Genomic DNA, 107,538 nt, shown 5'->3' with positions numbered 1-107,538 from the left:
ACGGGGGGGGCGGGGCCCCCCCCCCCCCCCGCCGCCCGGGGGGGGGGGGGGGGGGGCCCCCCCCCCCCCCCCCCCCCCCCCCCCCCCCCCCCCCCCCCCCCCCCCCCCCCCCCCCCCCCCCACGACCGGCGAGGACCGAGCCGTCAGGGGATGGGCTTGGCGCTGCGGTCGAGGTCGGGCTCCAGGTAGATGACCCGGGCGATCGGCACCGCCTCACGGATGCGCTGCTCCGCCTCGTCGATGCCGCGCGCGACCTCGGCCGCGGTGTCGTCGTGCTGGACGGCGATCTTGGCGGCCACGAGCAGTTCCTCGGGCCCGAGGTGCAGCGTCTTCATGTGGATGATGCGGTCGACCTCGGGCGCGTTCTCGAGGGCGGTGCGGATCTGGTCTTCGGTGGTCGGGTCGGCGCCTTCGCCGATGAGGAGCGACTTGGTCTCGAAGGCCAGGATGATGGCGATGATCGCGAGCAGGACACCGATCATGAGGGTGCCGACGGCGTCCCACACCACGTCCCCGGTGATCATGGCCATGCTCACGCCGAAGAGGGCGAAGACAAGGCCGAGGAGCGCGCCGAGGTCTTCGAGAAGGATGACGGGAAGTTCGGGCGACTTGGCGCGCCGTACGAACGACACCCACGACTGCTTGCCGCGCACGTGGTTGGACTCGATGATCGCGGTGCGGAAGGAGAAGGACTCGGCCACGATCGCGAAGACCAGGACGCCCACGGCCCACCAGGGGTCGTTCAGGGGCTCCTTGCTGGTCAGCTTGTGGATGCCTTCGTAGATCGAGAAGACGGCGCCGATGGCGAAGAGCACGACCGCGACGATGAAGGCGTAGAAGTAACGCTCGCGCCCGTAGCCGAACGGGTGCTCCTTGGTGCTGGAGCGCTTTGCCCGCTTGCCGCCGACCAGCAGCAGGACCTGGTTGCCCGAGTCGGCGACCGAGTGGATGCCTTCAGCCAGCATGGAGGAGGAGCCGGTGAAGGCCGCCGCCACGAATTTGGCTATGGCGATCGATATGTTGGCCAGCAAGGCCGCGATGATCGCTTTTGTCCCGCCACCAGCACTCACTGGTCCACTCCACTCATCTGATCGTCTTCACGTCCAGGGGATCCTATTGGGAAATTCTGGACTTGAGCTCCGCGACGGCCGAAACCGGGGTCGGATCGAGTCCATAACCCAGGGCCAGATACACACTGGCGTAGTCGACCAGCTCGATCAGCGTGGCCAGGCGCTGGATGGCGTGCTCGCCCTCGGCCATGATCTCGGAGACCGGGACGCCGCGGTCCTCGGCGAGCTGGATGGACAACACGCGCCGGCGGGAGAGCTCCGGATCCTCGTCGCGGTCACGCAGCACCACCAGGCGCACGGAGAAGCCGGGCTCGTCGGCGAAGATGTCACGCTCGGCCATGGGCCCGTCGAAGGTCGCGACCTGGTCGAACAGGGCGCCGTGCAGCGCGGGGTATTTGGCGTTCTTGCCGAGCTGGGTGGCCATCCGATGGGCGGCCACGGCGGCGACCGCCGAGGAACCCCAGATGAGCGGCACGTTCCCGGCCAGTTCCATGGCGAGCGTCTTACCCGGATTGACGAACGATTCACTACTCGGCCGGCATCGGTGGGCGATGTCTTCGAGAAGCACCGCCATCTGCTCGTAGTCGTCGGCGTCGGCGCGGATGAGGCCGAGCGACGACAGGGCGACCATGGCGGGAATGGCCAGCAGCCACAGGTTGGAGCGCGAGGGCCCGTGCGTGGGCACGGCGACGAACATCGCCGACGCCTGCTTGGCGATGGCATCGAGCGGCGAGCCGGCACGGCCGACGGCGAGCAGGTGACAGCCGCGCCGTACGGCCTCGGTGGCCACCGCGACGGTCTCGCGGCCGAAGCCGGAGCCAGAGATGGCGATCACCAGGTCGGCGGCGCCGACCCAGCCGGGCAGCCGATGGGCGCTGACGGTGAGGATGGGCACCGGGGCGCCGGGGCCGCAGACCGTGGCCAGGATGTCGCCGACGAGCCCGGGAGCGCCCATGCCCACGACCACGATGGCGCGCGGGCGGCCCTGGAGCTTGTCGACGCCGCTCTCGAGCGCGATGCGGTAGGCGGTGCGCACGTGAGCGGCGGCGTTCGCGACCGAGGGCAGCATGCCGCCCGGGTCGGTCTCCGCCAGGTGGGTCTGGTCATCGAGCAGGTGTTCCTGCCAGATCACGATGGCTTCCTGGCCTCATCGACCAGCAGCACGGGGATGTCGTCGCGTACGGGGTAGATCAGGCCGCACGAGGTGCAGGCGAGCTCCTCGGACTCGACCCGCAGCGGGGACTTGCACGCCGGGCAGGCCAGAATCTCCAGCAGCCAGTCGTCGATCTTCACTTAGCCAACCTCCGAAGTACCTCGTCACGGATCGTCGTCATCGTCGCCTCGTCGTCGGCCTCGGCGTTCAGGCGCAGCAGCGGCTCGGTGTTGGACGGGCGCAGGTTGAACCACCAGCCGGGGCCGGTGACGGTGAGCCCGTCGAGCTCGTCGACCTCTCCCCTCCCGGCGAACGCCTGCCGTACGAGCTCCATTGCGGCCGGGACGTCGGCGACGGTGCTGTTGATCTCGCCCGAAGCGTGGTAGCGCGAGTAGATCGCCACCAGCTCCGACAGCGGCCGGTCCTGCTCCCCCAGCGCGGCCAGCACGTGGAGCGCGGCCAGCATGCCGGAGTCGGCGAACCAGAAGTCACGGAAATAGTAGTGAGCGGAGTGCTCGCCCCCGAAGACGGCGCCGGTGCGGGCCATCTCGGCCTTGATGAAGGAGTGGCCGACGCGGGTGCGCTCGGGCCGGCCGCCGTGCTCGGTGACGATCTCGGGTACGGCACGCGAGGTGATCAGGTTGTGGATGATCACGCTGCCGGGATGCTTGGCCAGTTCGCGCGTGGCCACCAGCGCCGTGATCGCCGAGGGCGACACGGACTCGCCGCGCTCGTCGACGACCCAGCACCGGTCGGCGTCGCCGTCGAAGGCCAGGCCGAGGTCGGCCCCGTGGTCGATGACGGCCTTCTGCAGGTCGCGGAGGTTGTCGGGCTCCAGCGGGTTGGCCTCGTGGTTGGGGAAGGTGCCGTCGAGCTCGAAGTAGAGGGGCACCAGGTCGAGGGGCAGCCCGGTGAAGACGGCGGGCACGGTGTGTCCGCCCATCGCGTTGCCCGCGTCGACGACCACCTTGAGCGGCCGGATGCCCGACAGGTCGACGAGCGACTTGAGATGGTCGGCGTATCCGGGCAGGAAGTCGCGCTCCTCAATGGTGCCTGTCGGCTCGCCGAGAGGGGTGCCGGTCGGCTCGCCAACCGAGGCGCCAGTCGGCTCGCCGAGCGAAGCGCCTGTCGGCTCGCTGAGCGAAGCGCCTGTCGGCTCGCTGAGCGAAGCGCCTGTCGGCTCGCTGAGCGAGGGGCCGAGGAGTTCGGCGGCGCGGTCGCGGATGGCGGTGAGCCCGGTGTCGGAGCCCACGGGCACGGCTCCGGCGTGACACATCTTCAGACCGTTGTAGCGGGCCGGGTTGTGGCTGGCGGTGAACATCGCGCCGGGAAGGCCGAGGCTGCCGCTGGCGTAGTAGAGCAGGTCGGTGGAGCCGAGCCCGGCGTCGATGACGTGGGCGCCGCGTGAGAGCGCGCCCCTGACGAAGGCCTCCACGAGCGCCTTGCCCGACACCCGCATGTCGCGCGCGACGACGAGCGACGACGCGCCGGTCACCTCGACGAACGCCGCTCCCACGGCTTCGGCGGTCGGCTCGTCAAGCTCGTCTGGCACCACGCCGCGAACGTCGTACGCCTTGAAGATCCTGGCGAGGTCGCCCACGCGTCAGCTCCACCCAGTGTCGACTACATGTATCGCTGACGAGCCTATCGGTCTCGCTGCTGCTGCGCCGACCGCAGCACCCGCAGGTGGCCACGCCGGCTCACCTCGACGCCCTGGCCGACGGGTTCGGTGCCGCCTGGGGCGGGTCTGGCGGCTTCGCGCACGGCGTTGGCCAGCGCTTCGAGGTCGTCGGTGCTGGGGGCGGAGGAGTCGGTCGGCAGGCGCACGACCTCCCAGCCGCGGGGTGCTGTCAGCCGTTCGGCGTGTTCGGCGCACAGGTCATAGCAGTGTGGCTCCGCGTACGTCGCCAGGGGGCCGAGCACGGCGGTCGAATCGGCGTACACGTACGTGAGCGTGAAGACGGCAGGCTGACTGCAAGCAGTGCGGGAACAGCGGCGGACGGGGCTCACGGAGGGACCGTATCCGGTAAGCGACCCCGGCGCCACTACCTCAGCACTCTTACCGATCGTGTCGCCACAATTCGGACACCTATCACAGCCTTTTCGTAGACTGGTGCCGTGACACAGCCAAGCGAGTGCCCGTGAGCCCGCGCCGCCGTGATCGGCACGGCAGGGGCCTGCGCGGCCCGCTCGCTCCTTCGTGGGTGCCGATGGCGCGCTCCCGCAGCGAACGTTTCGACGATCTGGTGCTCGACGCCGTCGACAGGTTGCGCCCGCAGTGGGGCAAGCAGCTGGCGTCGGTGGAGTTCGCCGTGGAGGACGTGCCGCCGCTGTCGGAGCTGGGCGACGGTCCCGGCCGTCCCGGCCCCGAGACGGTGCCGTTCGGCCGCGCCGACGCCGCCAGTGGCCGCAACCCCGCCGCCGTCGTGGTCTACCGCCGCCCGCTCGAGGCGCGCGCCCGCGACCGCGACACGCTCGGGGCGCTGATCCACGACGTGGTCGTCGAGCAGGTGGCCACGCTCCTCGGGCTGTCGCCCGACGCCGTCGACCCCGGCTACGACGGCCGCTGACACTCATCGGGCCCACGAAAAAGGGCCACCCGAAGGTGACCCTTTTTCGAAAAAGTCGTTCAGACTGCCTGACGCTTCAGCCTACGACGCTCACGCTCGGACAACCCACCCCAGATGCCGAACCGCTCGTCGTGCTCCAACGCGTATTCAAGACACTCCGCACGCACCTCACAGGCGCGACAGACCTTCTTCGCTTCTCTGGTCGATCCTCCCTTTTCGGGGAAGAAGGCCTCGGGGTCAGTCTGCGCGCACAAGGCACGCTCCTGCCACCCGAGTTCCTCGCCGTCCATGTCCTCAGGTGCGATGACCAGATCGGCCACTGCACACCTCCCTGCCGCCCGCCCGCAATGGAGCCCCCCATGATTCCGCCTCCCTCTTACCCATCTCGGAGGCGTAACAACATGGCTGTAATTACACGCGTGTGCAGCACGGGACGTCAAGCGGCATGCCGGTATCCGGGGAAAGACCAGCTCGCCCCGGTGTGCTCATCCTGTGCGGTTGCGATGCGGCCAAAGCCGTTATCCATGGCGTTGGCCTGACTCGTTCAACGCTGTCAGCGGTCGGAACCGTACCAGGGCGGGATTGACTGCCGCCCGTGGCTCACCTTCTCTCTAGCCGCTCTTTGCCCGGCTCTTACCTGCGTGGATCTGGGGTGTAGATGGCAGTGGGATCGATCGGGTCGTCTCCGGCAGAGCCAGGAGGCGAGGCCAGCGCGTCGCCCCGGTACATCGACGGGTCGAGCCGCACGGTGGACTCGGCCGGCGGCTGCTCGGCGGACCACGGCTGCGGCGCCTGCTGGGCGGGCTGCTGGGCGGGCTGCTGAGTGGGCTGCTGCGGGTGGCCGAACGGGTCGTCGTACGGCTGCGCCTGCTGCGGAGCCGAAGCGCCGTAGTCGGGCACCCTCAGCGGCTGGTGAACCCCTGAGGACGCCTGGTAGGAGTCGGCCTGCTGGTAGGCGTCGAGCAGCTGCTGCGAGCGCGGGTCGACCGGGGGCTCGGGCTCCTGCTGGTACGGCTGCGCGAACTCGTGGCCGGAGAAGCCGGTGAACGGCTGGCCACCCTGCTGCTCCGCGGAGGCGGGCGAGAAGGCGGGCGGCTGGTTGTAGTACGGCTGCTCGGGAGCGGGGTGGCTCAACTCCGGGCGCGTCTCGGCGGGGATGTAGCCGGGGAGCGACGGGGCCGAGTAGGCGGGGGTGTAGCCGCCGCCTGGCTGGCTGTCGAACGACTGGTAGCCGCCGGGCTGGCTGTCGACGGACTGGTAACCCTCGACCGGCTGGTAGGCCTCGACCGGCGGCTGATAGGCCTCGACCGGCTGGTATCCCTCGACCGGCGGCTGATAGGCCTCGACCGGCGGGTAGACGTCGGGCCTGGTCTCGGCGGGCTGGTAGCCGCCCTGCGAGGGCGCGTAGGTGTTCGGCATGCTGTCGGCGCCCTGGTAGACCGAGGGCTGCGCGTCGGCGGGCACGTACGGCGGGGGCGTGTACTCGCCAGGCATCGGTGCGGGGAGCGCGGGCAGCGTGTTCGGGGCCGAGGGCTCGGGCGCCTGGAGGGGGTCGGGCGAGAGCTGCGGCGCCGGGAAGGGCTGCATGGGAGCCGCCTGGACATCGGGCTGGCCGTACGAGGGCTGCGCGATATCGGGCTGACCGAAGGAAGGCGCGCCATGAGCGGGCTGACCATGAGCGGGCTGACCGTAGGCGGGCTGGCCGAACGGCTGGCCCGGCACCGGCTGAGCCCCGGACAACGGCTGGACGCCGGACATCGGCTGGACCCCGGCCATCGGCTGGACCCCGGCCATCGGCTGGACGCCAGGCACCGGCTGTTGGCCGTACTGCGGCTGCACGCCCGCCCCCGGGATCGGCTGCACCCCGGACCCGGGAATCGGCTGCACCCCGGAGCCAGGGGGCACCGGCTGCTGGCCGTAGGCGGGCTGGCCGAAGCCCTCCTGTGCGAACCCCGTCGGCGGCGTGTACGGCTGCGCCGAGCTGAACACCGGCCCTGCGGGCTTGCCGCCGAGCACCATCGGCCGCACGTAGAGCAGCGCGAGCACGATCAGCGCGACCTCGAGCACCCCGCTGAGCAGCGCCCACACCACGCTCGACCCTTCGGCAGCGCCGAGGGTGAGCAGTACGCCGAGCCCGCCGAGCAGCGCTGAGGCGGCCAGTTCGCCGGCGATGGCGGCGGGGATCACCTTGGCTCGCAGCGGCGGCGCGCCGAACGAGGTGACGAGCAGCAGCGCGCCGAAGAGCAGTGCGGTGCTGAGCGGTGAGGTGAGCGGCGACAGGTAGGCGGCCGCGCGGTCTGTGAAGGAGGGAGCGTCTCCGATGAACGACTCGACGAGCCCGCCCAGGATGTTGACACCGGCCCAGCCGATGACCACCCAGGCCGCCGGTTCTCGGAGCCGGTTGATGTCAGATCTACTCACAGCACCCCCATTTGGACCCTTTGGTCCGGAGTGGAGTTTGCCACAGAAGGCACTCGGACGTCGGCCGACCCACCAACCGCATCTATCACAATTCGCCAAATATGCCCCTATACCTGGGTGTCGGGAGGGGAAGCCTTACCTCAAGGACAGGGGTGACACACTGGACGGCATGCGTATCGTCTCCCTGGCCGGCGGCATCGGCGGAGCCCGCTTCCTGCGAGGCCTCAAGGCCGCCGCCCCCGACGCCGAGATCACCGTGATCGGTAACACCGGCGACGACATCACCCTGTTCGGCCTGCGGGTCTGCCCCGACCTCGACACGGTCATGTACACCCTCGGCGGCGGCATCAACGAGGAGCAGGGCTGGGGCCGCGAGAAGGAGACGCACGCCGTCAAGGAGGAGCTGGCCGCCTACGGCGTCGAGCCGCAGTGGTTCGGCCTGGGCGACCGCGACTTCGCCACCCACATCGTGCGCTCGCAGATGCTGGAGGCGGGTTTCCCGCTGAGCCAGATCACCGAGGCGCTGTGCTCGCGCTGGCAGCCGGGTGTCCGGCTGATCCCGATGAGCGACGACCGGTGCGAGACCCACGTGGTCATCACCGACGAGCGCGGCAAGCGGGCCATCCACTTCCAGGAGTGGTGGGTCAGCATGCGCGCCTCGGTGCCCGCCGAGTCGATCGCCCTGGTCGGCGTCGACACCGCCAGGCCCGCTCCCGGCGTGCTGGAGGCGATCGCCGATGCCGACGTCGTGATCCTGCCGCCGTCGAACCCGGTGGTCAGCGTCGGCACCATCCTCCAGGTGCCCGGAATCCGCGACGCGGTCGCCGCCAAGACGGTGGTCGGCGTCTCCCCCATCATCGGCGGCGCGCCCGTGCGCGGCATGGCCGACGCCACGCTGGCCGCGATCGGGGTGGAGACGAGCGCCCAGGCCGTGCTGGAGCTGTACGGCAGGCCGCTGCTCGACGGCTGGCTGGTGGCCGAGGAGGACGCGGGCGTCGCCCTCGACGGTGTGACCGTCCAGGCCCGTCCGCTGCTCATGAGCGACCCCGACGCCACTCGCGCCCTGGCCGGGGCGGCCCTCGACCTCGCCCTGGACCTGGCGCGATGATCGAGATCCTGCCGGTCCACGGGATCCCCGAGGTCGGTCCCGGCGACGACATCGCGAGCCTGATCGGCGATCTGGACGACGGCGACATCGTCGTGGTCACCTCCAAGATCGTGAGCAAGGCGGAGGGCCGCGTGCGGCAGGCCCCCGACCGCACCGCCGCGATCATGGAGGAGACCGTGCGGGTGGTCGCCAGGCGCGGCGACACGATCATCTCCCAGACCCGGCACGGCTTCGTCATGGCGGCGGCGGGCGTCGACGCCTCCAACACCGCGCCCGGCACGATCCTGCTGCTGCCGGAAGACCCCGACGCCTCCGCCAGGCAGATCAGGAAGGGCCTGCGCAAGCGGGTGGGCGTCATCGTCACCGACACCTTCGGCCGCCCGTGGCGTCACGGCCTGACCGACGTGGCGATCGGCGCGGCAGGGGTGCTCCCGCTGGAGGATTTCCGCGGCGGCGCCGACACGCACGGCAATCCGCTGAGCGCCACCGTGACCGCGCTGGCCGACGAGATAGCCTCGGCGGCCGAGCTGGTCAAGGGCAAGCTCGGCAACGTCCCGGTGGCGATCGTGCGCGGGTTGTCGCACCTGGTGACCGACGACGACGGGCCCGGCGTGCGCCCGCTGGTCCGCCCGGCCGACGAGGACCTGTTCAGGTACGGCTCGCGCGACGTGGTCTTCGCGCGCCGTACGGTCACGTCGTTCACCGACCGGCCCGTCGACCCCGAGGCGGTGCGGCGGGCGCTCCTGGCCGCCGACGCCGCCGCCTCCCCCACGGGCGAGAAGGCGTGGCGCTTCACGGTCGACGGCGACGCCTCGCCGTACCGGATCGTTCCCTCGGTGGAGGGCGAGCCCACGCCCGCGCGGCTGCTGGCCCTGGGCGCGGCGGTGCAGAACGTGCTCGTGCAGCTCGCGATGGAGGGGCTCGACTCGCGCTGGACCATGGACGATGCCGCGGGCGTCATCGAAGTCGGGCACGGCGGCTGACCGAAACTGTCAGAACCCGTTTACCGTTAGGAAACTTTCCTTTACTTTGGAGCCATCCCCCCAAGTAGAGGAGCCATACTCGATGAGAAAGGCACTCACGTTACTCTTCGCGGTCCTCATGGGGATCGCGACCTCCATCGTCGTGACGAGCAGTCCGGCGCAAGCGCACGGCTGGATCACCAACCCCTCCAGCCGGCAGGACCACTGCGCCGCCGGGCGCGTGGCCAACTGCGGGCCCATCATCTGGGAACCTCAGAGCGTCGAGGGACCCAAGGGCCAGCGCAACTGCCACGCGGGTGACTCCCGCTGGGCCCCGCTCAACGACGACAGCAAGCCGTGGCCGGTGACCAACGTCGGCACCACGGCCACGCTGACCTGGAAGATCACCGCCCGCCACTCCACCAGCACGTGGGAGTACTACATCGGCAGCACGCGCGTGGCGGTCTTCAACGACGGAGGCAGGCAACCTCCGGCGAGCTTCAGCCACACCGTCAACTTCTCCGGCTTCAGCGGCCGGCAGAAGGTCCTGGCCATCTGGAACGTCGCCGACACCCCGATGGCCTTCTACGCCTGCCTGGACCTGAACATCGGCGGCGGGCCGCAGCCCAGCCCGACACCGACGCCCACGGCCACGCAGAGCCCCACCCCCACCCCGACACCCACCCCGACCAGCTCGCCGGGTGGGACCTGGCGGGCCGGGACCACCTACGCCGCCGGCACGACCGTGACCTACAACGGCTCGACCTACCGCTGCCGCCAGGCTCACACCGCGATCGCCGGATGGGAGCCGCCCAACGTTCCCGCGCTCTGGGAACGCGTCTAACGACAGGTCGGATGGCAAAGGCGCCGGGCGAGAGCGGCGAGGAACACGTCGATGATCTCGCCCGGCTCCTGGGCCACGTGCAGGGAACCGTTGGTGGCCGAGGTGATCTCACCCAGGCCGTCGCGGTCCACGCCCGTCCCGAACGCGATCAGCACGATCTGGATCGGCCGTTCCGGGTCCCACTCCTCGCGCAGCCGCTCGAGCAGGCGGCTGCGCGAGCCCCCGTCGTCGCGGCCCGAGGTGATGACCAGCAGGGTGTTGTTCATGCCCTCGTAGTATCGCTCGCCCATCTCGCGGAAGCCGTCGGCGATCGCCTCGTAGAGCGAGCTGTCGCGCTTCTTGCGGGGCTTCAGCGCGGCGATCGTCTCCATGAGGCTGCCGCGCCGCACGGTCTGGCCCAACTCCGGCTCGTTGACCGGCCCCAGCGAGATGCGCTCGTGGTGCTCCTCGTCGAACTCCCACAGGCCCATGTGCGTGGAGTCGGGGAACAGCGGCAGCCCCAGCTTGGCGGCCTCCATGGCCACGCCCAGCCGGGTGCTGTCCTTCAGCGGCTCGGCCATGTGGCGCGAGGTGTCGGCCAGCACCAGCATGTTCGTCGGCGGGGCCAGCCGGCTCCAGGCTCCCAGCGCCTCGTCGAGGTCGGTGGGCGTGACCGCCTCGCGCAGCTTCGGCTCGGTGGTGGGCAGCTGGGGCCCCGGCGAGATCGGCCCGAGGCTCCCGTCGCCCGACCGGAAGCCCGCGCGGCGCACGATGTCCTGCGCCTCGCTCCCCCGCAGCCACTGGCCGAACAACCTGGCGCCCTCGGCGACCGGCCCGTCGTTCGCGGTGACCGCGTAGGGATAGTCGAGGTTGATGGTGCCCTCGCGCGGGTGCAGCGCGACCACGGGGTCGGCGGCGGCCTGCAGGTTGTGCGACCAGACCGACTGCTCGGGCACGATCACCACGGGCCGCTTCCAGAAGGAGCTGTCCATGCCCGCCAGCAGCGTGCGGTAGTCGGGCGCCGAACCGGCCTGCGCCCAGCGCACGAAGGCCGTCAGCGACTTGTCGGCGTCGGGGCTCTGGCCGACCACGTCACGCGCCGCGGCGACGGTGGCGATGCCCGCGCCTGCCTGCGACGGGTCGGGCACGCGCACGATGTCGGGCTCGTCGTCGTTGGGCGCCACCCTGCCGCGGACCGTCGCGGGGAAGACCATGCGCCAGTTCATCTCCGTACGGCTGACCGCGAACGTGGCCGCCAGCGACGAGCGGGTGGCGAAGACCAGCGGCGAGGTGGCCACGGTCACCGGCTCCCCGGGGAGCCCGGCCAGCCGGATCCACGCCGAGGAGTCAGGGATCCAGGCGTCGGGGCGCTCCCCGACGCCCGCACGGTCGCCGATCAGCGTGCGCAGCACCGGCGCCGGCGGCTGCTCGCTCACCTGGACCAGGACGCACCGGCCGTCGGCCGCGGCCCTGGTCCTGTTGAAGCGGCCCGCGGCCTCCATCGCCGCGGGCGCCACGTCGACCGCCGCGGCCACGCTGACCAGAACCGGATCCCGCGCCAGGCACCCGCGCTCGCCCGCGACGGAGATCGCCACCAGCGTCGCCGCGATCAGCGCAACAGCGCCGAGCCCTGCCGTGACACCCCGCCAGAACGCCTTGCGACGTCGGCCTTCGGGCGTCAGCAAGGGGCGGTGTCGACCTTGCCGCACAACTGACCTTTCTGTGGCTTACAACCTGCGTCGGAGCATAGAGAACTCGTTACAGCGGCACCACCCGCAGAACAGACTTGCACACGCCGTCGCTCGCCTCGGCGGCCTTGAGCCGTTCGGCATCGGGCCGGCCGTACTCCGTCGTGCGCTGCCGTACCGGGCGGCCCGTGGCGGCGGCCATCGCGCGCAGCTCGCTGATCGTCTTGTAGGAGCCGTTCTCGGATCCGGCCATGCGGCTGATGGTCTCCTCCATCAGCGTGCCGCCCAGGTCGTTGACGCCGCCGTCGAGCACTTCCTGGCACAGGGCGTCGCGCAGCTTCACCCACGAGCACTGGATGTTGTCGATCGCGCCGTGCAGCAGGATGCGGGCCAGCGCGTGCACCGCGCGGTTCTCCTGCGCCGTGGGCCCGGGACGGGCGATGCCCGCCAGGTAGATCGGCGCGCTGTGGTGCACGAACGGCAGCAGCACGAACTCGGAGAAGCCGCCGGTCTCCTCCTGGATGCTCCTGATCAGCCTGATGTGCTTGACCCAGTGCTCGTGGGTGTCGACGTGGCCGTACATCATCGTCGAGGTCGTCGGGATGCCGACCTTGTGCGCGGTGGTGATCACGTCGATCCACTCCCGGGTCGGGAGCTTGCCCTTGGTCAGCACCCACCGCACGTCGTCGTCGAGGATCTCGGCGGCGGTTCCGGGCAGGGAGTCGACGCCCGCCTCCCTGGCGGCGTGCAGCCAGTCCTCGATGGACAGGTTCGTACGGCTCGCGCCGTTGATGACCTCCATCGGCGAGAAGGCGTGCACGTGCATGTCGGGGGTCCGCTGCTTGACCGCCCTGGCGATGTCGAAGTAGGCCGTGCCGGGCAGGTCGGGGTGGATGCCGCCCTGCATGCAGACCTCGGTCGCCCCGGCGTCCCAGGCTTCCTGGGCCCTGACCGCCACCTGGTCGAGGCTGAGGGTGTAGGCGTCGGCGTCGGTCCTGCGCTGGGCGAAGGCGCAGAAGCGGCAGCCGGTGTAGCAGACGTTGGTGAAGTTGATGTTCCTGTTGACGACGTAGGTGATGTCGTCGCCCTTGGCCTGCCTGCGCAGCTCGTCGGCGAGCTTCGTCAGGGCGCGCAGTTCCTCGCCGTCGGCGCTCAGCAGCGCCACGGCCTCCGCGTCGCTGAGGGAGGCGGGGTCGGCCTCGGCCTTGCGCAGGGCCTGGCGAACCTCGCCGAGGATGACGGCGGGGCCGGAGGAGTCGAGCCGCTCCTTGAGCGCCTCCCAGTCGCCGTAGACGGAGTCGAAGTCGTCGCGCCGGTCGGCGGAGCGGCCCTCGGTGTCGACCTCGACGTGCAGGTCCACGCGGCCGGAGGCGGCGAATCCGCCGTCGGGCTCCTGCCAGGGCCGCCCGGTGGGTGCGACGTCCCTGGCCAGGCCGGTGGCGGGGTCGGCGAGGGCGGCCACGTGCCCGGCGACGCGCGGGTCGAGCCACGGCTCCCCTGCCAGCACGTACTCCGGGTAGATCGTCAGGCGTTCGCGCAGCGTGAACCCGGCCTCCGCCGTGCGGGCGGCCAGGTCGTCGATGTGCGGCCAGGGGCGCTCGGGGTTCACGTGGTCGGGCGTGAGCGGCGAGACGCCGCCCCAGTCGTCGATCCCGGCCCTGATCATCAGGTCGTACTCGGAGTCGACGAGGTTCGGCGGCGCCTGCACGCGCATGCGCGGGCCGAGCACGAGGCGGGTCACCGCGATCGTCGCGGCGAGCTCCTGGAGGTCGGCGTCCGGCATGCCGCGCATGGCCGTGTCGGGCTTGGCGCGGAAGTTCTGGACGATGACCTCCTGGATGCCGCCGTATTCCCGGGCGACCTTGCGGATCGCGAAGATCGACTCGGCGCGGTCCTCGACGGTCTCGCCGATGCCGATGAGAACGCCGGTGGTGAAGGGCACGTTGACCCGCCCGGCGTCCTCCAGGACGCGCAGCCGCACGGCGGGGTCCTTGTCGGGCGAGCCGTAGTGCGCCGCGCCCTTCTCCTCGAACAGCCGGCGCGAGGTCGTCTCCAGCATCATCCCCATCGACGGCGCGACGGGCTTGAGGCGCTGCAGGTCGCGCCACGACATGACGCCGGGGTTGAGGTGCGGCAGCAGGCCGGTCTCCTCCAGCACCCTGATCGCCATGGCCCTGACGTAGGACAGGGTGTCGTCGTATCCGTGCGCGTCGAGCCACTCGCGGGCCTGGCGCCAGCGGTCCTCGGGGCGGTCGCCGAGGGTGAACAGGGCTTCCTTGCAGCCCATGGCCGCGCCCTGGCGGGCGATCTCCAGCACCTCGTCGGGGCTCAGGAAGGCGCTGGGCAGCTTGTGCGGCGCGGTGGCGAACGTGCAGTAGCCGCACTTGTCGCGACACAGGCGGGTCAACGGGATGAAGACCTTCTTGCTGTAGGTGATGATCCCCTCGCGCCCGACGTCCCGCAGTCCGGCGTCGCGCACGCGGGAGGCGTGCTCGAGCAGGGTGTCGAGGTGCCCGTCTCGGGCGTGCAGGAGGACGGTCGCCTCGGTGGCGTCGAGGGCCTTCCCGTCGCGCGCGCGGGCGAGGGCTCGGCGGAGGGCGGTGTCGCTGACCAGAGTCATACGGGCACATTACGGCCCTCTGGGTTCCGACGCCGCACCCAGGTCGGTGGGAAGGGCCTGTCGATATCCGGAACCCTCGTTCGTCGTATGGGTATGAGGTATCTGATGATGATCGCGGGACTGGAGTCCGCGCTGCCCTCCGATGAGGAGGTCGCCGCCGATCCCGCTCACGGCGCCTGGCTGCGGGAGATGCGCCGGCGGGGTGTGCTGGTGACCGCCGCGCGGCTGCGCGGCAGCGAGGACGCCACCAGCGTCCAGGTGCGCGACGACGCCGTCCTGATCGCCGACGGGCCCTTCGCCGAGAGCAAGGAGCAGATCGCCGGCTTCGCCGTGCTCGACTGCCGCGACCTCGACGAGGCCATCGAGATCGCGGCCTCGCATCCGGTCGCGCGGGTCGGAGTGATCGAGGTGCGGCCGTTCTGGGAGTGATCGAGCAGGTCTTCCGCGACGAGCGCGCGCAGGTCCTGGCCACGCTGATCGGGTTGACGGGCGACTGGGACCTGGCCGAGGAGTGCCTCCAGGACGCCTGCATGCGCGCCCTGGAGACCTGGCCGCGCGACGGCCTGCCCAGCAGGCCGGGCGCGTGGCTGACCACGGTGGCCCGCAACCGGGCCAAGGATCTGATGCGCCGGGAGGTGGTCGGCGCGGCCAAGCTGCGGGAGGCGGCGATGACCAGCCGGGAACACGAACCGGACACCGATCTGCTCAGCCTGATCTTCACCTGCTGCCACCCGGCGCTGTCGCTGGACGCCCAGGTGGCCCTCACCCTGCGCACCCTGCTCGGCCTGGGCACCGCCGAGCTGGCCAGGGCCTTCCTGGTGCCCGAGCCGACGATGGCGCAGCGCCTGGTCCGTGCCAAGCGCCGCATCCGCAACGCCGGCATCCCCTACCGCGTGCCGCCCGATCACCAGTTGCCCGAGCGCACCGCGGCCGTGCTGGCCGTCATCTACCTGCTGTTCAACCAGGGGTACTCCGTCGTCGAGGCGGGGCTGAGCGGCGAGGCGATCAGGCTGGGGCGCATGCTGGCCCGGCTCATGCCCGACGAGCCGGAGGCGCTCGGGCTCCTGGCGCTCATGCTGCTGCACGAGGCCAGGCGGCCGGCCAGGCTCGACGCGGGCGGCGAGCTGGTGACGCTCGATGAGCAGGACCGCGGCCGCTGGAACCCCGAGCTGATCGCCGAGGGGCGCGCCCTGCTGGAATCGGCCCTGCGCAGGAGGAAACCGGGGCCCTACCAGGTGCAGGCCGCCATCGCCGCCTGCCACGTGGAACCGGGCGGGCCGGACTGGCCGCAGATCGCCGGCCTCTACGGCCACCTCGCCAAGCTCGTGCCGTCGCCGGTGGTGGAGCTGAACCGGGCGGTCGCGATCGGCATGGCCGACGGGCCGGGGGCGGGCCTGGCCGCCGTCGAGCGGCTGTCGCTGCCGGGCTATCACCTGCTGCCCGCCGTACGGGCCGACTTCCTGCGGCGGCTGGGGCGGACGGCCGAGGCAGCGGCGGCCTACCGCGAGGCCCTGGAGCTGGCGCCCACCGAGGTCGAGCGACGACACCTGCGAAAGATGCTCGCCGGTGTCGATTCCGGGGACGGCTGATTCGTCGGTGCTCCAGAAGGAGGAATCGATGATTCTCAAGGGAAAGACAGCCGTGGTCTACGGCGCGGGCGGCGCCCTGGGCGGCACGCTCGCGCGGGCCTTCGTGCGGGCGGGCGCCGAGGTGCACCTGGCCGGGCGCGATCTGGGCAAGCTGGCGGCGGAGATCGGCGCGGCAGGGGCGGCCGAGGTCGACGCGCTCGACCCGGCGTCGGTGGAGGCGCACGCCGATGCGCTGGGCGCCTTCGACATCTCGGCCAACGCGATCGGCGTGCCGCACCTCCAAGGGCGCCCGCTCCTGGAGCTCAGCCCGGATGAGTACGCCGTGCCGATCGCCGCCTACACGCGCAGCACCTTCGTGACCGCCACCGCCGCCGCCCGCCGCATGCGGCCCGGCGGGGTGATCCTCACCCTGTCGGCCACGGCCTCAGGGGTGCCGGCCGCCCCGACCGGCGGGTTCGGCACGGCCTGCGCCGCGGTGGAGCACCTGTCGTGCCAGCTGGCCGCCGAGCTGCGGCCCAGCGGCGTGCGCCTGGTGTGCCTGCGCGCCAACGGCATCTCCGAGAGCGCCTACGCGGGCTCGCACGCCAAGGCGATCTGGGCGGAGTTCGCGCAGCGCGCGGGCGTGCCCCTGGAGGAGTTCCTGAACCAGCCGGGCGAGAGCCTGCTCGGGGAGAACCTCACCCTGGCGGAGTTCGCCGACGTGGCGCTCTTCCTGGTCTCCGACCAGGCGCGGGCGATGACCGCGACGGTGGTCAACGTCAGCCGCGGGCAGGTGATCGGCTAGAAGGCGCGATAGTCCCTGACGGAGTTGCGCGGCCCCCTGGCCGGGGGCCGCCGCCCGCTCAGCCCGATGACGATCGTGGCGCGGTGACGATGCCCTTCGTACGGCTCCAGCAGCCGCATCATCCCCGCGTCATCGGTCTTCTCGCCCGTCAGCGCGAAGCCGACGATCTTGGCCAGGTGGAAGTCGCCGATGCTCACCGCGTCGGGGTCGCCGAAGGCGCGCTGCCGCACCTCGGCCGAGGTCCAGACACCGATGCCGGGCAGCGCCCGCAGCAGGCGGTCGGCCTCGGCGCTGTCCTTGGCCGCCTCCAGCTTCTCGGCGTGCCAGGCGGCGGTCGCGATGGTCCTGGCCCGTACGGCTTCCGCGCCCGCCCGGTGCCAGTCCCACGCCGGGATCCGCCTCCACACGGCGGCCTCCGGCACCACCCGCATGCCCTCGGGCGCCGGTCCCGGCGCGGCCTCGCCGTACCGCCGCAGCAGCCACCGCCACGCCCGCCAGGCCTCCTGGCCCACGACCTTCTGCTCCAGCACCGCGGGCACCAGGGCCTCCATCACCCTGCCCGAGCGCCCGATCCGCGGGACCCTGTGCCTCCTGACGACCTCCTTGAGCAGGGGGTGATGGACCACGAACCCCGCCGGATCGTCGTCGGCCCCGAGCAGGGCGGGCAGGGTGTCGAGCAGCCACTCGGCTCCCGGGCCCCAGGCCTGCCCCCTGACCGTGCCCCCGCCCGCGGTGATCCTCAGCGTGCCGGGCCCCAGAGGAGTGCGGCTCGTGCGCCAGACGGCGGCGTCGGGCGTCTGGCGGAAGGTGGGATCGCCGCCGCCGTGCTGGTGCGGGCCCAGGATGCCGCCCACGTCGAGCGGCCCTTCCGGCACCCACATCCGTTCCATCACGTTGTCACGTTAATGGATGTCGAGAACGCGGCGACGGCTCCGACCAAGGGGTGAAAGGCACCTTCGACCGTGAGGAAGAATCCGATGTCCAAGCTCATCGTCTCCACCTTCACCATCTCCCTCGACGGCTACGCCGCCGGGATCGGCCAGCGGCAGGACGCCCCCTTCGGCGACGGGGCCGACGGCCTGCACGACTGGATGACCAGCACGCGCGCCTTCCACGAGACCCACGGCCTGGAGGGCGGCGTGGAGAGCGCCGACGACGCGTATGTCAGGGGCGCCGTCGGCCACTTCGGCGCCACGATCATGGGCAGGAACATGTTCAGCGCCTCACGCGGGCCGTGGGAGGACCTGTCGTGGACCGGCTGGTGGGGCGACAACCCGCCCTACCACAACGACGTCTTCGTCATGACCCACCACCCGCGCCCGAGCTTCGAGCTGGAGGGCGGCAACGCCTTCCACTTCGTGGACGGCTCGCCCGCCGAGGTGCTGGAGCTGGCCAGGGCCGCGGCGGACGGCAAGGACGTGCACCTGGCGGGCGGCGCGGCGACGCTCCGTCAGTATCTGGCCGCCGGGCTGGTCGACGACATGCGGCTGACGATCTCGCCGGTCCTCGTCGGCGCCGGCGAGCGGCTCTTCGACGGCCTGGACACGCTGCCGAGCCACTATCGCGTGGCCGAGCAGGTCAGCACCGCGGCGGCGACCCACGTGCACATCGTGCGCCGCTGAGGCCTCAGCCGCCGGCCCGCGAGCCGTACGCGGGGCCGAACACGACCAGGAGGGTCAGGTCCTCGGTGATGTCGACGAAACGGTGCTCCTCACCCGCCGGGACGAAGATCACCGCACCGGGGCCGACCTGCTCCTGGCCGGTCGGCGTCACGATCGTGGCCCGGCCGGTGGTCACCACGTAGATCTCGTCCTCGGTGTGCGGGCTCTGCGTGTCGGCGCCGCCCGCGGGAATGCAGTACGTGCCGATCGACAGGTCGGGCACCTTGAGATGCTCGACCCAGTCACCGGCTTCCGGATGAGCCCATTCCCCCGCGCCCTTGATGATCTGCATAGAGGGTGACTTTAGCGTCAGATGTCGCTCGACCAGCGCACGGAGCAGTCGTCCAGGGTGACGTCCGGCCAGACGCGGATCCCGGCCTGCAGCTCGTTGCCCGCCCCGATGACGGACCTGTCGCCCACGACGGCGTCGCGCACCGAGGCGCCGGAGCGGACGCGGGCGCCCTTGCCCACGACGGAGTCGACGACGGTGGCGCCCGAGGCCACGACGCTGCCCTCGAGCAGCACGCTGCCGGTGACGGTGGCGCCGGCCTCGACGACCGCGCCCGCGGCGACGGTCGTGCCGCCGTCGACCTTGGCCTCGGCCGAGACCTCGGCGCCCGGCAGCAGCAGCGACTCTCCGACCGGCCCCGGCAGGGCCGGTGAGGCGAGCCGGCCGAGGACGAGGTCGGCCGAGCCGCGCACGAACGCGGCGGGCGTGCCCACGTCGAGCCAGTAGGCCTGATCGGCGTAGCCGAGCACCAGCGCGCCCGACTCGATCAGCCCGGGGAAGGTCTGCCGCTCGACGGAGACGACCTCACCGGCCGGGATGGTGTCGATGACCGAGCGGGTGAAGACGTAGCACCCGGCGTTGATGCGGTTGGTGACCGGGTTGGGCGTCTTCTCCAGGAAGGCGGTGACCCGGCCGGTGGAGTCGGTGGGGACGCACCCGAAGCGGGTCGGGTCGTCGACCTCGGTGAGGTGGAGCGTGACGGCGGCCTGCCGCGAGACGTGCTCGCGGACCTGGGCGCCGACGTCGTGCCCGGACAGGATGTCGCCGTTCAGGATCAGCACCGGGGCGTCGTCGGCGCACGTCAGCGCCTCGGCGGCGTTGCGGATCGCGCCGCCGGTGCCCAGCGGGCTCTCCTCCTCCATGTAGACGAGCTCCAGCCCGAGCGCGGAGCCGTCGCCGAAGACGGGCTCGAACATCGAGGCCTTGTAGGAGGTGGCGAAGACGATGCGACGGACGCCGAACGAGCGCGCCTGGGCCAGTTGGTGTGCCAGGAACGGCACCCCGGCTGTCGGCAGCAGGTGCTTGGGCGAGTCGAGGGTCAGGGGCCGCAGGCGCGTCCCGAGCCCTCCCACGAGGAGGACCGCCTCCAGGTTCGGCAAAGAGTGCTCCATCACCTGGGGGAGTCTATTCGACGGCGCGTAGATAAGCGCCGAGATGTGCTTCGGCCGAAACGTCCCAGGTGAACTCGCGCGCTCTGGCCAGGCCCGCCGTGCTCAGCTGGGCCCGGCGTTCCGGGGAGTCGAGCAACTGGCGCAACGCCACGGAGATGGCCGCGGCGTCGGGTTCTGTGTAGGCGACCGCGTCACCGCCGACCTCGGGCAGGGAGGTGCGGTGGGTGGTGAGCACGGGGGCGCCGCAGGCCATCGCCTCCAGGACCGGCAGGCCGAAGCCCTCGCCCATCGACGGGAAGGCCACCACCTGGGCGCCGCCGAGGAAGCCGCAGATCTCGCCGTTCGACAGGTAGCCGGGCCGTACGACGCGGACCGTCGCGGCCAGCTCGCGGCAGGCGGCGTCGACGTCCTCCTCGTGCACGCCTCCGCCGATCACCAGCGCGGGCGGGTCGATCATGCCCTCGACCGCCATGGCGAATCCGCGGATCAGGTTGGGAACGTTCTTACGCGGCTCCAGCGCGCCGAGGAAGGCCACGTACGGCCGGCCGTGCAGGCCGCAGCGGTTGGTGGCCCGCTTGATCTCCGCCTCCGAGGGAGGATGGAAGATCGCCTGGTCGACGCCGTGGTAGGCGACGTCGATGCGGGTGGGGTCGGCGGCCAGGACGCGGATGAGCTCGTCGCGGGTGGCCTTGGAGGGCACGATCACCCGGTTGGCGCGGCGCGCGGCGGTGCGGGTGGCCGAGCGGATGTAGGAGGCCTTCTCCAGGCCGTGCCTGCTCGGGTCGGTGAACCACGTCACGTCGTGCACGGTGACCACGGTCGGGAGTCCCGAGCGCATGGGCATGGAGTAGTAGGGCGCGTGGATCACCTGGGCGCCCGCCTGCTGGGCGAGCACGGGCAGGCTGGTCTGCTCCCAGGTGAGCCTGGTGGAGCGGTTGGTGATCGACGGCGGTCCGGGGATCACCCTCGCCGAAGGAGCGAGCCGGGAGTAACGGTCGGCGTCCGCGCGCTGGCAGACGATGATCAGGTCGGCGCCGGCCCGGTGGAGCGCTCCTATCAGGCCGTCGACGTATCGGATCAGAGCACCGCGGTCGGCGGGGACCGCTGCCGCGTCGATGAGCACCCGAGGCATCACGCAGATCTCTCCCCTCAAGACCTTGCATCCCCTTTACCCTAATCCGCGGCGCCCGCTTGTGGCATGCATCACACACCCGCGCGCTTGGCGGTGAGTCCCGCGAGCCCGGCGCACAGGGCGTCTCCGGCGATGATGACGATGCGCGAGACCAGTGCCACGGCGATGGCGTCACCCTGCGGGAGCAGCGGCGCGAGCACGGCGACCATGGCGACCTCGCGCACTCCCGCCCCGGCGGGTACGACGAAGGTGAGGATCCCGAGACACCACGACAGGGCGAAGGCGCCGATGCAGAAGATCGGGTCGCTGCCCACGATGAAGTACAGGTGCAGGCCGTACGCCAGCCAGCCCGTCAGCGCCCAGCCGAGCGCGGTCAGCATGCCCTTGCGCGACAGGGGGTGCTCCAGCGGCTCGCGCTTGAGCTTGCGCAGCACGAGGGAGATCACCCGGTTGATCACCTTCGGCTCCAGCAGCACCAGCAGCACCGGGATGGCCAGCAGCACCCAGCCGTAGCTGCTCCAGCCGAGCGTCGCCAGGGTGACGAGCAGGCCCGTCGCGAGCTGGATGGGCATCATCAGGAAGAAGGCGGCGGCGCTGCGCGAGCGCGGCACGCCCAGGTCCTTGCCCATCTCCATCTGCGCGATGACCGGCCAGAGCGCGCCGGGGATGTACTTGCCCAGCTGCCCCACGAAGAAGACCTTCGCGCCGTCGCGGAACGACAGGCGGGAGCCGAGGTCGTTCAGGAGGCTGCGCCAGGTGAGCATGGCGCCGAGCAGCGCGGCCACCACCGCGACCAGCGACAGCGCCACCATCGGCCACGACAGCCGTGCGAAGCCCGCGACGACCTCGTCCCACTGCCGGTAGATCGCCCACGCGCCGAATCCCAGGGCGATCGCCAGGAAGGCGATCCTGACGATCTTCTTCACAGCGGCTGCGGAGGCTGGGGCAGCGCGGCTCCCGCGGGGCGCGCCGGGCGCTTGGTGGCCACCCAGATGTAGGTGGGCACCAGGGGCAGGACCAGCCGCAGCGCCGCTCGGGGCGCGCGGGCCAGCACGGCCTGCGCCGCCCTGCCGGCGGCGCCGGGGAACAGCTCGCCCCCGGCGAAGCTCTGCGGGGTGGCCAGCACGGGGAAGGTGTAGTCCCACACGTGGAAGGCGCGCAGCATGCGGCGCAGCCCGCGCCGGGTGCGGAAGCGCTCGTAGTAGTGGTCGGCCCGGCCGAAGGCCCGCACGTAGCGGTCGGCGGCCTTCTCGGGAAGGTACGACAGGAACGGCAGCTTGTAGTGGGGCTCCATGATGCCGAGTTTGTTGCCCAGTCCGAGGTAGAGCACGCCGTCGTCCTTGAGCACCCGGTGCATGTCGGCCACGACGGCGTCGGGGTCGACGACGTGCTCGTAGATGTGGTTGAAGACCAGCACGTCGACCGAGTTGTCGGGGAAGGGCAGGGCGGTGCCGTCGCCGCAGACGAACGCCACGGTGGCGCCGAAGCGGTCGGCGGCCTTGCGCAGGCCGGGCACGTCGATGTCGACGCCGAAGGTGTGGCCGGCGACCTTGGACAGCTCGTCGGCGATGAATCCCGCCGAGCAGCCGACGTCGCCGACGGTCAGCCCTCCGAGCGGCCCGCGGAAGTGCTCCAGCACCGCGATGATCTTGGCGGCCTTCCTGCGGCGTTTGCCCTCGTCGAGCATCGCGCCTTGGAACTCGGAGTACTCCAGCTGCTTTTGCCTTGCCACGCTGCCCCACAGTACCCGTGCGGGTGTGTCAATCCGTCATCAATCCAGGAGCACTAGGCTTTCCGGTCTCACGACAAAGGGGGATTTAGTGGGACTTTGGGACAGCATCCGCGGCGAGTTCATCGACATCATCGAGTGGCTCGACGACAGCCGCGACACGATCGTGTGGCGCTTCCCCCGCCACGACAACGAGATCAAGAACGGCGCCCGGCTCGTCGTACGCGAATCGCAGACGGCCGTCTTCGTCAACGAGGGCCGCGTCGCCGACGTCTTCCCGCCCGGCACGCACACCCTGGCCACCCGGAACCTGCCGATCCTGTCGACGCTCCAGGGCTGGAAGCACGGCTTCGACTCGCCCTTCAAGGCCGAGGTCTACTTCGTCAGCACCCGGCAGTTCACCGACCTCAAGTGGGGCACCCAGAACCCGATCATGGTGCGCGACCCGGAGTTCGGCCCGGTACGGCTGCGCGCTTTCGGCTCCTACTCCGCCCGCGTCACCGACCCGGCGACGTTCCTCGCCGAGCTGGCCGGCACCGACGCCCGGTTCCGCACCGAGGAGGTCGAGGGCTTCCTGCGCGGCCAGATCGTCAGCCGCATCGCCGCGACCCTCGCCGGGGTGCCCGCGCTCGACCTGGCCGTACGGCAGAGCGAGCTGGGCGAGCTGCTGGGCCGTACGGTCGACGAGCAGCTCGCGGACGTGGGCGTCAGCGTTCCCGCGCTCTTCATCGCCAACGTCACCTTCCCGCCCGAGGTGGAGGCCGCCCTCGACAAGCGGGCCTCGATGGGCGTGCTCGGCGACCTGGGCCGCTACACCCAGTACCAGACGGCCAATGCCCTGGGCACGGCCGGCGCGGTGAGCGAGGGCGTCGGACTCGGCATGGGCATCGCCGCCGCCCAGCAGATGGTCAACCGTCCTCCCGCGCTCCCCCAGGAGCAGTGGTTCGTCGGCCGCGACGGGCAGCAGCTCGGGCCGTTCACCCGCGACGCCCTGCCGGCGCTCACCCCCGACACCCTCGTCTGGAAGGCCGGCATGCCCCAGTGGCTGCCCGCGAGCCAGGTGCCCGAGCTCGGGCTCACCCCGCCCCCACTGCCTGGAGCATGATGTCCCCCTGTGACGGCTGCGGCGCCGGCGTGGAGTTCGCGCCGGGCACCACGCTGCTGCGCTGCCCCTACTGCGGCCACGAGCAGCAGATCGAGCCGCCCGAGCGCACGATCGCCGAGCACTCCTACGACGAGTTCCTGGCCAAGCCGCGGGTCCAGGCGCTCGCGCCCAACCGGCTGGTCTGCCCCGGCTGCAAGGCGCGCACCGAGAGCGACGCGATCTCCAAGCTCTGCCAGTTCTGCGGCGGGCCGCTGATCGCCGACGTCGGCTCGGGCGACCAGATCGCGCCGGAGGCGGTGCTGCCGTTCGCGCTGGACCGCGCGGGCGCCCGCGACGCGCTGCGCTCGTGGGTGCGCACCCGCTGGTTCGCCCCGAACCGGCTCAAGAAGGTCACCGAGGCCGAGTCGATGAAGTCGACCTACCTGCCGCACTGGACCTTCGACGCCCACACCGTCTCCGACTACACCGGGCAGCGCGGCGAGCACTACTGGGAGAACGAGAGCTACACCGACTCCGAGGGCAAGAGCCGCACCCGGCAAGTGCGCAAGACCCGCTGGTACCCCGCCAGCGGCACCGTCTCGCGCGCCTTCGACGACGTGCTCGTGCCCGCGACCACCCACGCCACCAAGGAACGGCTCGACAAGCTGGAGCCGTGGCCGCTGGAGCGGGCCGCCGCCTTCGACACCCGCTTCGTCACCGGGCACCACAGCCTGCGCTACGACATCGAGCCGCAGGCCGGGCTGGAGCTGGCCAAGCAGGAGATGGCCGAGGTCATCGAGCAGGACGTGCGGCACGACATCGGCGGCGACGTGCAACGGGTGCACTCGGTCACGACCGGCTACTCCGGCCGCTACTTCAAGCTGCTCTTACTCCCGGTGTGGATCGGCTGCTACCTGTTCGGCGGCACGACCTACCAGGTGCTGATCAACGGCATGAGCGGCGAGGTCGACGGCGACCGGCCCTACAGCGCCGTCAAGATCGCCTTCGCGGTGCTGGCGGCGCTGGCCGTCATCGGGGCCGGAGCCTGGCTCTACCTGAGATCACAGGGTTAGGCTGTGCGGATGCTCACCCGGCTGCGCACCTCTCCGTGGGTCAGGGTCCTGCTCGCGCTGGTCGCCCTGGCCTTCCTCGGGTGGGGCGTGGCCACGAACTGGGACGCCACCAGCAAGGCCCTGGCCGACATGTCGGTCTGGTCCGTCGTGGCGGCGCTCGGCGCCGTGCTCGCCGGTCAGCAGTGCATGCTGCTGGCCTGGCGTCGCGTCATGGCCGGGCTCGGCACGCCGATGCGGGTCGGCGTCGCCGGGCGCATCATGTTCGTCGGGCAGTTGGGCAAGTACATCCCCGGCACCGTGTGGGCCTACGCGGCGATGATGGAGCTGGCCACCAAGCACGGCAGCCCGCCCCGCCGCACCTTCGCGGTCATCTCGCTCGGGCTCGTGATCAACCTGGGCGTGGCGCTGACGATCGCGGCGGCCACCGCCCAGCAGGCGTTCGCCGGGGCGCGCTGGCTCATGCTGCTGATCCCGGTGATCATCGTCTGCCTGCATCCGCGTGTGCTGACGTGGGGGCTCAACCTGGCCCTGCGGCTGGCCCGCAAGGAGCCGCTGGAAAGTGTCCTGCCGGGCAGGGCCCTGCTGGTCGCAGTCGGCTGGACCACACTGGGCTGGGCCTGCTGGGGCCTGCACGTCTACCTGCTCGGCGGCGGCGCCTACCCGCTGTCGACCGGCGCCTTCGCCTTCGCGTGGGCGACCGGGCTGCTGGCCTTCTTCATCCCCTCGGGCATCGGTGTGCGCGAGGGGGCCCTGGTGGCCGCGATCGGGCCGCTCATCGGCGTGCCCGCCGCGCTGGCCATCGGTATCGTCTCGCGGCTGATCTTCACGCTCTCCGAGCTGATCATGGCCGCGCTCTACTTCTTCGTGCTCGGCCGTCAGAGGTCGAGCAGCACCTCGACGTACGACGACCAGAACGGCTCGGGGTCGACCGCCTTGACGCCCGACCGCAGCAGCTCCGGCACGCCCGGCTCGTAGAACCGCTCGATCGTCGCGCGCAGGTCGGCGACGTCGTCGGGCTTGACCAGCAGGCCGTCGACGCCGTCGGTCACGTGGTCGGCCAGCGCGCCCACCCGCGTCGCGATCACCGGGACCCCGTGCTCGTGTCCGAGCCAGACGTTCTGGCTGGCCGTGGCGCTGCGGTAGGGCAGCACGAGCGCGTCGGCCCGCGCGAACAACGCCGGCACGTCGTCGGCGGCCACGTAGCCCGGCCGCAGCTCGACGCGCTCGCCGTTGCCCAGTTCCTCGATCAGCCGCTTGGTGTCGTCGAGCCCGCCCCAGAACTCCCCCGCCACCGTGAGCGAGACGTCGGACGGCAACGCCCTCAGCAGCAGGTCGAGGCCCTTGTACGGCCGGACGATGCCGAAGAACAGCAGCCGCCGGTGCACCTCCTGGTTGCGCTCGCCCGTCGTCGATGGCAGGTGCGGCGCCATAGCCGCCACGCTCACCGGCTCGGCGGTCAGCTCCCTGGCCAGGTCGGCCTGCTGCTCGGAATGCGCCAGGACCGCGTCGACCCTCTTCAGCAGGGCCTTCATCAGCGGCTTGTCGTACGGCTTGCGCTCGTGCGGCAGCACGTTGTGGCACAACGCGATCGTCTTGGTGCGCCCGCCGATCCCGGCCAGGATGCCCAGGTAGGCGGGCACCTGCACGGGGCTCAGCACCGCCAGGATCACCAGGTCGGCGCGCCGCAGCCGCCGCCCGCACGCCACCCATCCGAACGGGTTGCGCCAGTCGAGGTCGCGCCTGGTGCGGTGGTAGGGCACGCCCTCCGGATCGCTGATCGTCTGCTGGCCCGGGTAGAGGAACTTCGGGTACTGCGCCCGCCACGACTCGATGACCACGTCATGGCCCTGCTGCGCGAGCCGGCGCGCCAGCTCCGTGGTGTGCTGGGCCCCGCCGCCCTTGTAGGGGTAGGTCGGGCCGACGATCGCGATCCTCATTCGCCTCTGGACCGCACAATCAGGTCGGCCAGCAGGGCCACCGCCGCGATGATCAGACCCGACATGAAGATCATGATGGTGTTGTTGGCCAGGTAGAACGGCGTCTTGACGTTGTCGTAGACGGCCTTGGCCAGCCCGATGCCCACCAGCCACAACGCCAGCGGCATCAGCACCTTGAGCGGGTTGAAGTACATGATCATCCGCAGCACCTGCAGGATGTAGCGGTAGGCGTCGGAGATGAAGCTGAACTTCGACTTGCCCGCCCGCTTGGCGTAGTCGATCGGCAGGTAGTAGATGTCGTGCTGGTTCATCAGGAACGACAGCGTGATCGTCGTGACGCAGGAGAAGCCGGGAGGCAGCAGCCGCAGATAGGGCCTGGCCACGCTCTTGCGGAAGGCACGCAGACCGGAGTTGAGGTCGGGGATCTTCTGGCTCGCCAGGCGCTCGGCGACCTTCCTGATCACCCACTTGGCCGGGACCCGCAACATCTTGTGCGAGCCCTCCTCCGAGGTGCGCGCCCCGACCACCTGGTCGATGGTGATGTCCTTCTCCAGGAGCTGGACCAGCTCGGGGATGCGCTCGTTCGGGTAGGTCATGTCGGCGTCGGTCCACACGACGATCTCGCCGCGCGCCTCCTGCGTGCCGATGCGCCGCACCGTACCCGAGCCGCCGTTGCGGTGGAAGGCGCGGATGCGCATGTTCGGGTAGCGCGAGACCGCCTCCTGCAGGCGGGCCAGGGTGGAGTCGGTGGAGCAGTCGTCGACGGCGACCAGCTCGTAGGTGTAGCCGCTGGAGTCCATCGCCGCGCAGATGCGGTCGACCTCGTCGATCACGTGATCCTGCTCGTTGTAGCACGGCAGGACAATCGTTACGTACGGCGCTTCATCCACGGCGGGTCCAGTGCTGCTCACGGGGCTTGAGGCTACCCTGCCCCGGATAGGGCCGAGTGCACTACTCCAGGATCGGGCCGTACTACACCTTTACCCCGGACGCCCCATCCACACGTTGATCGTCAGCCCCCACGTGCCGTTCGGCGGCGACGTCAGCGAGCGTTCGTCCTGCCGCGTCACCAGGGCCATCACCTGCTCCGCCGTACCGAACGCCGAGACCTGCGCCTCCTCCGCGCCCAGCACCACCGGCACCCGGCCGGCCGCCCTGACCCGGTCGATCAGGCGCCGCACCTCCGCCTCCTGCGGGGTGTCGGCGCCCTCGGGCCGGCGGACCTGGGCGGTGGGGACGCCGCACTGGCCGCGCACGACCTGGGTGAGCCGGTCGCCCGTCACCCGCTCGACGATCAGCACCGAGGCGCCGGCGGGGATGCGCGCGCACATCGACTCCACGGCCGCCTGCTCGCCGCGCTCGATGGGGGTGAAGGCGGTGCCGATCGAGACCACGGCGCCGGGCAGGACCACCAGGACCGCCGTGACCACGATCGGCCAGGAGCGGGAGGTGCGGCCGCGCAGCCAGGCCAGGCCCCACGCGCCCAGCAGGATCAGGCCGGGCAGGACGACGGGCACCAGGCGGCGGGAGGCCCACGGCTGGTCGGGGGTGATCTCGGGGCGGAGCAAGGTGGTGACGGTGGTCCAGCCGATGAGGGCCAGCGGCAGCAGCCACTCCTGCCACCTGCCCTCGGAACGCAGCAGGCGGCGCACGAGCAGGGCCGCGGCGAGGGTCGCCAGGACCACGGTGACCGGGCCGATGTACCAGATCACCCACCACAGGGAGTCCTCGAAGTAGAGGCGGGTGCCGTCGCCGTCGAGGCGCTTGAGGAACTCGTAGGTGAGCCGGTCCTCTTCGGTGACCGGCGTGCGCCGCACGGTCTGCAGCCAGGGGCGTACGGCGAGGCCGAGCATCAAGAAGCCGACCAGGGCGGCGGCGAGGTCGGGCAGGCGCCCCGGCAGCCGGAGGCGCGCGAGCCTGGGCGCGAGGAGGGCGCCGAGGGCGGTGAGGAGGAGGACGGCGGCGCAGATGGCCAGCAGGGGGACGACCGAGCGGGACAGATAGGTCAGGTAGGGGCGGGCTAGGAGGTAGGCGACCAGGAAGGCGAGGGCGACACCGGCGGCCAGGCCGAGCAGGAGGGCGACGCCGGAGCGGCCGAGCCCTTCCTGGAGCCCTTCCGAAGGCCCCTGGGCCCGCGCCTTCCGCACCCGTGACAGGGCGATCAGCAGCCCCGCGAAGGCCAGCACGGGGAGCACGTCGCGCAGGCCGTCGATCCTGACCAGGACCGCGCAGCCGAACACCAGCCCGGCCAGCCCCGCCACCAGCGCGCGCGGCCTGGCGGACAGGGCCTCGTGGAGCAGGATCATCCCGCCGAACAGCAGGACCAGCGACGGGATCTCGCTGAAGGTGGTGCGCGAGGTGTAGAGGATCGGCATCGCGACCGCGAACGCCAGCCCGGCAAGCGCGGCCCAGCGTGCCCCGGCCAGGCGCGCGGTCAGCCCGGCGACGACCACGACGGCCAGCGCCCCCATCAGGGCCGGGGTGAGCAGCAGCACGTCGAGCCACTCGCCCAGCGCCAGCAGCAGCGGCGAGCCGGGCATGAACTGCGGCACCACGCCCTCCGGCTGCTCGAAGAAGCCGACGCTGCCGAAGACCAGGGCGGGGTCGGGGCCGCCGAAGGCCGCCTCCTGGAAGGGGATCGGCAGGGAGCCGTGCCCGGCGATCCAGATGGCGTACTGCGCGTAGGTCGCCGGGTCGCGGCGGACGATCAGCTGCTCGCTGTGGAGGACGGCGTTGAAGACTCCCGACGCGGCGGCGACCGCGAAGACCGCGGCGACCTGCCGGGCGGTGGCTTCGAGCGCGGCGCCCGTCCGGCGCAGCCCCGCCCAGCACAGGGCTGCCGTGACAGGTACGGCGAGCAGGACGGCGGGCAGCGGGCGGAAGACGCCCAAGAGCAGCAGCGGCAGTCCGGCCAGGATCCAGCCCGCGAGCAGGAGCGCGGGCAGCGCGGAGGCCACGGCGAGCACGCGGCCCGCCGACGGGCGTGGGGTGGAGCGCGGGATCGCCATCGGTGATCGCGAGCGTATCCAATGCCCGCGCCGACGCGCCCGGCGACGCCCTGGCTGGTGCCGGGGGCCGGTAGCGTACCGGGGACGGTGGACGTGCGGGAGGTGAGCGGGGTGCGGGGTGGCCTCGCGGGCGCGGTTTCCGGGGTGCGGGAAGGCGCCACCGGTCTCTCGGGCGCGATGTCCAGGGTGTGGGGGCGCGCCGCCGGTGCGACACGGCGGCATCCGTGGTTCGCGGCGCTCCTGGCCGTCGCCACCGTCCTGCGGGTGATCACGATGCTGGGCTACCGGCCGGCCCTGTGGTTCCCCGACTCCTACACCTACGTCGTGACCGTCATGCGCCCCCGCCCCGACCTGGTGCGCCCGGCGGGCTACTCGATGTTCATGAAGCTGCTGGAGCCCTTCCACAGCTTCGCCGTCGTCGCCGGGATCCAGCACCTGCTGGGCTTGGCCGTGGGCGTGCTCGTCTACTGGGCGGCCTCGCGCAAGGGCCCGCGCTGGGCGGCCACGCTGGCGGCGGCCCCCGTGCTGCTCGACGCCTACCAGATCGAGCTCGAGCACCTCCTGGTCTCCGACACCCTGTTCATGGCCTTGGTGGTCGCCGCCGTGGTGCTGGCGATGAGGGACGATCCCCCGGCGGTGGCGATCGGCCTGCTGCTGGCGGCGGCGACGCTGACCAGGACGGTGGGGCTGCCCCTGATCGTGGTCCTGGCCGCGTGGATGGTGCTGCGCAGGCGGCCGAGGAAGGCCGCCGTCCTGCTGGCGGCGGCGCTGGTCCCGGTGTTCGCCTACGGGGCCTGGTTCTACTCCACCTACCAGCGGCTGGGCATCGTGGGCGCCAACGGCGTCTTCCTGTACGCCCGCACGATGTCCTTCGCCGACTGCGAGAGGATGCGGCCGCCGCCCGACCTGGCTGTGCTCTGCGACCCGAGGCCGGCCGGCGAGCGCCCGCCCTCGCAGGAGTACGTCTGGTCGCCCGATGCTCCCCTGGTCAAGCTGCCGGGCGAGACCTTCACCAGGGAGAACGAGGCACTGGCGATGCGCTTCGCGCTGCTGGCCATCCGCACCCAGCCCCTCGACTACCTGGCGTCGGTCGGCGGCGAGCTGGTCAGGTCGTTCACGTGGGGCCGCCCGGTCTATCCCGACGCCGAGATCTACGGCTACTACCGCTTCCCCGTCACCCCGCCTCCGGCGCCGACGAGGCATGCGGCCGTGGTGGGGGCCGACTTCGCCCGGGAGTACGAGCAGGGCGACATCTCGACGCGGATCGTCGAACCGTATGCCGGATGGATGCGGAATTATCAGGAAATCGTGAGGTTGCCGGGCACGGTCCTCCTCCTGATCCTCCTCGTCCCCCCGGCGATGGCCGTGACGCGGAAGTTCCGGCAGGTCAGAAGCTCCCAGCCTGCCCGTTGGCTCCTGCCTTGGACGACCGCGTGGGCGTTGCTGGCGACTCCGCCCGCCGTGGCCGAGTTCGACTACCGCTACGTCCTGCCGGCCGTACCTCTTGCGTGCCTGGCCGCCGCGGTGGCGATTCGTCGCGATCCGTAAAGCTTTTCACGTCTTTATTCCACGAAATGTCCGAGTCTGAGTATGCTCTCTGGCGGATACATCACGCCTGGGTCACGGTCGATTTCCTTCGATCATGGCGACGGGCGCGCCACGGGTGACTTACTCTCATGGCGCGGATGACCGAGCGACCGAGCCAGCGTAAGCGGCCTGGCGATCTTCGGACGAGGAGGGCCGTGTGCGCAGAGGAATGGTTGTATGAGTGACTATCGAGGCGTGTCCGTTCAGGATCGCCGCGTGGCGCCCACCCAGCCGGGCCGTTCCCACCGTGCCTCCGCTCCGCCGCCCCCCGACGACCTGCCGCCGCGCGGGCGCCGCGCCAAGCAGCCGGAAGGCCCCGGCAAGATGCGGGTCCTCGCCTGGGTGAGCATCGTGCTCACCGTGGTCATGGTGGGCACCTCGCTCACGGCCTACTGGCTCTACCGCGACGCGTTCGGCTCGGTGAGCACCAAGGACTTCAAGAAAGACCTGATCAACAAGGCGCCGGTGAACCAGACCGGCGCGCTCAACGTGCTGATCGTCGGCTCCGACACCCGCGAGGGCGACAACGCCAAGTACGGCAGGGCCCTGTCGCGCCAGGCCGACGCGGGCGGCAAGCGCACCGACACGATCCTGCTGATGCACATCTCCCCGGCTCGCGACAAGGTGCAGGTGCTCAGCCTCCCCCGCGACTCGATGGTGCCGATCCCGCAGTGCAAGGCGGAGAACGGCAGCATCCAGGCGGGCCGCACCGACATGATCAACTCCGCCTACAACACCGGCGGCATCACCTGCACGATCGAGACGATCCAGGTGCTCACCGGCATCGCGGTCGACCACTTCGTCGAGGTCGACTTCACCGGCTTCAAGAGCATCATCGACGCCATGGGCGGCGTGTCGTTCTGCTTCAAGCAGCCCGTCCAGGACAGGAACTCCAAGCTCAACATCACCGCGGGCAACCACCTGCTCACCGGCAACCAGGCGCTGGCCGTCATGCGCCTGCGCCACTACGGCGACGGCAGCGACCTGCAGCGCATCACCCGCCAGCAGCAGCTCCTCAGCAACATGGTGAAGAAGGTGACCCAGGAGGGCCTGCTGTCCGACCCGGGCAAGCTGCTCGAACTGATCAAGGTGGCGGGCAAGTCGGTCACCATGAACCCCGAGCTCGCCAACGACCCGCAGACCCTGCTCGACATCGCCGCCAGCGCCAAGTCGCTGAGCGCCAGCGGGGTCAAGTTCATCAAGGTGCCCGTGGTGGCCTACCCGGCCGACCCCAACCGGGTGCAGTGGCAGCAGCCGGAGGCCAACGAGCTGTTCAAGCAGATCGCCCAGGACATCGAGGTCGAGCCGAGCCCCGCCGCCACGGCGCCCAAGGTCACGGTCAAGCCGCAGGAGGTGCGCGTCCAGGTGCTCAACGGCTCCGACCGTCAGGGCGAGGCGCAGCGAGTGGCCGACGAGCTGACCAAGTGGGGCTTCAAGGTGGTCGGCATCGGCAACACCAAGGACCAGGCCGAGAAGACCAAGGTGCTCTACTCCGCCAAGTCCGAGGCCGACGCCCCCTACGCCCAGCTGGCCGCGGCCAAGCTGAGCGGCACCAAGCCCGCCGAGGCGACCAAGGTCAAGCCCGCCACCCTGAACCCCTACACGCCCAGCGCGGGCGTGACGGCCCCCGAGGCGACCGGCCAGGTCAAGGAGGGCCCGATCGTCCAGGTGATCATCGGAGCCGACTACCAGGGCGTGCGGGTGCCGACCACCACCAGCAAGGCCGTCCAGGCCAACACCGTCACCGCCGACCAGAAGAACGTGTGTGCCTGAGCTGCAAGGTTTCTGTGGAAACAAGCCTTGGGCAAGTGGGAGTCAAGGCCGGACGATACGCTAGATCGGGTCTCCTGAAAGGGAGGCCCGTTCTGCTGATCCCCCGAAAGAGCGTCTTCCTCCGTGACTGACACCCGACACTCTCCAGCGGTCCCAGCGCCGTCGGCTCGCCCCGACGACCAGGATCTGTGGACCAAGTGGCAGGAGCCCCAGCCGGAATCCGAGCCCGAGCAGCAGGAAGCACCACCGCCCAAGCGCGGCCGCGAGCCGTACCTGGACAACGTCAAGTTCCTGCTGATCGCGACGGTGGTCGTGGGGCACTCCCTGGTGCCCACACTCAACGCCGACTCGTCCAGGTCGCTCTACATCTTCATCTACACCTTCCACATGCCGCTGTTCGTCATCATCAGCGGCTACCTGTCCAGAAACTTCTGGAACTCCAACGCCAAGACCAACAAGCTGGTCGACACCTTCCTCGTGCCCTACGTGATCGTCGAGGTGGGCTACGCCGCGCTCCGCACCGCCCTCGGGCAGAAGTGGAGCCTGACGATCATCGACCCGGCCTGGCTGAACTGGTACCTGGTCGCGCTGCTGTTCTGGCGGCTTTCCACACCGGTGTGGAAGCGTATGAAGTTCCCGATCCCGGCGGCGATCGCCGTCTACCTGTTCGCCGGCTTCTCGCAGATCTCCGGCGAGTTCAGCATGGACCGCTTCTTCGGCCTGATGCCCTTCTTCGTCATCGGCCTGACCCTGCAGCCGGAACACTTCGATCGGCTCAACCGCCGCTGGATCAAGATCCTGTCAGCGGTCACGCTGCTCGGCGCGGCCGGCGTAGCGATGCTGATCTCGCTGAAGCGTTTCTCGCTCAAGCCGTTCTACTTCAAGCACAGCTACAAGGACATGGGCCTGTCGTGGTGGATGGGCCTGCTGGAGCACCTGGCGATCCTGGGCGCCTCGCTGGCCGTCTGCTTCGCCTTCCTGGCGCTCGTGCCGCGCAGCGAGACCTGGTACACCGACCTGGGCACCCGCACGCTCTACTGCTACCTGCTCCACGGCATCCCGGTGCTCATCGCCAAGGAGACCGGCCTGCTCGACCTGCCGTGGCTCCACGGGCCGCTGGGCGCGATGGCGATCGCCACCAGCGCCTTCGCCCTGGCCATCGTGCTGTGCCTGCCTATCACGCGCACGGTCTTCAAGTGGATCATCGAGCCGCGGCTGACCTGGCTCTACCGCCGCCCGTCGACCGCACCCCCTCCAGCGGAAGTTAAGCCGTAGTTCCGCCCGCATTAACGCCAGCGAAGGGGACAAAGCCCAGCATCGACCTATGCGGGTATGCGTCGCCACGATCGTCCACCACCCCGAGGACGCCCGGATCAGGCACAGGCAGATCAGGGCGTTGCTCGAAGCGGGCCACGAGGTGACCTATGTCGCCCCCTTCTCCTTCTACAACGTGACCCCGACCGCCAAGGTCCGGGCCATCGACGTACGGCGGGGCGGCGGTCTCAACACCGCCCGCCACGCCCTTCGCCGCGGCTGCCGCGACGCCGACCTGCTCATCGCCCACGACATCGACCTGCTGCGCCTCCTGCCGCTGCGGCGGCCTCCCGTCGTCTGGGACGTGCGCGGGCAGGCGGACGGCCCCCTGAACAGGCTCACAGCCGCGCGTGCGCACCGTCGCCACCACGTGGTCGGTCCCGATTCCGTTCCCGAGGCCACCCTGGTGTCCCCGTCTCCCCCGCCTCCGGGTGACACCAGGGTGGTCCACCTCGGCCGGCTGTCGGCCGATTCCGGCGTCGCCGAGCTCATCGGCCTGGCCAGGCGGCTGGTGCCGCACGGCGTGCGTCTCGACCTCATCGGCGCGGCCGACCCCGCTGTGCGCCCCATGCTGCGCGACGCGCAACGGGAGGGGCTGCTGGACTGGTTCGGGTACGTCCCGCTGCGACACGCCCTCAGGATGACCGAGGGGGCGCTGGCGGGCCTGTCGCTGACCCGGGGCGAGGGACTGCCGACCAGGATCCTCGACTACATGGGGCGCGGCGTCCCGGTGATCAGCACCCCGCAGGAGATCGTCGAGCGCGTCGGCTGCGGGCGGATCGTGCCCCTCGACGTCGAGGCTGCCCTGCAGGCCGTCCTGGACCTCAAGGAAGACCCCGGGCTGCGCGCCACCCTCGGCGCCCGCGGCCACGTGGAGGCCCGGCTGCACCACGACTGGCCCGACCACGCCCCGGCTTTCGTGCGGCTGATGGAGAGATACGCCGGACTCTCCTGGTCACCGAGCCTCGCGGTTGATGTACTTGAAGCATGGCATCGCACCTGATCCAGGGCCGGACCGTCGAGATGCCGGTGCGCATCCGCGACGCGACGGTGTGCACAGCCGCCTACGCCGTACGGGCCGACTCCGCCCGCGCCGTCCTGGCCTACTCGGGCCTCGACGTGGCCGAGTTCCTCCCCGGGAAGGCCATCTGCATGCTCGTCTTCGTCGACTACCGCGACGGCGACCTGGACACCTACCACGAGTTCGGCGTGACCTTCCTGGTCCGCCCACCCGGCGTGAAGGCCACGCCCGGACTGTCCGACATCAGGAACGCCGGGGCCTTCGTGCACTGGCTGCCGGTCGACCAGGGCTTCACCCTGTCGGCGGGACGCGACATCTGGGGCTTCCCCAAGGAACTGGCGGAGATCGACCTGCGGCTCGCCTCACCGTACAAGAGGTGCATCGTCCGCAAGGACGGACGCATGGTGGTCGACCTGCTGCTGCGGCCCGGCGTCCCCATGCCGGGCGGCAGCGGGCTCTTGCCCGTGACCGCCTACACCCACCAGGACGGGGTGACCCGCAGCGTGCCCGCCAGGGCGTCCTTCGCAGGGGCGAGGGTACGGCCGGGCGGGGCGCTGATCCGGCTGGGCAACCATCCGGTGGCCAAGGAGCTGAGCGAGCTCGGACTGCCCAAGCGGGCGCTGTTCACCAGCGTGACGGGGCATGCCGCGGCGGAGTTCGGCGAGGCCTCGGTCTGGGACGGCGCGGTCTGGGAGGGCGCCTAGAGGACGGGAGAGCGCCTAGACGATGGGCGGGCGGCCCAGTTTCACCATGCGCCACGCGGTGCGCCACGCCATCGGGCGGCGCTCGCCCGCCGGCGTGCGCAGGCCTTCCACGAAGCCGCCGAACCACGCCTTCAGCGCCTGGCCGGAACGCTCGCGCAGGAGCGTCAGCACCACCCAGTCGATGAGGTAGAGCGCCGCCAGCGGCCACGGCAGGTTACGCCTGGCCAGCCAGACGCGGTTGCGCGCGTTGAGCCGGTAGAAGTTGTCGTGCCTGGTCGGCGGCACCCACGGGTGGTACATCACCGTCTCGGCGTCGTACTCGATGCGATAGCCCTCGCCCAGCAGCCGCCAGGCCAGGTCGGTCTCCTCATGGGCGTAGAAGAACCGCTCCGGCAACCCGCCCACCTGCAGGAAAGCGCTCCGCCGTACGGCAGAGGCGCCGCCGAGGAACGTGGTCACCGGCGAGGAACGCTCGGGGTCGCCCGCCCGCAGCCGCGGCACGTGGCGGCGCTGCGAGCCGGTGCCCTCGGGATCCATGACGCGGAAGGACAGCACCGCGAGGTCGGGCTCGGTCGCGAACCGGTCGCGCACGTGCGCGGCGACCTTCTGGTTGGCATACCAGCCGTCGTCGTCGAGGAACAGCACGACATCGCCCGAGCACTCTTCCACACCACGGTTACGGCCGGCGGGAATGCCGACGTTCTCCTCAAGCCGGACCGTCTTGACGGTCGCCGAGGAGCCATCGGGTGGCGTAGCCGACACCTCGGGCACGTCGGCGCCATTGCCCACGATCACCACCTCGACGTCGCCGTCGATCTGGTTCAGCGCGGACTCGACCGCCCGGTTCAGCTCCGCGACCCGGTTTCCCATGGTGAGGACGACGCACGAGATCTTCAACGGGTCATCGCCTTGACGCGTCGAGAGCACGGGCGTGGCATTCTGTCATGATCACCGAGTCTGTTGGTCTGTCTATGTCCTGGTATTGATGTCGACAAGAGTATCGGAACCGCCAGTGAACCCCCACCGAACCGCGGGCGTCCGATCAGTACGACGGACAGTCCCCCCGGCCGGTTCCAGATCATCTCAACCGCCTCGATGCGAGAATGCTCACCAGGTGAAGCACCACCTGCAGCGCGGCGGCCACCACACAGGCCACGGTCAGCACTCGCGTCGCAGTCAGGTTGCCGACCACCATATCGATCACGGCCGTGATCAGGGCGAGTATTGAGAGTTCGACCGGCTGCACGATCCGGTGGAACTTGGTCGAACCCACGACCCGCCGGCCCAGCGCCAGCAGCCCCGACCTGATCTGGCCGGCGCTGGCCTCCGTGGCGGCGGGCAGCCCCGCCCGCGCCCTGGCCACGTCGACGAGGTCGGTCTCCGACTTGATGAGGATCGCGCCCAGCGCGGCGGCGAAACCGAGCACGGTGTACCAGTCGGGCAGCGTCTGCGACGCCCGCCAGCCCAGGCCGATCAGCAGCGCCGCCTCGGTGAAGTACGCGCCCACCCGGTCGAGGTAGACACCCGCCAGCGAGGTCTTGCCCGTCCAGCGGGCCAGCTCGCCGTCGGAGCAGTCGAGCAGCAGGTAGACCTGGATCAGCAGGAACGCGCCGATCGCGGCGAGCAGGCCGTCGAAAGCCAGCACGACGCCGGCGAGGATGCCGGCGAACGTCATGATCCAGGTGACCTGGTTGGGGCTGATCGACGTCTTGGTTAGCACCCACGTGACGTAGATCGACAGGCGGCGCATGTACATGACGCCCGCCCAGTGCTCGCCGTTGCGCCGCGTGAGGTGACCCTCCGGCTGGGCGACGGCGCGGAGCTCAGCTACCGACGGTGCGGACATAGTCCTCCACCCGATCCCGAACCTCGGACTCCGACAGGCGCAGGTGCTCGAGGATCGTGTAACGGCCGGGACGGGTCGAAGGCGCGAACAGCACAGCCTGCGTGAACTGCTCGTTGGTCAGCCCGATGTGATCCGGCAGCAGCGGCAGCTTGTGCTGACGCAGGCAGTCGCTCACCTGGTCGAGGCGCTGCCGGTCCTCCCGCAGGAAGAAACAGAAGGCCGCGCCGATGCCGGCGAGCTCCCCATGATTGGACGTACCGGGAAAAAGCTGATCCACGGCATGAAGGATCTCATGGTCACCGCCACTCGAAGGACGCGACGACCCCGCGATCACCATCGACATGCCCGACAGGATGAGCGACTCGGCCAGCACCGTCAGGAACGCGTCGGACTCGATCGAGTCACGCCGCCCTACCAGCGCCTCGGCCGCCGTGCGCGCCATCGAGCAGGCCAGGCCGTCGATCGGCTCGCCGCGCTCGACGTTGCCCAGCTGCCAGTCCTCGATCGCCGACAGGTTGCTGACCACGTCGCCGACGCCGGAACGCACCAGCGACTCGGGCGCGTTGTGCACGAAATCGAGGTCGACCAGGATCGCCAGCGGCATCGGCACACCGAACGAGCCCTTGCCGCCCTCGTAGGTCAGCGAGGCCGTCGGCGAGCAGATTCCGTCGTGCGAGAGGTTCGTCGCCACCGCCACCATCGGGATGCCCGCCAGCGAGGCGGCGTACTTCGTGGCGTCGATCGTGCGACCGCCGCCCACGCCCACGACCACCTCGTAGGCGCCCTTGCGCAGATCCGCGCCGAGCGAGACGGCGGCGTCGACCGAGCCGTCGGCCACGCGGAACACCTCCGCCTCGGCGAGGGTGGGGGCGATCAGGCCCTCGATCACATCGCCCTGGCCGGGGCCGACCGCCACGGCGACCCTGCCCGAGGTGGCCACCCGGCTGTCGGCCAGGACCGCGCCGAGCTGCGCGACCGCGCCCCGCCGTACTTCCATGGTCAGGGGGGCGGGCAACATCCTCGCGAGAAGCGGCATCTACGCACCCTCTCAGGAAGCGACGTCGGCGTCGCGGAGTTCGGTCGGACTCATGACGCCGGCACCCTGGGAACACCCAGCCCGGCCCGGTGCGGCGGTGGCGCCTTCGTTGCGCGCGTCGGCCGGTTGCGGCAAGCGCGTCACGCGCCCGCCTCGTAGCCGCCGGCGATCTGCCGCGCCTTGGCCAGGTCGTCGTGGTTGTCCACCTCGACCCACTTCACGTCGCCGATCGGCGCGACGTGGATCTTCTCGCCACGGTCGACCATCACCTGGTAGCCGTCCTCGTAGTACAGCTGCGGGTCGCCCTCGAAGGTCGTCTTCAGCGCGTCGGCCAGCCGCTCGGCCGCACCCGGCCGGATCAGCGTCGCCCCGATGTACTCGCCGTACGCGTCGTCCGGATCCATCAGCTTGGTGATCCGCTTGAGGTCGCCGCCGTCGAGCGTGACCTTCATCTCCTCGTCGGCCAGCTTCTTCACGTTGTCGACCGCGAGCAGGATGTCGCTGGTCTCCGGAGCGGACAGCAGCGTCTCCTCGACGCTCACCGGGTGCACGGTGTCACCGTTGACGAGCAGCGCGCCCTGCGAGAAGTAGTCGCGCGCGCACCACAGGGAGTACGCGTTGTTCCACTCCTCGGCCTTGTCGTTGTGGACGAGCTCGAGCTTGACGCCGTAGCGCTTCTCGAAGCCGTCCTTGCGCTCGTGGACCGCCTGGGCCTGGTAGCCGACGATGATGACGATCTCCCGCAGGCCGACCGCGGCCAGGTTGCGGATGGAGATGTCCATGATCGTGGTGTCGCCGTCGACCGGCACGAGCGCCTTGGGCAGCGTGTCGGTGTAGGGCCGCAGCCGTCGTCCGGCCCCAGCGGCCAGCACCATTCCCAGCAACGTAAACTCCCGGAGGGTCCAAAGGCTTCGAGAGGCCTTCGGCCGCTCGATATTGCATTCGTGGAGAAACTCCACGCCCATAGGTTAGTTGCCAGGCGGCCCTGATCGGTCGAATCGAAATCCGATGGACGGGCGCACCGGGCGGTGCGATAGTACTCCGCCGTGACTGAGACTCCCCTGGGCGACGGCCTGATCTTGCGTCCCGGACGGCCCTCCGACCTCGACCAGATCACCGCCCTCCTCACCGAACGCGGCGACGCCGCCGACGCCCTCGACCACCGGCTCGTGGTCGAGGACCCCGACGTCGGCTGGGACGCCTGCGCCGTCGTCGTCGACGGTGACCGGGTGGTGTCCACGGCGACGCTGCTCGACGAGGTCGTCCGCGTAGGCTCCGTACGGCTCGGCGCGGGGCAGGTGGAACTGGTCGCCACGGACCGGGCCTACGAGGGGCGGGGGCTGGTCAGGGCGCTCATGGGGTGGGCGCACGAGCGGTCTGCCGCCCGGGGGCAGGTCGTGCAGGTGATGATCGGGATTCCGTACTTCTATCGGGTGTTCGGGTACGAGTACGCGATCGACATCCCACCGGCGCTTGCCGTACGGAGAGAGGTCCATGGAACCGCGCCGGGCGGCTTCCCTGAGGCGGGCGACGCTCAGGGCATCGTGACTACCGAGGCCGCCGACTCGCCCACCTTCCGCCCCGAGGAGGCCGCCGACACCGCGATCTTCCGCCCCGCGGAGCCCGCCGACATCCCCGCCATGATCGCCCTGCAGGAGGCGGCCCAGGGCCGCTTCGACGTCGCCATGCCCCACCCCGCGCCCCGCTGGCGCTGGTTGCTGGCCCACGACTCCAGCACCCTGTGGGTCCTCGAACGCTCCGGCACCGTGGTCGCCGGCGCCCGCATCACCCCACCCGACGACGGCGAAGTCCTCCTCGCCGAGGCCACCGCGGCCGACGAGGCGGCGGCCGCCGACCTCCTGCGCGCCGCCTCCGCAGCCCACGCGGGCGTCCGCGTCGTCCACCGATCCGGTACGGTCACCGGCACCACCTGGCAGCGGCACCTCCAACCGGAGCCCCTCACCCAGGCGAGCCAGTACTACGTCCGCATCCCCGACCCCGCCACACTCCTCAACCACCTCCGCCCCGTCCTGTGGCAGCGCCTCACCGCAGCCGGCCTGGAACGCGACCAGATCGTGATCTCCACCTTCGGTAAGCACTACAGGCTGCCCATCCTGGAGAACGGCCTGGGCGAAGTCGTCACCGGCCGCGCCATGCAAAGCCCAGGCTCCGCGGGCGGCATGGGAGTCGCCCCCGACTACCTGCCGGCACTCCTCTTCGGCCCCCTGGGAATGGAAGGCCTGGCCCGCCTCCGCCCTGACGTCTACGCGAGAGACGAGGAGCTCTTCCACACGCTCTTCCCCCCGCTGAGCGCGGACATCCTCAGCTACTACCTCCCCTACTGACCCACCGAGAACTCGTCACTATTTTCGAAATCACGTTGACACTCTAAGTAGCCAAGCCCGAACATATTCGGCATGCCCACCCCCTCCCACGATGCGGCCAACAGTCTGATCAGGGAACATCCCGAGCTCGCCGTCCGGTTCCTACGCACTGTCGGCCACGTCACCCTCCCCGACGTCCCCGTCCAGGCCGCCGACGGCGAGCTCAACGACCGCGTGTCCACTTCCTGCTACGCCGACACCGTGCTCGTCGGCGGCCCCATCCACGATCGCCGCTTCTCCCTCATCAGCGAGATCGAGACCCGCATCACCCAGGGCAAGCTGGACCAGACGATCCGCTACGCGGCCACGCTGTGGCTCCACTACGGCAAGCCGATCCACATCGTCTTCTTCACCCCCGACCCCAACTACAAGAAGTTCGACCGCGAGGTCACAGTGGTGTCGGGATGCCTGACCTTGTCGGTGGAGATCTGCTTCGTGGGCCCCGACGAGATCCCCGCCATCACCGACCCGGCCGTGATGGAGAACGACCCCGCCCTGTTCGTACTGTCGGTAATCGCCCACGGAGACCGGCCCGACGTGGCGGAGGCATTCTGCCGAGGAATGGCACACCTCCCTCACGACTACGCGGCGTATTACTATGAACACGCGGCAGCCAAGGCCACCCGGACAATCAGGCAGCGCATGGAGGCGACAATGAAGCTCCAGATCCCCGCATACAGCGACATGGCGAAGGAACACCGGGGCATCGGCCGCACCGAGGGCAAGGCAGAGGGGCGAGTTGAGGGCAAGGTCGAAGCGCTGCTCATCACGCTCGAAGCTCGCGGCCTCACCGTATCGCCGGAACAACGCGCTCGCATCGAGGACTGCACGGACCTGCCTCAACTTGACCACTGGATCCGCCGCGCTCTCACCGGCGCAACCACCGCCGAGGTCCTCGCCTCCGCCGGCCAGTGACGAGGTTCCAACTCCCGGCCTACAGCGATCTTGCCAAGGAACACCGGGGCATCGGCCGCACCGAGGGCATAGCGGAGGGCCGAGTAGAGGGCCGAGCGGTCGGAAGGGCCGAGGGCAAGGCAGAGGCGTTGCTCATCACACTCGAAGCCCGCGGCCTCATCGTGTCACCCGAGCAACGCGCTCACATCGAGGCATCCCAGGACTCCGCCCAACTCGATCGCTGGATCCGACGCGCCCTCAACGCCGAAACCACGGCCGAGGTCCTCGACGTCTAGCCCGTGAGGCAGAACCGCCAAGGGCTCTCATGGGCAGCGCTAGCGAAACCCTCGGTTACCCCGGACGAGGGCCTCGCCTCCGTCCCTCATTTCGTCTAGGCACCGTGATCACCCACGCCGGTCTGGCCCGCCTCACCATGGTTTGCCCGGGCGAAGCCCGGGCCCTTGGCAAGACGGGCGAGCGAAGCGAGCTCGACCAGGGGTCGCGACCTGGCGCGACTGGAAGAACAGCCTGAGTCCACAGCGCGAAGCGCCGCTTGCGAAGACCTTCCGCGCGGCGACGAGGCTTGGGGCGTGGCAAAAGGCAGGGCTAGAGAGGGCGGGGCTAGAGGAGCCGAAGCTAGAAGAGGCGTGGCGAGAGGAGAGGCGAGGCGAGAGGCGAGGCAGGCGAGAGGCGAGGGGGGGCAAGACCAGTGATCCCCCACCCAAGCCCTACCCCTGCCGCTCCCCCCGAGGGGCGGCCAGCCAGCATGTCAGGCTCTCCCACCCGAAGAACGCCCACAAATAGGCCGCCAACACTCCAAACCCCACCGTTGGCCACCCCGCCACGACCCCCAGCGAGACCGCGATCATCCGCCCGTCCCAGCCCAGCCCGAACGTCGACAACCAGGGCGGCGGGTACACCCTCTGCCTGATCCGATAAACCAGGTCATAGTGGTGAAACGCCATAGCCCCCAGCAACGCGAAGATCCACAGCGGCCCCACCTCGTGCGCGAACCCCACCGCCGCGATGCAGATGTACTCGATCCCCCGCAGCAGCGGCGGCGCCAGCCAGTCGTACCGCCCGTCGTGCGGGTGCGAGCTCCCCGGTCCGGCCAGCAGCAGGGTCATCGCCAGCGCCAGCACCGCCCAGTCGTTCGACCCGGCGATCCCGATCACCATCAGCACGCCGATGACGAACGCCGCCACGACGAGCGGCGGTAGCGGGGGCAGTTGGCCGGCGACCATGAAGCCCATGGCCCGCGAGATGGGCCCGTCGTCGCGGTAGGCGACGACGGAGCTGCGCGGGATGGGCGTCATGTGCACGGAGATCATGTCGAGGCCCTCTCGATGCGCCCGATGAGCTGGTAGAGCAGCGCCACGGCCCCCCAGCCGAGCAGCGACAGGAAGGTCACGCGGGCGTTGAAGACGGCGGCCGTGACGGCGATCAGCGCGGTGCGTTCGCCGATCGGCAGGACGATCATCTTCTTGAGCCACCGCGTGAGCGTGTCGCGTTCGAGGCGCGCCCGGATGCCGTGGGGGCCCTGGTCGGCGGGTTCCATGAGGGAGCGGGGCGGCCGGGCCCAGGCGGCGCCGACGCGGGCGGCGTCGGAGACGGCGCCGGAGAAGGAGAAGTCGACGGTGTGCCGGGTGACCTGGAGGATCATCGCGCCGACTGCCAGGTACCAGATGCCGTCGGGGTTGCCCAGACCGGCGGCGTAGCCGATGGCCAGGCCGGCGTAGACGAGGTATTCCTTGAACCGGTCGGCCATGCCGTCGGCCCACGCGCCGAGCGGGGTGAACTCGCGGGTGTAGCGCGCGAGTTGCCCGTCGACGCAGTCGAGCACGAACGACAGGTAGAACAGCACCCCGCCGAGCACCTGTGCCCAGCGCGCTCCGTAGGTGAACCACACGGCGGCCAGGACGGCGAGGCCGATCGAGATGCCGGTGACGGAGTTGGGCTTCAGCTTGAGCCGGGCCGCGAGCCGTACGACTGGCTTGGTCCAGCTGGAGACGAAGTGGGTGGCGAAGAAGCCGTCGTCGGTCTTGACGGCGGTGTCGAGCCGTACGCGGGCCTCGTCGACGTCGGCGAGACGGGTGACGGCGGAGTCGACGCCGCTCTGGCCGGTGACGCGCCCGCAGTGCAGGGGCCCGATCTGGGCGGCGCGTACGCCGACGCCAGAGCGGACGAGGCCGACGAGGAGCAGGTCGGTGGCTTCGATGGCGGTGACGGGGCCGAGGCGTCCGGCGCTGACGAGGTCGGCGAGCTCGTCGGAGATGTCGGCCAGGCAGCCGAGGTCGGCCTCGCCGACCTGGAGCACGGACAGGAAGGTCGCGTTGGCCTCGGGGACGGTGTGGAAGGAGCTGCCCGCGGCGGCGACGCGCGCGCCCTGCAGCCGGACGGGCGGGTGCAGGGGCCCGGGCGGGCGGTCGGGCGAGACGAGGGCGGCGGTGTCGTGCGAGGGGTGCTCGAGCAGCAGCGCGAGCGATTCCGTGTGCGCGACGATGTCGGCGGGCAGCACGACGACGGGTCCGTGGGTCAGGCGGGCGAGGTGGGCGACGGCTCGCAGGTCGTCGGCCAGGCCGCCGCCCGAGGGCACGATGTGCACCTCACGGACGGGTAGTTCGCCCAGCTGGCCGCTCAGCCGGTCGACAAGGGTGCCGTCGGCGCAGGCGAGCCGGCAGGCGGGTGTGGTGGCCAGGACCACCGCGGCGGTGGTGGTGCTCTCGCGGGTCATCTGTTCCGGCAAAGCGCAGGTCTCCTCCCGGTCGCGAGGGAGTGCGTGAACACAGCGTAGCGAGGCAACCCCCGAAAGCCCCGTTACCCTCGCCGTATGACTGGCGATTCTCGACTTCGCTCCGTGGCCGTCGTCCTTGCCGGAGGGGTGGGGCAACGGATCGGGCTGAACACGCCCAAACAGCTCATCAAGATCGCCGGAAAGACGATCCTGGAGCACACTCTCGCCCTGTTCAACGGCGCACCCGAGATCGACGAGATCGTCGTCCTGATGACGCCCGGTTTCGCGGGCGAGGCCGAGGAGCTCGTGGCCAGGTCCGGGTTCGGCAAGGTCAGCCAGGTGCTGGAGGGCGGCGCCAGCCGTACGGAGACGACCTGGCGGGCGCTGAAGGCGCTGGGCCCGCAGGAGTGCAACGTGCTGCTGCACGACGCGGTCCGGCCGCTGCTGAAGCCCTCGATCATCACCGAGTGCGTGCAGGCGCTGAAGGTGTACGAGGCGGTCGACGTCGCGATCCCGAGCTCGGACACGATCGTGGTGGCCGCGCCGGGGCCGCGGGGTGAGATCATCCGCGACATCCCCGACCGTTCGCGGCTCAGGAGGGGCCAGACGCCGCAGTGCTTCAGGCTGAGCGTGATCCGCGAGGCCTACGAGCGGGCGTTCGCCGACCCGGACTTCGACAAGCATCCCGCCACCGACGACTGCGGCGTGGTGCTGCGTTACCTGCCCGACGTGCCGATCTACATCGTTCCCGGCAGCGAGCACAACATCAAGGTCACGCATCCGGTCGACGTGCACATCGCCGACAAGCTGTTCCAGCTGACCGCGGTGACCGCGCCGCTGCCGTCGAGCTTCGCCTACCGCGAGGCGCTGGCGGGCAAGACAGTGGTCGTCTTCGGGGGTTCGTACGGCATCGGCGCCGACGTGGTGGAGCTGGCGCGAAGCTACGGCGCGACCGTGCACTCCTTCTCCCGCACCCAGAACGACACCAGGGTGGAGGACTACGAGAGCGTCGCCAAGGCTCTGGCGGCGGTGGGCCGCGCCGACTACGTGGTCAACACGGCGGGCGTGCTGCACATGGGCAAGCTGGCCGACTCCAGCGAGGAGACGATCGCCGAGACGGTCGGCGTCAACTACCTGGGCCCGGTCAACGTGGCCCGCGCCGCCTACCCGTATCTGCGCGACACGCGCGGCAGGCTGCTGCTCTACACCTCCTCGTCGTACACCAGGGGCCGCGCCGACTACAGCATCTACTCCTCGACCAAGGCGGCGGTGGTCAACCTGACCCAGGCCCTGGCCGACGAGTGGGCTGCCGACGGCATCAGGGTCAACTGCGTCAACCCGGAGCGCACGAGCACGCCGATGCGGGAGCGGGCCTTCGGCGAGGAGCCGGCGCACACGCTGCTGTCGCCGCGCGCGGTGGCCCAGACCTCCCTCGATGTACTGATTTCCGACCTCACCGGCCAGGTCGTCGATGTTCGGCTGGACGGGGCGATTACCGTGTGATCACATGAGGAGACTCTGTGTGATCGTCGTGCTGCTGGGCGTGTACCCGCTGTTGCTGATCACCGCCCTGTGGCCGTCGCCGCTGTGGTTCGCCGCGGTCGCCGTGGTCTCCTACGCCGCCGAGCTCGTCGCGCCCCGCTCCTTCCTGGCCGTGTTGTCGAAGGTGCATCTGGGTGCGACGCTGCGGTTCACCATCCGCGAGATGGCGGCGCTGCTGCTGGTGGCCAGGACGGCCGGCGCCGACTCACCGTGGTTCGTCGCGCTGGCCGCCGGGCTGTTCGCGATGCACGGGGTGCGCGCGGTCCAGACGGGCCTGGCCGTACGGCTGCGCCACACCATGGCCCAGATGCCCGTGACGACGCGCAACATCGATGTCTCCGAGCTGCGCATCCCGCCGGAGCCTCCCGAGTTCCTGACCAACTACCGGGGGGTGCGCTTCCTCTACCTGGACGCGCTGCCCGTGCTGGGCGCGGCGGTGAGCGCGACGGCGGGGGCGGCGGGCGCGGGCGTGGCGCTGCTGCTGGGCCTGGCGGGCTCGGCCGCCCTGCTCCCCTACGTACGGCGGGCGGAGCCGCTGACGAACGCGGCGTGGGTCCTGGAGGTCGTGGAGCGCCAGGTCAGGGCGTACGAGCCGGAGGTGGTCCTGTACTTCTCCGGCGTGCCGCAGGGCGCCTACCAGGTGCGCATGTGGCTGGGCACGATGGAGCGGGTCGGCCGCCGGACGATCGTGGTGCTGCGCGAGCGCGGCATCGCCGAGTTGCTGGGCCCGACCTCCCTGCCGGTCGTGTGCATCCCGTCGTCGGCCGACCTCATGGGCTTCCACGCCCTGTCGAGCGCCCGGCTGTGCCTCTACGTCGCCAACGTGGGCAAGAACATCCACATGCTGCGCATCCAGGGCATGCGCAGCGCCTTCATCGGGCACGGCGACAGCGACAAGGAGGCCTCGTTCAACCCCTTCTCCAAGGTCTACGACGAGGTCTGGGTGGCGGGTCCCGCCGGGCGCGACCGCTATCTGAGGGCCAAGGTGGGGGTGCGCGACGAGAACGTCCACGAGGTGGGCAGGCCGCAGCTCGACGGGGTCTCGCACGTGGGGCCCGCTCTGCCGTACATGACAGTGTTGTACGCCCCCACCTGGGAGGGCTGGACCGACGACCTCTACCACACGTCGCTCACGACGATGGGCCCGCGCCTGGTCAAGGCGCTCCTGGAGCGCGGCGTGCGGGTGATCTACAAGCCGCACCCGCTGACCGGGCACCGCGACAAGGCGGCCAGGCGGGCGGGCAAGAAGATCGTCGCCATGCTGGAGTCGGCCAATCTGGCCAACGCCAAGGCCCGCCACCCGTCGTCGGGCGGGGCGGGTCCGCGTGTCACCCACCTGATCGTCGCCGGGCAGCAGCCGCACCTGTACGAGTGCTTCAACGAAGCCGACGTGATGATCGGCGACATCTCCAGCGTCGTCTCCGACTTCCTGGCCAGCGGCAAGCCGTACGCGGTCACCAACGTGTCGGGCATGCCCGCCCGCGCCTTCGCCGAGCGTTACCCGAGCTCGGAGGCGGGTGTGCTGATCGGCCGCGACCTGGAGGGCCTCGACGTGCTGCTGGACGGGCCAGACACGTTGGCCGAGGCCCGCCGCAAGCTGCGCACCTACCAGCTCGGACCTGACTATCCGGACGCGATGACGCGCTTCAGGACGTCGGTCGAGAGAGCTTTCGAGGGCTGGTGAGGAAACCCCAGCCCCAGGAGAGGTGCATGGTGATGTAGACGAGCATGAGCCTGGCCTTCACCGCGAAGGGCAGGCCGCTGCCGGTCAGCACGGTGCCCGCGCCGATCGCCAGGAGGTAGCCGCCGGGGATGATCAGGCCGAGCGGGAACCACGGTGATACGAGGAGCCCGGCCAGCATCGCCAGCACGGCGCCGGGCGGGGCCAGGTAGCGCAGGTTGATCGTGCCCTCGTGGGTGCGCGCCACCACGCGCCGCCAGCGGCCGTAGTGGAAGTACTGCTTGGCCAGCGCCTTGACGTTGGGGCGCGGCCGGTAGGACACGCGCATGCGCGGCTGGAACCACACCAGGCCGCCGGTCTGGCGGATGCGGTGGTTCATCTCCCAGTCCTGCGCCCGCTGGAAGTGTTCGTCGTAGCCGCCGACCCGCAGCAGCGCCGAGCGCCTGAACACGCCGAGGTAGACGGTGTCGGCGGGCCCCGCCGTGCCGCCCACGTGGAAGGCGGCGGCGCCCACGCCGATCTTGGAGGTCATCGCGCGCGCGACGGCCTGCTCGAAGGCGGTGACGCCCTCGGCTGCCATCACGCCGCCGACGTTGTCGGCGCCGGTCTCGCGCAGCGTCTCGACCGCGACCTTCAGGTAGTCGGAGGGCAGCATGGCGTGGCCGTCGACCCTGGCGATGATCTCGCAGGTCGTGGCGGCGATCGCGGCGTTGAGGGCGTTGGGGGTGCGGCCGGTCGGGTTGGGCACCACGGTGACGCGCGGATCGCGGGCTGCGATCGCGTCGGCCACCTCCTGGGTGCGGTCGTGGGAGGGGCCCACGGCCAGGACGACCTCGATCTGGCCGGGGTAATCCTGCGAAAGGACCATGGTCACGGCCTCGTCGAGGTGGCGCTCCTCGTTGAGGACGGGCATGATCACGGAGACGGGAGGCCAGAGTCCGGTCTGCGTGGACGGCGCGTCGGGGAACTGCTTCATAGCGGGGCTCACGCTACTGTACGAGCAGGGTGGTTGGGCAACCTTCTCCAACGGGGGGCGCGCGTGGATGACGGTGGTGTGCATGTGGGCGGCGACGCCTACGGCGGTGTCACCATCCCACGCTCTCCGCGCAGGGCCCCGCGAAGGCGACGGCGCAACCTGATCCTCGCCGGCGCGATGTCGGGCGTCGTGCTGATCGGCAGCGGCGCGGTGTGGGCGACCTCCACGTACGGCCTGAGCGGCTTCGGCTCCGTCGACGCGGGCGCGTCCGGCATCCAGTCCGAGGGCGCGATGAACATCCTGCTCGTCGGCGTCGACAAGCGCGACGACCTGTCGCGGCGCGACCAGCGGCAGCTGAAGCTGGGCCGCGAGGTGGGCCAGCGCACCGACACGATGATGATCATTCATCTGTCGGAGGACCACAGCAAGGTCACCGTGGTCAGCCTTCCGCGCGACACGTGGGTGAAGGTGCCGGGCAAGGGCGAACACAAGATCAACTCCGCGTACCAGCTCGGCGGCCCGAAGCTGACGGTCAAGACCGTCCAGGAGGCCACCGGCCTGCCCATCAACCTCTACGTCGAGGTCAACGTCCTGGGCTTCATCGACGTGGTCGACGCCGTCAGGGGCATCACGGTCTGCACCCCGGTGCCGATCGACGACCAGAAGATCAAGTTCAACCTGGCGGCGGGCACCCACCAGCTCGACGGCGTGCAGTCGCTCTTCTACGCCCGCACCCGCGCCACCTCGCGCTCCGACTTCGACCGCATCGACCGGCAGCAGCAGGTCATGTCGGCCCTGCTCGACAAGGTGCTCAGCCCCCAGACCCTGACCGATCCCGCCGCGCTGGGCAAGTTCATCCAGAGCGTGCAGGCGAGCGTCAAGATCGACCCGCAGAAGGACCTGAACGCCCTGGTCACCCAGCTGCGCGACACCTCGCTCGACAACGTGAAGTTCGCCCAGATCCCGATCTCGGACGTCGACTTCAAGACCTCGACGGGCGAGTCGGCGGTGTTGTGGGACCAGGACGGCGCCGCCCAGCTGTTCGGCAGGATCAAGGCGGACCAGGACGTCGCCGAGCCCGCCAAGCCGTCGCCCTCCGCGTCGGCGTCGGCCTCGCCGAGCGCTCCTCCGCTGACCGTGCCGCCCGAGCGCATCCAGGTGCGGGTGCTCAACGGCACCGACATCCAGGGCATGGGCGCCCGCACGCGCGACGCGCTGCTGGGCGCGGGTTTCCTGGTGCCCGAGACGGCGGGCAACACCGCGCAGAAGGACTTCACCAAGACCGTCATCCGCTACGGCGCGGGGCGCGAAGACTCCGCTCGCACGCTGGCGGCGGCCATCCCGGGGGCGGAGCTGAAGCAGACCGACGTCCAGGGCGTCGAGCTGGTGCTCGGCACCGACCAGCCCAAGGTGCGCAAGGTCAAGGTTGCTGTAACGCCGTCCCCTGCTCCCACCTCGACCGCTCCGGCGACTCGAACAGCAACCCAGAATATCTGCAAGAAATAGGCATACAACCTCTCAATTAGGGCAGCTCCTGTTTCGGAGGTAGAGCCATGGTTGTCGAGATGAAGCAGGAGAGCCCCTGTACTGTCTTCCAGCTCCACGGCGAGCTGGACCACCTCGCGGTTCCGCGGGTGCGAGCGTTCATCGATCAGGCGTGGCCATCCGGGGAACCTCCGCATCTCGTCCTCGATCTGAGCGACGTGCCGTTCTGCGACTCCTCCGGCCTCGGACTCCTGGTGCGCACGCTCCAGCGGGTACGGCAGGCAGGAGGCTCGCTGGTCCTGGTGGTCGGGCCCGGGATGATCGAGCGGCTGCTGACCATCACCAACCTCGACGGGCACTTCCGGACGACGCGCTCGGTGCGCGAAGCCCTGGACGCGGCGGCCTGACGGGTGCCGCCGCCCGCATCGGGTGCGCCCTCGCCCTCGGGTCCCGGGTCTCCCGGAGCCACCGGTTCGAGCCCGGGATCACCCGAGGGCCTGGAACCCATCAGGATCCAGGCGGCGCAGGCCGACCTCGACGACCTGCGCGATCGGCTCCGCCGTACCCGCTGGCCCGATGAGGAGCCGGTCGGCGACTGGTCGCAGGGCGTGCCGTTGTCATACCTGCGCGAGTTGTGCCGCTACTGGGCCGAGGAGTACGACTGGCGCGCCGTCGAAGCACGCCTGAACTCCCTGCCGCAGTTCCGCACCCGCATCGACGGCGTCGGCATCCACGTCCTGCACGCGCGGTCGCGCCACCCGCAGGCCATGCCGCTGATCATGACGCACGGCTGGCCGGGTTCGGTGCTGGAGTTCCTCGACGTGATCGGACCGCTCACCGACCCGCCCGACCCCCGCGACGCCTTCCACGTGATCTGCCCCTCACTGCCGGGTTACGGCTTCAGCGACCGGCCCGCGCACACCGGCTGGACCGTCCACCGCATCGCGGAGGCCTGGGCCACGCTGATGGACCGGCTCGGCTACGACACGTACGGCGCGCAGGGCCACGACTGGGGCACCACCGTCTCGACCCTTCTGGCCAAGAAGCACCCGGAACGCCTGGCCGGCATCCACCTCGTGCCGCCGCTCGCCGCTCCCCTGGCCGCGCCGCTGCACGACGACCTGACCGCGGCCGAGCGCACCGCCCTGGCCGACCTGGAGCACGCCGCCCAGTGGGAGTCGGGGTACTCCGGCCAGATGGCCACCCGCCCGCAGACCCTCGGCTACGGCCTGACCGACTCCCCCGCGGGCCTGTGCGCGTGGATCGTGGAGAAGTTCCACGCCTGGAGCGACGGCATGCCGTTCTCCCGCGACCGGCTGCTCGACAACGTGACGCTCTACTGGCTGACCGGCACCGCGGCCTCCTCGGCACGGCTGTACTGGGAGAGCATCCGCGAGGTCTCCTCGTGGTTCACCACCGCCACCACCGACCGCATCACCGTGCCCGCCGGGGGCTCCATCTTTCCCCGCGAGGTGCCGCGCCCGTCGCGCCGCTGGGCCGCGCGGCGGTACGCCGACCTGCGGTACTGGAACGAACTCGACAAGGGAGGGCACTTCGCGGCCATGGAGCAGCCCGAGGTGTTCGTCGAGGAGGTCCGGGCCTTCTTCCGGCTCGTCCGGCTATGATCGATTGGGAGGAGATCGCCCTTTCCCCGGAGGCCTCTGACCTTGTTCGAGCAGTTCCCCGAGCCCGTCCGCTCCGCGCTGGTCGCCGCCGGCGAAGAGGGCCGGACCAGGCCCGAGTGGTGTTTCGTGAAGGACCAGGCACGCGTGTGCTTCTGGGCTCCCTATCGCGGCGCCGACCCGGTCGTCACCTGGTACTTCGAGCCCGGGCTCGACGCGTCGGCGGGAGCCGCGCTGCTGCGTGAGGGCATCGCCTCGCTCGGCGTCGACAAGATGATCCACGACATCGCGCTCAGCCCCGGCCTGACACCCTCGTTGGATCGCTCCATCGAGCACACGGCGGTGCTGGAGGCCGGGTTCCGGCTGGAGGTCGAGCGGCTGCGGTTCGAGTGGGCGGCGGGCAGCGACCTGCCGGAGGAGTCCGGGCGGCTGACCTACCGTCCCGCCCGCGAGCTGGGGGCGCCCTACGTCGTCAACCTGCTCGTGGAGATCTCGCGGGGCTCGCTCGACCACGACACCCGGGTCGAGGTGGCCACGCGCGGCGCGTTGCACGAGGCCACGGTCATGCACGCCGACCTGGTCCACCGCAAGGGCAAGCCCGACTGGTTCGTCGTGGGCTTCTCGGGGGCACGGCCGGTCGGCCTGGTTGTGCCCGACGACCACTCGATCGCCTACATCGGGGTCGTGCCGGACCTGCGCGGCCACGGCCTGGTCGACGACCTGCTGGCCCGCGGCACCCGGACCCTGGCCGAGGCGGGGCTGGAGCGTATCGTGGCCGCCACCGACGTGGGCAACGCCCCCATGGCGGCCGCCTTCGCCCGCGCCGGATACGCCCAGACCGGACGGTTGTTCCGCTACTACTGGAGATCCAGATGAGAATCGGCGTGATGTTCGACCGCGGCCTGCCGCCGGAACAGCTGATCCCCTACGCGCGGGCGCTCGACGACATGCCGCGGGTCGACGACCTGTGGGTGGTCGAGGACCTGGGCTGGACCGGCGGGCTGACCTCCGCGGCCACCGCGCTGGCGGTGACCGGGCGCCTGCGGGTGGGCCTGGGCATCGCCCCCGCGCCGCTGCGCAATCCCGCGCTGCTCGCCATGGAACTGGGCAACCTGGCCCGGCTGCACCCCGGACGCCTGGTGGCGGGCATCGGCCACGGCGTGCAGGACTGGATGCGCCAGGCCGGCGCGACTCCGCGCTCGCCGCTGGCGCTGCTGGAGGAGACCATCGTGGCCGTGGGCGGGCTGCTGCGCGGCGAGCGGGTGACGCTCGAAGGGCGCGAGGTGCACCTGTCGGACGTCGCGCTGGTGCACCCGCCCGCCGTCGTGCCGCCGATCATGGCCGGGGTCGTCGGTCCCCGTTCGCTGGCGATGTCGGGACGCCTCGCGCAGGGCACGATCGTGCCGGAGGGCTTCGGGCCCGCGCTCGTCGCCCAGGCGCTCAAGCACATCGACCCCGCGCCCGGCCACGAGATCGTGGTCCTCACCAACCTGATGATCGGCACCCTGCCCGACACGGTCGTGCAGGGCACCGCGGGCTTCCTGAAGATCGACCCCGGCGAGGTCTTCTCGGTATCGGGCACGGCCGGGCAGGCCGCCGCCCGCCTGGCCGAGCTCGAGCGGGCGGGCGTGCACACCGTGGTGCTGCGGCCCGCCGACCACGACGAACCGCTGCGACACGTCAGCGAGCTTCTTGCCGCGTTGAGCTGAGGACCTGCCGAAGGAGCGGGCGGGCCGCCATGGCCACCAGGGCCGCGGCCGCGATTCCGATCACGGCCGCGATCACCGCCCTGGAGACGGCCCACCCGAAACCTTCGAGATCCGGCGAGGGTATCGCGAAGACGACCACCAGCCCAGCGATCGCGGCCACCAGGCAGATCGGCGCCGCGGCGATCACCGCCTGCCTGAGCAGGACCCTGCCCAGCGCGCGCGCCGGAACTCCGGCCGCCGAGAGCGTGGCGTAGGAGCGGCGGCGGTCGATGAGCTCCTCGGCCTGGTGCACGATCAAGGCGACGGCCGCGGTGCCCAGCGCGATCAGCACGGCGGTGTCGACCAGGGCGTGCGCCACGAGGTAGTGGCCCATCAGCGCCTGCTGCGCCCCGGCCGCGCTCTCGAAGAAGACGGCCAGCGCCACCAGCGACAGGGCCCTGGCCCAGCCGCGAGGGTCGTCCTCGACGGCCCGGGCGGCCAGGAGCGTCTCGGGACGCGCCGCCCGCCTGCCGACCCGCCGGGCGACGGCGCGGATCAGCCAGGTCGCGCCGAGCGTCACCCCGAAGAGGATCAGGACCATGCCGGCCGCCATCACCGTCACCATGCCGTACTTGCCGAAGAGCGGGAAACCGCCCCTCACGAAGACGCCCGTGGCCACCATGGCGACACCCGCGACGGCCAGCAGCAGGTCGAGCACGCGCGGCCCTCGCCGTCGCGCGCGCCGGACCACGCCGAGCGGGGTGGCGACGACATGCCGGCCCGCGCGGGCGCCCGCGACGACGCCGCCGGCGGTCACGAGGGCGACGATCACCGGGATCTGGGTGTACGGCCCGGCCAGGTGGGTCAGCACGTAGAGGGCGGATCCGGCCAGGGAGCCGAGCAGTGCCAGCCTGCCGCCTTCGAGCGCGCCGAGGCGCCGAACCTCGGCGGGCGTGGCCCCGGCCAGGCGCAGGGCGGCCAGACGGCGCTCCCTGGTGGTCGTGGCCAGGCGGTGGGCCTGGTGGATGAGCCCGGCGGCGGGGACGGCCATGATGCCGAGCGCCAGGCCCGCCAGGGAGCTCCACTCGTCGCCGAGGTCGACCAGGCTGATGCCGTAGCAGAGCAGCAAGGCGGCCATCGCGGAACCGGCGGCGGTGAGGCGGGCGCGGATCCGCTCGGCCCGCGAGCGGCCGTGGCGGAGCATGCGCGACACGGCGATCGTGGTCATCTGGCGCTCCCGGCGAGCACCGCGCCGTCGCGCAGGGCGACCTCCCTGTCGGCGTAGGCCGCTACGCGGTTGTCGTGGGTGACGATCAGCAGGGCCGTACGGCTCTCGCGGGCGGTCTCGGTGAGCAGCCGCATGACCCGTTCACCCGCCAGCGTGTCGAGCGCCCCCGTGGGCTCGTCGGCGAAGACGATTCTCGGCCCGGTCACGAGCGCCCTGGCCAGCGCCACCTGCTGGATCTGGCCGCCCGACAACTCGCCGGGGCGCCGGCCGCCGATCTCGGCCAGCTCCAGCCTGTCGAGCCACCCGGCCGCGACGCCCAGCGCGTCGTTCCTGCCGTGGCCGTTGAACATCAGCGGCAGCGCCACGTTCTCCAGCGCGGTCAGCTCGGGCACGAGCTCGCCGAACTGGAAGATCACCCCGAAGCCCTCCCTGCGTAACCGGGTGAGCCCGGCCTCGCCGAGGGTGTCGATGCGCCTGCCGTCGAGCGTGACCTCGCCCGCCTCGGGACGGACGATCCCGGCCAGGCAGTGCAGCAGCGTGGACTTGCCCGAGCCGCTCGGCCCGGTGATCGCGACGATCTCACCCGCCTCCACCCGGAGCGAGACCCCCGACAAGGCCGTGGTCCTGCCGTACGACTTGACCAGGTTGCGGCCCTCAAGCATGGTCGTCCCCCTTCAGCCGCGCCAGGGCGGTCTCGATCCAGCGCAGGTCGGCATCGAGGTGCTGCAGCGCGAAGTCGGCCGCCAGCACCTGGGCGGGCGCCCCCGCGCCCTTCTCCGCGGTGAGCTCGCGCATGCGGGCCAGGTGCGCGGCGCGCTGCCTGGCCAGGAGGCCGTCGGCCCGTTCGCCCGCGACGGCGACGCGGGCGAACAGCGGGCTGGCGATGTACGGCACGGGCGGCTCGATCTCCTCCAGCCACCTGGACAGCTCGGTCCTGCCCGCCACGGTGATGGCGTAGACGGTGCGCTCGGGCCCGCCCTCGCGCTGGGTCTCGGCCACCTCGGCCAGCCCGTCGCGCTCCAGGCGCTGGAGCGTCGCGTAGACCTGGCCGTAGGCCAGCGGACGGTTGCCGGGCAGGCGTTCGTCGTGCCCCTTCTTGAGCTCGTAGCCGTGCTTGGGTCCCTCGGCGAGCAGACCGAGGAGCACGTGAGCGATCGACATGCCGCGACTATACACACAGTGAATAGTTACGCTCAATCCATGATCCGTGCGGCGTTACCCGGCGACGTGGACGACATGGCCAAGCTCATGGCGCGGCGGCGCGAGCAGTACGAGCACTATCAGCCGCTGTTCTGGCGGCGAGCGGAAGGGGCCGAGGAGGGGCACGCGGCCTTCCTGACCAAGCTGGTCGAGCAGCCCTCGACGATCAGCCTCGTGGCCGCCTCCGACGGCTTCGCGGGCTTCGTGATCGCGTCCCTGGCGCCCTCTCCCCCGGTCTACGACCCGGGCGGGCCCACCTGCCTCATCGACGACTTCTCGGTCACCGACGACACCTGCTGGCGCACGGTCGGCGTCGCGCTGCTGGAGGCGGCGTGCGACGAGGCGCGGTCCCGGGGCGCCGTCCAGGTCGTGGTGGTGTGCGGGCAGGCCGACGAGGCCAAGCGCTCAGCCCTGCGGCTGGCCGGGCTCACGGTCGCGTCCGAGTGGTGGACGGCCGCGCTGGGCTAGGCGGATGAGCCGCTTGGTCGCCGCGATGGCCGCGGAGCCGACCGCGCCCACGAGCGGCTCGCGCTCCTCGTGGGCGGTGGGGCCCGAGTCGGGCAGGGCGGGGTCGAGGCAGCCCGCCCTGCAGCTCTCCAGCTGCGCGGCGAAGGCCAGGCCCAGGAAGAGGGCGATGGAGCTGAGGAAGGACCACAACAGCAACGCCATGACCGCGGTCAGCGGGCCGTAGGTGCTGCCGAAGGTGCCGCTCCTGGTGGTGTAGAGCGCCAGGCCCAGCGTGAAGATCATCCAGAGCGCGAGCGTCACGAGCGCGCCGAAGGCCAGCCAGGTGTGGCCCGGCTGCCTGCGCCGGGGGGAGGTGCGGAACAGCACCGAGGTCGAGACCAGGGCGAGCAGGAAGCCCACCGGCCAGCGCACCACGTCGAAGGCCGTGCGCAGGCCGGGGCCCCACTGGTAGACGCGGGCCAGCGCGTCGCCGATCGCGCCTCCGCCGACCATGACGACGAACCCGACCACCATCAGGCCGCCCGCGGTCAGCGCGAGCACGATGGCCCTGCCGTACTTGCGGTGGAAGGGACGGTCGCGTTCCATGCCGTAGATCCGGTTGGCGCCCCGCTCGACCTGGGCCATCGTGCTGGTCAGCGAGACCACGGCGGTGACCAGGCCCAGCCAGAGGGCGACCGCGTCCCTGGTCCTGGCGCCGCGGTTGAGGATGTCGAGCACCGCGGCGCCGCCCTCGCCGGGCGCCAGGTTGCTCAGGGCCAGCTGCAGCACCTGGCCCAGGTGTTCCTGGTGGGCGACCGAGCTGAGGCCGACCAGGGCGATGGCACCGGGGATGATCGACAGGCACATCTGGAAGGCCAGGGCACGCGAGTGGCTCATGCCGTCGCCGTAGCGGAAACGCACGAAGGAGTCATGGGCCAGGCGGCGCAGGCCGTACTGGCGCAGGGTCGTCCAGGCGTCGTCGGCCGACAGCTCCATCGTGCGCGTCTGGGGGACTAGGGTCGCGGATCCCACGCGGACAAACTACCGCTTTGCGGCTTTCGCCGGTTTCTGCGGTAACGCTCATCTCATGGTCGGCTGAAGTTACTCGCTTGTCCCACTCGAAGTCAGCGATCTTGGTCATATATCCCGCATGCGTTATCCGCTGTGCGCTCTCCTCGTCACGACGATCCTGCTCACCGCCTCACCCGCCACCGCCGCCTCCGTCACGGTCGTCGCCCACCGCGGCTCCTCGGCCCACGCCCCCGAGAACACCCTGGCCGCCGTCAGGCTCGCCCTGCGGCACGGCGCCGACCTGGTCGAGTTCGACGTGCAGCAGACCAGGGACCGCAAGCTGGTGCTCATGCACGACACCACCCTGGCCCGCACCACCGATGCCGAGCGGGTCTTCCCCGGCCACTCGCCGTGGCGGGTGCGCGACCTGACCCTGGCCGAGATCCGCCGCCTCGACGCCGGATCCTGGTACGGCGGGCGGTACCGGGGCGAGCGCGTGCCGACTCTGCGTGCCGCGCTCGGCGAGCTGCGCGACAGCGGGGCCGGAGCCCTCGTGGAGATCAAGGTGCCGGCCCTCTACCAGGGCATCGAGCGGCGCGTCGCGGCGGAACTGGGCTCGTCAGGGGTGCGGGCCCTGGTGCAGTCGTTCGACTGGGCGTCGATGCGGCGCTTCCACCGCTGGGCCCCCGACGTGCCCGTGGGCCTGCTCGGCACCCCGGCCGTGTCGCGCCTGGACGAGCTGGCGCGTTTCGCCACCCACATCAACCCGCCCTACCGCGACGTGACCGCGTCGTACGTGCGGCGCGTCCACCGCCACGGGATGAAGATCTTCCCGTGGACGGTGGACTCACCGGCCGTCGTCCGCCGGCTCGTCGCGGCCGGGGTGGACGGGATCATCACCAACTCGCCCGGCGTGCTCACCCGGCCCTGAACACCGTCAGCACGGCCGCGTGGTCGGAGGTCCACTCGTTGTCGCGGTGGCCGGGCACCGGCGCCGGCGTTCCGGTCACGACGGTCCGCGAGCTCACCACCTCCAGATCGCCCTTGAAGTGGATGAAGTCGATCCGGTCCTGCGGCTCCGGCTCCCCCTTGTGACCGTCGTGGCCGTATCCCCCGGTGAAGACCGGGTAGATGGGCGACCACGTGACACCCGGCTCGGCGACGGGGTCGGGATGGGCCACGCGGAAGGAGTCGCGCAGGCCCGCCTGCTCGGGCAGGACCGAGGTCGGCCACGGCACGTGGGCGTAGCCGCAACGGGCGGTCTCTCGTGTCCAGTCGAGGTGCGAAGGGGCGTTGAAGTCGCCCGTCAGCAGCACCGGCGTCCCGCCGCCCGCCGCCTCCAGGTCGCCGGCCATCGCGCGGACGACGCCCTCGACCTGCGCGGTCCTGCCGGACCTGGCCTCCTGGGCGAGCAGCTGCTCGACGGTCATCTTGCCGAAGCACGCGTCGTACGGGCCGTAGGGCGTGTAGCCGAGGTGTGCGCTCCACAACGACAGCTGCCTGCCGCCGAGGTCGACCCGGGTGCCAACGACCGGCAGGCCGTTCGGCGCGGTGCGCGCGGTGATCGGGTAGCGGCTGATCACGCCGACGCTTCCCGAGCTCTGGTGGTAGTCCCAGCCCAGCGCCTCGCCCAGAGCCTTGGCGGCGGTGCCCGAGGTCTCCTGCAGGCCCACCACGTCGATGTCGTGGTCGAGCAGGAACTTCAGCTGCTTGTCCCTGCCGTGGTTCACCTGGCTGCCGCCGTGCCACAGGTTCCAGCTCAGCGCCTTCAGCTCGGGCACGAGCGGGCCGCCCGGCGGGCGCACGTCGATCGTCAGCTCCGCCGTACGGCTCTGGCCCGCGCCGTTGGACGCCGTCACGCCGATCCGCACCGTCTTGGCCGAGGCACTGGCGGGCGGGGTGCCCGTCACCCGGCCGTCGGCGGCGACGTTCACCCAGGCGGGCCCGGCGATCTTGGCGAAGCTCAGCCCTTCAGTGTCGCCCCTGGCCAGGCCCGCGATCGTGGCCGCGTAGGCGCTCTTGGCCCGCGCGTTGCGCAGGGGGATGCGCTCGGTGACCAGGCGCAGCGGTTCGTTGCTCACGATGCGCAGCCTCGCAGGCCGGGCGAGCCATTCATAGCCGTCCTGGGCCAGGGCGTAGGCGACGTAGTCGCCCGGCTCCAGGCCCGCGGTGTCCAGGCTCGCGGTGCCTGCGGCGTTCGGGATGTAGACCCACGTGAGCGACGGGCCCACGTACTTCTGGTCCACCGGGCCGTTGCCCGGGTCGGCGTACAGGCCGATCCAGTTCGTCTGGTGCGGCCTGGGGGTGGTGTAGGTGAAGGTGGCCCGCTCGCCCGCCTTCACCGTGGTCGAGACGGGGGTGAGGGTGCCGTCGGGAGCCGCCTGCGCGGCCGGGGCCGCTGTGATGAGAGCCAGTACGGCTGCCGCCGCCAGCACGACAATCTTGCGCATGAGGACAGCCTGGCCGCGCGGCGTGAACCCCACGTGTACGGAGCACTGACTTGTCTGGACAAGTCAGCCGTTGTGGTGGTGCTGGCTCCACCACCAGACCGGCACCCCGCCCCATCGCCACGCCCCCGACCTGGTTCCTATCGTCAAGGCATGCGAACCGCCCCCGTCCTGATCGCCGGCGCCCTCGTCGCCGGCGGAGCGCTCCTCGTCGTCAACGGCCTGCCCGACCGCGAGCCGCCCGTCCCCCAGTCGGACGTCAAGACCGCCACCTACGAGCTGCCGGGCGACACCTTCTCGATCTCCGCCAGCGGGCCCGTCCGCTTCACCCTCGCCACGGGCACGACAGAGCGCGTCCAGGTCACCAGCAAGCGCACCTGGGCCGGGCCGCTGGAGCACCGCGAATCCTGGGACGACGGCGCCCTGGAGATCGGCTACTCGTGCGACGAGGGATGTCTCGCGGACTACACCATCGCCGTCCCGGCGGGCACCCACGTGACCTTCCACGGCTCCGCGACCCGGCCGGCCACCTGTCCCGCCGGGATCACCTGCGGCTAGCGTGAGCTTCCATGAGCATCTCGACTGCTGACCTGTTCGACGAGCGCGGCGACGAGCTCGACTCCTGCGACCTGCAGCTACGGCAGTACGGCGGGCACGCGGCGTTCGCCGGGCCGATCGTGACCGTTCGCTGCCACCAGGACAACGCCCTGCTCAAGGCCATCCTCGGCGCGCCCGGAGAGGGCAGGGTGCTGGTGGTCGACGGCGGCGGGTCGGTGCACACCGCGCTCATGGGCGACCTCATCGCCGGGTCGGCCGTGGCCAACGGGTGGGCGGGAGTCGTGATCAACGGTGCGGTGCGCGACGTGGTGGCGCTGCGGGAGCTGGAGCTCGGGGTGAAGGCCCTGGGGTCCAACCCCCGCAAGAGCGGCAAGGAGGGCACCGGGGAGCGTGACGTGCCGGTGTCGTTCGGCGGGATCACCTTCCACCCCGGCGCGACCCTCTACAGCGACGACGACGGGATCCTCGTCACCCGAGGCTGACGCCCCTCACGCCTGACCGTACTCCACCCTCGCCGCCCAGGGCTGGAGCCCCTCACGCCTGGCCGTACTCCACCCTCGCCACCGTCCACCTGCGGCACTGCTCGCTCAGCGTGAACCCGAGCCCGGGACGGTCGGGGACGACCATGCGACCGCCGCGCGTCTCCAGCCGCTCCTCGAACAGCGGGTCGAGCCACTCGAAGTGCTCCACCCACGGCTCCCGCGGGTAGGCGGCGGCCAGATGCAGGTGGATCTCCATCGCGAAGTGCGGCGCCAGGTCGAGCCCCGCGTGGTCGGCCAGCGTCGCCAGCCGCAGGAACGACGTGATGCCGCCGACTCGGGGCGCGTCCGGCTGGATGACGTCGGCCGCCCTGGCCTCGATGAGCCGCACGTGCTCGGCGACGCTCGACAACATCTCGCCGGTCGCGATCGGGGTGTCGAGCGCCTCGGCCAGCCGGGCGTGCCCCTCGGCGTCGTAGGCGTCGAGCGGCTCCTCGATCCACACCAGCCCGAGCTCCTCCACCGCCCGGCCGAACCGCAGCGCGGTGGCGCGGTCCCACTGCTGGTTGGCGTCGACCATCAACGGCACGTCGTCGCCGATGTGCTCCCTGACCGCCGCCAGCCGCCGCAGATCGGCCCTGGTGTCGGGCTGACCGACCTTGATCTTGATCCCGCCGATCCCCGCCTCGAGCGAGGCGCTCGCCTTCTCCTTGACCTCCTCGATCGGCGCGTGGAGGAACCCGCCCGAGGTGTTGTACGTGCGCACGTCGTCGCGGTAGGAACCGAGCAGCTTGGCCAGCGGCAGCCCCGCCCGCCTGGCCTTCAGGTCCCACAGGGCGACGTCGATCGCCGCCAGCGCCTGCGTGGCCACCCCCGACCGCCCCACCGAGGCGCCGGCCCACAGCAGCTTGTCGTAGACCCGGCCGATGTCGGACGGATCCTCCCCCAGCAGCCCCTCCGCGACCTCCTTCGCGTGGGCGTACTGCGCCGGACCGCCCGCCCGCTTCGAATAGCCGAACCCGGTGCCGCGATGCCCGTCGTGCGTCGCGATCTCGGCGAAGAGGAAGGCGATCTCGGTCATCGGCTTCTGGCGTCCGGTGAGGACCTTCGCGTCACTGACGGGGTTGTTCAAGGGGAGGGTCACCGAGGAGAGAGCGACGTGGCGAATGCGGTCGGCAGGCATGAGGGGTCTGTCCTTCCATTCTCTTTCACAGCTATCATCGCCATATGGCGATCAATGATGCGGGCAGATGCGTCTCAGCCGACATCGCGGCCGGAGTCTCACCCGCCGCGGCCCTGTTCCACTCGCTGTCCGACGAGACCCGGCTGCGCATCGTGCGACGCCTGGCGCGCGGAGAGGCCCGCGTCGTCGATCTCACCACAGAGCTCGGCCTGGCCCAGTCGACGGTCTCCAAACACCTGGCCTGCCTGCGCGACTGCGGCCTGGTCGACTACCGGGCCCAGGGGCGGCAGTCGTTCTACGCCCTGACCAGGCCCGAGCTGATGGACCTGCTCGCCTCGGCCGAGCACCTGCTGTCGGCCACCGGCCACGCGGTCACGCTGCGACCGGTGCCCTGATGGCCGCCCTCCCCCGATGCGGCCCGCCGGCGCACCGCAACCCCCTAAGCGAGGCCCGCCGATGAACACCCTCCCCCTGGCCCCCTCGCCCGCCCGCCGTGCCGTACTCCGGCGGCGCGTCCGCCTGCTCGTCGCCGCCACGATCACCTACAACGTGATCGAAGCGGCCGTGGCCCTCGCCGCCGGGACGGCGGCCTCCTCGGCGGCGCTCATCGGCTTCGGCCTCGACTCCATCGTCGAGGTCGCCTCGGCGGCGGCCGTCGCCTGGCAGTTCTCCGCCGCCGACCACGAGCGGCGCGAGCGGACGGCGCTGCGGATCATCGCGATCTCCTTCTTCGCCCTGGCCGCCTACGTCTCCTTCGACGCGCTGCGCGCGCTGCTGGGCGGCGGCGAGGCCGAACACTCCACGGCGGGGCTCGTCCTGGCCGCGCTCAGCCTCGTGATCATGCCGCTGCTGTCACGCGCCCAGCGCCGCACGGGGCGCGAACTCGGCTCGGCCTCGGCCGTGGCGGACTCCCGGCAGACGTTGTTGTGCACGTACCTGTCCGGGGTGCTGCTGGTGGGGCTGGCGCTCAACAGCGCGTTCGGGTGGTGGTGGGCCGATCCGGTGGCGGCCCTCGTGATCGCCGGGGTCGCGGTCAAGGAGGGACGGGAAGCCTGGCGCGGGGACACGTGCTGCGCCTGCTGACCGCCCCGAGCCCTCGTCAGGCGGGGCGCAGCAGGTATCTCGTGTGCGGCGCATCGAGCCATGCCGCGTCGATTTCCCGCCCGGTCATGGAGCACGTCGGACTCACCGCACCGTCGGCGGCGTAGTCCACCGCGTGACCGCCGTTGGCGTGCCACCCGATCCCGACCGCCCTGCCGCCCCCGCCCGAAAGAGCCGCCATGGCGGCCGGAGACGTGATGTCCGATCCTTGGACCTGAAGGGCGAGCGCCCACGTGCCGCTCCGGCCGATCAGCACGATGCCCACGTCGTCGCCCGGAGGGTCCTCGTGGAATCCACGGCTGATCCCGCGCAGTGTGCACGTGGTGGCCGTGGCCGGATCCGCGCCGAGCCGTACGGCCATGTCAGCGGTGTCCACGTTCTCGGCCCATACGGCGCAGAAGCCGAGGTCAGCTCCGGGCCAGTACGTCAGCAGCAGGTCGTGGAGCCTGGTGGGGGTCAACGCATCGCCTTTCCGGGAACGAGAAGGAGACCGCCCTCCGGCATTCCGGAGAGCGGCCCCGATCATGTCATCCGGCACTACTTGAGCAACTGACGAGCCATCACCACTCGCTGGATCTGGTTCGTCCCCTCGTAGATCTGCGTGATCTTCGCATCGCGCATCATCCGCTCCACCGGGAACTCCCGCGTGTACCCGTATCCGCCGAGCAACTGCACCGCGTCCGTGGTGATCTCCATGGCCGCGTCCGAGGCCGCGCACTTGGCCGCGCTCGACAGGAACGTGAGGTCCTTCTGGGGCTGCCCGTGCATGGCGAGTTCGGACTTGGCCGCCGCGTGGTAGGTCAGCTGCCTGGCCGCCTCGAGCTTCATCGCCATGTCCGCGAGCATGAACTGCAGCCCCTGGAAGTCGCCGATCGGCTTGCCGAACTGCTTGCGCTCCTTGACGTACCCGAGCGCGTAGTCGAGCGCTCCCTGGGCGATGCCGAGGGCCTGGGCGGCGATGGTGATGCGGGTGTGGTCGAGCGTGGCCAGGGCGGTCTTGAAGCCGGTGCCAGGCTCGCCGATCATGCGGGACGCGGGGATGCGGACGTTCTCCAGGATCACCTGGCGCGTCGGCGAGCCCTTGATGCCGAGCTTCTTCTCCTTGGGCCCGAAGGAGACGCCCTCGTCGGACTTCTCGACGACGAAGGCGGAGATGCCCCTGGCGCCCTCGCCGGGCGCGGTGACGGCCATGACGGTGTAGTAGTCGGACACGCCGGCGTTGGTGATCCACATCTTGGTGCCGTTGAGCACGTAGTGGTCGCCGTCGAGCTCGGCGCGGGTCTTCATGGCCGCGGCGTCGGAGCCCGCGTCGGCCTCGGACAGCGCGTAGGAGAACATCGCCTCGCCGCGCGCCACCGGGGGCAGGTAGCGCTGCTTGAGCTCCTCGGAGGCGGAGAGCATCAAGGGGACGGTGCCGAGCTTGTTCACGGCGGGAATGAGGGAGGAGGCCGCGCAGGCGCGGGCCACCTCCTCGATGACGATCACCGTGGCCAGCGCGTCGGCACCCGCGCCGCCGTACTCCTCAGGCACGTGGACGGCGTGCAGGTCCGCCGCCACCAGAGACTTGTAGACGTCGGAGGGGAACTCCTCGGTCTCGTCGGTCTCCGCGGCGCGGGGGGCGATCTTCTCGTCGGCGACGGCCCTGGCGGTCTCGCGCAACATCTCGTGCTCTTCGGTGGGCGCGTAGTAAGACATGGCACAAATACTAGGACGTCCTACCATCTTGTTACTAGCGGGTACGGTTTGTGTCCTCACAGTGGAGGCACAGAGCTAGGTAGTGGTGGGGGACCGGTAGCATGCGTGCCGATGAAGGGAGCCTCCACGTGCCAATTCGCCTGACGGTGATCGGAACCGGATACCTAGGGATCACCCACGCGGCGTGCATGGCGGATCTCGGTTTCGAGGTCCTCGGCCTCGACATCGACGCCGACAAGATCCGCCGCCTCCAGAACGGCGAGTTGCCGATCCACGAGGAGGGCCTCGAAGCGCTGCTGCGCCGCGGGCTGGAGTCCGGGCGGTTGCGCTTCACGACGTCCTACGAGGAGGTCGCCGCCTTCGGCGACGTGCACTTCATGTGCCTCGGGACCCCGCAGAAGAAGGGCGAATACGCCGCCGACGTCTCGCAGCTCGACGAGGCCGTCGAGGCGCTGGCGCCGCATCTCGACCGCGAGTGCCTCGTGGTGGGCAAGTCGACCGTGCCCGTGGGGACGGCAGAGCGGCTGGCGGCCAAGATCCAGCGGCTCGCCCCGGCGGGCGCGGGTGCCGAGCTGGCGTGGAACCCCGAGTTCCTGCGCGAGGGCTTCGCCGTCCAGGACACCCTGGAGCCGGACCGGATCGTGATCGGCGTGCGGTCGCAGCAGGCGGAGCAGATCCTGCGCGAGGTCTACCGGCCGCTCGGCGAGGTGCCGATGGTCGTGACCGACTTCGCCACCGCCGAGCTGGTCAAGTCCGCCGCCAACGCCTTCCTGGCCACCAAGATCTCCTTCATCAACGCCATGGCCGAGGTATGCGAGGCGGCGCACGCCGACGTGCAGCAGCTGGCCACGGCGCTGTCCTACGACGACAGGATCGGCGGGCGGTTCCTCAACGCCGGGCTCGGATTCGGCGGCGGGTGCCTGCCCAAGGACATCAGGGCCTTCATGGCGCGCGCTGGCGAGCTGGGCGCCGACCAGGCGCTGACGTTCCTGCGCGAGGTCGACGCGATCAACATGCGGCGGCGGGCGCGGATGGTCGACCTGGCCCGCGAGCTGGCCGGCGGGTCGTTCCACGGGTGCACGGTGGGCGTGCTGGGCGCGGCGTTCAAGCCGAACTCCGACGACATCCGCGACTCCCCGGCGCTCGACGTGGCGGCGACGATCGGGCAGCAGGGCGGGCTCGTGTCCGTCTACGACCCGATCGCTCTCGACAACGCGCGCAAGGCGCATCCCGAGCTGAGCTACGCGACGTCCGCGGTCGAGGCGGCGCGCGGGGCGAACGTGGTGTTGCTGCTGACCGAGTGGAACGAGTTCGTCCAGCTCGACCCGGAGGAGCTCGGAGCGGTGGTGGCGACGCGGAAGATCGTCGACGGGCGCAACGCCCTCGACCCGGCCCCCTGGCGCGCCGCCGGCTGGCACTACCGCGCGCTGGGCCGTCCGTAGTTCCTTCCGTACGGCAAGCCGACTCACCCCCACCCGCCGCACGTGGCCGGGCTCCGTCCAGGGAGACGGCCGGCCGGTGTGCGGGGCGGGCCGCCGACACGCGACCGGTCAGCGGGTCCGGAGCCTCACCCGGCGGCCAGGTGTCTGCCCCACGTCGTCAGCAGGGGCCGGTACCCCTGCCGCGCCCAGAACGGGCCGGACATCGGGTTGGCCACCTGGTAGTGCAGCAGCGTCGCGGCCACACCCGACGCGTCGAGGTGCGCGCCCACCCGGGCGGCCATCGCGTCGGCCACCCCGACGCCGCGCAGCGCCGGGTCGAGGAAGGCCAGGCCCAGGTAGGCGACGGGCGACGCGGTGGTGAGCGAGGCGATCCAGCCCGCGGCGGAGGGCGGCTCGACGGTCATCATCCCGGCGACGTGCCCGTCGCGCTCGGCCACCCAGCACCACGACTCGGGGGCGTTCAGCAGCTCGCCCAGGTGCCCGCGCAGCCCCCTGGCCGTGGAGGGCCGCAGCCGCAACCATCCGAACTGGGCCTCGTAGGCGACGAGCTGTTCGTACAGGACGCTCATGCGTTCCAGGTCGGACGGCACCGCCCGGCGCACGTCGTAGCCGTCGGCGAGGGGGGTGGGCCGTCCCGGCGTGCGCCCCGCCGTACGGACGGCGACGACCGACGTCGGCGCGAATCCGCGCCTGGCCAGGGCCAGGACGGTGGAGGTGTCGCGGGAGGGCCAGGTGACCGACAGCGCGTGGTCGTCGCCTCTCGCGCCGATCCCGGCCTGCCATTTGTCGAGCAGGTCGCCGAAGGCCGCAGCTGTGGCGACCCTGGGCTGGAGCGTGTACTTGACGAGAGGTCCCCAGGTCGCGTTCAGCGACCCGGGGTCGGTACGGCTGACCGCGCCCACGCCCACGGCGCCCTTCACCTCGACCAGCTGCTCGCCCTGGCCGAGGGCGGGCAGCTGGTCGGTGACGGCGACGAGCGGATCGGCCCTGCGCACGCGCTCGGCGTGCTGCTTGTCTGCGTCCACGCGCTGAGCGTAGTGAAGGCGGGCCCGATCAGCCGAGGGTCAGCTTGGCGGCCTCTTCGCGAAGTTTGTCGCCCTTGGCATACGCCTGGCGGCGCAGGTCGTCCTGGAACTCGACGACGCGCTCGCGCAGCGCCTCGTCGGTGGCGGCCAGGATTCGTACGGCCAGCAGGCCCGCGTTCCTGGCGCCGCCGATCGCCATCGTCGCCACCGGCACGCCGGCGGGCATCTGGACGATCGACATCAGGGAGTCCATGCCGTCGAGGTACTTCAGCGGGACGGGGACGCCGATGACCGGCAGCGGCGTCACGCTGGCGAGCATGCCGGGCAGGTGCGCGGCCCCACCGGCGCCCGCGATGATCACCTTGACGCCCCGGGAGGCGGCCTGCCTGCCGTACTCGATCATCTCGGCGGGCATGCGGTGCGCCGAGACCACGTCGGCCTCGAACGGCAGGCCGAACTCGGCCACCGCCTCGGCGGCGAGCTTCATGACGGGCCAGTCGGAGTCGCTGCCCATGACGATGCCGATCATGTGTACTCCCCAGAGGTCAGGTAGACGGCCGCGTGCCTGGCCTTGGCGCGGACGGTGTCGAGGTCGTCGCCGAGGGCGGTGACGTGGCCGATCTTCCGTCCCGGCCGTACGTCCTTGCCGTAGAAGTGCACCTTGACGCCCGGGTCGTGGGCCATCACGTGCTCGTAGCGTTTGAAGATGTCGGGCTCGTCGCCGCCCAGCAGGTTGACCATCACGACCCACTTGGCGGTCAGCGTGGGCGAGCCGAGCGGCAGGTCGAGCACGGCCCTCAGGTGCTGCTCGAACTGGGAGGTGCGGGCGCCCTCGATGGTCCAGTGGCCGGAGTTGTGCGGCCTCATGGCCAGCTCGTTGACGACCAGGCCGTTCTCGGTCTCGAACATCTCGACGGCCAGCAGCCCGGTCACGCCCAGCTCGTTGGCGATCTTCAGCGCGATGCGCTGCGCCTGCGCGGAGTCCTCGGGGTCGATCGCCGGGGCGGGCGCGATGACCTCGACGCAGATGCCGTCTTCCTGGACGGTCTCCACCACCGGGTAGCTCACGCCCTGGCCGTGGGGCGAGCGGGCGACGAGCACCGCGAGCTCGCGCTGGAACGGCACGAACGCCTCGGCCATCAGCTCGACGCCGGTGGCGACGGTCTCGCGTGCCTCCTTGGCCGAGCGCACGACCCAGACCCCGCGGCCGTCGTATCCGCCGCGCACCGCCTTGAGCACCACCGGCCAGCCGTGCTCCCGCGCGAAGCTCTCGACGTCGTCGGCGGTCGTGACGCGGCTCCAGGCCGGGCAGGGCGCGCCGATCGCGGTCAGGCGCTCGCGCATCACCGCCTTGTCCTGGGCGTGCACCAGGGCGTCGGCGCCCGGGTGCACGTTGACGCCCTCGGCCACCAGCGCCCTGATGTGGTCGGTGGGGACGTGCTCGTGGTCGAAGGTGATCGCGTCGCAGCCCTTGGCGAACTCCTGGAGGTCGGCCAGCGCCTTGTAGTCGCCGATCCGGGTGTCGACGATCACCTTGGCGGCGCCCTCGTCGTGGGAGTTGGCCAGCACGCGCAGCTCGACGCCGAGTGCGATCGCCGGTGGTTGGGTCATCCTGGCCAGCTGGCCTGCGCCGACGATGCCGACTACTGGGGTGCTCACGTGTCCTGAGCTTACCAAGGGCGCCGGCGTCGATCGGGCCGCCGGCGCCCTGCCCCCGGCAGGCTAGGCGGTGTGCCCGCGACGGTGGAAGGCCGTGGCGAGCCGGGACAGTGCCAACGCTCCGGCCAGCAGCCCGACGTCGCGCAGCGCCACGTCGTAGAAGCCGGGGATGGTTAGCAGGTTGACGATGATGCCGGTCAGCCAGGCGGCGACGATGAGCCCGCCGTACCTGGGCACCACGGCGACCAGGATTCCGGCGACGATCTCGATGACGCCGACGCCGTACATGGCCGTCTGCGCGCTGCCGGGCACGATCCCGTCGATCCACGGCGCCAGGTAGCGCGGCCAGTCGGTGGCCAGGTTGAGGAACTTGTCGAGGCCGAAGAGCACGGGCGCCGCGGTGAAGGCCACCCGAAGGATCATGAAGGCCTGGTATCCGGGGTCGGCCATGAGGGTCCGGCCGGAGGATTGCGTCGTAGCCATCGTTCCTCCTTCTATAGATGGCCGGTGTTAACGTTAGAACGTAAAATAGATTTCTTCAATAGGAGTGGTTTTTAGAGATGCAGGCCTCTGACATCGCGGCCCTCGCCGCTCTCGACGAGCCCACCCGCCGGGAGCTGTACGACTTCGTCGTGCGGCAGCACGGTCCGGTCAGCCGCGACGAGGCGGCCGAGGCGCTCGGCCTCCCGCGCAGCACCGTGGTCTTCCACCTGGACCGGCTGGCCGCCCAGGGGCTGCTGGAGGTCGTCCACGAGCGGCGCTCAGGGCGTAGCGGCCCGGGAGCCGGGCGCCCCTCCAAGCTGTACCGCCGCTCGTCCCGGTCGATCGCCGTGTCGCTGCCAGGACGGGAGTACGAGCTGGCCGGGCAGTTGCTGGCCGCCGCCGTCCAGGAGGCCGACGACACCGGCGTCTCGCCGCGCGTCGTGCTCGAACGGCTCGCGGGCGAACTCGGGCGCGACCTGGGGCGCGCGGCACGCTCCGACCACGCCACCGCCGTGGAGGTGCTGGAACGCCACGGCTTCGAGCCCCGCGCCGACGGGAGCACGATCATCCTGGGCAACTGCCCGTTCCACGCTCTGGCCCAGCAGCACACCGCGCTGGTGTGCGGCATGAACCTGTGCCTGCTCAGCGGCCTGCTCGACGGGATCGGCGACACCGGCCTGACCGCCAGGCTGCAGCCCGAGGCCGGACACTGCTGCGTCCGGCTGGAGGCGGAGGCGTAGCCCGAGGCCGGACACTGCTGCGTCCGGCTGGAGGCGGAGGCGTAGCTCAGCCCACGGAGGTCTGGCGGATGGCGACGGTCGACAGCTTGTTGCCGGGGGTGATCCTGGTGGCCAGGACGGCGTGGTCCGACGCGTCGATCTCCAAGGCGTGGAAGACGAGCATCGCGCCGTCGGCCAGGGCCAGGGCCCGGGTGGGTCCGGGGACGAGCTTCACGTCGGCCTGCTTCTCGGTGGTCGCGGAGAACAGGTCCCTGACCGGGTCGCCCGAGGGGAAGCGCACGCCGCTGACGCCCGCGGGGTCGGTGAGGTAGGTGACGTGCCGCTGGGGGACCAGGCGCGCCTTGACCGCGGTCTGCGGGGCGGGGGTGACGTCGGAGGCGAGCGACGGCGCCTCGTCGACGAGCGGGATCGGCCCCGCGGCCAGGCGCCAGCTCCCGTCCTCGCGGACGAAGACGAAGTAGGCGGGTGACGGCTTGGTGGCCAGGGCGGCGAACCAGTCGTCCTCGGCGGGCAGGAAGAACTCGGGCGCGGAGTACTCCCCCAGATCGGGCGCCTTGGAGTCCGACGAGGGCGGGCGTCCGGGCGGGGATGCCGGGCGGTCGTTCCGGGTCGCCTCGCAGGCACGACCGCCCAGCACGTTCTCCGCCCAGGTGGTGAAGTGTTCGACCGCGGCGCAGTCGAGCGTGCGCCAGGCCTCGTCGAGCTGCCCGAGCAGGCCGAAGGCGGCTTCGGCGGCGACGGTGTCGGCCCTTCCCGGCGAGGGCGAGGCCACCGCCGGGGTCCCCTGGGCCGCGGGCGCGCTTCCACACGCCGTGACCAGGCAGAGGCCGAGCAGCAGGGCGAACGGTCGTCGCGGCACGAGGGGCTCCCGGAGCTCGATCGGCCACGCCAGCGTAACGGGGTGTCTACGACATTTCCGTTCATAGAACGATATTTGGGGGAGCGCACTTTGTGCGAAGGTGATGAAGCCTCCCCCGACCCCGAGCTCACACGGGCGCCGGTAGTCTGGGAAGGTCGTGTCGGGTTGCCCAGGAAAGGATCGTGCAGGAGACGTGCAGCTTCTCAGACGCGCCTACCAGCGGATCCGCGGCATGGTCCTCGAACTGGCCAAGTTCGGCACGATCGGGCTGATCGCCTTCGTGATCAACTACGGAGTTCGCAACCTCCTGTGGTTGTGGTGGGGCACGGAAGGCACCGTGACCGCGGCGGTCATCGCCACCGTGGTGGCCACCACCTTCGCCTACTTCGGCAACCGCCACTGGACCTACCGCAACCGCGAGCAGAACGGCCTGGGCCGCGAATACCTGCTCTTCTTCATGCTCAACGGCATCGGCCTGCTGATCGAAGTCCTCTGCCTGGGCTTCAGCAAGTACACGCTCGGCTACAACAGCCTGCTGGCCAACAACATCGCCTCCCTGGTGGGCACCGGCTTCGGCACGCTGTTCCGCTTCTGGTCCTACCGGCGCTGGGTCTTCCTCGAGGCCACAGAGCCGATCCCCACCGAGCTGCCCGGCGTCAAGCAGGACCGGTAACCACCCGGTTGCGCTCGTTGGCCGGGCGCAGGAACAACGCGAACACCGCCGGCTTGCGCCGTATCAACTCCAGGCGCCCGCCGTCGGCGGCGGCCAGCGCTCGTGCCAGGGTGAGCCCGAGCCCGGTTCCGCCTCCCCCGCTCACGTTGCGCTCGAAGACCTTCGGGGCCAGCTCGTCGGGGATGCCCGAGCCCTGGTCGGCGACCTCGATCACGACGTAGTTGTCGCTGAGGTTGGTGGTGACCGTGACCACTCCCCCGCCGTGGCGCAGGGAGTTCTCCAGCAGCGTCGCCACGACCTGGCCGAAGCCGCCCTCGGTGGCCAGGGCCCGCAGGCCGCGCGAACCTTCGAGCAGCAGCCCGCGCCCGGCCCGCCGGAAGGCGGGTTCCCACTCGGTGATCTGCTGGATGAGGATCTCGTCGACCGACATCGGCTCGGCCTGGGCATGACGCTGGCGCCGGGCGGCGGCCAGGAGCTCGTCGATGACCGCGGTGAGCCGTTCGGCCTGCACGATGGCGGCCTCGCCCTCCTCCCGCACGATGACGGGCTGGTCGGAGGCTGCCACGATCTCCTCCAGCCGCATGGTGAGCCCCGTGAGCGGGGTGCGCAGCTGGTGGGAGGCGTCGGTGGCGAACTCGCGTTCGCGGGTGAGCAGGTCGGAGATCCGCGAGGCGCTGCGGTCGAGAACCTCGGCCACCCGGTCGAGTTCGGCGATGCCGTAGCGGTGTTTGCTGGGCCGGGCGTCACCCGAACCCAGCCGCTCGGCGATCTTGGCCAGGTCCTGCAGGGGCAGGGTGAGCCGCCGCGACTGCACGATGGCCAGCCCCACCGCCACGGCCAGGGCCGCGGCGGCCAGCGCCACGATGAGCAGGAGGCGGGCACGAACGTCCGCCTCGACCTCACCCCGGTCTCTGGTCACGCGGACGTAGATGCCGTCGTCGGACTTGGCGTCCTCCCACATGGCCTGATCGGACGACACCTCGGTGCCGATGATCAGAGCTTTGGGGGGATTGCCGGTGGTGTAGATCTGGATGTAGCGGTCCGGGTAGTTCTGCTCGATCTGCTCTGGGTCGATCGGGGCATCCTGGATCTGCGCGTAGCCGACCTCCTGCACCAGGCGGTTGGCCTCTCCTTGCAGCTCCGCGGCGGCCTCGTCCACGATCAGGCGGCTGACGACGATGCCGAGCGGCACTCCGAGCAGCAATACCGCGATGACCGCGACGACCAGCGTGGAGGAGAGCAGGCGACGCCGCATCGCCTACTCGCGCTCGAACCGGAAGCCGACTCCCCGAACGGTGGTGATGTAACGGGGCTTGGCGGCGTCGTCGCCCAGCTTGCGGCGCAACCACGAGATGTGCATGTCGAGCGTCTTGGTGGAGCCCCACCAGTTGGTGTCCCACACCTCGCGCATGATCTGCTCGCGCGTGACCACCTTGCCCGCGTCGCGTACCAGGACGCGCAGCAGGTCGAACTCCTTGGTGGTCAGGTGCAGTTCCTTGTCGCCCATCCAGGCGCGGCGCGAGTCGGCGTCGATGCGCACACCCTGGACCACGGGGGTCTCGGAGGTGCCGCGCCGCAGCAGCGCCCGGACGCGGGCGAGCAGCTCGGCCAGGCGGAAGGGCTTGGTGACGTAGTCGTCGGCGCCGGCGTCGAGGCCGACCACGGTGTCGACCTCATCGACGCGGGCGGTGAGGATGAGCACCGGGGTGCCGTGTCCCTCGGCGCGAATGCGGCGGGCGACCTCCAGGCCATCCATCTCGGGCAGGCCCAGGTCGAGCACGATGAGGTCGATCCCACCAGAAAGAGCCCGCTCCAGGGCCTGGGGGCCGTCGGGAGTCACCTCGACCTGGTAGCCCTCGCGGCGCAGGGCGCGAGCGAGCGGCTCCGAGATCGAGGCGTCATCCTCGGCGAGAAGTACGCTGGTCATGAAGCGATCGTAGGACCTTAAGCGATCGTTTCCCGGCTGCAGCGCACGGTTTGACTTGTCGTTGACCTATCCATTGACCTGGGCAAACGCAGATAAATGTCGGTTAGTCGGGGTTAAATAACCGCGAACTCCTAGCCCTTAAGGAAAACCGGCCGTGGCACAAATGCGACACGCCCGCCGGTTGTTCTCTCGGCGGGCGTGTCGCGCAATAGCAAGATCAGTCAGCCGAGGGAGGCTCGGCGTAACGTGCCAGGTAGAGCTGCTCACCGAGGCTCTGGATGAGCGACAGTTCGGTCTCGAGGTAGTCGATGTGGTGCTCTTCGTCCTCGAGGATGTCCTCGAACAGGCGCGCCGAGGTGATGTCGCCCTTCTCGCGCATCAACTGGATGCCCGGCTTGAGCCGTGCCACCACGTTCAGCTCGACCTCGAGGTCGGCCTTCAACTGCTCCTCGACGGTCTGCCCGATGTGCAGCGTGCCCAGCCGCTGGTAATTGGGCAGCCCTTCCAGGAACAGAATGCGGTCGGTGAGACGCTCGGCGTGACGCATCTCGTCGATCGACTCTTCACGCGTGTACTTCGCGAGCTTGGTGTAGCCCCAGTTCTCCTGCATCTTGGCATGCAGGAAGTACTGGTTGATCGCGGTCAGTTCCGCGGTGAGCTGTTCGTTAAGCAGCTCGATAATCTGCTTGTCGCCCTGCATCAACGGGCTCCTTGTGCTGTGCGATCGGAACAACGTCTTCAGACCGCTTCAGCATCGCACAGATCTTCCTGACGCAAGAGGCACAGTCGCCACCGGCGCCGGTGGTGTCGCGGATCTGCTTGGCGGACTTCGCACCTGCGGCGATGCAGTTGTGGACCTCACCTTCGGTCACTGCACGACAGACACACACGTACGCCACGGGGGAAGCCCTCTCGATCCATAGGTAAGGCTCTCCTAAGGTACCTCACATTGGTAAGGCTTGCCTATGTGATGGACGACACAGGCATGAACCTCCCAGGAGAGGACATTCCCCCGTGGCGTAACGTGTTCAGTCAGACACGTTGGGTACCTCGGCCCCGATCGTGGTCGAATCCCCGTGCCCGGTGTGCACCACCGTCGAGGCCGGCAGGGTCAGCAACCTGGTCCGGATCGACTCCACGATGGTCTCCCGCGAGGAGTACGACCGGCCCGTGGCGCCAGGACCGCCCTGGAAGAGCGTGTCGCCGGTGAAGACCGCGCCGAGCTCCGGCGCGTACAGGCAGACCGCGCCCGGCGAGTGGCCCGGGGTGTGCAGCACCGTCAGCGCGACGCCGCCGGCCTTCAGCGTCTCGCCGTCGCCGAGGTCTTCGTACGGCACCGCCGTGCCGTACTCCATCTCCCACAGCACCTGGTCGGCGGGGTGCAGCCGGATCGGGGCGCCGGTCAGGCGGGCCAGCTCGGCGGCGGCGTTGATGTGGTCGTTGTGCGCGTGCGTGCACACGATCGCCCGCACTGCGCGCCCGCCCACTCGCTCGGCGATGGCGTCGGCCGAGTGGGCGGCGTCGATGACGATCACCTCGCGCCCGTCGCCGACGAGCCAGACGTTGTTGTCGACCTCCCAGGTGCCGCCGTCGAGCGAGAAGGTCCCCGAAGTGATGACGCGGTCGATCAAAGCAGCACCACCGAGCGCAGCACCTCGCCGCGGTGCATCTTGGCGAACGCCTCCTCGACCGAGTCGAGCGCGATCGTCTCGGAGACGAACTTGTCGAGCGGCAGGCGGTTCTGCAGGAACAGGTCGATGAGCATCGGGAAGTCACGCGAGGGCAGGCAGTCGCCGTACCACGACGACTTCAGCGAGCCGCCGCGGCCGAAGACGTCGAGCAGCGGCAGGTCCAGCGTCATCTCCGGCGTCGGGACGCCGACCAGGACCACGGTCCCCGCCAGGTCGCGGGCGTAGAAGGCCTGCTTGTAGGTCTCGACCCTGCCGACCGCCTCGATGACGACGTCGGCGCCGAAGCCGCCGGTGAGCTCGCGGATCGCCTCGACCGGGTCGGCCGAGCGGGAGTTGACCGTGTGGGTGGCGCCGAAGCCGCGCGCCCACTCCAGCTTCCTGTCGTCCACGTCGACCGCGATGATCTTCGAGGCGCCCGCCAGCGACGAGCCGAGGATCGCCGCGTCGCCGACGCCCCCGCAGCCGATGACCGCGACGGTGTCGCCGCGGGTCACCGCCCCGGTGTTGACGGCCGCGCCGATGCCCGCCATCACGCCGCACCCGAGCAGGCCGGCGACCTCGGCGGGAGCCTCGACCTGCACGCGGGTGCACTGCCCCGCGTGGACGAGGGTCTTCTCGGCGAAGGCGCCGATCCCGAGGGCCGGGCTGAGCTCCGTGCCGTCGATCAGGGTCATCTTCTGCGCGGCGTTGTGCGTGGCGAAGCAGTACCAGGGCCGACCGCGCAGGCAGGCACGGCACTGGCCGCACACGGCCCGCCAGTTGAGGATCACGTAGTCGCCGGGCTCCAGCCCGGTGACGCCGGGACCGACCGCCTCGACCACGCCGGCCGCCTCATGGCCGAGCAGGAACGGGAAGTCGTCGTTGATACCGCCTTCGCGGTAGTGCAGGTCCGTGTGGCACACGCCGCACGCCTTGATGTTCACGACCGCTTCGCCTGGCCCGGGATCGGGGACCAGGACGGTCTCGACGGATACTGCCTCACCCTTGCCACGCGCGATGACGCCTTGGACTTCGTACGGCATGCCAGCCATCGTGGATCACGTGGGTCATCGCCGCAAGACGAATGGCTGGACGAATCCCAGCCCGCGCAGCGACCGGCGTCTGAGCCTGACCAGCCGAAAGCCCGTGAGAGCCTCGGCGAGGCCGGAGTCGAGCAGGATGGTGCCCGGCCGCGCCAGCGCGGTCAGGCGCGAGGCGAGGTTGACCGTGGTGCCGAAGACGTCGCCCAGCATCGGCAGGACGGGACCGTAGGCCAGGCCGATCCGCATGTCGTCGCCGACGAGCTCCATCGCGACGCGCGCCGCCTGCTCGGGGTCGGCGGCGGTGAACAGCACCTCGTCGCCGAGGGTCTTGACCAGCCGGGCGCCGTGGGCGGCGATCACGTCGGCCGCCCGCGACTCGAAGCCCTCGACGAGCTCGGCCAGCTCGTCCTCGCCCAGCTCGCGGGATCGACGGGTGAAGGAGACCAGGTCGGCGAAGCCGACCACGAGCGTGGCGCGGGTGGGCACGGTCTCGTCGGTCAGGTCCGCCATCGTCAGCAGCCGGGTCCCGGCGGCGGCCAGCTGGGCCCGCCACACGTGCACGAGCACCTGCTCGAAGTCGGGCAGCAGTTTCTCCGCCGCCATCAGGACCCGTTCGAGGTCGGCGTCGGAGGGGTCGGCGGGGAGCAGGGCGCCGATCATGATCTCCGCCTGCCACTGGGCCAGCCTGGCGGTGGTCTGGCCCAGGGCACGGGCCATGCGGATGGCGGTCGCCTCGTCGAGCAGTCCGGTGTCGAGCATGGTCCGCACCCTGCGCAGGGTCGCCACGTCGGCCTCGGTGAAGACGACCTCGTCGTCGGTCGGGCTGGCGAAGCCGAGGGCACGCCACAGGCGCTCTGCCAGCGCCGAGGAGACCCCGGCCGCCTCCGCGACCTGCAGCCGCGTGTAGCCGGCGGCGGGGCCGACGAACAGCCGCTCGATCTCCTCGGCCGTCGGCCTAGTCATGCTGGGAGATATCACCGTCTGAGGCGTCTTCAACCAATCGGAACAGCTCGGCGCGCACATCCTGGATCTCGGGGATGTCCTTGAGCAGCATCTGGCCCTTCTCCCCCGCCGACTCCACGGTCAGGGTGCCGCAGCCGAGGATGCGCTCGAAGAAGCTCTGGTCGGAGCTGACCGTGTTCACCTTCGTCATCGGGATCTCGTCCGTCGACTTATTGAGCACGCCGGTGCTGATCGTGAAGCGGTGCGTGGTGAGCACGTAGCCGGTGTTCTTCCACTGCAGGTACGGCACGAACGACCAGACCGTCAGGAGGATGAGCGCGACCACGCCGACGGCGAGGCGCGCGTAGGTGGAGTACTCCCAGTCGCCCGGGATGAAGTACAGACCGGCGCCCGCCGCGAGCGCGATGAGGATCAGCGCGAGGAACGGCCCCACGAGCCGTTTCCAGTGCGGGTGGAACGCACGGATGCGCCGCTCGCCCTGGGTCAAGTGATGGTCGGGGAGTGTCATGGGTGAAATGTACTGCTCAGCGCAGGAGCCGCGGGGGACGTCGGCCACGGGAAACGCCGCCGCGTCCCGCGACCTGGATGACCGGCGTCACTGCACGCTCTTGATCGGCGCCACGGTGGCCGCGGCGATCAGGCCGGTGACCAGGACGAGCACCATCAGGGTCGGGTAGCCGAACGCCTCGATGACGATACCGCCGATGAGCCCGGTGGCGGCGTAGGGCAGCACGTTGGCGATGCCGATGACGCCCAGGTCCTTGCCGCGGTCCTCGGGCCTGGGCAGCACCTGGGTGATGAGGGCCTGGTCCACGGCCGCGTAGGCGCCGTAGCCGATGCCCAGCAGCAGCGCGCCGACCATGGTGGCCTCGAAGACGGGGACGAAGCCGAAGATCAGCCCGGTGGCGCCCTGGAGGGCGGAGGCGATCCACACCATGCGCTTGCGCTTGAGTGTGCGGTCGGAGATGCGCCCGGCGGGGATGGCGACGGCGCACACGCCGGCGGCGTAGATGGCGGTGAGGATGAAGGTGCCGATCTCCGGGTCCGGATATTTCAGGAAATCCTGCAGGTAGTAGAAGAGGAACACCTGGGCCAGCGCGTTGGAGAGCTGGATGAAGAAGCGCCCCGACCAGGCCCAGGCGAAGTCCGCGTGCCGCAGCGGCGCCACGATGCCCCTGAGGAAGTCGCCCGCCGAGGCGCGCGGCCTCTCATGCGGGTGCAGCCGCGTCCCGCGCGTGCCCAGGCCGTACGGCAGGGCCAGCACCAACAGCAGCCCCGCCAGCGCCAGGTAGCCGGGCAGCACGTCGGTGACGACCAGCGCCACCAGCGCGACGCCGACGAGCGGCCCGGCGGAGACCGAGATGCCCATGAACGCCGAGACGAACGCCCGCTGGTTGACCGGGACCTCGTCGGGCACGGCCGCCGAGAGCGCGGCGGTCATGGCCGAGATGCCGGCGTTGGCCAGCCCCCAGACCGCCACGAACGCCAGGGCGCCGGTCACCAGCCCCTGGCCCGCCAGCGCCAGCGCCGCGACGACCGCCCCGGCCAGCACCCAGATCTGGCGCCTGCCCCGCGCGGCCGTCGTGCGGTCGGAGAGCATGCCCACGAGCAGGACCACCACGACCGTGACGAGCGCCGAGATCCCGGTCGCCCAGGCGATCTGGGAGACCTTGCCACCGTCGCCGAACAGCTCGTCGGCCTGCTTGGGCAGGACGATCTGGGCGATGCCGTAGTAGGCGGCGTACATGCCGAACAGCGCCGCGGTCCAGGCGGCGATCCACCCTCCCCTGACCGGGCGCTCGGGCTCGGCGAGGGCGGAGGGGGCTAACGGGCCGGTTGTGTCCATGGGGGCTCCAGATGATCGCTCCGTTGGGAGCAATCATGACGGAGCCTCACACTCACGACCAGACGGTCACCGGACGTGAACGACGTCTCCCGCGCTCAGCGTGTGCTTGTCGTCGACCTCGAGATGGCCGTTGCGGTCGACCCCGGTGGCCACGCCGGTCAGCATGCGCTCGCCGGGCAGCTCCACGCGGATCTCGCGGCCGATCGTGGCGCTGACCGCCTGGTAGGCGGCGCGCAGCCCGGACCGGTCGGCGTCGCCCTCGGCAGCCACCCACTCGCGGTAGTGCGCCTCGACCTCACGCAGGATCTCCCTGAGCAGCGGCTCGCGGTCGAGCCCCGAGGTGCGCTCGCGGTCGAGCTTGCGCCCTGCCAGCTCGATGCCGAGCGAGGTCGCGGTCGGCACGGGCAGCTCGTTCTCGCGCATCGACACGTTGAGCCCCATGCCCACGATCACGGCGTCGTCGGAGCGCTCGGCCAGGATGCCGGCCAGCTTGCGATCGCCGACGAGCAGGTCGTTGGGCCACTTCAGGCGCACGTCGAGCTCGGCCAGCCGGCGCACCGCCGAGGCCGCCGCCACGCCGAACAGCAGCGGCAGCCACCCCTGACGCTGGGGGGGCACGCGCGGGCGCAGCAGCACCGAGAACGCCAGGCCGGAGCGCGGTGGAGCGGTCCAGGTGCGCCCCAGCCGCCCCTTGCCGGCGAACTGCATCTCCGCGACCAGCACCATGCCCTCCGGCGAGCCGCCGCGCGCCGACTGCATGAGATCGGAGTTGGTCGAAGCCGTCCGGTCCACCACCGTCAGGCCGGTCCACAGGCCGCCGGGGCGGATGAGGGCGCGCGTCAGGGCCGCCTGCGACAGCGGCGGCCGGTCGAGATCGGTGTAGCGGGAGTCGGACACGTTTCAACCTTAGGGTGCCGGAGGCGTTGTCGCCCCGGCTCGGCACGCGAGAGAAGATGGTTATGTGAGCAAACGTCCTGATCCGCGCAACTGGGCCTCGTGGCGACCTTTCGGCCTGGGCCTGCGCAAACCCAACAACTACCTGGAGCTCTGGAAGGCCTTCAAGGCCGTCAAGGGCAACAGGAGATTCGCCTGGCGCATCCTCAACCAGGGCACCTGCGACGGGTGCGCGCTCGGCACGATGGGCATGCGCGACTGGACCATGGACGAGATCCACCTGTGCAACATCCGGCTGCGCCTGCTGCCGCTGAACACCATGCCTGCGCTCGACCACCGCCTCCTGGCCGACGTCTCCGGGCTGGCCGGCAAGAAGTCGGCGGAGCTGCGCGACCTGGGGCGCCTGCCGTACCCCATGATCAGGCGCGCGGGCGAGCCGGGCTTCACCCGGCTGTCGTGGGAGCAGGCCCTGCGCGTGGCCGCCGACGGCCTGCGCGGTGCGCGCTTCGGCGCCTACCTGACCAGCCGCGGCATGCCGAACGAGAACTACTTCGCCGCGCAGAAGGCCGTGCGCGCGATGGGCACCAACAACATCGACAACGCCGCGCGCATCTGCCACTCGCCCTCGACCGTGGCGCTGAAGCAGACCATCGGCGCCGCCGCGACGACCTGCTCCTACACCGACTGGATCGGCTCCGACCTGATCGTCTTCATCGGCTCGAACCCGTCGAACAACCAGCCGGTGGCGATGAAGTACCTCTTCCACGCCAAGAAGGCCGGCACCAGGATCGCGATGGTCAACAGCTATCGCGAGCCGGGCATGGAGAAGTACTGGGTGCCGTCGAACGCGGAGTCGGCGCTGTTCGGCACCAAGATCACCGATGAGTTCTTCGGCGTCAACGTCGGCGGCGACATCGGCTTCCTCAACGGCGTGCTGAAGCACCTCGTCGAGAACGACTGGATCGACAAGGCCTTCGTCGACTCCCGCACCAGCGGTTTCGAGTCCGTACGGCAGGCGCTGGCCGAGCAGAGCTGGGAGGAGCTCGAAGCGCTGTCGGGCTCCACCCGGGCCGAGATGCTGCACCTGGCCAGGCTTCTCGGCGAGGCGAAGTCGGCCGTCTTCGTCTGGTCGATGGGCATCACCCAGCACTCCTTCGGCGAGGACAACGTGCGGTCCATCGTCAACCTGGCGCTGGCCCGCGGGTTCGTGGGGCGCGACCGGTGCGGGCTGATGCCCATCCGCGGGCACAGCGGCGTCCAGGGCGGGGCGGAGATGGGCGCCTACGCCACCGGGCTGCCGGGCGGGTTGCCGATCACTCCCGAGAACGCCGCGAAGTTCTCCGGTCTGTGGGGATTCGAGGTCCCCGGCTCCCCCGGCCTGACCGCGACCGAGATGATCGACGCCGCCCACACCGGCGAGCTCGACGCCCTCGTCTCCAGCGGCGGCAACTTCCTCGAGGTGCTGCCCGACCCCGCCTACTGCCGCGAGGCCCTGTCCAGGCTCGGGCTGCGCGTCCACATCGACATCGTGCTCAGCTCCCAGATGCTGGTCCCGAGTGAGGGCGAGGTGCTGCTGCTGCCCGCCCAGACCCGCTACGAGATGGTCGGCGGCGTCACCGAGACCTCCACCGAGCGGCGCGTCATCTTCTCCCCCGAGATCGAGGGCCCGCGCGTCGGCGAGGCCTGGCCCGAGTGGAAGATCTTCACCGAGCTCGCCTCGCTCGTGCGGCCCGACGCCGACCTGCGCTACACCGGCACCCCGCAGATCCGCGACGACATCGAACGCGCCGTCCCGTTCTACGAGGGCATCTCCGCCCTGCGGAAGTTCGGCGACAACGTGCAGTACGGCGGGCGGCACCTGTTCGCCGACGGCCGCTTCCAGACGCCCGACGGGCTCGGCCGCTTCTCCGCCGTGCCGGTGCCAGAGCTGCGGCGCCCCGACGGCGCCTTCTCCGTGGCCACCCGGCGCGGCAAGCAGTTCAACAGCATGGTCCACGAGCGCCTCGACGGCTTCAACGGCGCCACCCGCGAGGCCGTCCTGATCAGCCCCTACGACGCCGACCGTCTCGGCCTGCCCGACGGCTCTCCCGTCGAGCTGTCGAACGGCGCGCGCACCTTCACCGGCCGCATCCTGCGCGCCCCTCTGGTGCCCGGCAACCTGCAGATCCACTGGCCCGAGGGCAACGTGCTGCTCGACGAGGCGCGCCGCTCCCCCGACGCCAAGATCCCCGACTACAACGCCGTCGTCACCCTGCGGAAGCTCTCGCCGTGACCGTCCGCCCCGGTCCCACGACCCGCACCCGCGTGCTGGCCCTGTCCGGCCAGAGCGCCCGCGACCGCCGCGACGACCTGGCCACCGAGGAGCCCCTGGAGATCCGCCTGGCCAGCCCCCCGGAACGCCGCACCGTGGCCATCACGATGCGCACCCCCGGCCACGACTTCGAGCTGGCCGCCGGGTTCCTGCACGGCGAGGGCCTCGCGGGCGACATCGAGGCGATCGCCTACTGCACCGACGACGACGTGCCGCCCGAGGCCCGCTACAACACCGTCACCGTCCGCGTCCCCGGCCCGCTCCCCGAGTTGCCGGCCCTCGAACGCCACTTCCTCACCTCCAGCGCATGCGGCGTCTGCGGCTCTGCCAGCCTCGAAGCGCTCCACCACCGCTGCGTCAGGCTCGACTCCTCCCTGCGGGTCACCGCCGCCACGCTCTACGGGCTGCCCGGCAAGCTCCGCCAGGCCCAGGGCGTCTTCGGCAGGACCGGCGGGCTGCACGGCGCGGGACTCTTCACCGCGCAGGGCGAGCTCCTGACCGTGCGCGAAGACGTCGGCAGACACAACGCGGTCGACAAGGTGGTCGGCTGGGCGGCGCTCCAGCATGTGCTGCCGCTCTCCGACCACGTGCTGATGGTCAGCGGGCGCAGCAGCTACGAGATCATGCAGAAGGCGCTGGCCGCCGGGATCGCCATGGTCTGCGCGGTCTCCGCGCCCAGTTCCCTGGCGGTGGAGCTGGCCAGGGAGTTCGGCATGACGCTCGTCGGCTTCCTGCGCGACGAGCGGTGCAACGTCTACGCGGGGGCCGAACGGGTCACCGTACCTTGACGGCGTCGGCGACCGGGCGGGCCGCGACATGGCCCGCGTCTCCGTTGTAGAGCGCCCGCCAGGTGCCGGAGCGCACGGCCATGAGAGCCTTGCGGAACACCCCTGAGTCGGAGCTGGTCACGGTGGCCACGGTCCGGTAGGACGAGCCGCCCGCGGGACGGAACTGGATGACGACCCTGCCGCGCTTGAGCGGTCCTCCGACCGTCATGAGCCTGCCGCTCACGGCGATGCTCTTCCACCTGCGCACCGGCTCGGGGCTGGCGTTGAAGCCGGAGATGCCGGTGGTCAGCTTCACCGTGAGGGGTGCGGAGCTCAGGGAGTGCGTCAGCGCCCCCGGGTCGGTCGCGGTGACGCTGATCCGGTAGCCGGTTCTCGCGGAGGCGGGGACGAGGCACCTGCCGCGGTAACGACCCGTCGCGACCTTGGTCAGGGTGCTGCCCTTGCTTGAGCACGTCACCCTGGCGACCGGGCCGGCGACCACGGCGTCCACGGTGACCCAGGTGCCGTCAGCGTCCACGACGACCGAAGCGGGCGGCCTCACCGAGGTCACCTTGGCCTCGGAAGCAGGCAGGGCCTTGAGCTCCTGGAACTGTGCGCCGCCCTGACGGCTGAGCGTGTCGGTGATCACCGGGTAGAGCCGCCAGCCCTTGGCGCCCCGGGGGATGGTGAACTCCGTTCGGTAGAGGTCGCCGGAGACGCGCGTCATCGGCAGGTCGAGAGTGCTGTCGATGTCCTTCAGGTGGACGGACACGACCCCCTTGGGAGCCCACACCCTGGCCTCGATGACCGCCTTGTCCCCCCACTTCACCGCGGAGGGAACCTTGAATTCCGTCGCCCGTGGCCGGGTGCTCTGGGCGAGGTTCAGCACCTGATCCACCGAGGCTCGGCCCCCGGTCCTGTCCCACGCGTTGATCACCAGCTTCATCGAGCCGAAAAGATTGCTGGGCACGTCGAACGTCGCCTCGTAGACGCCGTCCTGCGGGGTGCCGGAGATCCGTCCCAGAACCGCGGTGTGGTCGTAGCCGTTGCCGTCGTAGTAGGTCGCCTGGATGTGGCTCACCCCGCCGGTGCTGGTGCTGGTGGCCCTGGTCCGCACGGTGATGGGCAGCCCCGGCTCTCTCGATCCGGTCACGACGGGCTCGTCGAAGACGGGTATGGCGACCGGCTCCGGCCTGACCAGCAGCGGGGCGGGGTACGTGTGGTTGGCCGTCGGGACGGCCTTGGCCCGAACATCGAACGTGACCGTGTACTCACCCGGCGCGGACGGCTTCCAGACGCCCCGGTACAGGCCGTCGCCCGCGCTGCCCTCCGCCAGTTCCAGATCCACGACCTTGGTGCCGATCCAGGCGTACACGACCAGGCCCTCCGGCCAGGCGGTTCGTATTCTCGCCTCCATCGTCACCTCACCGGGCATCGCGAGCTCGGTGGGCGTCACCCGGACATCCTCGATCGTCGGCGCGGCGTGCGGTGTCACGGTGATCCGGGTAAGCCGCGAGCCACTCATGCCGGTCGCATCGTAGGCCCAGACACGGAAGGCGGGCCGGCTGACCGTCAGGGTGGAGGGGGCGACGAGCTCCGCCTCGTAGGTGCCCGCGAAAGCGTCGCCGTCGATCCTGGTCGCGGAGACCGTGGGACCGAAGAGGCTGGCGGTCACCCTGGTCACCTCGACTTCGCTCTCCACCGTGAAGGTGAAGCGGAAACGTGCCTCGGATTCCACCTCGGCCGGGACCGAGACCTCGCCGATGACCGGGCGGACCAGCGTCGGCATCGGCGTCGGCGTCGGCGTCGGCGTCGGCGTCGGCGTCGGCGTCAGGGTGGAGACCGGACTGGGCGTCGGGGTGGCCTCTGCGGGCAGCGTCGGCGGATTCTCTGCCCACGCCGGGACGGCCGTCAACGATGCGACCATCACCATGACCGCGATCAGCGATCTCTTTCTCACCGGTCTCCCTCTCGCTCACGAAACAGGAAACCTTAAGGCGAACTTTAGAGTTGTTTGACCGTTTTGTCGGGATCGATGATCACCTGGCGGATCACATGGCCCGCCGCGCCCAGGATCGCCGCGTCGGAGCCCAGCTCCGACACCCCCAGCGACGGCGGTGTCCGCATCCCGCCGAGCCGGGCCGACAACACCCGCCCCACCGGCTCCTTCAACTGCGGGAAGAGCGGTGCGAAGACGCCGCCGAGGATGATCCTTCCCGGGTCCACCAGGTGCACCGCCGAGGCGAGTGCCAGCCCGAGCGCCTCCCCCGCCTGCTCCATGGACGAGGCCCCCTGCAGCGCCTCCTGCCCGGCGTACACCTCCAGGCAGCCCCGCGCGCCGCACCGGCAGCCGGGGCCGTCGGGGAAGACGACGACGTGCCCCAGTTCGCCCGCGAAGCCGTACGCCCCTCGGAACAGCGCGCCGTCGACGACCAGGCCGGCGCCGATGCCGATCTCGCCGGAGACGTAGAGGAAGTCGCGCGCCCCCGACCCGAACCACAACTCGCCGAGGGCGGCCAGGTTGGCCTCGTTGTCGACGGTCAGCGGCATCCCGAGGTCGACGTGCACGTCGTGCCAGCCGAGGTGGGGCGCGTGCCGCAGGACACCGTCGTGGACGGGGCCGGGGACGGCGAGCGCGGCTCCGGCGATGGACAGGCCGCTCTCGGCGACGGCCGCCTCGGCGAGGTCCCTCAGGTCGGCGAGGGCGCTGCCGGGGCGGGAGCCGCGGTTGTCGACGTGCACCTGGCGGCGCAGGCGCACCTCGCCGGTCAGGTCCACGACGCACACGGCCAGGTAGTCGACGTTGACCTCGAGCCCGAGGGCCGCCACACGATCGCCGCTGAGCCGTACCTCGACGCCGGGGCGGCCGCGTTCGCCGTCGCGCTGGGCGCCGCTCTCGACCGCGAGCCCCGCCTCGATGAGGTCGCCGACCAGCTTGGAGCAGGTGGTCTTGGTCAGTCCGGTGAGCTCGCTGAGGGCGGCGCGCGTGAGCGGTCCGCGGCGGTGGATCTCACCCAGCACCAAGGCCAGATTGCTGGCTCGCATCGAGTCGTGTCTTGACGGCTTCATCGTCACCTTCCAATATTAAGTGCATTATGTGGACTAATTCTCTGACCCCTCGCCCAGAAGACCGCTTCACCTTCGGACTGTGGACCGTGGGCTGGCCGGCCCGCGACCCCTTCGGCGACGCCACCCGCCCCGCGCTCGACCCGGTCGAGACGCTGCACCGCCTGGCCGAGCTGGGCGCCTACGGCGTGAACTACCACGACGACGACCTGCTCGCCGTCGAGTCCGACCGCGACCTGGCGATCGCCAACTTCACCAAGGGCCTGGCCGACACCGGCCTGAAGTGTCCCTCCGCCACCACCAACCTCTTCACCCACCCCGTCTTCAAGGACGGCGCGTTCACCAGCAACGACCGCGACGTGCGCCGCTACGCCCTGCGCAAGGTCAAGCGCAACCTCGACCTGGCCGCCCAGCTCGGCGCCGACACCTACATCTGCTGGGGCGGCCGCGAGGGCGCCGAGTCCGACGCCGCCAAGGACGTGCGCGCCGCGCTCGACCGCTACAAGGAGGCCTTCGACATTCTCGGGCAATACGTGCTCGACCAGGGATACAACCTGCGCTTCGCGATCGAGCCCAAGCCCAACGAGCCGCGCGGCGACATCCTCCTGCCGACCATCGGCCACGCCCTGGCCTTCATCCAGGAGCTGGAGCACCCCGAGCTCGTCGGGCTCAACCCCGAGGTCGGGCACGAGCAGATGGCCGGGCTCAACTTCGTGCACGGCATCTCCCAGGCGCTCTGGCAGGACAAGCTCTTCCACATCGACCTCAACGGCCAGCACGGGCCGAAGTACGACCAGGACCTGATCTTCGGCCACGGCGACGTCAAGAGCGCCTTCTTCCTCGTCGACCTGCTGGAGAACGGCGGCTACGAGGGCGTGCGGCACTTCGACTACAAGCCGCTGCGCACCGAGGACGTCGGCGACGTGTGGGACTCGGCCGCGGCCAACATGCGGACCTACCTGATCCTCAAGGAGAAGGCCAAGCAGTACCGCGCCGACCCCGAGGTGCAGGAGGCCCTGGCCGCCTCGCGCGTGCCCGACCTGACGATCCCCACCCTCGGACGCGGCGAGACGCTGGCCTCGCTCGACGGCGACGACTTCGACATCGACGCCGTGGCCGCGCGCGGCTTCCACTTCACCCGGCTCAACCAGCTCGCCCTCGAGCACCTGCTGGGCGTCCGATGACCGAGCTTGCCGAGGTCATCAATCAGCACAGCGACCCTGTCGCGAGGCCGACGAAGGAGGCCTCGTGACCCTGGTGGCCGGGGTCGACTCCTCCACGCAGAGCTGCAAGGTCGTCGTCCGCGACGCCGACACCGGCGCGCTGGTACGGCAGGGCCGGGCCGCTCACCCGGAGGGCACGTCGGTGCATCCGCGCCACTGGTGGACGGCCTTCCTGGAGGCGGTACGGCAGGCGGGCGGGCTCGATGACGTGGCGGCGATCTCCGTGGCCGGGCAGCAGCACGGCATGGTCTGCCTCGACGCCTCCGGCGAGGTCGTCCGCGACGCCCTGCTCTGGAACGACACCCGCTCGGCCCAGGCGGCCACCGATCTGGTCGCCGAGCTGGGCGGCCCCCAGGCCTGGGCGGACGCGGTCGGCAGCGTGCCGGTGGCGTCTTTCACCGTGACCAAGCTGCGGTGGCTGGCCGAGCACGAACCGGACAACGCCCGGCGCACCGCCGCGGTGTGCCTGCCGCACGACTGGCTGACCTGGCGCCTGGCCGGGGCCCTGGAGGCGGGCACGCTGACCGAGGACGCTCCCGCGCTGCCGCTGGAGCGCCTGACCACCGACCGGGGCGACGCCTCGGGCACCGGCTACTGGTCGCCGATCACCGGGGAGTACCGGACCGACCTGCTGAAGGCGGCCTTCGGCCGGGTGCCGCACCTTCCGGCGGTGCTCGGCCCGCGGGCCGAGGCCGCCTCGCGGGTGGCCCCCGGCACCGGCGACAACATGGCCGCCGCGCTCGGGGTGGGCGCCAGGCCGGGCGACGTGATCGTCTCCATCGGCACCTCGGGCACCGCCTTCGCGGTCTCCGACGGGCCCAGCCGCGACCCGAGCGGAGCCGTGGCGGGCTTCGCCGACGCGACGGGGCGGTTCCTGCCGCTGGTCTGCACGCTCAACGCGGCCAGGGTGCTCGACGCCGCGGCGGCCATGCTGGGCGTCGGTCTCGACGAGGTGAGCGAGCTGGCCCTGCAGGCACCGCCGGGCGCCGACGGCCTGGTGCTGGTGCCGTACCTGGAAGGAGAGCGCACCCCGAACCTGCCCGACGCGACGGGCACCCTGCACGGCCTGACCCTGAGGACCTCGGCTCCCGCGCATCTGGCGCGCGCGGCCGTCGAGGGGCTGCTGTGTCATCTGGCCGACGCTCTGGACGCCCTGGGCCAGCAGCCGGAACGGGTGCTGCTGATCGGCGGCGGCGCCAGGGCCAGGGCCGTGCGCGAGCTGGCCCCGTCCGTCCTCGGGCGCCCGGTGATCGTGCCGGAGCCCGGGGAGTACGTGGCCGACGGCGCCGCCAGGCAGGCGGCCTGGCTGCTGGGCGGCCAGGCCGAGCCCCCGGAGTGGGAGCAGGGCGGGTCGGAGCGTTACGAGGGGCGCCCCGAGCCCGCCGTGCGCGAGCGCTACGCGTCGGTCACCGCACCTCGCTGAGCTCACCCCGGGAGGAGACGCCGAGCTTGGGATAGGCCTTGTAGAGGTGGTAGGCGACCGTCTTCGGGCTCAGGAACAGCTGGGCGGCGATGTCGCGGTTGGACATGCCCTGCGCGGCCAGCCGGACGATCTGCAGTTCCTGCGGCGTGAGGTCGGCGAACAGGTCGGTGGCCCCGCGCGGGGCGACGGCGCCGGTCGCCGCGAGCTCGGCGCGGGCACGCTGGGCCCACGGCGCCGCGCCGAGCGCCGTGAAGGCCTCGAGCGCGGCCTCCAGGTGCCCGCGGGCCTGGCTCTTGCGGCGGCCACGCCGCAGCCATTCGCCGTAGAGCAGGCGGGTGCGGGCGTGCTCGAACTGGCGGCTGTCGGCGTCGTGCAGCGCCAGCGCCTCCAGGTACAGCCGCTCGGCCTCGTCGTCGGGGCTCCGCAGCGCCAGGCAGCGCCGTTCGAGCGCGTCGAGCGAGGGCTGGTTCATCCGGCGCGCGTAGCCGGCGAAGCGGGAGTACGGCTCGGCGGCCAGCTCCGGCCTGCCCGCGCGGACCGCGGCCTCGACGTGGTCGGTGAGGCTGCGCACGCCGGGGATCAGATGCCGCCTGCGCCCGCGCGCCATCTCCTCGAACCTGGTCAGCGCCGCCTCCATGCGGCCGAGGCTGAGGTCGAGCATGGCCCGGCCCCACTGCGCCCAGACGATGCCCACGGAACCGGCGCCCGCGGTGGCCCCGCTGAGCGCCTCCTCCACGTGCGCCAGGCAGTTCTCCTCCGCGCCCTGGACGGCGGCGATGTAGGCGGTCACGCCGTTGATGTGGTTGAGCCACTGGAGCTGGCCGGTGTCGCGGGCGACGCCGCTCGCCTCCGCGAGGTGCACGTGCACCTCGCGGTGACGGCCGAGGAACAGCTCGGCCTCGGCCAGGTAGGCGAGCCCGGGGGCGAGCCAGGTGATGGTGCCCTGGGCGCGGCTCTGCTCGACGAGGGTCGAGGCCATCTCCCTGGAGGGCTCGTCCTGGGCGACGAGCAGCGCGCAGCCGGCCGCCGAGACCAGGCCGCGCTGGCCGCCCGCGCCGCTGGCCCCGCGGGCGGCGTCCATGAGCCCGGCGATCGGCGGGAAGTCGGCGGTGTCGCGTTCCAGCGCCATGGCGGTGTCCCAGCGCAGCAGCCACACCAGCGCCAGCAGCGGGTCGTCGGGGTCGAGGGCCAGGGTGGCGAGCCGGTCGATGCTGGCGCCCAGCAGTTCCGCGTCGAGCGGCAGGAACCAGGCGCAGTGCAGCGCCTCCATCAGCATCCAGAAGGCCCGCTGGGGGGCGAGCTCGGCGATGGATCTGGCGCCCTCGGCGAGGATGTCGTGGGCGACGCGCAGCTCGCCCTGGGCCAGGCCGCCGATCGCGCGGATCTGGTCGAGCCTGGCGATGAGCACGGGGTCGGACGTGCGCTCTCGCGCCTGCTGGGCCAGGCCGCCGGCCCGGCCGAACGCGCCGTGGGCCACGGCGGCCTCCGCGGCGAACGTCAGGCGGCGGCCGATCGCGCCGTGGTCGGTGCCGAGCTGCGCCGCCCGCTCGTAGGCGGCCGCGGCCGCCGCGTGGCCGATGCGGGCGGCGGCTCTGGCGGCGGTCTTCTCCAGTTCGACGGCGACCCGCTCGTCGGGTCCCGTCGCGGCTAACGCCAGATGCCAGGCGCGCCGGTCGGCGTGCTCCGGTGCTTCGAGCGCCTCCGCGAGCGCCGCGTGCACGGCCAGCCGCGCGCTCGTGGTGGCGCCGTGGTAGGTCGCCGCCCGGATCAGGGGATGGCGGAAGATGAGCTGCTGGGCGGCGTCGATGCTCACCAGCCCGCGTTCCTCCGCCGGGTGCAGGTCGGCGACCCCGGCCCCGAGCCTGCCCGCCGCGCGCAGGAGCACCGACAGGTCGCCGGTGCCGCCCGCGGCGGCGACGAGCATGAGCGTGCCCGTGGCCTCGGGCAGGCTGCGGACCTGCTGGTGGAAGGCCTCTCGCACGCGGCCGGTGAGCTGGACGGGACGGACCAGGTAGGAGTCTCTGGCGAAGTCGGTGGCCAGGAGCGCGGGCAGCTCGATGAGCGCCAGCGGGTTGCCCTCGGTCTCGCTGTGGATGCGCGCCGCGAGCGCCGCGCCGACCTTGGTGCCCTGGGCCTCCAGGAGGTCGGCCGCCGACCGGGGGTCGAGGCCTTCCAGCCGCATCGAGGCCAGGCCTCGCACGGGAGCCTCGTGGCCGGTCTCGCGGCGGGCGAAGATCAGGACGATGCCCTCGCCCTCGAGCCGCCTGGCCGCGAACAACAACGCCTCGGACGAGGCCTGGTCCAGCCACTGGGCGTCGTCGACGAGGCAGAGCAGCGGTGACTCCTCGGCCAGCTCCGACAGCAGGGTCAGCACCGCCAGACCCACCAGGAAGGGGTCGCCGGCGCCTTCCGGCGCCAGCCCGAAGGCGCCGAGCAGGGCGGTGCCCAGCCGTTCCGGCAGCTTGTCGGCGTACGGCAGCAGCGGCTTGAGCAGCAGGTGCAGCGCGGCGTACGGCAGCTCGGTCTCCGACTCGATCGCCGTGCCGCGCAGGACGCGCATGCCTGTCGCGGCCTGGGCCGCGTAGTCGAGCAGGGCCGTCTTGCCGATGCCGGGCTGACCGATGATCACCAGGGCCGAGCTCTCACCGCCCCGGGCACGGTCCAGCATGCCGGTCAAGGCTGTCATCTCTTCGTCCCGCCCGAACAGCATGCCGATAACTGTACTGAACACCCACATTTCTGGCGCTGACGTTACCTATGCGCTCCTGATTCGGCCGCCCGCCGTTCCTCCTAGCGTCAGTGGTGCCCCTCCAGATAGTGGAATAGATGATTCCGTTCTGGTACTATGGAAGCAACGCAGACGAAGGAGCAGGGCATGATCCATCCCTTCCGCATAGAGGTCCCGCAGGCCGAGCTCGACGAGGTCCAGGCGAGACTGGCGGCGACGCGCTTCACCGACGAACTGCCGGAATCCGGCGAGGACTACGGCGTCAGCGTGGGTCGCGTCCAGCGCATGGTCGAGCACTGGCGCACCCGGTTCGACTGGCGGGCCCTGGAGGCCAGGCTCAACGCCCACCCCCAGTTCACGACCGAGATCGACGGCCAGAACATCCACTTCATCCACGTGCGCTCCGAGAACCCCGAGGCGCTGCCGCTCATCCTCACCCACGGCTGGCCGGGCACGGTGATGGAGTACGTCGACGTCATCGAGCCGCTCTCGCGGGACTTCCACCTGGTCATCCCGTCGGTGCCGGGCTTCGGCTTCTCCGGCCCGACCAGGGACAAGGGCTGGAACCACATCCGCGTCGCCCGGGCCTGGGCGGAGCTGATGAGCCGGCTCGGATACGAGCGCTACGGCGCCGTCGGCAACGACGGCGGCTCGATCGTCTCCCCGACCGTCGGCCGGGTCGACCCCGAGCACGTCGTCGGCGTCCACGTCACCCAGGTCTTCTCCTTCCCCTCCGGCGACCCCGCCGAGTTCGAGGGCCTGAGCGAGGAGGACCAGACCAGGCTCCAGTTCCTCCAGTGGTTCTGGGAGAACATGGGCGCCTACGACAAGATGCAGTCGCAGGCGCCACAGACCCTGGCGCACGCCCTGGCCGACTCCCCCGCCGGGCTGCTCGGCTGGATGGGCCAGCTGCTGGGCGAGGAACTGGGCCTCGACTGGGTGGTCTCCAACATCGCCATCCACTGGTTCTTCCGCACCGCCGCCTCCTCGGCGCGCTTCTACTACGAGAACACCCGCGCCGAGCCCTTCACCGAGCCAACCACCGTCCCGATCGGCCTGGCCAACTTCGCCAACGACTTCCAGTCCATCCGCCGCTTCGCCGAGCGCGACCACAAGGCCATCGCCCAGTGGAACTTCTACGACGTCGGCGGCCACTACGCCGCCCATGAGGTGCCGGAGATCTTCGCCCAGGACGTGAAGACCTTCTTCGCCGGCCTGAAGTAATCACTTCCATCTGAGAGGACTCGCCATGAACCCGTTCCACATCGAGATCCCGCAGTCCGAGCTCGACTACCTGCAGCGTCGCCTGACCGACGTGCGCTGGCCCGCCCAGGTCGAAGGCGTGGACTGGGACCGGGGCGCGCCGCTGGACCACCTGAAGGAGCTCGTCGCTTACTGGAGCGACGGCTACGACTGGCGGGCCTGGGAGAAGCGGCTCAACAGCCACCCGCAGTTCACCACCGAGATCGACGGCCAGAACATCCACTTCATCCACGTGCGCTCCGAGAACCCCGAGGCGCTGCCGCTGCTGCTCGCGCACGGCTGGCCCGGCTCGGTGGTGGAGTTCCTCGACGTGATCGAGCCGCTGTCGGCCGACTTCCACCTGGTCATCCCGTCGCACCCCAACTTCGGCTTCTCCGGTCCCGCGGGGGCGGGCTGGGACAGCTTCCGCATCGCCAAGGCCTACGCCGAGCTGATGAACCGCCTCGGATACGAGCGCTTCGGCGCCCAGGGCGGCGACTACGGCGCCTTCATCGCCCCCGACCTGGGCAGGGTCGCCCCCGACCGGGTCGTCGGCGTGCACGTCAACGCCGCCACCATGGGCTTCATCCCGTTCCAGGGCCCCGGCGACGCCGTCCTCACCGAGAGCGAGCAGGTCAGGCTCGCCCGGATGAACGACTACATGAACAACGGCAACGGCTACTTCCAGATCCAGGCCACCAAGCCGCACACGCTCGGCTGCGCCCTCGCCGACTCGCCCGTGGGCCAGCTGGCCTGGGTCGCCGAGAAGTTCCACGACTGGGCCGAGCCGGTCGGCTCCATCGACAAGGAGCACGTGATCACCCACGCGATGATCTACTGGCTCACCAACACCGGCTCCTCGTCGGCGCAGATGTACTACGAGAGCATGCACAGCTCCAACTGGCCCTACAACTCCGGCGTGCCGACCGCCGTGGCCAACTTCGCCCAGGACATCGCCATCAGGCAGTTCTCCGAGGAGGCCAACACCATCGTGCGGTGGAACGAGTTCGACCAGGGCGGCCACTTCGCCGCGCTGGAGGCGCCCGAGCTGTTCGTGCGCGACGTGCGGGAGTTCTTCACCTCTCTCTGAGCTCGTTCCGCGAGGAGATGCCCAGCTTGGGATAGGCCTTGTAGAGGTGGTAGGCCACCGTCTTGGGGCTCAGGAACAGCTGGGCGGCGATGTCGCGGTTGGACAGGCCCCGAGCCGCCAGCCGGACGATCTGCAGCTCCTGCGGCGTGAGGCCGTCGAGGGGCTCGCCGGGCGCCGGGGGCCCGCCCGGCGCGGCCCCGCCGGCCTCCAGCTCGGCGCGGGCCCGCGCGGCCCATGGCACCGCTCCCAGCCATTCGAAACTCTCCAGGCCCGCCTGCAACTGCAGGCGGGCCTCCGCCTTTCTGCGGGCCCTGCGCAACCACTCGCCGTACAGCAGCCTGGTGCGTGCCTGCTCGAAGACGCCGTTGTCCAGGCGCAGCGCGGCCTCGTAGTGCGCCTCGTCGTCACGCGCCAGGGCCAGGCAGCGGTGCAGCAGCGCGTCGAGCGAGGGCCGGCCCATCCGCTCGGCGTACTCGGAGAAGCGGGCCAGCGACGGGCCGACGAGCTCGCGATGCCCGCCCCTGACGGCGGCCTCCAGCAGGTCCGGCAGGCAGCGCATGCCGGGCAGCAGGTGGCTGCGGGTGCCCCCGGCCATCTCGCGCAGCCGTAGCAGCGCCGCCTCGACCCTGCCCTGACCCAGGTCCAGCAGCGCCAGCGCCCACTGCGCCCACATGATCCCCACCGAGCCCGCCGCCGAGCTGGCCCCGGTCAGAGCCTCGGCCGCGTGACGACGGCACTCCTCCGCCTCGCCCCTGATCGCCGCCAGGTACGCCAGGGCGCCGCCGATGTGGTTGTCCCACTGGCGCTGCCCGGTGTCGCGCACCACCCTGCGCGCCTCGGCCAGGTGCTCGCACGCCTCGCGGGTCCTGCCCAGAAGCAGCTCCGCCTCGGCCAGGATGGTCAGCCCCGGCACCAGCCAGGTGATCGCCCCCTTGTGGCGGCTGCGCTCCACCATCGACGCCGCCAGCTCGCGCGCGGCCTGCTCGTGGCCGATCATCAGCGCGCATCCCGCGACCAGCACCAGGCCGCGCAGCCCCTCCCGCGCGCCCGCCTCCCGGGCCGGCGCCATGATCTCGGCCAGCGGCGGATACCCGCGCGTCGAGCGCCCCAGCAGCGGCGCGGTGTCCCAGCGCATCAGCCACACCAGCGACAGGTACGGCTCGCCCGCCGCATGACCGAGCTCGGCGAGACGATCGAGGCCCGCGCCCATCAGCCCCGTGTCGAGCGGGAGGAACCAGGCGCAGTACAGCGCCTCCATGGCCATCCAGAAGGCCCGCTCCCGGTCCGACTCGCCGATCGAGGCGGCGGCGCCGAGCAGGATGTCGTAGGCGGTGCGCAGCTCCCCCGCCGCCAGGGCGCCGGCCGCCCTGATCTGGTCCAGGCGGGCCAGCAGCAGCGGGTCGCCGGTGCCTTCGCGGGTCAGCGCCGCCAGCCGTACCGCCCGCTCCAGCTGCCCGCCGGCCAGGGCCGACTCCGCGGCCAGCGTCAGCCGCCTGCTCCTGGCGCCGTCCTCCACCGACAACTGCGCCGCCCGCTCGTAGGCCGCGGCCGCCGCGACGTGACCGATGCGCGCCGCCGCCCTGGCCGCCGTGCGCTCCAGCTCGGCCGCCACCTGCTCGTCCGGGCCCGCCACCGCCGTCGCGCGATGCCAGGCCCGCCGGTCGGCGTCGCCGTCGCCGTCGAGCGCCGCCGCCAGCGCTGCATGGGCGGCCACGCGGGCATGAAGCGGGGCGCCGTGGTAGGTCGCCGACCTGATCAGCGGGTGGCGGAAGGCCACCCCGCCACCGACGGCCGTCACCAGGCGCGCGTCGAGAGCCGGTTGCAGGTCCGCCACCGTGACGCCCAGCTCGGGACCCGCCTTCATGATCACTTCCAGGCGGCCGGTCGTGTCGGCGGCCACGAGCAGCAGCGCCTGCTGGGTCGCCCGCGGCAACACCCTGACCTGCTGGTGGAAGGCCTCCTGCACGCGTCCCGTCAGCGGGACCGGCCCGACCTGGAACGGCGTCTCGACGGCCGGCCGCGCCGACAGCTCGATCAGCGCCAGCGGGTTGCCCGCCGACTCCGCGATGAGCTGCTCGCCGGCCGGCGCACCCCTGTCGGCCAGGAGCCTCACGGCCGAAGGCCGATCGAGACCTTCGAGCCGCAGGTACGGCAGGCCGTCGGCGGCGAAAGCGTCGCGGGCGGCGATGAGCATCACCACGCCCTCACCCTCCAGGCGGCGGGCGGCGAAGGTGAGCGCCTGGGCGGAGGCCTGGTCGAGCCAGTGCGCGTCGTCCACGAGGCACAGCAGCGGGCGCTCCTCGGCGACCTCCGACAACAACGTCAGTACGGCGAGGCCGACGAGCAGCGGATCACCCGCCACCTCGTCGGGGAGCTTGGTCGGGCCCCCGGGCCTCAGCCCGTCGGGTGCGGCGCTCGGGGGCCCGTTCCTCGCCTCGTCGGGTGCGGCGCCCGGGGGCCCGGCCCCCAGTCCGAAGGCACCCCTGAGCGCCGCCCCCTGGCGCGGCGGCAGCCGGCCGGCGTACCCCATCACCGGCCTGAGCAGCAGATGCAACCCCGCGAACGGCAACTCGGCCTCCGACTCGACCGCCGTGCACCGCAGAATCCGCACCCCCTCGGCCACGGCATCCGCATAGTCGAGCAGCGCCGTCTTCCCGATGCCCGGATCCCCCCGGATCACCAGGCACCCGCTGCTCGACTCGGCCACCGCCCCGGCCAGCAGCCCGTCGATGCGTGCCTGCTCAGCGGAACGCCCCCGCAACATGCCGCCGACGCTAGTCACCCCCGCTGGACGAATGCTGATGCGCTACTGATTCGCCGCTGGATCCCAGCGAAATAGCGTGAGGGACACCCCTGGCAAATGAGGAACGAACCTTTCCGCATTACTTCCTACTGTGGTGCTCTACCTCGAAGAAGGGACTCGCACATGATCCTCGTGACCGCCTCCACCGCCCCCGTCGGCCGCTCCATCGTCGAGCAGCTCGTCGAAGCCGGCGCCCCCGTCCGGGCCCTCACCCGCGACCCCGCCAACTCCGGCCTGCCCGCCTCCGCCGACGTGGTCGCCGGCGACCTCGGCGACCCCGAATCCCTCGCCGCCGCCTTCCAGGGCGTCACCGCCGTCTTCCTGCTGGCCGTCGTGCCCGGCTTCGCCCCCGCCTTCCTCAAGGCCGCGCGCGAGGCGGGAGTGCGCCGGATCGTGTTCCAGTCCAGCGGCGCCGTCGTCGACGGCGCCGACCCCCAGCCCGACGACGTGGCCGCCTTCCACCACGACCTCGAACAGCAGATCCGCTCCTCGGGCCTCAGCTGGACCTTCCTGCGCCTCGACATCGGCTCCGCCGACCCGCTCCAGTGGGCCTACGACGTGCCAGGCCAGCTCAAGGCGGGCGACGTCGTCCGCGGGCCGTACGCCGCCGCCTCCACCTCGCCCATCCACTCGGCCGACTTCGCCGCCATCGCCATCGCCGCCCTCACCACCGACGCGCACGAAGGCCAGACCTACGACGTCACCGGCCCCGTCTCGCTCACGCACGCCGAGCAGATCGACCTGCTGGGCAAGGCCCTGGGCCGGCCCCTGCGCTACGAGGAACTCCCCGCCGAGCAGGCCCGCGCCGCCATGAGCCCCTACGCGCCGGCCGACGTGCTCTTCGCCGCCTGGGAACGCCACCTCGACGGGCCCGCGCGCGTGACCGACACCATCGAGCGCATCACCGGCCGCCCGGCCCGCACCCCCGAGCAGTGGGCCGCCGACTACGCCCGCGCCGTGTCGTAACGCGGCACCCCACTCGACGTTCACCACCCCAGAGGAGAACTTCCGACATGACCACCGACGCCCTGACCCCGTTCGCCATCGACGTGCCCCAGGCCGACCTCGACGACCTCAAGGAACGGCTCAGCCGTACCCGCTGGCCCGCGGAGATCCCCGGCCAGGGCTGGCAACGCGGGGTGCCGCTCGACTTCCTGCGCGACCTCGTCGCCTACTGGGCCGACGGCTACTCATGGCGCGCCCAGGAAGCGTCGCTCAACACCCACCCGCAGCTCATGACCACGGTAGACGGGCAGCCGATCCACCTGTTCCACATCCGCTCGTCGTCGCCCGACGCGCTGCCCCTCATCCTCACCCACGGCTGGCCCAGCTCCAACGTCGAGTTCATCAAGCTCGTCGACCTGCTGACCAAGGACTTCCACCTGGTCATGCCCTCCCTGCCCGGATACGGCTGGTCCACCCCGGTACGGGAGGAGGGGTGGGGGAACATCTTCCGCGTCGCGGGCGCGTGGGCCACCATCATGGGCAGGCTCGGGTACACGAAGTACGGCGTGCACGGCACGGACGTGGGGTCGGGAGTCGCGGGGCTGCTTCCCATGGTCGCCCCGGAGGCCGTCGTCGGCGTCCACGTCTCCGGGCCCACCCCCATGCCGTTCGGCCCGCCCATCGACCCCACCGGGCTGTCGCCCGAGGACCAGGTGCGCGCCGCCCGCTTCAACACCTTCCGGTCGGAGGGGGCGGGATATCTGCACATCATGTCGACGCGGCCGCAGACGCTGGGGTACTCGCTGCACGACTCGCCCGTCGGGCAGCTGGCGTGGATGGTGGAGAAGTACCGGGAGTGGTCGCACGACCTCTCCGCCATCGACCGGGACCAGCTGCTGACCAACGTGACGCTGACCTGGTTCAACGGGGTGGGGGCCAGCTCGTCGCACATGGTGTACGAGGGCATGCAGGCATGGAAGGCCATGGCGTCGTCATCGCACGAGCCAACGAACTACGCGCCGCAGGGGCCGCCCACGGGAGTGGCGGTCTTCGCCGCCGACAACAGCATCCGCTCGGCCGTCGGGCCCGCGGGGGCTGCCGAGCACTGGTCCGAGTTCGACCGCGGGGGCCACTTCCCGGCCATGGAGGCGCCCGACCTGCTCGCCGAGGACCTGCGAGCATTCTTCCGCCCCTGACCTCCTCCCAAGGCATGAGCCTCCATGTCGAGGCGCTTCGCGCCAACCGGGGTCGGGCTCCCCTCCTTTGGGGGGCCGGCCCCCGGACCCCCGGTCGTCGCCGTGGGTGGAGGAATCGTGGTCTCGATGCGCCCAGGCGAAGCTTGCGTGTGGGTAAGTGGGGTGCTTAGACGTAGAGGGTGGCTGACACCCGATGGAGACGGAGGAAGAGTGGACGACCCGACCTTCCGACTGGCTCGTGGCTCGACGGGCTTCGGCCAGGCCGGCGATCTCCCGATGCCGCAGATCGACGTCAAGCTCTGCCGTACCGCCTGGCACGCCGCGGCGCGTGCCGCCGGCGGGCGGGTCGGGGAGTTCGTGGAGCGGCGCTACCCGCGCACCTTCCACAGCGCCACGCTCACCGACCGGGGCGGGGCGCACGTCGCGCTGTTCCACGCCGGGTTCGCGCTGGTCGCCTTCGTGGCAGAGCAGCGCGACTGGTACACCGACGAGTTCCGGGATCCGCCGTCCTGGGCGGGCGTCCTCGACGGCTTCGGCCTCGCCCTTCTGCCCGCGTCGCTGCTCCTGGCGCCTCTGAGCGAGGCGGACACGACGGGCCTTTCCGCCGCGGAGTGGAGCCAGATCGCCTACTGGCGGCCGGAGACCCTCGGCGCCACGCTCTTCAACGCGTGGGACTGACCCCGCCGTCTCAGAGGTCACGCAAGGCCAGTGCCTCGGCCTCCGGCAGTCCGTCGCGGGCCGCGACGCGGCGTCTTGCCCTGACCTGGGTGCTCGTGCGGGGGCGGAACTTGGGTTCCCTGCCGCAGCCGCACGTTTCGAAGCCCTCGTAGCGCAGTCCCGCCCGCAGGACCGCCTCGACGGCGGCCCATTGGCGGTGGGCGGTCTTGCGGGGGGCGGCGAAGTCGTGGCCGGCGAAGGTCATGGGCTCGCGGCAGCGTGTGCACAGGTGCTCGGCGCCGTCCCACGGGAACTTGTGGCTCTGGCGGCAGGGGATGCACACGTAGTGGACCTTGTAGTGGACCTCCGCGTATGTGCACATGGGTCCACGATATCCGGCGGGCGGAGGGGTCATCCGACTCCGTGGAGGAGGGTTTCGACGACCCTGGCGGCGACGGTGTCGGGGTGTTCGGCGGGGGCTTCGCCGGTGATGCCGCCGTGGGCGGCCTCGCCGAGGAGGGCCAGGTAGACGCGCCTGACCCACACGAGGTCGACGTCCTGCCTGATCAGGCCGTCTTCCCTGGCCCGGGCGAAGAGGGCGTCGCAGACCGCGATGACCTCGGCGAAGGTCTGCTGGACCGCGGCGCCCGGAGGGGTGGTCTGGGCGAGGGCGAAGCGCCAGCCGGACTTGATCTGCAGGACGTTGGCGGTCGCCTGGTGGAGGACGACGAGGGGTGGGGCGGTGGCGGGACGGGAGGCTTCGACGGCCTGGGCGATGTCGGTCCAGGCGGCCGCGGTCATGGTGTCGATGAGTTCTTCGCGGCTGGCGAAGCGGCGGTGGATGGTGGCGCGGGCGACGCCGGCGGCCTGGGCGATCTGTTCCATGGTCGCGGCGGGGTTCTGGCTGAGCAGGCGCTCCGCGGCTTCCATGATCGTGCGGATGCTGCGTTCGGCGTCCGCTCGCAGCTTGCGGCCTGTGGTGGTGCTCATGGATAGACCGTATCGCATCCTTAACTGAGACTATGTGTTGCAGATAATTGAGAATCTGCTACGTTATGTCCATGATTAGTGCAGCACTTGTTACAGGGGCGTCCTCCGGCATCGGGGCGGAGTTCGCCCGTCAACTGGCCGCGCGAGGGCACAACCTGGTCCTGGTGGCCCGGTCCGTCGACAGGCTCGAAGCCCTCGCCAAGGAGCTCGACGGGGTGCACGTCGAGGTCATCGGGCAGGACCTGGCGGAGCCCGACGCCGCCAGGAAGGTCGAGGAGGAGCTCAGGGCCCGGGACATCCAGGTCGACCTGCTGGTGAACAACGCGGGGTTCGGGACGACGGGGCGGTTCGAGGAGATCCCGGCCGAGCGCGAGCGGGACGAGCTGATGGTGAACGTCGTGGCGCTCGTCGGGCTGACGCACGCGGTGCTGCCGGGGATGGTCGAGCGCGGGACCGGCGGGGTGATCAACGTGGGGTCCACGGCCGGGTTCAACATCGCGCCGTATTTCGCGACGTACGGGTCGTCCAAGACGTTCGTGCTCAACTTCAGCCTCGCCCTGTGGAGCGAGCTGCGCGGGCGGGGCGTCAAGGTGCTCGCGGTCACGCCAGGGCCGGTGGAAACCGCGTTCTTCGACGTGATCGGCACGCGGAAGGCGGCCATCGGAGGGCGGATGGCCACGCCGCGGCAGGTCGTGGAGGCGGCGCTCAAGGGGCTGGAGCGGGATCGGGGCTACGTCGTGCCGGGGATGGGGAACTTCCCGATGGCGCATCTCATGCCTCGGCGGCCCAGGAAGATGCTGGCTCGGATCAGCCGGCTGGTGACCCGGTCGGTGCTCACGTGAGACGGCCCCGTCAGACCGAGGTCGGTGCTCACGAGAGACGGCCCCGTCAGACCCAGGTCGGTGCTCATGTGAGGCGGCTTTATAAACCCCGGTCGGTGCTTACGTGAGGCGGCCCGTCAGGCCCAGGTCGGTGAGGGTCTGGTCCGCCGCTTGACCGTGTTCCTCGGCCCGGGGGTCACCGGCCGCGCGCAGGGCCCGGCCGAGGAGGGTGTGGGTGTGGGCCTCGCCGAGGCGGTGGCCGGTGGAGCGGTGGATGGCCAGGGCCTGGAAGGCCTGCTCCACCGCCTGGTCGTGATCGGCCCGCTCGTGGGCGAGGGTGGCGAGCATGGTGAGGGCGCGGCCTTCGAGCACGCGGAAGCGGCAGCGGCGGGCGATGGTGAGGGCTCTCTGGGCCAGGTGCTCAGCATCGGAGCCCCCGTCCGCGGCGGAGGCTGAGCCCGCGCCCAGGGCGGCGTCGCACTCCAGGTACGGGTCGCCGAGTTCCACCGCCAGGCCGAGCGCCGTCCGGCAGGTGGCCAGGGCCGCCTCCGGGTCGCCCGTGGCGAGTGAGTGCGCCGCGAGCACGATCATCGAGTGCACCAATTGGTGCCGGTCGCCGATCTCCCGAGCCTGGTCACGGGCCGTCGACGCGTGATGGTGGCTCTCCTCCCAGCGCCCCAGGTCGAGGCAGGTGTGCGCCAGCCACGCCAGCGTCGCCGTCTCCCCGTGCCGGTCGCCCTGCCGGCGGTGCATCTCCAGGCTGTCGTCGTGGTAGGTGAGGGCCTCCGCGTATCTCCCCTGGAGGTGGGCGAGCTCGCCGAGTGTCCCCAATGACATGGCCACCCATCGGGGCTCGTCGCTGTTGCGCGACAGGCGCAGCGAGGTGAGGGCGGCGGTTCTGCCCTCGGCGAGGTCGCCGCAGTCGCGGTGGAGGTTGGCGAGGTTGAGCAGGATGCCCGCCTGGCTGGCCGTACTGCCTGCCGTACGGGCCAGGTCGCGGGCCTGGCCGAGCAGCGATTCCGCCTCTGCCGTGCGGCCGACCCTGGCCAGGAGGTATCCGAGGTTGGACATGAGGTCGGCGCGGGACTTGGCGGAGGCGTCCGCGGGCATGAGGGCCAGCAGTTCCTTGACGCAGGCGATGGCCTGGGCGTATCGGGCGAGGACGAAGCCGAGGTGGGCGGCGCCGTGGAGGGCGATCGGGTGGAGCGCCTCGTCGTCGCTCCGCGCGGCGGCCTCCCTGGCCAGCCCCGCGACGGTCTCCCAGTCGGTGATGTGGCGCCGCAGGTCGAAGTAGCCGCGCAGGCGGTCGGCCAGGTGGACGCAGGTTCTGTCGAGGCCGTGCCGGGAGGCGCATGTGACGACCTCGACGAGGTTGTGGCGTTCGGCGTCGAGCCAGGCGAGGGCGGAGGCGTAGTCGGTGAGGGTGGGTGGGGCGTGGCCGTTGGATGGGGCGGCGACGTCCGGCGGGCTCTGCCGTTGCCCGGCGTGGAGCAGGCGCTGGGCGGTGGTGACCGTGGTGAGGTACCAGTCGCAGAGCCGTCGCCTGGCCGCGGCCAGGCTCTCCTCGTCGTCGGTGGTCCTGGCGAGCTGGCCCGCGTACTCCCGCAGGAGGTCGTGCAGGGTGTAGCGGCCGGGCCGCGACTCCTCGACGAGGTGCGCGGCGGCGAGACGGCGGAGCGCGCGGTCGGCCGCGACGCGTCCCATGCCGGTCTGGGCCGCCACGGCCTCGGCGGTGAAGTCGGGGCAGCCGACCAGGCCCAGGCCGCGGAAGACGCTGCGGAGCGACGGGTCGAGCGCCTGGTAGGACAGGTCGAACGCGGCGCGGACGGCGATCTCGCCGTCTTCCTGGCCGTCGACCGTCAGCCCGACCAGGGGGTCGCCGCTGGCCAGTTGCCCCACGAAGTGGGTGATGCCCTGCTTGGGATGATCGTTGAGGAGCGCGGCCGCGATGCACAACGACAGCGGGAGGTTGGCGCAGCGTGCCGCGAGGGCGGCGGCGGCCTGGGGCTCGTGGTTGACGCGGCTGCTGCCGAGCGTGCGCGCGAGCAGGGCGACGGATTCCTTCTCCGTCATGACGTCGAGCGTGAGACGGTGGGCGCCGTCCTGAGCGACGAGGCCGGTGAGGCGGTCGCGGCTGGTGACCAGGACGAACGAGCCGCCCTCGCCCGGAAGCAGCGGGCGGATCTGGGCCGCCGACCGGGCGTTGTCGAGGACGATGAGCATCCGGCGCCCCGCGATGAGGGAGCGGTAGCGGGCGGCCGCCTCGGCCAGGTCGACGGGGATCTGCTCGGCCGGCATGCCGAGTGAGCGCAGCAGGGCCGAGACCGCGCAGTGCGGGCGCCGGGGTGATTCGGCCGAGTAGCCGTGCATGTTGAGGTAGAGGCGGCCGTCGGGGAAGCGGTGCGCCACCTGGTGGGCCCAGTGGACCGCGAGCGCGGTCTTGCCCACGCCTGCCGTACCGACGACGGCGGTGACGATCACGGGGGGCGGGGTGCGGTCGGTGGTTCGCGGGAGCAGCGCGTCCAGCTCGCGCAGCTGGGCCCGGCGGCCGACGAAGCGGACTCCGGCGGGCAGTTCGTGCGGTACGGCCACGGCCGCCGGCTCGACGTCAGGAGTAGCGCTGATCACGGATGACGGCCGGGCGGAGCCAGAGGAGGGACCGGTGGAGTACGGCTCGCCCGCGAGGATCGCCTGGTGCAGCCGGCGCAGCACGGGCCCTGGCTCGATGCCGAGCTCCTCGACGAACAGCGCCCGCGTCCTCCGGTACACCTCCAGCGCCTCGCTGGCCCGCTGCGTCACCCTGAGCCCGTGCATGAGCTGGGCGACGAACCGCTCCCGGTAGGGGTGGCTCCTGGTCAGCACGAGCAGTTCGGCGATGGCGGGTTCGTGGAGCCCCGCGGTCAGGTCCGCCTCGATCCGGTTCTCCAGCGCCGCGAGCCGCAGTTCCTCCAGCCGCTCCGCCTCCTGGTGCAGCGCGGGCTCGCCGGCCAGGTCGCCGAACGCCGGCCCGCGCCACATGGCCAGCGCCTGCCGCAGGGTGCGCGTGGCCGTGGGGGCGTCGCCGCCGGCCAAGGCGCGTGAGCCGCGTTCGGCCAGGTCCTCGAAGGTGTGGGCGTCGAGGTTGGCGGGCAGCCCTGCCACGGTGTAGCCCGACCTGCCCTGCCCGGCGATGGCGTCGTGGCCGAGCACCTGGCGCAGGTGGGAGATGTGCTGGTAGACGTTCTGCACCGCCGACGCGGGGGCGTTGCCACCCCAGACGGCCTCGACGGCGGCCTCCAGCGGCACGGCGCGCTCTCCGGAGCTGAGCAGCAGCGCGAGGAGGAGCCGGCGTTTGGGCGGCCCGAGCGGCAGCGGGCCATCCTCCCCGTAGGCCATCACCGGGCCCAGGATGACGAACCTCATCTCGGCCTCCAAGGCAGACACTCACCGGTCAGGCTCGCATCGCTATGACATAGCAGACAAGGTCGGTTTATATCGCCTTTTATGGCTCCGGCGTATAGCAGCTACATAGATCAGCGATAAGTAGCCTGTGCGATGCTCCCCCGAGGTCGCATAAGCCCAGGCAGACGGGGGCTTCGGGCTTTCCTGAGCAGCACTCACTTTATTTCAACAAAAGCCACGAAAGAAGCACCAAATGGCTGAAATCACACCTTTCAGGATCGATATCCCCCAGGCCGACCTGGACGACCTACAGGACCGGCTGGCCCGGACCCGGTTCGCCGGCGAGCTCCCCGAGGATCAGGTCACCGACGGGACTCCCCAGGGCCCGATCCCTCCGGGGTGGGAACAGGGCGTACCGGTGTCGTACGTGCGAGCGCTGGTCGAGTACTGGCGCGACGGGTTCGACTGGCGCGCCCAGGAGGCGTGGCTCAACGGCTTCCCGCAGTTCGTCACCGAGATCGACGGCCTGGAGGTGCACTTCGTCCACGTGCGCTCGCCCGAGCCCGGCGCGACCCCGCTGGTCCTCACCCACGGCTGGCCGAACTCCTTCGTGGAATACCTCGACCTGGTCGGCCCACTCACCGATCCCGCCGCCCACGGGGGCGACCCGGCCGACGCCTTCCACGTGGTGATCCCCTCGCTGCCCGGCTTCACCTTCACCGGCCCGCCGAAGGAGAAGGGCTGGGACGCCGAGCGGACCGCCAGGGCGTGGGCGGAGCTCATGCGGCGTCTCGGCTACCCCAGGTACGGCGCGCACGGCAACGACGCGGGGGCTGTGCTCGCGCCGTTCATCGGCAGGGTCGACCCCACGCACGTCATCGGGCTGCACGTGAACCAGATCTTCTCGTTCCCGACCGGCGATCCGGTCGAGTTCGAGGGGCTCACGAGGGCCGAGTTCGAGTATCTCGACTTCCTGCAGGGATTCGTCGAGCACGCGATCCACGACCGGGTGCAGCAGGCCCAGCCGCAGACCGTCGCGCACGCGTTGTCGGACTCCCCCGCCGGCCAGGTCGCCTGGAGCGGGCAGTTGCTGGGCGACGTCGCGAGCCCGGACGTGATCCTCACGAACGTGGCCCTGTACTGGTTCACCAACACCAGCGCCTCGTCGGGCCGCTGGTACTACGACAACCACCACGCAAGGCAGCCCCTGGAGCCGACGACGGTGCCGATCGGGCTGGCGAGCTTCGCGTTCGACTTCCGGCCGATCCGCCGGTTCGCCGAGCGTGATCACAAGAACATCGTCCACTGGAACCAGTACGACCGCGGCAGCCACTGGGCCGCGCACGACGCCCCTGACCTGCTGGTCAAGGACATCCGCGAGTTCTTCGCCCTCCTCCGGTAGCCGGCGCAAAGAATCTTGGGAGCGGTATGGAATGAAGCATTCCGTTCTGCTATTCTGGAACAGAACAAGCCGTTCCGTTCCGTGGAGGCCCGACATGACCGCTCTCGACATCCGGCCCGCAGAGGTCACCGAGACCCCCGAGGTCGAGGCTCCCGCCTACAGGTGGCGCTGGGCAGCCCTGGGCGTGATCCTCGCCGGCTCCGTCATGGAGCTCCTCGACGCGACCGTCACCCACATCGCCGGCCCGACGATGCGCGCCGACCTCGGCGGCGGCAACTCCCTGATCCAGTGGCTCGGCGCGGCCTACATCCTGGCGATGACCGCGGGCCTGCTGATCGGCGGCCGCCTGGGCGACATCGTCGGACGCAAGCGCATGTTCCTCATCGGCCTCGCCGGCTTCACGGTCGGCTCGCTGCTCTGCGCGATCGCGGTCTCCCCCGAGACCATCATCGGCGCCAGGATCATCCAGGGCCTGTTCGGCGCGGCGATGATCCCCCAGGGCATGGGCCTGATGAAGGAGATGTTCCGCGACAAGGAACTGACCACGGCGTTCGGCCTGTTCGGTCCGGTCCTGGGCCTGTCCGCGGTGGGCGGCCCGATCCTGGCCGGCGCGCTGGTCAGCGGCCCCGGCTGGAGAATGATCTTCCTGATCAACCTGCCGATCGGCATCGCCGCCGCCATCGCGGCCATCAAGTTCCTGCCCAGCACCCGCCCGACCGGCGGCGTCAAGCTCGACATCCCCGGCGCGCTCCTGGCCTCGCTCGGCACCGTCCTGATCGTCTTCCCGCTCATCCAGGGCGGCGAGCACGGCTGGCCGCTG

At 70.9% G+C, this 107,538-nt stretch carries 101 protein-coding genes (1 of these 101 cut by a window edge); 46 read left to right on the top strand and 55 right to left on the bottom strand.

What is annotated here, in order from left to right; all coding sequences use genetic code 11:
- Positions 1–143 precede the first annotated feature (143 nt).
- The 5 genes from ACIBH1_RS03270 to ACIBH1_RS03250 are packed head-to-tail and all read right to left on the bottom strand — an operon-like array spanning position 144 to position 4,233.
- The gene (locus ACIBH1_RS03270) at positions 144–1,070 is read right to left on the bottom strand and encodes a cation diffusion facilitator family transporter (protein WP_397311915.1); all 927 of its coding nucleotides are present in this window, start codon (positions 1,068–1,070) and stop codon (positions 144–146) included.
- A 43-nt stretch (positions 1,071–1,113) separates the two neighbouring features.
- On the bottom strand, positions 1,114–2,202 hold the full coding sequence (locus ACIBH1_RS03265; protein ID WP_397311914.1) for an SIS domain-containing protein: 1,089 nt from the start codon (positions 2,200–2,202) through the stop codon (positions 1,114–1,116).
- On the bottom strand, positions 2,199–2,363 hold the full coding sequence (locus ACIBH1_RS03260) for a Trm112 family protein (protein WP_397311913.1): 165 nt from the start codon (positions 2,361–2,363) through the stop codon (positions 2,199–2,201). The genes ACIBH1_RS03265 and ACIBH1_RS03260 overlap by 4 nt, the downstream gene beginning before the upstream one ends.
- A complete protein-coding gene (gene manB / locus ACIBH1_RS03255; RefSeq protein ID WP_397311912.1) occupies positions 2,360–3,823 on the bottom strand; it encodes a phosphomannomutase/phosphoglucomutase in 1,464 nt (487 codons plus the stop codon). Before manB ends, ACIBH1_RS03260 begins: the two co-directional genes overlap by 4 nt.
- A gap of 44 nt (positions 3,824–3,867) precedes the next feature.
- Positions 3,868–4,233 (bottom strand): DUF3499 domain-containing protein, encoded by a 366-nt coding sequence (locus tag ACIBH1_RS03250; protein ID WP_181611387.1) that lies wholly within the window; start codon positions 4,231–4,233, stop codon positions 3,868–3,870.
- Between the two features lie 131 nt (positions 4,234–4,364).
- On the opposite strand from ACIBH1_RS03250, the gene ACIBH1_RS03245 reads away from it, so the two are divergent.
- Positions 4,365–4,793, top strand: a complete 429-nt coding sequence (locus tag ACIBH1_RS03245; RefSeq protein ID WP_312894514.1) for a metallopeptidase family protein — start codon at positions 4,365–4,367, stop codon at positions 4,791–4,793.
- Between the two features lie 59 nt (positions 4,794–4,852).
- On the opposite strand, the gene ACIBH1_RS03240 is transcribed toward ACIBH1_RS03245, so the two are convergent.
- Positions 4,853–5,083 (bottom strand): WhiB family transcriptional regulator, encoded by a 231-nt coding sequence (locus ACIBH1_RS03240; protein WP_181612124.1) that lies wholly within the window; start codon positions 5,081–5,083, stop codon positions 4,853–4,855.
- Between the two features lie 343 nt (positions 5,084–5,426).
- Positions 5,427–7,214 (bottom strand): hypothetical protein, encoded by a 1,788-nt coding sequence (locus ACIBH1_RS03235; protein WP_397311911.1) that lies wholly within the window; start codon positions 7,212–7,214, stop codon positions 5,427–5,429.
- Positions 7,215–7,383: 169 nt separating this feature from the next.
- Here ACIBH1_RS03235 and cofD point away from each other — a divergent pair, with 169 nt between their 5' ends.
- From cofD to ACIBH1_RS03220, 3 genes are all read left to right on the top strand, one after another.
- Entirely contained in the window at positions 7,384–8,322 is a 939-nt protein-coding gene (cofD, locus tag ACIBH1_RS03230; RefSeq protein ID WP_397311910.1) for a 2-phospho-L-lactate transferase, read from the top strand.
- Complete coding sequence (locus ACIBH1_RS03225; RefSeq protein ID WP_397311908.1) at positions 8,319–9,305, top strand: coenzyme F420-0:L-glutamate ligase; 987 nt, start codon at positions 8,319–8,321, stop codon at positions 9,303–9,305. The genes cofD and ACIBH1_RS03225 overlap by 4 nt, the downstream gene beginning before the upstream one ends.
- Positions 9,306–9,387: 82 nt before the next feature.
- A complete protein-coding gene (locus tag ACIBH1_RS03220; protein ID WP_397311907.1) occupies positions 9,388–10,128 on the top strand; it encodes a lytic polysaccharide monooxygenase in 741 nt (246 codons plus the stop codon).
- Here the strand turns inward: ACIBH1_RS03220 and ACIBH1_RS03215 are convergent.
- A complete protein-coding gene (locus ACIBH1_RS03215; protein ID WP_397311906.1) occupies positions 10,125–11,792 on the bottom strand; it encodes a substrate-binding and VWA domain-containing protein in 1,668 nt (555 codons plus the stop codon). The genes ACIBH1_RS03220 and ACIBH1_RS03215 overlap by 4 nt on opposite strands.
- A gap of 73 nt (positions 11,793–11,865) precedes the next feature.
- Positions 11,866–14,415: a bifunctional FO biosynthesis protein CofGH gene (locus ACIBH1_RS03210; RefSeq protein ID WP_397311905.1), complete on the bottom strand. Its 2,550-nt coding sequence runs from the start codon at positions 14,413–14,415 to the stop codon at positions 11,866–11,868.
- A gap of 93 nt (positions 14,416–14,508) precedes the next feature.
- Between ACIBH1_RS03210 and ACIBH1_RS03205 the strand changes: the two genes are divergently transcribed.
- From ACIBH1_RS03205 to ACIBH1_RS03195, 3 genes are read left to right on the top strand one after another with little or no spacing between them, the layout of a single operon-like run.
- Positions 14,509–14,844 carry a YciI family protein gene (locus tag ACIBH1_RS03205; RefSeq protein ID WP_397311904.1) on the top strand — a complete coding sequence of 112 codons (336 nt, stop codon included), beginning with the start codon at positions 14,509–14,511 and terminating at the stop codon, positions 14,842–14,844.
- Complete coding sequence (locus tag ACIBH1_RS03200; protein WP_397311903.1) at positions 14,841–16,004, top strand: RNA polymerase sigma factor; 1,164 nt, start codon at positions 14,841–14,843, stop codon at positions 16,002–16,004. Before ACIBH1_RS03205 ends, ACIBH1_RS03200 begins: the two co-directional genes overlap by 4 nt.
- A gap of 28 nt (positions 16,005–16,032) precedes the next feature.
- Complete coding sequence (locus ACIBH1_RS03195) at positions 16,033–16,788, top strand: SDR family oxidoreductase (RefSeq protein WP_397311902.1); 756 nt, start codon at positions 16,033–16,035, stop codon at positions 16,786–16,788.
- Here the strand turns inward: ACIBH1_RS03195 and ACIBH1_RS03190 are convergent.
- Entirely contained in the window at positions 16,785–17,678 is an 894-nt protein-coding gene (locus ACIBH1_RS03190; protein WP_397312185.1) for a DNA-3-methyladenine glycosylase family protein, read from the bottom strand. The genes ACIBH1_RS03195 and ACIBH1_RS03190 overlap by 4 nt on opposite strands.
- A gap of 87 nt (positions 17,679–17,765) precedes the next feature.
- On the opposite strand from ACIBH1_RS03190, the gene ACIBH1_RS03185 reads away from it, so the two are divergent.
- Positions 17,766–18,410, top strand: coding sequence for a dihydrofolate reductase family protein (locus ACIBH1_RS03185; protein ID WP_397311901.1), 645 nt, complete (start codon positions 17,766–17,768; stop codon positions 18,408–18,410).
- 4 nt (positions 18,411–18,414) lie between these two features.
- Here ACIBH1_RS03185 and ACIBH1_RS03180 read toward each other — a convergent pair whose 3' ends face one another.
- From ACIBH1_RS03180 to ACIBH1_RS03160, 5 genes are all read right to left on the bottom strand, one after another.
- A complete protein-coding gene (locus ACIBH1_RS03180) occupies positions 18,415–18,741 on the bottom strand; it encodes a cupin domain-containing protein (RefSeq protein ID WP_397311900.1) in 327 nt (108 codons plus the stop codon).
- Between the two features lie 17 nt (positions 18,742–18,758).
- Positions 18,759–19,850, bottom strand: coding sequence for a sugar phosphate nucleotidyltransferase (locus ACIBH1_RS03175; RefSeq protein ID WP_397311899.1), 1,092 nt, complete (start codon positions 19,848–19,850; stop codon positions 18,759–18,761).
- Positions 19,851–19,863: 13 nt separating this feature from the next.
- Positions 19,864–20,982 (bottom strand): glycosyltransferase family 4 protein, encoded by a 1,119-nt coding sequence (locus ACIBH1_RS03170; RefSeq protein ID WP_397312184.1) that lies wholly within the window; start codon positions 20,980–20,982, stop codon positions 19,864–19,866.
- A gap of 71 nt (positions 20,983–21,053) precedes the next feature.
- Positions 21,054–21,908 (bottom strand): YbhN family protein, encoded by an 855-nt coding sequence (locus ACIBH1_RS03165; protein WP_397311898.1) that lies wholly within the window; start codon positions 21,906–21,908, stop codon positions 21,054–21,056.
- Positions 21,905–22,714, bottom strand: a complete 810-nt coding sequence (locus ACIBH1_RS03160) for a methyltransferase domain-containing protein (RefSeq protein ID WP_397311897.1) — start codon at positions 22,712–22,714, stop codon at positions 21,905–21,907. Before ACIBH1_RS03160 ends, ACIBH1_RS03165 begins: the two co-directional genes overlap by 4 nt.
- A gap of 88 nt (positions 22,715–22,802) precedes the next feature.
- On the opposite strand from ACIBH1_RS03160, the gene ACIBH1_RS03155 reads away from it, so the two are divergent.
- Genes ACIBH1_RS03155 through ACIBH1_RS03145 form a run of 3 tightly spaced genes read left to right on the top strand, consistent with a single transcriptional unit; the run spans position 22,803 to position 25,843 of the window.
- Positions 22,803–23,816 (top strand): SPFH domain-containing protein, encoded by a 1,014-nt coding sequence (locus ACIBH1_RS03155; RefSeq protein ID WP_397311896.1) that lies wholly within the window; start codon positions 22,803–22,805, stop codon positions 23,814–23,816.
- A complete protein-coding gene (locus ACIBH1_RS03150) occupies positions 23,813–24,868 on the top strand; it encodes a hypothetical protein (RefSeq protein ID WP_397311895.1) in 1,056 nt (351 codons plus the stop codon). The genes ACIBH1_RS03155 and ACIBH1_RS03150 overlap by 4 nt, the downstream gene beginning before the upstream one ends.
- Positions 24,869–24,877: 9 nt before the next feature.
- Complete coding sequence (locus ACIBH1_RS03145; protein WP_397311894.1) at positions 24,878–25,843, top strand: YbhN family protein; 966 nt, start codon at positions 24,878–24,880, stop codon at positions 25,841–25,843.
- Here the strand turns inward: ACIBH1_RS03145 and ACIBH1_RS03140 are convergent.
- The 3 genes from ACIBH1_RS03140 to ACIBH1_RS03130 all read right to left on the bottom strand — a co-directional run bounded on the left by ACIBH1_RS03140 (position 25,744) and on the right by ACIBH1_RS03130 (position 29,813).
- Positions 25,744–26,805, bottom strand: coding sequence for a glycosyltransferase family 4 protein (locus ACIBH1_RS03140; protein ID WP_397311893.1), 1,062 nt, complete (start codon positions 26,803–26,805; stop codon positions 25,744–25,746). The two genes, ACIBH1_RS03145 and ACIBH1_RS03140, sit on opposite strands and share 100 nt — an antisense overlap.
- A complete protein-coding gene (locus tag ACIBH1_RS03135) occupies positions 26,802–27,716 on the bottom strand; it encodes a glycosyltransferase family 2 protein (protein WP_397311891.1) in 915 nt (304 codons plus the stop codon). Before ACIBH1_RS03135 ends, ACIBH1_RS03140 begins: the two co-directional genes overlap by 4 nt.
- A 69-nt stretch (positions 27,717–27,785) precedes the next feature.
- Entirely contained in the window at positions 27,786–29,813 is a 2,028-nt protein-coding gene (locus ACIBH1_RS03130; protein WP_397311890.1) for a hypothetical protein, read from the bottom strand.
- Positions 29,814–29,900: 87 nt separating this feature from the next.
- Here ACIBH1_RS03130 and ACIBH1_RS03125 point away from each other — a divergent pair, with 87 nt between their 5' ends.
- The 5 genes from ACIBH1_RS03125 (at position 29,901) to ACIBH1_RS03105 (ending at position 36,212) form a co-directional block, all read left to right on the top strand.
- Positions 29,901–31,361, top strand: a complete 1,461-nt coding sequence (locus ACIBH1_RS03125) for a hypothetical protein (protein WP_397311889.1) — start codon at positions 29,901–29,903, stop codon at positions 31,359–31,361.
- Positions 31,362–31,595: 234 nt separating this feature from the next.
- Positions 31,596–33,173, top strand: coding sequence for an LCP family protein (locus tag ACIBH1_RS03120; RefSeq protein WP_397311888.1), 1,578 nt, complete (start codon positions 31,596–31,598; stop codon positions 33,171–33,173).
- A gap of 123 nt (positions 33,174–33,296) precedes the next feature.
- Positions 33,297–34,448 carry an acyltransferase family protein gene (locus ACIBH1_RS03115; protein ID WP_397311887.1) on the top strand — a complete coding sequence of 384 codons (1,152 nt, stop codon included), beginning with the start codon at positions 33,297–33,299 and terminating at the stop codon, positions 34,446–34,448.
- 49 nt (positions 34,449–34,497) lie between these two features.
- Entirely contained in the window at positions 34,498–35,490 is a 993-nt protein-coding gene (locus tag ACIBH1_RS03110) for a glycosyltransferase family 4 protein (RefSeq protein WP_397311886.1), read from the top strand.
- Positions 35,475–36,212, top strand: coding sequence for an acetoacetate decarboxylase family protein (locus ACIBH1_RS03105; RefSeq protein WP_397311885.1), 738 nt, complete (start codon positions 35,475–35,477; stop codon positions 36,210–36,212). The genes ACIBH1_RS03110 and ACIBH1_RS03105 overlap by 16 nt, the downstream gene beginning before the upstream one ends.
- 15 nt (positions 36,213–36,227) lie before the next feature.
- Here ACIBH1_RS03105 and ACIBH1_RS03100 read toward each other — a convergent pair whose 3' ends face one another.
- The 4 genes from ACIBH1_RS03100 to ACIBH1_RS03085 all read right to left on the bottom strand — a co-directional run bounded on the left by ACIBH1_RS03100 (position 36,228) and on the right by ACIBH1_RS03085 (position 39,978).
- The gene (locus ACIBH1_RS03100; protein ID WP_397311884.1) at positions 36,228–37,109 is read right to left on the bottom strand and encodes a glycosyltransferase family 2 protein; all 882 of its coding nucleotides are present in this window, start codon (positions 37,107–37,109) and stop codon (positions 36,228–36,230) included.
- Between the two features lie 181 nt (positions 37,110–37,290).
- A complete protein-coding gene (locus tag ACIBH1_RS03095) occupies positions 37,291–38,058 on the bottom strand; it encodes a CDP-alcohol phosphatidyltransferase family protein (protein WP_397311883.1) in 768 nt (255 codons plus the stop codon).
- Positions 38,036–39,094 carry an iron-containing alcohol dehydrogenase family protein gene (locus tag ACIBH1_RS03090; protein WP_397311882.1) on the bottom strand — a complete coding sequence of 353 codons (1,059 nt, stop codon included), beginning with the start codon at positions 39,092–39,094 and terminating at the stop codon, positions 38,036–38,038. Before ACIBH1_RS03090 ends, ACIBH1_RS03095 begins: the two co-directional genes overlap by 23 nt.
- Positions 39,095–39,234: 140 nt before the next feature.
- Positions 39,235–39,978, bottom strand: coding sequence for a sugar phosphate nucleotidyltransferase (locus tag ACIBH1_RS03085; RefSeq protein ID WP_397311881.1), 744 nt, complete (start codon positions 39,976–39,978; stop codon positions 39,235–39,237).
- A gap of 162 nt (positions 39,979–40,140) precedes the next feature.
- Between ACIBH1_RS03085 and ACIBH1_RS03080 the strand changes: the two genes are divergently transcribed.
- Together ACIBH1_RS03080 and ACIBH1_RS03075 are read left to right on the top strand one after the other, a co-directional pair.
- A complete protein-coding gene (locus tag ACIBH1_RS03080) occupies positions 40,141–41,439 on the top strand; it encodes a GNAT family N-acetyltransferase (RefSeq protein WP_397311880.1) in 1,299 nt (432 codons plus the stop codon).
- A 72-nt stretch (positions 41,440–41,511) separates the two neighbouring features.
- Positions 41,512–42,393: a hypothetical protein gene (locus ACIBH1_RS03075; RefSeq protein WP_397311879.1), complete on the top strand. Its 882-nt coding sequence runs from the start codon at positions 41,512–41,514 to the stop codon at positions 42,391–42,393.
- 707 nt (positions 42,394–43,100) lie between these two features.
- On the opposite strand, the gene ACIBH1_RS03070 is transcribed toward ACIBH1_RS03075, so the two are convergent.
- Positions 43,101–43,703 carry a DUF5941 domain-containing protein gene (locus ACIBH1_RS03070; RefSeq protein WP_397311878.1) on the bottom strand — a complete coding sequence of 201 codons (603 nt, stop codon included), beginning with the start codon at positions 43,701–43,703 and terminating at the stop codon, positions 43,101–43,103.
- Positions 43,700–45,118: a CDP-alcohol phosphatidyltransferase family protein gene (locus tag ACIBH1_RS03065; protein ID WP_397311877.1), complete on the bottom strand. Its 1,419-nt coding sequence runs from the start codon at positions 45,116–45,118 to the stop codon at positions 43,700–43,702. The genes ACIBH1_RS03070 and ACIBH1_RS03065 overlap by 4 nt, the downstream gene beginning before the upstream one ends.
- A gap of 111 nt (positions 45,119–45,229) precedes the next feature.
- Between ACIBH1_RS03065 and ACIBH1_RS03060 the strand changes: the two genes are divergently transcribed.
- Both ACIBH1_RS03060 and ACIBH1_RS03055 read left to right on the top strand, forming a co-directional pair.
- Positions 45,230–46,609, top strand: a complete 1,380-nt coding sequence (locus ACIBH1_RS03060; RefSeq protein ID WP_397311876.1) for an SDR family NAD(P)-dependent oxidoreductase — start codon at positions 45,230–45,232, stop codon at positions 46,607–46,609.
- Positions 46,610–46,613: 4 nt separating this feature from the next.
- Positions 46,614–48,332: a CDP-glycerol glycerophosphotransferase family protein gene (locus ACIBH1_RS03055; RefSeq protein WP_397311875.1), complete on the top strand. Its 1,719-nt coding sequence runs from the start codon at positions 46,614–46,616 to the stop codon at positions 48,330–48,332.
- On the opposite strand, the gene ACIBH1_RS03050 is transcribed toward ACIBH1_RS03055, so the two are convergent.
- Positions 48,295–49,305, bottom strand: a complete 1,011-nt coding sequence (locus tag ACIBH1_RS03050) for a glycosyltransferase family 2 protein (protein ID WP_397311874.1) — start codon at positions 49,303–49,305, stop codon at positions 48,295–48,297. The genes ACIBH1_RS03055 and ACIBH1_RS03050 overlap by 38 nt on opposite strands.
- Before the next feature lie 63 nt (positions 49,306–49,368).
- Here ACIBH1_RS03050 and ACIBH1_RS03045 point away from each other — a divergent pair, with 63 nt between their 5' ends.
- From ACIBH1_RS03045 to ACIBH1_RS03025, 5 genes are read left to right on the top strand one after another with little or no spacing between them, the layout of a single operon-like run.
- Entirely contained in the window at positions 49,369–50,811 is a 1,443-nt protein-coding gene (locus ACIBH1_RS03045; protein WP_397311873.1) for an LCP family protein, read from the top strand.
- A 47-nt stretch (positions 50,812–50,858) separates the two neighbouring features.
- Complete coding sequence (locus ACIBH1_RS03040) at positions 50,859–51,197, top strand: STAS domain-containing protein (RefSeq protein ID WP_397311872.1); 339 nt, start codon at positions 50,859–50,861, stop codon at positions 51,195–51,197.
- A 3-nt stretch (positions 51,198–51,200) separates the two neighbouring features.
- Positions 51,201–52,415, top strand: a complete 1,215-nt coding sequence (locus tag ACIBH1_RS03035; RefSeq protein WP_397311871.1) for an epoxide hydrolase family protein — start codon at positions 51,201–51,203, stop codon at positions 52,413–52,415.
- Between the two features lie 42 nt (positions 52,416–52,457).
- Positions 52,458–53,288: a GNAT family N-acetyltransferase gene (locus tag ACIBH1_RS03030; RefSeq protein ID WP_397311870.1), complete on the top strand. Its 831-nt coding sequence runs from the start codon at positions 52,458–52,460 to the stop codon at positions 53,286–53,288.
- Positions 53,285–54,121 carry an LLM class flavin-dependent oxidoreductase gene (locus tag ACIBH1_RS03025; RefSeq protein WP_397311869.1) on the top strand — a complete coding sequence of 279 codons (837 nt, stop codon included), beginning with the start codon at positions 53,285–53,287 and terminating at the stop codon, positions 54,119–54,121. The genes ACIBH1_RS03030 and ACIBH1_RS03025 overlap by 4 nt, the downstream gene beginning before the upstream one ends.
- Here ACIBH1_RS03025 and ACIBH1_RS03020 read toward each other — a convergent pair.
- From ACIBH1_RS03020 to ACIBH1_RS03010, 3 genes are read right to left on the bottom strand one after another with little or no spacing between them, the layout of a single operon-like run.
- Positions 54,093–55,328 carry an FtsX-like permease family protein gene (locus ACIBH1_RS03020; protein WP_397311868.1) on the bottom strand — a complete coding sequence of 412 codons (1,236 nt, stop codon included), beginning with the start codon at positions 55,326–55,328 and terminating at the stop codon, positions 54,093–54,095. The genes ACIBH1_RS03025 and ACIBH1_RS03020 overlap by 29 nt on opposite strands.
- Positions 55,325–55,990, bottom strand: a complete 666-nt coding sequence (locus ACIBH1_RS03015; RefSeq protein ID WP_397311867.1) for an ABC transporter ATP-binding protein — start codon at positions 55,988–55,990, stop codon at positions 55,325–55,327. Before ACIBH1_RS03015 ends, ACIBH1_RS03020 begins: the two co-directional genes overlap by 4 nt.
- Positions 55,983–56,489 carry a PadR family transcriptional regulator gene (locus ACIBH1_RS03010; protein ID WP_397311866.1) on the bottom strand — a complete coding sequence of 169 codons (507 nt, stop codon included), beginning with the start codon at positions 56,487–56,489 and terminating at the stop codon, positions 55,983–55,985. Before ACIBH1_RS03010 ends, ACIBH1_RS03015 begins: the two co-directional genes overlap by 8 nt.
- A gap of 39 nt (positions 56,490–56,528) precedes the next feature.
- On the opposite strand from ACIBH1_RS03010, the gene ACIBH1_RS03005 reads away from it, so the two are divergent.
- Positions 56,529–56,996: a GNAT family N-acetyltransferase gene (locus ACIBH1_RS03005; RefSeq protein WP_397311865.1), complete on the top strand. Its 468-nt coding sequence runs from the start codon at positions 56,529–56,531 to the stop codon at positions 56,994–56,996.
- On the opposite strand, the gene ACIBH1_RS03000 is transcribed toward ACIBH1_RS03005, so the two are convergent.
- On the bottom strand, positions 56,934–58,007 hold the full coding sequence (locus tag ACIBH1_RS03000; protein WP_397311864.1) for a YihY/virulence factor BrkB family protein: 1,074 nt from the start codon (positions 58,005–58,007) through the stop codon (positions 56,934–56,936). The two genes, ACIBH1_RS03005 and ACIBH1_RS03000, sit on opposite strands and share 63 nt — an antisense overlap.
- Before the next feature lie 118 nt (positions 58,008–58,125).
- Between ACIBH1_RS03000 and ACIBH1_RS02995 the strand changes: the two genes are divergently transcribed.
- Positions 58,126–58,917 carry a glycerophosphodiester phosphodiesterase gene (locus tag ACIBH1_RS02995; RefSeq protein WP_397311863.1) on the top strand — a complete coding sequence of 264 codons (792 nt, stop codon included), beginning with the start codon at positions 58,126–58,128 and terminating at the stop codon, positions 58,915–58,917.
- Here the strand turns inward: ACIBH1_RS02995 and ACIBH1_RS02990 are convergent.
- Positions 58,904–60,436, bottom strand: coding sequence for an endonuclease/exonuclease/phosphatase family protein (locus ACIBH1_RS02990; RefSeq protein WP_397311862.1), 1,533 nt, complete (start codon positions 60,434–60,436; stop codon positions 58,904–58,906). The genes ACIBH1_RS02995 and ACIBH1_RS02990 overlap by 14 nt on opposite strands.
- A 150-nt stretch (positions 60,437–60,586) precedes the next feature.
- Here ACIBH1_RS02990 and ACIBH1_RS02985 point away from each other — a divergent pair, with 150 nt between their 5' ends.
- Together ACIBH1_RS02985 and rraA are read left to right on the top strand one after the other, a co-directional pair.
- Positions 60,587–60,991: a hypothetical protein gene (locus ACIBH1_RS02985; RefSeq protein ID WP_397311861.1), complete on the top strand. Its 405-nt coding sequence runs from the start codon at positions 60,587–60,589 to the stop codon at positions 60,989–60,991.
- 11 nt (positions 60,992–61,002) lie between these two features.
- On the top strand, positions 61,003–61,473 hold the full coding sequence (gene rraA, locus ACIBH1_RS02980) for a ribonuclease E activity regulator RraA (protein WP_397311860.1): 471 nt from the start codon (positions 61,003–61,005) through the stop codon (positions 61,471–61,473).
- Positions 61,474–61,525: 52 nt separating this feature from the next.
- Here the strand turns inward: rraA and ACIBH1_RS02975 are convergent, their stop codons facing one another.
- Entirely contained in the window at positions 61,526–62,653 is a 1,128-nt protein-coding gene (locus tag ACIBH1_RS02975; RefSeq protein WP_397311859.1) for a mandelate racemase/muconate lactonizing enzyme family protein, read from the bottom strand.
- A gap of 44 nt (positions 62,654–62,697) precedes the next feature.
- Here ACIBH1_RS02975 and ACIBH1_RS02970 point away from each other — a divergent pair, with 44 nt between their 5' ends.
- Together ACIBH1_RS02970 and ACIBH1_RS02965 are read left to right on the top strand one after the other, a co-directional pair.
- The gene (locus tag ACIBH1_RS02970) at positions 62,698–63,048 is read left to right on the top strand and encodes an ArsR/SmtB family transcription factor (protein ID WP_397311858.1); all 351 of its coding nucleotides are present in this window, start codon (positions 62,698–62,700) and stop codon (positions 63,046–63,048) included.
- A 61-nt stretch (positions 63,049–63,109) separates the two neighbouring features.
- Positions 63,110–63,736 (top strand): cation diffusion facilitator family transporter, encoded by a 627-nt coding sequence (locus ACIBH1_RS02965; RefSeq protein ID WP_397311857.1) that lies wholly within the window; start codon positions 63,110–63,112, stop codon positions 63,734–63,736.
- Between the two features lie 16 nt (positions 63,737–63,752).
- Here the strand turns inward: ACIBH1_RS02965 and ACIBH1_RS02960 are convergent, their stop codons facing one another.
- A complete protein-coding gene (locus ACIBH1_RS02960; protein WP_397311856.1) occupies positions 63,753–64,214 on the bottom strand; it encodes a hypothetical protein in 462 nt (153 codons plus the stop codon).
- Between the two features lie 77 nt (positions 64,215–64,291).
- Complete coding sequence (locus tag ACIBH1_RS02955; RefSeq protein ID WP_397311855.1) at positions 64,292–65,449, bottom strand: acyl-CoA dehydrogenase family protein; 1,158 nt, start codon at positions 65,447–65,449, stop codon at positions 64,292–64,294.
- A 128-nt stretch (positions 65,450–65,577) separates the two neighbouring features.
- Between ACIBH1_RS02955 and ACIBH1_RS02950 the strand changes: the two genes are divergently transcribed.
- A complete protein-coding gene (locus ACIBH1_RS02950; RefSeq protein WP_397311854.1) occupies positions 65,578–66,891 on the top strand; it encodes a UDP-glucose dehydrogenase family protein in 1,314 nt (437 codons plus the stop codon).
- Between the two features lie 125 nt (positions 66,892–67,016).
- Here the strand turns inward: ACIBH1_RS02950 and ACIBH1_RS02945 are convergent, their stop codons facing one another.
- From ACIBH1_RS02945 to ACIBH1_RS02930, 4 genes are all read right to left on the bottom strand, one after another.
- Positions 67,017–67,916, bottom strand: a complete 900-nt coding sequence (locus tag ACIBH1_RS02945) for a GNAT family N-acetyltransferase (RefSeq protein ID WP_397311853.1) — start codon at positions 67,914–67,916, stop codon at positions 67,017–67,019.
- Positions 67,917–67,944: 28 nt separating this feature from the next.
- Positions 67,945–68,445, bottom strand: a complete 501-nt coding sequence (gene purE, locus ACIBH1_RS02940) for a 5-(carboxyamino)imidazole ribonucleotide mutase (RefSeq protein ID WP_181611337.1) — start codon at positions 68,443–68,445, stop codon at positions 67,945–67,947.
- Positions 68,442–69,575 (bottom strand): 5-(carboxyamino)imidazole ribonucleotide synthase, encoded by a 1,134-nt coding sequence (locus tag ACIBH1_RS02935; RefSeq protein ID WP_397311852.1) that lies wholly within the window; start codon positions 69,573–69,575, stop codon positions 68,442–68,444. Before ACIBH1_RS02935 ends, purE begins: the two co-directional genes overlap by 4 nt.
- A 63-nt stretch (positions 69,576–69,638) precedes the next feature.
- Positions 69,639–70,058 carry a hypothetical protein gene (locus ACIBH1_RS02930; RefSeq protein ID WP_397311851.1) on the bottom strand — a complete coding sequence of 140 codons (420 nt, stop codon included), beginning with the start codon at positions 70,056–70,058 and terminating at the stop codon, positions 69,639–69,641.
- A 77-nt stretch (positions 70,059–70,135) separates the two neighbouring features.
- Here ACIBH1_RS02930 and ACIBH1_RS02925 point away from each other — a divergent pair, with 77 nt between their 5' ends.
- Entirely contained in the window at positions 70,136–70,798 is a 663-nt protein-coding gene (locus ACIBH1_RS02925; protein ID WP_397311850.1) for a helix-turn-helix transcriptional regulator, read from the top strand.
- A gap of 46 nt (positions 70,799–70,844) precedes the next feature.
- Here ACIBH1_RS02925 and ACIBH1_RS02920 read toward each other — a convergent pair whose 3' ends face one another.
- Complete coding sequence (locus tag ACIBH1_RS02920; RefSeq protein WP_397311849.1) at positions 70,845–71,657, bottom strand: hypothetical protein; 813 nt, start codon at positions 71,655–71,657, stop codon at positions 70,845–70,847.
- A 193-nt stretch (positions 71,658–71,850) separates the two neighbouring features.
- Here ACIBH1_RS02920 and ACIBH1_RS02915 point away from each other — a divergent pair, with 193 nt between their 5' ends.
- Positions 71,851–72,330, top strand: coding sequence for a GtrA family protein (locus ACIBH1_RS02915; protein ID WP_397311848.1), 480 nt, complete (start codon positions 71,851–71,853; stop codon positions 72,328–72,330).
- Here the strand turns inward: ACIBH1_RS02915 and ACIBH1_RS02910 are convergent.
- The 10 genes from ACIBH1_RS02910 to ACIBH1_RS02865 all read right to left on the bottom strand — a co-directional run bounded on the left by ACIBH1_RS02910 (position 72,314) and on the right by ACIBH1_RS02865 (position 80,676).
- Positions 72,314–73,585 (bottom strand): ATP-binding protein, encoded by a 1,272-nt coding sequence (locus ACIBH1_RS02910; RefSeq protein WP_397311847.1) that lies wholly within the window; start codon positions 73,583–73,585, stop codon positions 72,314–72,316. The genes ACIBH1_RS02915 and ACIBH1_RS02910 overlap by 17 nt on opposite strands.
- 3 nt (positions 73,586–73,588) lie before the next feature.
- The gene (locus ACIBH1_RS02905; RefSeq protein WP_084963617.1) at positions 73,589–74,257 is read right to left on the bottom strand and encodes a response regulator transcription factor; all 669 of its coding nucleotides are present in this window, start codon (positions 74,255–74,257) and stop codon (positions 73,589–73,591) included.
- Positions 74,258–74,474: 217 nt separating this feature from the next.
- On the bottom strand, positions 74,475–74,957 hold the full coding sequence (bfr, locus tag ACIBH1_RS02900; RefSeq protein WP_397311846.1) for a bacterioferritin: 483 nt from the start codon (positions 74,955–74,957) through the stop codon (positions 74,475–74,477).
- Complete coding sequence (locus ACIBH1_RS02895) at positions 74,923–75,147, bottom strand: bacterioferritin-associated ferredoxin (RefSeq protein ID WP_397312183.1); 225 nt, start codon at positions 75,145–75,147, stop codon at positions 74,923–74,925. The genes bfr and ACIBH1_RS02895 overlap by 35 nt, the downstream gene beginning before the upstream one ends.
- Positions 75,148–75,285: 138 nt before the next feature.
- Positions 75,286–75,888 (bottom strand): MBL fold metallo-hydrolase, encoded by a 603-nt coding sequence (locus ACIBH1_RS02890; protein ID WP_397311845.1) that lies wholly within the window; start codon positions 75,886–75,888, stop codon positions 75,286–75,288.
- A complete protein-coding gene (locus ACIBH1_RS02885; RefSeq protein ID WP_397311844.1) occupies positions 75,885–76,970 on the bottom strand; it encodes an S-(hydroxymethyl)mycothiol dehydrogenase in 1,086 nt (361 codons plus the stop codon). Before ACIBH1_RS02885 ends, ACIBH1_RS02890 begins: the two co-directional genes overlap by 4 nt.
- A gap of 24 nt (positions 76,971–76,994) precedes the next feature.
- Complete coding sequence (locus tag ACIBH1_RS02880; RefSeq protein ID WP_397311843.1) at positions 76,995–77,933, bottom strand: adenylate/guanylate cyclase domain-containing protein; 939 nt, start codon at positions 77,931–77,933, stop codon at positions 76,995–76,997.
- Positions 77,926–78,441, bottom strand: a complete 516-nt coding sequence (locus ACIBH1_RS02875; protein WP_397311842.1) for a PH domain-containing protein — start codon at positions 78,439–78,441, stop codon at positions 77,926–77,928. Before ACIBH1_RS02875 ends, ACIBH1_RS02880 begins: the two co-directional genes overlap by 8 nt.
- Positions 78,442–78,528: 87 nt before the next feature.
- Complete coding sequence (locus ACIBH1_RS02870; protein WP_397311841.1) at positions 78,529–79,779, bottom strand: MFS transporter; 1,251 nt, start codon at positions 79,777–79,779, stop codon at positions 78,529–78,531.
- A 66-nt stretch (positions 79,780–79,845) separates the two neighbouring features.
- Complete coding sequence (locus ACIBH1_RS02865) at positions 79,846–80,676, bottom strand: biotin--[acetyl-CoA-carboxylase] ligase (RefSeq protein WP_397311840.1); 831 nt, start codon at positions 80,674–80,676, stop codon at positions 79,846–79,848.
- 64 nt (positions 80,677–80,740) lie between these two features.
- Between ACIBH1_RS02865 and ACIBH1_RS02860 the strand changes: the two genes are divergently transcribed.
- Together ACIBH1_RS02860 and fdhD are read left to right on the top strand one after the other, a co-directional pair.
- Positions 80,741–82,945: an FdhF/YdeP family oxidoreductase gene (locus ACIBH1_RS02860; protein WP_397311839.1), complete on the top strand. Its 2,205-nt coding sequence runs from the start codon at positions 80,741–80,743 to the stop codon at positions 82,943–82,945.
- Positions 82,942–83,772, top strand: coding sequence for a formate dehydrogenase accessory sulfurtransferase FdhD (gene fdhD, locus ACIBH1_RS02855; protein WP_397311838.1), 831 nt, complete (start codon positions 82,942–82,944; stop codon positions 83,770–83,772). Before ACIBH1_RS02860 ends, fdhD begins: the two co-directional genes overlap by 4 nt.
- On the opposite strand, the gene ACIBH1_RS02850 is transcribed toward fdhD, so the two are convergent.
- Both ACIBH1_RS02850 and ACIBH1_RS02845 read right to left on the bottom strand, forming a co-directional pair.
- Complete coding sequence (locus ACIBH1_RS02850; protein WP_397311837.1) at positions 83,759–85,711, bottom strand: hypothetical protein; 1,953 nt, start codon at positions 85,709–85,711, stop codon at positions 83,759–83,761. The genes fdhD and ACIBH1_RS02850 overlap by 14 nt on opposite strands.
- A 44-nt stretch (positions 85,712–85,755) precedes the next feature.
- Entirely contained in the window at positions 85,756–86,796 is a 1,041-nt protein-coding gene (locus ACIBH1_RS02845; protein ID WP_397311836.1) for an ROK family protein, read from the bottom strand.
- A 50-nt stretch (positions 86,797–86,846) separates the two neighbouring features.
- Between ACIBH1_RS02845 and xylA the strand changes: the two genes are divergently transcribed.
- Positions 86,847–88,001: a xylose isomerase gene (gene xylA / locus ACIBH1_RS02840; protein ID WP_397311835.1), complete on the top strand. Its 1,155-nt coding sequence runs from the start codon at positions 86,847–86,849 to the stop codon at positions 87,999–88,001.
- Positions 88,002–88,065: 64 nt separating this feature from the next.
- Positions 88,066–89,463, top strand: coding sequence for a xylulokinase (locus tag ACIBH1_RS02835; protein ID WP_397311834.1), 1,398 nt, complete (start codon positions 88,066–88,068; stop codon positions 89,461–89,463).
- Here ACIBH1_RS02835 and ACIBH1_RS02830 read toward each other — a convergent pair.
- Positions 89,447–92,173 (bottom strand): ATP-binding protein, encoded by a 2,727-nt coding sequence (locus tag ACIBH1_RS02830; RefSeq protein ID WP_397311833.1) that lies wholly within the window; start codon positions 92,171–92,173, stop codon positions 89,447–89,449. The two genes, ACIBH1_RS02835 and ACIBH1_RS02830, sit on opposite strands and share 17 nt — an antisense overlap.
- 165 nt (positions 92,174–92,338) lie before the next feature.
- Here ACIBH1_RS02830 and ACIBH1_RS02825 point away from each other — a divergent pair, with 165 nt between their 5' ends.
- Complete coding sequence (locus tag ACIBH1_RS02825) at positions 92,339–93,415, top strand: epoxide hydrolase family protein (RefSeq protein WP_397311832.1); 1,077 nt, start codon at positions 92,339–92,341, stop codon at positions 93,413–93,415.
- A gap of 25 nt (positions 93,416–93,440) precedes the next feature.
- Positions 93,441–94,523, top strand: a complete 1,083-nt coding sequence (locus tag ACIBH1_RS02820; RefSeq protein ID WP_397311831.1) for an epoxide hydrolase family protein — start codon at positions 93,441–93,443, stop codon at positions 94,521–94,523.
- Here ACIBH1_RS02820 and ACIBH1_RS02815 read toward each other — a convergent pair.
- Positions 94,510–97,287 carry an AAA family ATPase gene (locus ACIBH1_RS02815; protein WP_397311830.1) on the bottom strand — a complete coding sequence of 926 codons (2,778 nt, stop codon included), beginning with the start codon at positions 97,285–97,287 and terminating at the stop codon, positions 94,510–94,512. The two genes, ACIBH1_RS02820 and ACIBH1_RS02815, sit on opposite strands and share 14 nt — an antisense overlap.
- Positions 97,288–97,449: 162 nt before the next feature.
- On the opposite strand from ACIBH1_RS02815, the gene ACIBH1_RS02810 reads away from it, so the two are divergent.
- The 3 genes from ACIBH1_RS02810 (at position 97,450) to ACIBH1_RS02800 (ending at position 100,145) form a co-directional block, all read left to right on the top strand.
- Positions 97,450–98,292, top strand: coding sequence for an NAD(P)H-binding protein (locus ACIBH1_RS02810; protein ID WP_397311829.1), 843 nt, complete (start codon positions 97,450–97,452; stop codon positions 98,290–98,292).
- 47 nt (positions 98,293–98,339) lie between these two features.
- The gene (locus ACIBH1_RS02805) at positions 98,340–99,467 is read left to right on the top strand and encodes an epoxide hydrolase family protein (protein ID WP_397311828.1); all 1,128 of its coding nucleotides are present in this window, start codon (positions 98,340–98,342) and stop codon (positions 99,465–99,467) included.
- Positions 99,468–99,677: 210 nt separating this feature from the next.
- On the top strand, positions 99,678–100,145 hold the full coding sequence (locus ACIBH1_RS02800) for a hypothetical protein (protein WP_397311827.1): 468 nt from the start codon (positions 99,678–99,680) through the stop codon (positions 100,143–100,145).
- Between the two features lie 10 nt (positions 100,146–100,155).
- On the opposite strand, the gene ACIBH1_RS02795 is transcribed toward ACIBH1_RS02800, so the two are convergent.
- Positions 100,156–100,506, bottom strand: a complete 351-nt coding sequence (locus tag ACIBH1_RS02795; protein ID WP_397311826.1) for a hypothetical protein — start codon at positions 100,504–100,506, stop codon at positions 100,156–100,158.
- Between the two features lie 29 nt (positions 100,507–100,535).
- Entirely contained in the window at positions 100,536–101,114 is a 579-nt protein-coding gene (locus tag ACIBH1_RS02790) for a TetR/AcrR family transcriptional regulator (protein ID WP_397311825.1), read from the bottom strand.
- Between the two features lie 71 nt (positions 101,115–101,185).
- Here ACIBH1_RS02790 and ACIBH1_RS02785 point away from each other — a divergent pair, with 71 nt between their 5' ends.
- The gene (locus tag ACIBH1_RS02785; protein WP_397311824.1) at positions 101,186–101,956 is read left to right on the top strand and encodes an SDR family NAD(P)-dependent oxidoreductase; all 771 of its coding nucleotides are present in this window, start codon (positions 101,186–101,188) and stop codon (positions 101,954–101,956) included.
- Between the two features lie 99 nt (positions 101,957–102,055).
- On the opposite strand, the gene ACIBH1_RS02780 is transcribed toward ACIBH1_RS02785, so the two are convergent.
- Positions 102,056–105,337: a BTAD domain-containing putative transcriptional regulator gene (locus ACIBH1_RS02780; protein WP_397311823.1), complete on the bottom strand. Its 3,282-nt coding sequence runs from the start codon at positions 105,335–105,337 to the stop codon at positions 102,056–102,058.
- Positions 105,338–105,569: 232 nt separating this feature from the next.
- Between ACIBH1_RS02780 and ACIBH1_RS02775 the strand changes: the two genes are divergently transcribed.
- The gene (locus ACIBH1_RS02775) at positions 105,570–106,718 is read left to right on the top strand and encodes an epoxide hydrolase family protein (protein ID WP_397311822.1); all 1,149 of its coding nucleotides are present in this window, start codon (positions 105,570–105,572) and stop codon (positions 106,716–106,718) included.
- 94 nt (positions 106,719–106,812) lie between these two features.
- Positions 106,813–107,538 carry the 5' portion of an MFS transporter gene (locus ACIBH1_RS02770; RefSeq protein WP_397311821.1) on the top strand. The gene runs 684 nt beyond the window's last position, so the window shows 726 of its 1,410 coding nt (coding positions 1–726); it begins with the start codon at positions 106,813–106,815; its stop codon lies beyond the right edge, outside the window.

Origin of the sequence: Nonomuraea sp. NPDC050663 (assembly GCF_044456985.1) — a bacterium.
In the GTDB taxonomy this organism is placed as follows: Bacteria; Actinomycetota; Actinomycetes; order Streptosporangiales; family Streptosporangiaceae; genus Nonomuraea.
The sequence above is the reverse complement of the archived record's forward strand: the minus strand, read 5'-3'. Positions and strand labels throughout refer to the sequence as shown.

Excerpts from the sequence above, each read along its gene's own strand:
- ACIBH1_RS03240 (WP_181612124.1), bottom strand. The coding sequence starts at position 5,083 with ATGGACGGCGAGGAACTCGGGTGGCAGGAGCGTGCCTTGTGCGCGCAG.
- cofD (WP_397311910.1), top strand. The coding sequence starts at position 7,384 with ATGCGTATCGTCTCCCTGGCCGGCGGCATCGGCGGAGCCCGCTTCCTG.
- ACIBH1_RS03225 (WP_397311908.1), top strand. The coding sequence starts at position 8,319 with ATGATCGAGATCCTGCCGGTCCACGGGATCCCCGAGGTCGGTCCCGGC.
- ACIBH1_RS03220 (WP_397311907.1), top strand. The coding sequence starts at position 9,388 with ATGAGAAAGGCACTCACGTTACTCTTCGCGGTCCTCATGGGGATCGCG.
- ACIBH1_RS03210 (WP_397311905.1), bottom strand. The coding sequence starts at position 14,415 with ATGACTCTGGTCAGCGACACCGCCCTCCGCCGAGCCCTCGCCCGCGCG.
- ACIBH1_RS03205 (WP_397311904.1), top strand. The coding sequence starts at position 14,509 with ATGAGGTATCTGATGATGATCGCGGGACTGGAGTCCGCGCTGCCCTCC.
- ACIBH1_RS03195 (WP_397311902.1), top strand. The coding sequence starts at position 16,033 with ATGATTCTCAAGGGAAAGACAGCCGTGGTCTACGGCGCGGGCGGCGCC.
- ACIBH1_RS03190 (WP_397312185.1), bottom strand. The coding sequence starts at position 17,678 with ATGGAACGGATGTGGGTGCCGGAAGGGCCGCTCGACGTGGGCGGCATC.
- ACIBH1_RS03185 (WP_397311901.1), top strand. The coding sequence starts at position 17,766 with ATGTCCAAGCTCATCGTCTCCACCTTCACCATCTCCCTCGACGGCTAC.
- ACIBH1_RS03180 (WP_397311900.1), bottom strand. The coding sequence starts at position 18,741 with ATGCAGATCATCAAGGGCGCGGGGGAATGGGCTCATCCGGAAGCCGGT.
- ACIBH1_RS03175 (WP_397311899.1), bottom strand. The coding sequence starts at position 19,850 with ATGGAGCACTCTTTGCCGAACCTGGAGGCGGTCCTCCTCGTGGGAGGG.
- ACIBH1_RS03170 (WP_397312184.1), bottom strand. The coding sequence starts at position 20,982 with ATGCCTCGGGTGCTCATCGACGCGGCAGCGGTCCCCGCCGACCGCGGT.
- ACIBH1_RS03150 (WP_397311895.1), top strand. The coding sequence starts at position 23,813 with ATGATGTCCCCCTGTGACGGCTGCGGCGCCGGCGTGGAGTTCGCGCCG.
- ACIBH1_RS03145 (WP_397311894.1), top strand. The coding sequence starts at position 24,878 with ATGCTCACCCGGCTGCGCACCTCTCCGTGGGTCAGGGTCCTGCTCGCG.
- ACIBH1_RS03140 (WP_397311893.1), bottom strand. The coding sequence starts at position 26,805 with ATGAGGATCGCGATCGTCGGCCCGACCTACCCCTACAAGGGCGGCGGG.
- ACIBH1_RS03130 (WP_397311890.1), bottom strand. The coding sequence starts at position 29,813 with ATGGCGATCCCGCGCTCCACCCCACGCCCGTCGGCGGGCCGCGTGCTC.
- ACIBH1_RS03110 (WP_397311886.1), top strand. The coding sequence starts at position 34,498 with ATGCGGGTATGCGTCGCCACGATCGTCCACCACCCCGAGGACGCCCGG.
- ACIBH1_RS03105 (WP_397311885.1), top strand. The coding sequence starts at position 35,475 with ATGGCATCGCACCTGATCCAGGGCCGGACCGTCGAGATGCCGGTGCGC.
- ACIBH1_RS03095 (WP_397311883.1), bottom strand. The coding sequence starts at position 38,058 with ATGTCCGCACCGTCGGTAGCTGAGCTCCGCGCCGTCGCCCAGCCGGAG.
- ACIBH1_RS03090 (WP_397311882.1), bottom strand. The coding sequence starts at position 39,094 with ATGCCGCTTCTCGCGAGGATGTTGCCCGCCCCCCTGACCATGGAAGTA.
- ACIBH1_RS03075 (WP_397311879.1), top strand. The coding sequence starts at position 41,512 with ATGCCCACCCCCTCCCACGATGCGGCCAACAGTCTGATCAGGGAACAT.
- ACIBH1_RS03070 (WP_397311878.1), bottom strand. The coding sequence starts at position 43,703 with ATGATCTCCGTGCACATGACGCCCATCCCGCGCAGCTCCGTCGTCGCC.
- ACIBH1_RS03055 (WP_397311875.1), top strand. The coding sequence starts at position 46,614 with ATGAGGAGACTCTGTGTGATCGTCGTGCTGCTGGGCGTGTACCCGCTG.
- ACIBH1_RS03050 (WP_397311874.1), bottom strand. The coding sequence starts at position 49,305 with ATGAAGCAGTTCCCCGACGCGCCGTCCACGCAGACCGGACTCTGGCCT.
- ACIBH1_RS03040 (WP_397311872.1), top strand. The coding sequence starts at position 50,859 with ATGGTTGTCGAGATGAAGCAGGAGAGCCCCTGTACTGTCTTCCAGCTC.
- ACIBH1_RS03025 (WP_397311869.1), top strand. The coding sequence starts at position 53,285 with ATGAGAATCGGCGTGATGTTCGACCGCGGCCTGCCGCCGGAACAGCTG.
- ACIBH1_RS03020 (WP_397311868.1), bottom strand. The coding sequence starts at position 55,328 with ATGACCACGATCGCCGTGTCGCGCATGCTCCGCCACGGCCGCTCGCGG.
- ACIBH1_RS03015 (WP_397311867.1), bottom strand. The coding sequence starts at position 55,990 with ATGCTTGAGGGCCGCAACCTGGTCAAGTCGTACGGCAGGACCACGGCC.
- ACIBH1_RS03010 (WP_397311866.1), bottom strand. The coding sequence starts at position 56,489 with ATGTCGATCGCTCACGTGCTCCTCGGTCTGCTCGCCGAGGGACCCAAG.
- ACIBH1_RS03005 (WP_397311865.1), top strand. The coding sequence starts at position 56,529 with ATGATCCGTGCGGCGTTACCCGGCGACGTGGACGACATGGCCAAGCTC.
- ACIBH1_RS02995 (WP_397311863.1), top strand. The coding sequence starts at position 58,126 with ATGCGTTATCCGCTGTGCGCTCTCCTCGTCACGACGATCCTGCTCACC.
- ACIBH1_RS02990 (WP_397311862.1), bottom strand. The coding sequence starts at position 60,436 with ATGCGCAAGATTGTCGTGCTGGCGGCGGCAGCCGTACTGGCTCTCATC.
- ACIBH1_RS02985 (WP_397311861.1), top strand. The coding sequence starts at position 60,587 with ATGCGAACCGCCCCCGTCCTGATCGCCGGCGCCCTCGTCGCCGGCGGA.
- rraA (WP_397311860.1), top strand. The coding sequence starts at position 61,003 with ATGAGCATCTCGACTGCTGACCTGTTCGACGAGCGCGGCGACGAGCTC.
- ACIBH1_RS02975 (WP_397311859.1), bottom strand. The coding sequence starts at position 62,653 with ATGCCTGCCGACCGCATTCGCCACGTCGCTCTCTCCTCGGTGACCCTC.
- ACIBH1_RS02970 (WP_397311858.1), top strand. The coding sequence starts at position 62,698 with ATGGCGATCAATGATGCGGGCAGATGCGTCTCAGCCGACATCGCGGCC.
- ACIBH1_RS02965 (WP_397311857.1), top strand. The coding sequence starts at position 63,110 with ATGAACACCCTCCCCCTGGCCCCCTCGCCCGCCCGCCGTGCCGTACTC.
- ACIBH1_RS02955 (WP_397311855.1), bottom strand. The coding sequence starts at position 65,449 with ATGTCTTACTACGCGCCCACCGAAGAGCACGAGATGTTGCGCGAGACC.
- purE (WP_181611337.1), bottom strand. The coding sequence starts at position 68,445 with ATGATCGGCATCGTCATGGGCAGCGACTCCGACTGGCCCGTCATGAAG.
- ACIBH1_RS02930 (WP_397311851.1), bottom strand. The coding sequence starts at position 70,058 with ATGGCTACGACGCAATCCTCCGGCCGGACCCTCATGGCCGACCCCGGA.
- ACIBH1_RS02925 (WP_397311850.1), top strand. The coding sequence starts at position 70,136 with ATGCAGGCCTCTGACATCGCGGCCCTCGCCGCTCTCGACGAGCCCACC.
- ACIBH1_RS02910 (WP_397311847.1), bottom strand. The coding sequence starts at position 73,585 with ATGCGGCGTCGCCTGCTCTCCTCCACGCTGGTCGTCGCGGTCATCGCG.
- ACIBH1_RS02905 (WP_084963617.1), bottom strand. The coding sequence starts at position 74,257 with ATGACCAGCGTACTTCTCGCCGAGGATGACGCCTCGATCTCGGAGCCG.
- bfr (WP_397311846.1), bottom strand. The coding sequence starts at position 74,957 with ATGCAGGGCGACAAGCAGATTATCGAGCTGCTTAACGAACAGCTCACC.
- ACIBH1_RS02885 (WP_397311844.1), bottom strand. The coding sequence starts at position 76,970 with ATGCCGTACGAAGTCCAAGGCGTCATCGCGCGTGGCAAGGGTGAGGCA.
- ACIBH1_RS02880 (WP_397311843.1), bottom strand. The coding sequence starts at position 77,933 with ATGACTAGGCCGACGGCCGAGGAGATCGAGCGGCTGTTCGTCGGCCCC.
- ACIBH1_RS02875 (WP_397311842.1), bottom strand. The coding sequence starts at position 78,441 with ATGACACTCCCCGACCATCACTTGACCCAGGGCGAGCGGCGCATCCGT.
- ACIBH1_RS02870 (WP_397311841.1), bottom strand. The coding sequence starts at position 79,779 with ATGGACACAACCGGCCCGTTAGCCCCCTCCGCCCTCGCCGAGCCCGAG.
- ACIBH1_RS02845 (WP_397311836.1), bottom strand. The coding sequence starts at position 86,796 with ATGCGAGCCAGCAATCTGGCCTTGGTGCTGGGTGAGATCCACCGCCGC.
- xylA (WP_397311835.1), top strand. The coding sequence starts at position 86,847 with ATGTGGACTAATTCTCTGACCCCTCGCCCAGAAGACCGCTTCACCTTC.
- ACIBH1_RS02830 (WP_397311833.1), bottom strand. The coding sequence starts at position 92,173 with ATGCTGTTCGGGCGGGACGAAGAGATGACAGCCTTGACCGGCATGCTG.
- ACIBH1_RS02825 (WP_397311832.1), top strand. The coding sequence starts at position 92,339 with ATGATCCATCCCTTCCGCATAGAGGTCCCGCAGGCCGAGCTCGACGAG.
- ACIBH1_RS02820 (WP_397311831.1), top strand. The coding sequence starts at position 93,441 with ATGAACCCGTTCCACATCGAGATCCCGCAGTCCGAGCTCGACTACCTG.
- ACIBH1_RS02815 (WP_397311830.1), bottom strand. The coding sequence starts at position 97,287 with ATGTTGCGGGGGCGTTCCGCTGAGCAGGCACGCATCGACGGGCTGCTG.
- ACIBH1_RS02810 (WP_397311829.1), top strand. The coding sequence starts at position 97,450 with ATGATCCTCGTGACCGCCTCCACCGCCCCCGTCGGCCGCTCCATCGTC.
- ACIBH1_RS02805 (WP_397311828.1), top strand. The coding sequence starts at position 98,340 with ATGACCACCGACGCCCTGACCCCGTTCGCCATCGACGTGCCCCAGGCC.
- ACIBH1_RS02795 (WP_397311826.1), bottom strand. The coding sequence starts at position 100,506 with ATGTGCACATACGCGGAGGTCCACTACAAGGTCCACTACGTGTGCATC.
- ACIBH1_RS02790 (WP_397311825.1), bottom strand. The coding sequence starts at position 101,114 with ATGAGCACCACCACAGGCCGCAAGCTGCGAGCGGACGCCGAACGCAGC.
- ACIBH1_RS02785 (WP_397311824.1), top strand. The coding sequence starts at position 101,186 with ATGATTAGTGCAGCACTTGTTACAGGGGCGTCCTCCGGCATCGGGGCG.
- ACIBH1_RS02780 (WP_397311823.1), bottom strand. The coding sequence starts at position 105,337 with ATGAGGTTCGTCATCCTGGGCCCGGTGATGGCCTACGGGGAGGATGGC.
- ACIBH1_RS02775 (WP_397311822.1), top strand. The coding sequence starts at position 105,570 with ATGGCTGAAATCACACCTTTCAGGATCGATATCCCCCAGGCCGACCTG.